Origin of the sequence: Kosakonia sp. R1.Fl (assembly GCF_023516815.1) — a bacterium.
Lineage (GTDB): Bacteria > Pseudomonadota > Gammaproteobacteria > Enterobacterales > Enterobacteriaceae > Kosakonia.
This window is the reverse complement of record NZ_JAMGSQ010000001.1, coordinates 2,637,238-2,752,580: the sequence shown is the minus strand read 5'-3', so window position 1 is coordinate 2,752,580 and position 115,343 is coordinate 2,637,238. Positions and strand designations below refer to the sequence as shown.

At 55.0% G+C, this 115,343-nt stretch carries 98 protein-coding genes (2 of these 98 only partly in view); 37 read left to right on the top strand and 61 right to left on the bottom strand.

What is annotated here, in order from left to right:
• The 7 genes from hyfF to focA all read left to right on the top strand — a co-directional run.
• On the top strand, positions 1-1,102 hold the 3' portion of the coding sequence (hyfF, locus tag M8Q36_RS12900) for a hydrogenase 4 subunit F (RefSeq protein ID WP_249881146.1). It extends 482 nt beyond the left edge of the window; 1,102 of the gene's 1,584 nt are visible here — the last part of the coding sequence; its start codon lies beyond the left edge, outside the window; the stop codon is at positions 1,100-1,102.
• Between the two features lie 20 nt (positions 1,103-1,122).
• A complete protein-coding gene (locus M8Q36_RS12895) occupies positions 1,123-2,832 on the top strand; it encodes a hydrogenase large subunit (protein WP_096325422.1) in 1,710 nt (569 codons plus the stop codon).
• Positions 2,833-2,843: 11 nt separating this feature from the next.
• The gene (gene hyfH, locus M8Q36_RS12890; RefSeq protein ID WP_020454686.1) at positions 2,844-3,392 is read left to right on the top strand and encodes a hydrogenase 4 subunit H; all 549 of its coding nucleotides are present in this window, start codon (positions 2,844-2,846) and stop codon (positions 3,390-3,392) included.
• Entirely contained in the window at positions 3,389-4,165 is a 777-nt protein-coding gene (locus tag M8Q36_RS12885) for an NADH-quinone oxidoreductase subunit B family protein (protein WP_249881145.1), read from the top strand. The genes hyfH and M8Q36_RS12885 overlap by 4 nt, the downstream gene beginning before the upstream one ends.
• Positions 4,158-4,571, top strand: coding sequence for a formate hydrogenlyase maturation HycH family protein (locus M8Q36_RS12880; protein WP_249881144.1), 414 nt, complete (start codon positions 4,158-4,160; stop codon positions 4,569-4,571). The genes M8Q36_RS12885 and M8Q36_RS12880 overlap by 8 nt, the downstream gene beginning before the upstream one ends.
• Positions 4,572-4,680: 109 nt before the next feature.
• Positions 4,681-6,630: a sigma 54-interacting transcriptional regulator gene (locus M8Q36_RS12875; protein WP_249881143.1), complete on the top strand. Its 1,950-nt coding sequence runs from the start codon at positions 4,681-4,683 to the stop codon at positions 6,628-6,630.
• Positions 6,631-6,735: 105 nt separating this feature from the next.
• A complete protein-coding gene (gene focA / locus M8Q36_RS12870) occupies positions 6,736-7,593 on the top strand; it encodes a formate transporter FocA (protein ID WP_160269193.1) in 858 nt (285 codons plus the stop codon).
• Between the two features lie 40 nt (positions 7,594-7,633).
• Here the strand turns inward: focA and M8Q36_RS12865 are convergent, their stop codons facing one another.
• The gene (locus M8Q36_RS12865) at positions 7,634-8,698 is read right to left on the bottom strand and encodes an AI-2E family transporter (protein ID WP_017458961.1); all 1,065 of its coding nucleotides are present in this window, start codon (positions 8,696-8,698) and stop codon (positions 7,634-7,636) included.
• 222 nt (positions 8,699-8,920) lie between these two features.
• Between M8Q36_RS12865 and bepA the strand changes: the two genes are divergently transcribed.
• A complete protein-coding gene (gene bepA, locus M8Q36_RS12860; protein WP_249881142.1) occupies positions 8,921-10,387 on the top strand; it encodes a beta-barrel assembly-enhancing protease in 1,467 nt (488 codons plus the stop codon).
• 12 nt (positions 10,388-10,399) lie between these two features.
• A complete protein-coding gene (arsC, locus tag M8Q36_RS12855; protein WP_249881141.1) occupies positions 10,400-10,756 on the top strand; it encodes an arsenate reductase (glutaredoxin) in 357 nt (118 codons plus the stop codon).
• Between the two features lie 31 nt (positions 10,757-10,787).
• Here arsC and M8Q36_RS12850 read toward each other — a convergent pair whose 3' ends face one another.
• From M8Q36_RS12850 to upp, 3 genes are all read right to left on the bottom strand, one after another.
• Positions 10,788-11,489 (bottom strand): DnaA inactivator Hda, encoded by a 702-nt coding sequence (locus M8Q36_RS12850; RefSeq protein ID WP_065370367.1) that lies wholly within the window; start codon positions 11,487-11,489, stop codon positions 10,788-10,790.
• A gap of 99 nt (positions 11,490-11,588) precedes the next feature.
• Complete coding sequence (uraA, locus tag M8Q36_RS12845; protein ID WP_045510364.1) at positions 11,589-12,878, bottom strand: uracil permease; 1,290 nt, start codon at positions 12,876-12,878, stop codon at positions 11,589-11,591.
• Positions 12,879-12,987: 109 nt separating this feature from the next.
• The gene (gene upp / locus M8Q36_RS12840; protein WP_017458966.1) at positions 12,988-13,614 is read right to left on the bottom strand and encodes a uracil phosphoribosyltransferase; all 627 of its coding nucleotides are present in this window, start codon (positions 13,612-13,614) and stop codon (positions 12,988-12,990) included.
• Between the two features lie 234 nt (positions 13,615-13,848).
• On the opposite strand from upp, the gene purM reads away from it, so the two are divergent.
• The 4 genes from purM (at position 13,849) to ppx (ending at position 19,407) form a co-directional block, all read left to right on the top strand.
• Positions 13,849-14,886: a phosphoribosylformylglycinamidine cyclo-ligase gene (purM, locus tag M8Q36_RS12835; RefSeq protein ID WP_249881140.1), complete on the top strand. Its 1,038-nt coding sequence runs from the start codon at positions 13,849-13,851 to the stop codon at positions 14,884-14,886.
• Complete coding sequence (gene purN, locus M8Q36_RS12830) at positions 14,883-15,524, top strand: phosphoribosylglycinamide formyltransferase (RefSeq protein ID WP_045510372.1); 642 nt, start codon at positions 14,883-14,885, stop codon at positions 15,522-15,524. The genes purM and purN overlap by 4 nt, the downstream gene beginning before the upstream one ends.
• Positions 15,525-15,801: 277 nt before the next feature.
• Complete coding sequence (gene ppk1 / locus M8Q36_RS12825) at positions 15,802-17,862, top strand: polyphosphate kinase 1 (RefSeq protein ID WP_017458969.1); 2,061 nt, start codon at positions 15,802-15,804, stop codon at positions 17,860-17,862.
• 3 nt (positions 17,863-17,865) lie between these two features.
• Positions 17,866-19,407, top strand: a complete 1,542-nt coding sequence (ppx, locus tag M8Q36_RS12820) for an exopolyphosphatase (RefSeq protein WP_249881139.1) — start codon at positions 17,866-17,868, stop codon at positions 19,405-19,407.
• 12 nt (positions 19,408-19,419) lie between these two features.
• On the opposite strand, the gene M8Q36_RS12815 is transcribed toward ppx, so the two are convergent.
• Positions 19,420-21,636 carry a sensor domain-containing phosphodiesterase gene (locus tag M8Q36_RS12815; protein ID WP_249881138.1) on the bottom strand — a complete coding sequence of 739 codons (2,217 nt, stop codon included), beginning with the start codon at positions 21,634-21,636 and terminating at the stop codon, positions 19,420-19,422.
• 352 nt (positions 21,637-21,988) lie between these two features.
• Between M8Q36_RS12815 and M8Q36_RS12810 the strand changes: the two genes are divergently transcribed.
• Positions 21,989-22,180, top strand: coding sequence for a YfgG family protein (locus M8Q36_RS12810; protein WP_071908227.1), 192 nt, complete (start codon positions 21,989-21,991; stop codon positions 22,178-22,180).
• 88 nt (positions 22,181-22,268) lie between these two features.
• On the opposite strand, the gene M8Q36_RS12805 is transcribed toward M8Q36_RS12810, so the two are convergent.
• Positions 22,269-25,322, bottom strand: a complete 3,054-nt coding sequence (locus tag M8Q36_RS12805; RefSeq protein ID WP_249881137.1) for an NACHT domain-containing protein — start codon at positions 25,320-25,322, stop codon at positions 22,269-22,271.
• 173 nt (positions 25,323-25,495) lie between these two features.
• Positions 25,496-25,882 carry a hypothetical protein gene (locus tag M8Q36_RS12800; protein WP_249881136.1) on the bottom strand — a complete coding sequence of 129 codons (387 nt, stop codon included), beginning with the start codon at positions 25,880-25,882 and terminating at the stop codon, positions 25,496-25,498.
• Between the two features lie 147 nt (positions 25,883-26,029).
• Here M8Q36_RS12800 and M8Q36_RS12795 point away from each other — a divergent pair, with 147 nt between their 5' ends.
• Positions 26,030-26,638 carry an SMI1/KNR4 family protein gene (locus M8Q36_RS12795; protein WP_249881135.1) on the top strand — a complete coding sequence of 203 codons (609 nt, stop codon included), beginning with the start codon at positions 26,030-26,032 and terminating at the stop codon, positions 26,636-26,638.
• A 169-nt stretch (positions 26,639-26,807) separates the two neighbouring features.
• Here the strand turns inward: M8Q36_RS12795 and M8Q36_RS12790 are convergent, their stop codons facing one another.
• The 3 genes from M8Q36_RS12790 to guaB all read right to left on the bottom strand — a co-directional run bounded on the left by M8Q36_RS12790 (position 26,808) and on the right by guaB (position 32,173).
• Entirely contained in the window at positions 26,808-28,346 is a 1,539-nt protein-coding gene (locus M8Q36_RS12790) for a methyl-accepting chemotaxis protein (protein ID WP_249881134.1), read from the bottom strand.
• 721 nt (positions 28,347-29,067) lie between these two features.
• Positions 29,068-30,645 carry a glutamine-hydrolyzing GMP synthase gene (gene guaA / locus M8Q36_RS12785; RefSeq protein WP_020454704.1) on the bottom strand — a complete coding sequence of 526 codons (1,578 nt, stop codon included), beginning with the start codon at positions 30,643-30,645 and terminating at the stop codon, positions 29,068-29,070.
• Positions 30,646-30,706: 61 nt separating this feature from the next.
• Positions 30,707-32,173, bottom strand: a complete 1,467-nt coding sequence (gene guaB, locus M8Q36_RS12780; protein ID WP_017458982.1) for an IMP dehydrogenase — start codon at positions 32,171-32,173, stop codon at positions 30,707-30,709.
• Between the two features lie 159 nt (positions 32,174-32,332).
• Between guaB and xseA the strand changes: the two genes are divergently transcribed.
• The 3 genes from xseA (at position 32,333) to M8Q36_RS12765 (ending at position 35,144) form a co-directional block, all read left to right on the top strand.
• The gene (gene xseA, locus M8Q36_RS12775; protein WP_249881133.1) at positions 32,333-33,706 is read left to right on the top strand and encodes an exodeoxyribonuclease VII large subunit; all 1,374 of its coding nucleotides are present in this window, start codon (positions 32,333-32,335) and stop codon (positions 33,704-33,706) included.
• Between the two features lie 71 nt (positions 33,707-33,777).
• On the top strand, positions 33,778-34,803 hold the full coding sequence (locus M8Q36_RS12770; protein WP_020454706.1) for a M4 family metallopeptidase: 1,026 nt from the start codon (positions 33,778-33,780) through the stop codon (positions 34,801-34,803).
• A complete protein-coding gene (locus M8Q36_RS12765) occupies positions 34,803-35,144 on the top strand; it encodes a protealysin inhibitor emfourin (protein ID WP_200551041.1) in 342 nt (113 codons plus the stop codon). Before M8Q36_RS12770 ends, M8Q36_RS12765 begins: the two co-directional genes overlap by 1 nt.
• On the opposite strand, the gene M8Q36_RS12760 is transcribed toward M8Q36_RS12765, so the two are convergent.
• The 12 genes from M8Q36_RS12760 to M8Q36_RS12705 all read right to left on the bottom strand — a co-directional run bounded on the left by M8Q36_RS12760 (position 35,141) and on the right by M8Q36_RS12705 (position 52,503).
• Positions 35,141-35,356: a zinc ribbon domain-containing protein gene (locus tag M8Q36_RS12760; protein ID WP_249881132.1), complete on the bottom strand. Its 216-nt coding sequence runs from the start codon at positions 35,354-35,356 to the stop codon at positions 35,141-35,143. The two genes, M8Q36_RS12765 and M8Q36_RS12760, sit on opposite strands and share 4 nt — an antisense overlap.
• 96 nt (positions 35,357-35,452) lie before the next feature.
• Complete coding sequence (locus M8Q36_RS12755; protein WP_249881131.1) at positions 35,453-35,845, bottom strand: cell envelope integrity TolA C-terminal domain-containing protein; 393 nt, start codon at positions 35,843-35,845, stop codon at positions 35,453-35,455.
• Positions 35,846-36,012: 167 nt separating this feature from the next.
• Positions 36,013-37,488, bottom strand: a complete 1,476-nt coding sequence (gene der, locus M8Q36_RS12750; RefSeq protein WP_249881130.1) for a ribosome biogenesis GTPase Der — start codon at positions 37,486-37,488, stop codon at positions 36,013-36,015.
• A 120-nt stretch (positions 37,489-37,608) separates the two neighbouring features.
• Complete coding sequence (gene bamB / locus M8Q36_RS12745) at positions 37,609-38,787, bottom strand: outer membrane protein assembly factor BamB (protein ID WP_249881129.1); 1,179 nt, start codon at positions 38,785-38,787, stop codon at positions 37,609-37,611.
• A 10-nt stretch (positions 38,788-38,797) separates the two neighbouring features.
• Positions 38,798-39,418 carry a YfgM family protein gene (locus M8Q36_RS12740; protein ID WP_249881128.1) on the bottom strand — a complete coding sequence of 207 codons (621 nt, stop codon included), beginning with the start codon at positions 39,416-39,418 and terminating at the stop codon, positions 38,798-38,800.
• 36 nt (positions 39,419-39,454) lie between these two features.
• The gene (gene hisS / locus M8Q36_RS12735; RefSeq protein WP_249881127.1) at positions 39,455-40,729 is read right to left on the bottom strand and encodes a histidine--tRNA ligase; all 1,275 of its coding nucleotides are present in this window, start codon (positions 40,727-40,729) and stop codon (positions 39,455-39,457) included.
• Between the two features lie 109 nt (positions 40,730-40,838).
• Positions 40,839-41,957 (bottom strand): flavodoxin-dependent (E)-4-hydroxy-3-methylbut-2-enyl-diphosphate synthase, encoded by a 1,119-nt coding sequence (ispG, locus tag M8Q36_RS12730; protein WP_017458992.1) that lies wholly within the window; start codon positions 41,955-41,957, stop codon positions 40,839-40,841.
• A 26-nt stretch (positions 41,958-41,983) separates the two neighbouring features.
• A complete protein-coding gene (gene rodZ / locus M8Q36_RS12725) occupies positions 41,984-42,991 on the bottom strand; it encodes a cytoskeleton protein RodZ (protein ID WP_249881126.1) in 1,008 nt (335 codons plus the stop codon).
• Between the two features lie 291 nt (positions 42,992-43,282).
• The gene (gene rlmN, locus M8Q36_RS12720) at positions 43,283-44,449 is read right to left on the bottom strand and encodes a dual-specificity RNA methyltransferase RlmN (protein WP_045510414.1); all 1,167 of its coding nucleotides are present in this window, start codon (positions 44,447-44,449) and stop codon (positions 43,283-43,285) included.
• 181 nt (positions 44,450-44,630) lie between these two features.
• Complete coding sequence (ndk, locus tag M8Q36_RS12715) at positions 44,631-45,062, bottom strand: nucleoside-diphosphate kinase (protein ID WP_017458995.1); 432 nt, start codon at positions 45,060-45,062, stop codon at positions 44,631-44,633.
• A gap of 150 nt (positions 45,063-45,212) precedes the next feature.
• On the bottom strand, positions 45,213-47,519 hold the full coding sequence (gene pbpC, locus M8Q36_RS12710; RefSeq protein WP_283945955.1) for a peptidoglycan glycosyltransferase PbpC: 2,307 nt from the start codon (positions 47,517-47,519) through the stop codon (positions 45,213-45,215).
• 19 nt (positions 47,520-47,538) lie between these two features.
• The gene (locus tag M8Q36_RS12705; RefSeq protein ID WP_249881124.1) at positions 47,539-52,503 is read right to left on the bottom strand and encodes an alpha-2-macroglobulin family protein; all 4,965 of its coding nucleotides are present in this window, start codon (positions 52,501-52,503) and stop codon (positions 47,539-47,541) included.
• 282 nt (positions 52,504-52,785) lie between these two features.
• On the opposite strand from M8Q36_RS12705, the gene M8Q36_RS12700 reads away from it, so the two are divergent.
• The 4 genes from M8Q36_RS12700 (at position 52,786) to M8Q36_RS12685 (ending at position 57,415) form a co-directional block, all read left to right on the top strand.
• Entirely contained in the window at positions 52,786-54,330 is a 1,545-nt protein-coding gene (locus tag M8Q36_RS12700; RefSeq protein ID WP_045510423.1) for a PTS transporter subunit EIIC, read from the top strand.
• 12 nt (positions 54,331-54,342) lie between these two features.
• Positions 54,343-55,704 carry a 6-phospho-alpha-glucosidase gene (locus M8Q36_RS12695; protein WP_249881123.1) on the top strand — a complete coding sequence of 454 codons (1,362 nt, stop codon included), beginning with the start codon at positions 54,343-54,345 and terminating at the stop codon, positions 55,702-55,704.
• Between the two features lie 97 nt (positions 55,705-55,801).
• Positions 55,802-56,644, top strand: coding sequence for a 3-mercaptopyruvate sulfurtransferase (gene sseA / locus M8Q36_RS12690; protein ID WP_249881122.1), 843 nt, complete (start codon positions 55,802-55,804; stop codon positions 56,642-56,644).
• A complete protein-coding gene (locus M8Q36_RS12685; RefSeq protein WP_249881121.1) occupies positions 56,645-57,415 on the top strand; it encodes a MurR/RpiR family transcriptional regulator in 771 nt (256 codons plus the stop codon).
• Between the two features lie 39 nt (positions 57,416-57,454).
• Here M8Q36_RS12685 and M8Q36_RS12680 read toward each other — a convergent pair whose 3' ends face one another.
• The 12 genes from M8Q36_RS12680 to trmJ form a co-directional block, all read right to left on the bottom strand.
• The gene (locus tag M8Q36_RS12680) at positions 57,455-59,446 is read right to left on the bottom strand and encodes a M48 family metallopeptidase (RefSeq protein ID WP_249881120.1); all 1,992 of its coding nucleotides are present in this window, start codon (positions 59,444-59,446) and stop codon (positions 57,455-57,457) included.
• Between the two features lie 164 nt (positions 59,447-59,610).
• Entirely contained in the window at positions 59,611-60,387 is a 777-nt protein-coding gene (gene sseB, locus M8Q36_RS12675; protein ID WP_249881119.1) for an enhanced serine sensitivity protein SseB, read from the bottom strand.
• A gap of 45 nt (positions 60,388-60,432) precedes the next feature.
• A complete protein-coding gene (gene pepB / locus M8Q36_RS12670; protein WP_045510439.1) occupies positions 60,433-61,719 on the bottom strand; it encodes an aminopeptidase PepB in 1,287 nt (428 codons plus the stop codon).
• A gap of 60 nt (positions 61,720-61,779) precedes the next feature.
• A complete protein-coding gene (gene iscX, locus M8Q36_RS12665; RefSeq protein WP_249881118.1) occupies positions 61,780-61,980 on the bottom strand; it encodes a Fe-S cluster assembly protein IscX in 201 nt (66 codons plus the stop codon).
• 1 nt (position 61,981) lies between these two features.
• Complete coding sequence (fdx, locus tag M8Q36_RS12660; protein ID WP_017459006.1) at positions 61,982-62,317, bottom strand: ISC system 2Fe-2S type ferredoxin; 336 nt, start codon at positions 62,315-62,317, stop codon at positions 61,982-61,984.
• A gap of 1 nt (position 62,318) precedes the next feature.
• Positions 62,319-64,169 carry a Fe-S protein assembly chaperone HscA gene (gene hscA / locus M8Q36_RS12655; RefSeq protein ID WP_249881117.1) on the bottom strand — a complete coding sequence of 617 codons (1,851 nt, stop codon included), beginning with the start codon at positions 64,167-64,169 and terminating at the stop codon, positions 62,319-62,321.
• Positions 64,170-64,187: 18 nt separating this feature from the next.
• A complete protein-coding gene (gene hscB / locus M8Q36_RS12650; RefSeq protein ID WP_249881116.1) occupies positions 64,188-64,703 on the bottom strand; it encodes a co-chaperone HscB in 516 nt (171 codons plus the stop codon).
• Between the two features lie 73 nt (positions 64,704-64,776).
• Entirely contained in the window at positions 64,777-65,100 is a 324-nt protein-coding gene (gene iscA, locus M8Q36_RS12645) for an iron-sulfur cluster assembly protein IscA (protein WP_017459009.1), read from the bottom strand.
• A 17-nt stretch (positions 65,101-65,117) separates the two neighbouring features.
• The gene (iscU, locus tag M8Q36_RS12640; protein WP_017459010.1) at positions 65,118-65,501 is read right to left on the bottom strand and encodes a Fe-S cluster assembly scaffold IscU; all 384 of its coding nucleotides are present in this window, start codon (positions 65,499-65,501) and stop codon (positions 65,118-65,120) included.
• Between the two features lie 26 nt (positions 65,502-65,527).
• Positions 65,528-66,742 (bottom strand): cysteine desulfurase, encoded by a 1,215-nt coding sequence (gene iscS / locus M8Q36_RS12635; RefSeq protein WP_249881115.1) that lies wholly within the window; start codon positions 66,740-66,742, stop codon positions 65,528-65,530.
• Positions 66,743-66,861: 119 nt separating this feature from the next.
• Positions 66,862-67,353, bottom strand: coding sequence for a Fe-S cluster assembly transcriptional regulator IscR (gene iscR, locus M8Q36_RS12630; RefSeq protein ID WP_131406454.1), 492 nt, complete (start codon positions 67,351-67,353; stop codon positions 66,862-66,864).
• Positions 67,354-67,542: 189 nt separating this feature from the next.
• Positions 67,543-68,274 carry a tRNA (cytosine(32)/uridine(32)-2'-O)-methyltransferase TrmJ gene (trmJ, locus tag M8Q36_RS12625; protein ID WP_249881114.1) on the bottom strand — a complete coding sequence of 244 codons (732 nt, stop codon included), beginning with the start codon at positions 68,272-68,274 and terminating at the stop codon, positions 67,543-67,545.
• Between the two features lie 117 nt (positions 68,275-68,391).
• Between trmJ and suhB the strand changes: the two genes are divergently transcribed.
• Positions 68,392-69,195: an inositol-1-monophosphatase gene (gene suhB / locus M8Q36_RS12620; RefSeq protein WP_200550140.1), complete on the top strand. Its 804-nt coding sequence runs from the start codon at positions 68,392-68,394 to the stop codon at positions 69,193-69,195.
• Between the two features lie 42 nt (positions 69,196-69,237).
• Here suhB and M8Q36_RS12615 read toward each other — a convergent pair whose 3' ends face one another.
• Both M8Q36_RS12615 and M8Q36_RS12610 read right to left on the bottom strand, forming a co-directional pair.
• Entirely contained in the window at positions 69,238-70,218 is a 981-nt protein-coding gene (locus M8Q36_RS12615; RefSeq protein ID WP_249881113.1) for a nickel/cobalt transporter, read from the bottom strand.
• Positions 70,209-70,847, bottom strand: a complete 639-nt coding sequence (locus M8Q36_RS12610; RefSeq protein ID WP_249881112.1) for a DUF1007 family protein — start codon at positions 70,845-70,847, stop codon at positions 70,209-70,211. The genes M8Q36_RS12615 and M8Q36_RS12610 overlap by 10 nt, the downstream gene beginning before the upstream one ends.
• 124 nt (positions 70,848-70,971) lie before the next feature.
• On the opposite strand from M8Q36_RS12610, the gene csiE reads away from it, so the two are divergent.
• On the top strand, positions 70,972-72,249 hold the full coding sequence (gene csiE, locus M8Q36_RS12605) for a stationary phase inducible protein CsiE (protein ID WP_249881111.1): 1,278 nt from the start codon (positions 70,972-70,974) through the stop codon (positions 72,247-72,249).
• Here csiE and M8Q36_RS12600 read toward each other — a convergent pair.
• Entirely contained in the window at positions 72,246-73,388 is a 1,143-nt protein-coding gene (locus tag M8Q36_RS12600; RefSeq protein WP_249881110.1) for a 3-phenylpropionate MFS transporter, read from the bottom strand. The genes csiE and M8Q36_RS12600 overlap by 4 nt on opposite strands.
• 127 nt (positions 73,389-73,515) lie before the next feature.
• Complete coding sequence (gene rcnR / locus M8Q36_RS12595; RefSeq protein ID WP_065370335.1) at positions 73,516-73,788, bottom strand: Ni(II)/Co(II)-binding transcriptional repressor RcnR; 273 nt, start codon at positions 73,786-73,788, stop codon at positions 73,516-73,518.
• 143 nt (positions 73,789-73,931) lie between these two features.
• Here rcnR and M8Q36_RS12590 point away from each other — a divergent pair, with 143 nt between their 5' ends.
• On the top strand, positions 73,932-74,801 hold the full coding sequence (locus tag M8Q36_RS12590) for a nickel/cobalt efflux protein RcnA (RefSeq protein WP_249881109.1): 870 nt from the start codon (positions 73,932-73,934) through the stop codon (positions 74,799-74,801).
• A 46-nt stretch (positions 74,802-74,847) separates the two neighbouring features.
• Here the strand turns inward: M8Q36_RS12590 and glyA are convergent, their stop codons facing one another.
• The gene (gene glyA / locus M8Q36_RS12585) at positions 74,848-76,101 is read right to left on the bottom strand and encodes a serine hydroxymethyltransferase (protein ID WP_131406444.1); all 1,254 of its coding nucleotides are present in this window, start codon (positions 76,099-76,101) and stop codon (positions 74,848-74,850) included.
• A 316-nt stretch (positions 76,102-76,417) separates the two neighbouring features.
• Here glyA and hmpA point away from each other — a divergent pair, with 316 nt between their 5' ends.
• Positions 76,418-77,608, top strand: coding sequence for an NO-inducible flavohemoprotein (gene hmpA, locus M8Q36_RS12580; RefSeq protein WP_249881108.1), 1,191 nt, complete (start codon positions 76,418-76,420; stop codon positions 77,606-77,608).
• Positions 77,609-77,645: 37 nt separating this feature from the next.
• On the opposite strand, the gene glnB is transcribed toward hmpA, so the two are convergent.
• The 5 genes from glnB to purL all read right to left on the bottom strand — a co-directional run bounded on the left by glnB (position 77,646) and on the right by purL (position 85,985).
• Positions 77,646-77,984: a nitrogen regulatory protein P-II gene (gene glnB / locus M8Q36_RS12575; protein WP_002438074.1), complete on the bottom strand. Its 339-nt coding sequence runs from the start codon at positions 77,982-77,984 to the stop codon at positions 77,646-77,648.
• A 74-nt stretch (positions 77,985-78,058) separates the two neighbouring features.
• On the bottom strand, positions 78,059-79,396 hold the full coding sequence (gene glrR, locus M8Q36_RS12570; RefSeq protein ID WP_017459023.1) for a two-component system response regulator GlrR: 1,338 nt from the start codon (positions 79,394-79,396) through the stop codon (positions 78,059-78,061).
• Positions 79,393-80,130 (bottom strand): two-component system QseEF-associated lipoprotein QseG, encoded by a 738-nt coding sequence (qseG, locus tag M8Q36_RS12565; protein ID WP_249881107.1) that lies wholly within the window; start codon positions 80,128-80,130, stop codon positions 79,393-79,395. The genes glrR and qseG overlap by 4 nt, the downstream gene beginning before the upstream one ends.
• Complete coding sequence (gene qseE, locus M8Q36_RS12560) at positions 80,127-81,563, bottom strand: two component system sensor histidine kinase QseE/GlrK (protein ID WP_249881106.1); 1,437 nt, start codon at positions 81,561-81,563, stop codon at positions 80,127-80,129. The genes qseG and qseE overlap by 4 nt, the downstream gene beginning before the upstream one ends.
• Before the next feature lie 534 nt (positions 81,564-82,097).
• On the bottom strand, positions 82,098-85,985 hold the full coding sequence (purL, locus tag M8Q36_RS12555; RefSeq protein ID WP_249881105.1) for a phosphoribosylformylglycinamidine synthase: 3,888 nt from the start codon (positions 85,983-85,985) through the stop codon (positions 82,098-82,100).
• Positions 85,986-86,224: 239 nt separating this feature from the next.
• Here purL and mltF point away from each other — a divergent pair, with 239 nt between their 5' ends.
• Positions 86,225-87,817, top strand: coding sequence for a membrane-bound lytic murein transglycosylase MltF (gene mltF / locus M8Q36_RS12550; RefSeq protein WP_249882771.1), 1,593 nt, complete (start codon positions 86,225-86,227; stop codon positions 87,815-87,817).
• 19 nt (positions 87,818-87,836) lie between these two features.
• Here the strand turns inward: mltF and tadA are convergent, their stop codons facing one another.
• Together tadA and yfhb are read right to left on the bottom strand one after the other, a co-directional pair.
• The gene (gene tadA / locus M8Q36_RS12545; protein WP_283946066.1) at positions 87,837-88,361 is read right to left on the bottom strand and encodes a tRNA adenosine(34) deaminase TadA; all 525 of its coding nucleotides are present in this window, start codon (positions 88,359-88,361) and stop codon (positions 87,837-87,839) included.
• A gap of 45 nt (positions 88,362-88,406) precedes the next feature.
• Positions 88,407-89,042: a phosphatidylglycerophosphatase C gene (yfhb, locus tag M8Q36_RS12540; protein ID WP_020454742.1), complete on the bottom strand. Its 636-nt coding sequence runs from the start codon at positions 89,040-89,042 to the stop codon at positions 88,407-88,409.
• A gap of 193 nt (positions 89,043-89,235) precedes the next feature.
• Here yfhb and M8Q36_RS12535 point away from each other — a divergent pair, with 193 nt between their 5' ends.
• Complete coding sequence (locus M8Q36_RS12535; protein WP_249881104.1) at positions 89,236-90,480, top strand: MFS transporter; 1,245 nt, start codon at positions 89,236-89,238, stop codon at positions 90,478-90,480.
• A 130-nt stretch (positions 90,481-90,610) separates the two neighbouring features.
• Positions 90,611-91,459, top strand: coding sequence for a MurR/RpiR family transcriptional regulator (locus M8Q36_RS12530; RefSeq protein ID WP_249881103.1), 849 nt, complete (start codon positions 90,611-90,613; stop codon positions 91,457-91,459).
• Positions 91,460-91,494: 35 nt separating this feature from the next.
• Here the strand turns inward: M8Q36_RS12530 and M8Q36_RS12525 are convergent, their stop codons facing one another.
• Positions 91,495-92,790: an SGNH/GDSL hydrolase family protein gene (locus tag M8Q36_RS12525; RefSeq protein WP_249881102.1), complete on the bottom strand. Its 1,296-nt coding sequence runs from the start codon at positions 92,788-92,790 to the stop codon at positions 91,495-91,497.
• Positions 92,791-93,141: 351 nt separating this feature from the next.
• Here M8Q36_RS12525 and M8Q36_RS12520 point away from each other — a divergent pair, with 351 nt between their 5' ends.
• Positions 93,142-93,402, top strand: a complete 261-nt coding sequence (locus tag M8Q36_RS12520) for a YfhL family 4Fe-4S dicluster ferredoxin (protein WP_017459033.1) — start codon at positions 93,142-93,144, stop codon at positions 93,400-93,402.
• On the opposite strand, the gene acpS is transcribed toward M8Q36_RS12520, so the two are convergent.
• The 11 genes from acpS to rpoE all read right to left on the bottom strand — a co-directional run bounded on the left by acpS (position 93,399) and on the right by rpoE (position 102,846).
• Positions 93,399-93,779 carry a holo-ACP synthase gene (acpS, locus tag M8Q36_RS12515; RefSeq protein WP_249881101.1) on the bottom strand — a complete coding sequence of 127 codons (381 nt, stop codon included), beginning with the start codon at positions 93,777-93,779 and terminating at the stop codon, positions 93,399-93,401. The genes M8Q36_RS12520 and acpS overlap by 4 nt on opposite strands.
• On the bottom strand, positions 93,779-94,510 hold the full coding sequence (gene pdxJ, locus M8Q36_RS12510; RefSeq protein WP_017459035.1) for a pyridoxine 5'-phosphate synthase: 732 nt from the start codon (positions 94,508-94,510) through the stop codon (positions 93,779-93,781). The genes acpS and pdxJ overlap by 1 nt, the downstream gene beginning before the upstream one ends.
• Before the next feature lie 66 nt (positions 94,511-94,576).
• On the bottom strand, positions 94,577-95,284 hold the full coding sequence (recO, locus tag M8Q36_RS12505; protein WP_017459036.1) for a DNA repair protein RecO: 708 nt from the start codon (positions 95,282-95,284) through the stop codon (positions 94,577-94,579).
• A gap of 134 nt (positions 95,285-95,418) precedes the next feature.
• A complete protein-coding gene (era, locus tag M8Q36_RS12500; protein WP_249881100.1) occupies positions 95,419-96,324 on the bottom strand; it encodes a GTPase Era in 906 nt (301 codons plus the stop codon).
• On the bottom strand, positions 96,321-97,001 hold the full coding sequence (rnc, locus tag M8Q36_RS12495; RefSeq protein WP_025263878.1) for a ribonuclease III: 681 nt from the start codon (positions 96,999-97,001) through the stop codon (positions 96,321-96,323). Before rnc ends, era begins: the two co-directional genes overlap by 4 nt.
• A gap of 211 nt (positions 97,002-97,212) precedes the next feature.
• Positions 97,213-98,187 carry a signal peptidase I gene (gene lepB, locus M8Q36_RS12490; protein ID WP_017459039.1) on the bottom strand — a complete coding sequence of 325 codons (975 nt, stop codon included), beginning with the start codon at positions 98,185-98,187 and terminating at the stop codon, positions 97,213-97,215.
• Between the two features lie 15 nt (positions 98,188-98,202).
• Positions 98,203-100,002, bottom strand: a complete 1,800-nt coding sequence (lepA, locus tag M8Q36_RS12485; RefSeq protein ID WP_086870710.1) for a translation elongation factor 4 — start codon at positions 100,000-100,002, stop codon at positions 98,203-98,205.
• A 156-nt stretch (positions 100,003-100,158) separates the two neighbouring features.
• On the bottom strand, positions 100,159-100,638 hold the full coding sequence (rseC, locus tag M8Q36_RS12480) for a SoxR-reducing system protein RseC (RefSeq protein WP_017459041.1): 480 nt from the start codon (positions 100,636-100,638) through the stop codon (positions 100,159-100,161).
• Complete coding sequence (rseB, locus tag M8Q36_RS12475) at positions 100,635-101,588, bottom strand: sigma-E factor regulatory protein RseB (protein WP_200550116.1); 954 nt, start codon at positions 101,586-101,588, stop codon at positions 100,635-100,637. The genes rseC and rseB overlap by 4 nt, the downstream gene beginning before the upstream one ends.
• Positions 101,588-102,238: an anti-sigma-E factor RseA gene (gene rseA, locus M8Q36_RS12470; protein ID WP_065370326.1), complete on the bottom strand. Its 651-nt coding sequence runs from the start codon at positions 102,236-102,238 to the stop codon at positions 101,588-101,590. Before rseA ends, rseB begins: the two co-directional genes overlap by 1 nt.
• 32 nt (positions 102,239-102,270) lie before the next feature.
• Positions 102,271-102,846 (bottom strand): RNA polymerase sigma factor RpoE, encoded by a 576-nt coding sequence (gene rpoE / locus M8Q36_RS12465; RefSeq protein ID WP_000003307.1) that lies wholly within the window; start codon positions 102,844-102,846, stop codon positions 102,271-102,273.
• A 423-nt stretch (positions 102,847-103,269) separates the two neighbouring features.
• Between rpoE and nadB the strand changes: the two genes are divergently transcribed.
• Positions 103,270-104,889, top strand: coding sequence for an L-aspartate oxidase (gene nadB, locus M8Q36_RS12460; RefSeq protein ID WP_249881099.1), 1,620 nt, complete (start codon positions 103,270-103,272; stop codon positions 104,887-104,889).
• Here the strand turns inward: nadB and trmN are convergent.
• Positions 104,874-105,611 (bottom strand): tRNA(1)(Val) (adenine(37)-N(6))-methyltransferase TrmN, encoded by a 738-nt coding sequence (gene trmN / locus M8Q36_RS12455; protein ID WP_249881098.1) that lies wholly within the window; start codon positions 105,609-105,611, stop codon positions 104,874-104,876. The two genes, nadB and trmN, sit on opposite strands and share 16 nt — an antisense overlap.
• Before the next feature lie 129 nt (positions 105,612-105,740).
• Here trmN and srmB point away from each other — a divergent pair, with 129 nt between their 5' ends.
• The gene (gene srmB, locus M8Q36_RS12450; RefSeq protein WP_097407585.1) at positions 105,741-107,075 is read left to right on the top strand and encodes an ATP-dependent RNA helicase SrmB; all 1,335 of its coding nucleotides are present in this window, start codon (positions 105,741-105,743) and stop codon (positions 107,073-107,075) included.
• Positions 107,076-107,117: 42 nt separating this feature from the next.
• Here the strand turns inward: srmB and grcA are convergent, their stop codons facing one another.
• Positions 107,118-107,501, bottom strand: a complete 384-nt coding sequence (grcA, locus tag M8Q36_RS12445) for an autonomous glycyl radical cofactor GrcA (RefSeq protein WP_020454756.1) — start codon at positions 107,499-107,501, stop codon at positions 107,118-107,120.
• A 314-nt stretch (positions 107,502-107,815) separates the two neighbouring features.
• On the opposite strand from grcA, the gene ung reads away from it, so the two are divergent.
• Positions 107,816-108,505, top strand: coding sequence for a uracil-DNA glycosylase (gene ung / locus M8Q36_RS12440; RefSeq protein WP_249881097.1), 690 nt, complete (start codon positions 107,816-107,818; stop codon positions 108,503-108,505).
• A gap of 208 nt (positions 108,506-108,713) precedes the next feature.
• On the opposite strand, the gene M8Q36_RS12435 is transcribed toward ung, so the two are convergent.
• Positions 108,714-109,832, bottom strand: coding sequence for a tRNA/rRNA methyltransferase (locus M8Q36_RS12435; RefSeq protein ID WP_249881096.1), 1,119 nt, complete (start codon positions 109,830-109,832; stop codon positions 108,714-108,716).
• Positions 109,833-110,036: 204 nt separating this feature from the next.
• Here M8Q36_RS12435 and trxC point away from each other — a divergent pair, with 204 nt between their 5' ends.
• The 4 genes from trxC to pssA all read left to right on the top strand — a co-directional run.
• Positions 110,037-110,456: a thioredoxin TrxC gene (gene trxC, locus M8Q36_RS12430; protein ID WP_020454759.1), complete on the top strand. Its 420-nt coding sequence runs from the start codon at positions 110,037-110,039 to the stop codon at positions 110,454-110,456.
• Positions 110,457-110,525: 69 nt separating this feature from the next.
• A complete protein-coding gene (locus M8Q36_RS12425; RefSeq protein ID WP_249881095.1) occupies positions 110,526-111,224 on the top strand; it encodes a tRNA-uridine aminocarboxypropyltransferase in 699 nt (232 codons plus the stop codon).
• A gap of 32 nt (positions 111,225-111,256) precedes the next feature.
• On the top strand, positions 111,257-113,911 hold the full coding sequence (locus M8Q36_RS12420) for a bifunctional acetate--CoA ligase family protein/GNAT family N-acetyltransferase (RefSeq protein ID WP_249881094.1): 2,655 nt from the start codon (positions 111,257-111,259) through the stop codon (positions 113,909-113,911).
• Between the two features lie 119 nt (positions 113,912-114,030).
• Positions 114,031-115,343, top strand: the 5' portion of a protein-coding gene (gene pssA / locus M8Q36_RS12415; RefSeq protein ID WP_249882769.1) for a CDP-diacylglycerol--serine O-phosphatidyltransferase. It continues 43 nt past the right edge of the window; 1,313 of the gene's 1,356 nt are visible here — the first part of the coding sequence; the start codon lies at positions 114,031-114,033; its stop codon lies off the right edge, out of view.

Sequence of the window (115,343 nt, the reverse complement as noted above, 5' to 3'; positions counted from 1 at the left end):
GCTGGAAGCGGCATGGAAATACATCATCATCTGTACCGTTGGCGTGGCGTTTGGCCTGTTCGGTACGGTGCTGGTGTACGCCAATGCCGCCAGCTTTATGGCGCAGCCTGATCACGCCATTTTCTGGACCGAAGTGCTGAAAGAGAGCGGTCAGCTCGACCCGACGCTGATGGTGCTGGCGTTTGTGTTTGTGCTGATTGGTTTTGGAACTAAAACCGGGCTGTTCCCGATGCACGCCTGGCTGCCGGACGCGCACAGCGAAGCACCCAGCCCGGTGAGCGCCCTGCTCTCGGCGGTGCTGCTCAACTGCGCTCTGCTGGTGCTGATCCGCTACTACATCATTATTTGTCATGCCATCGGGGACAGTTTTCCCAACCGGCTACTGCTGATTTTTGGTCTGCTGTCGGTGGGCGTCGCCGCGTTCTTCATTCTGGTGCAGCAGGATATGAAACGCCTGCTGGCTTATTCCAGCGTGGAAAACATGGGGCTGGTAGCTGTTGCGCTCGGCATCGGCGGCCCGCTCGGTATTCTGGCGGCGCTGCTGCACACGCTCAATCATAGTCTGGCGAAAACGCTGCTGTTCTGCGGCTCCGGTAATGTGCTGCTGAAGTACGGCACCCGCAATATGGATGTGGTGTGCGGGATGCTGAAAGTGATGCCGTTTACCGCCGTACTGCTCGGCGGCGGCGCGCTGGCGCTGGGCGGTATGCCGCCATTCAATATTTTCCTCAGTGAGTTTATGACCGTCACCGCCGGGCTGGCGGCGGAACATCTCGCCGTCACCATCCTGCTGCTGGTGTTACTGACGCTGGTGCTTGGCGGGCTGGTGCGCATGGTGGCGAAAGTGCTGTTCGCCACGCCGCCGCAGCAGGTGGCAACCGGCGAGCTGGGCTGGCTCACTACCGCGCCGATGGTGATTTTACTGGTGATGATGCTGGTGATGGGTACGCATATTCCTCAGCCGGTCAGCCGTTTACTGGCCAGCGCCGCCACCATCGTGCAGCAAAGCAATGATGATCATCCCACCCAGCTTAGCTGGCTGTGGGCCAATGTTGATACCACCGCCGCATCGGCAACGCCGTCGCATCGTCAGGGAGAGTGAAAGTGAGTTATTTAGCAAGCGTGAATCTCCAGCAACCTCGCGGCAACGCCTGTCTTGCTGCATTGAAGGCGCAATTTCCCGGCGCGGTGCTGGACGAGGAGCGCCAGACTTTCGAACAAGTCACTATAACGGTCAAAATCAACCTGTTGCCGGACATTGTGCACTATCTCTATTACCAGCATGATGGCTGGTTACCGGTGCTGTTTGGCAACGATGAACGTACCCTGAATGGTCATTACGCGGTCTACTACGCGCTGTCGATGGAAGGTGCGGAAAAGTGCTGGATTGTGGTGAAAGCGCTGGTCGATGCCGACACGCGCGAATTCCCGTCGGTGACGCCGCGCGTACCCGCCGCGGTATGGGGCGAACGTGAGATCCGCGATATGTACGGTCTGATCCCGGTCGGTTTGCCGGATCAGCGCCGGCTGGTGCTACCGGATGACTGGCCGGACGATCTGCACCCTCTGCGCAAAGACACCATGGATTACCGTCTGCGCCCGGAGCCAACCAGCGACACGGAAAACTACACCTTTATCAACGATGGCGGCAATTCGGCGCGCATTGTGCCGATTGGCCCGCTGCATATCACTTCGGATGAACCGGGGCATTTCCGCTTGTTTGTCGATGGTGAACGGATTGTCGATGCCGATTACCGCTTGTTTTATGTGCATCGCGGCATGGAGAAGCTGGCGGAAACCCGCATGGGCTACAACGAAGTGACATTCCTGTCGGACAGGGTTTGCGGCATCTGTGGTTTTGCCCATAGTGTGGCTTACACCACCTCGGTGGAAAACGCGCTCGGCATTGTGGTGCCGCAGCGGGCGCACACTATCCGTTCGGTGCTGCTGGAAGTGGAACGGCTGCACAGCCATTTGCTCAACATCGGTCTTTCCAGCCACTTTGTCGGTTTTGATACCGGTTTTATGCAGTTTTTCCGCATCCGCGAAAAATCGATGACCATGGCTGAGTTGCTCACCGGTTCGCGCAAAACCTACGGTCTGAATCTGATTGGCGGCATCCGCCGCGACATTCTCAAAGAGCAACGCGTCAAAACCATTCAACTGGTGAAAGAGATGCGCGCGGAAGTGGCGCAACTGGTCGATATGCTGCTCTCCACGCCCAACATGGCGCAGCGCACCCAGGGGGTGGGCATTCTTGACCGCCAGGTCGCACGCGATTTCAGCCCGGTCGGGCCGCTGATCCGCGGCAGCGGTTTTGCCCGCGATTTACGTTTCGATCACCCGTACGCGGATTACGGCAACCTGCCGAAAACGCTGTTTACCTGGCCGGATGGCGACGTCTTTTCACGCGTCATGGTGCGGGTGAAAGAGGTGTTCGATTCGCTGGCAATGATTGAGTTTGCCCTTGATAACCTGCCGGATACACCGCTGCTGACCGAAGGGTTCAGCTATCAGCCGCATAAATTCGCCCTCGGTTATGTGGAAGCGCCACGCGGCGAAGATGTGCACTGGAGCATGCTCGGCGACAATCAGAAACTTTACCGCTGGCGCTGTCGCGCGGCGACCTACGCCAACTGGCCGGTGCTGCGTTATATGCTGCGCGGCAATACCGTTTCCGATGCGCCGCTGATTATCGGCAGCCTCGATCCCTGCTATTCGTGTACCGACCGCGTGACGCTGGTGGATGTGCGCAAGCGTAAATCGACTACCGTGCCCTACAAAGAGATCGAACGTTACGGCATTGAACGTCGCCACTCGCCGCTGAAGTAAGGAAAGAAACGATGCTGAAATTGTTGAAAACCATTCTCAGAGCGGGCGAGCCGACGGTGAAATACCCGTTCGCACCGCTGGAGGTGTGCCCGGGGTTTCGCGGCAAACCGGAACTGGATCCGCAGCAATGCATCGCTTGCGGCGCCTGTACCACCGCCTGTCCGGCGAACGCGCTCACGCTGGAAACGGATGCCGGAGAGAACAGCCGCGTCTGGCAACTGTTCATCGGCCGCTGTATCTACTGCGGGCGCTGCGAAGAGGTGTGCCCGACGCGGGCGATCCGTCTGTCGGAAGAGTTTGAGCTGGCGGTCACTAACAAAGCCGATCTCTATGTGCGCGCCACCTTCCGCCTGCAGCACTGTAGCGAGTGCGGCGTGCCGTTCGCGCCAGAAAAATCCGTGGCGCTGGCGGTGGAACTGCTGGCCCTGAACCAAAACGCACCGCATCAGTTGGAGAACCTGCGGGCGCAAGCCTCTCTCTGCCCGGCGTGCCGCCGACGCGCGGCACTGGAGCATCGCGGCAGCGTTAACGTGCACTATTACCTGAAGGAGCAAGCATGAGTTCCGACCTGAAAGTGCTGAACCAGCATGTCAGCCAGCCGGTGCCGCTCGATGAATCCGCGCAGAAAATGAAACAGCTCTTGCTGCGCGATATCCAGCGTTCTGCCTACGTTTACCGCGTCGATTGCGGCGGCTGCAACGGGTGTGAAATCGAAATTTTTGCCGCCATTACGCCGCTGTTTGACGCGGAACGCTTTGGCATCAAAGTGGTGGCTTCGCCGCGCCACGCGGATATTTTGCTGTTTACCGGCGCGGTCACGCGCGCCATGCGCATGCCCGCGCTGCGCGCCTGGGAATCGGCACCGGATCATAAAATCGCCATCTCCTACGGCGCGTGCGGCGTCGGCGGCGGGATTTTTCACGATCTCTACTGCGTGTGGGGCGGCAGCGACACCATTGTGCCGATTGATGTGTGGATCCCCGGCTGCCCGCCGACGCCAGCGGCAACCATCCACGGTTTCGCGGTGGCGCTTGGCTTGCTGGAGCAAAAACTGCACGCCGTCGACCATCAACAAGCGGCAGATGAAATTGCCAGCGTACGCTGGCCGACACTGCCACTGGCATTGCGCGTGACGCTTGAACGGCTGGCGCGCCAGCTGGCGGGTTATCGCCAGGGACGCGAGATCACCGACCAGCTCTTCGCTTTATTAACCGCAGGCGATCCCGCGCAGGCTACGCTGCGGGTAAATAACTGGCTGCAACAGGCGGCAGACCCGCGCCTGACCTCCATTGTGCAGCAACTGATGAACGAGCTGGAGCGTGCCCATGTCTGAGCAGCAAGCGAAAGTGATGTTCTGGATGCTGCGGCAGAAGTTTGTCGATAACAGCGTCGAACTGGAAGAGAAAAGCCGCCAGGTGATGTACTACTCGCTGGCGATTGGTCATCACGTTGGGGTGATCGACTGCCTCAACGTGGCGCTCGAATGCCCGCTTGATGAGTATCAGCACTGGCTAACGTTAATCGACGACGCCGAAGCCAGGCGCAAAATGCAGGGGTTATTAACCTTTGGCGAAATCGTCATCGATGCCAGCCACGTGAATACGCTGGCACCGACATGCGTGCAGTTATCAAAAACCGCAGAAGAACCCTGGCGGAGCTGGAGCCGCCAGTTGCTGCAATATTTACAGGATATGGCGCATGAACCGGCGATCTATCTGATGGTGCGGCTGTTGCGCTGAATGATTCATCACATAAATGTCACCCCAGTGATTTATACGTGAAGTTTGTAACACTACAAAAATAAGGGGTAATGTACTATTTACGCTCACTATTAAGGGCGACGTATCCATGATCTTACGGCAGTTGCTGGAACAGAATACTCACACTTCGTTACTCCGGGCGTTTATCCCTTTACCGCCGCCTTTCAGCCCCGTCCAGTTTATCGAATTACGCTTAAATAACGCCCACTTCTGGCGCTGCTTTGATGATGGCAGCGTCGAAACCAGCGAGCGTGAATACGGCGGAAAAGTCAGCGACAGTTCGCTGCACCTTATTCTGCTGGCGCAAAGTGAGGCGCTGGAGTTGCGTTTTGCTCGTACCGATAGCGGCCAGTTCACGGAGCAGGACAACACGATGTTTAGCTGGCTGGCGCGGCTGGCAAGCCAGGCGCTGGAAACGCAACTTTCTCAGGTAGAATTGAGCGAGTCGATCGAGACGCTACGTGAAGAGCGCGACCATGATCGGGTGCTGGTGGATATTACCAACTCGGTGCTCTCGCATCTGGATCTTGATGATCTGATCGCCGATGTTTCGCAGGAAATTCACCGCTTTTTCGGTATCGATAATGTCCGCGTGGTTCTGCGCGACACGCTGCACTCCCGCCAGCTTATTTGCCATGCCACCCACTTTCCCAGCTGCCCGCCGGAAACCGAGCGCTTTGCGCTGCGCAGTGATAGCCCGGTGGTGCTGGCGGCGCTCAACGAAAATCAGGGCGCGTTGCTGCACCAGGAGCAGGATGCCGGGTTATGGCAGCGCGATCCGGTATTGCAACAGCTATTGATGCAGGGGTTAAACGTGGTATTTATTTTGCCGCTGACCTTCAGCCACCACGCGCCTGGCGTGCTGTTGCTGGCGCACCGGGACGCCTCAATTTTCAGTGAGCAAAACTGTCGATTATTGCAGCAAATTGCCGACAGAATTGGCATTGCCGTCGATAATGCCGACGCCTACCGGCAGGTGATCCATTTAAAAGAGAATCTGAACAGCGAAAACCGCAAACTGAACGAGCAAATCGCCTCCAGCCAGAGTTTTGGCGACATCATTTACCAGAGTGATGCCATGCGCGAGGTACTCCAGCAGGTCAATATTGTGGCACTGAGCGACAGTACGGTGCTGATCCTCGGTGAAACCGGCACCGGCAAGGAGATCATCGCCCGCGCGCTGCACCAGATGAGCCCGCGCAAAGACAAACCGCTGGTGAAAATCAACTGTGCCGCCATTCCCGCCAGCCTGCTGGAAAGCGAGCTGTTTGGTCACGATAAAGGCGCTTTCACCGGGGCGATTAACGCCCATCGCGGGCGCTTTGAAATGGCCGATGAAGGCACACTGTTCCTCGATGAAATCGGCGATATGCCGCTTGAGCTGCAACCGAAGCTGTTGCGGGTGTTGCAGGAGCGCGAGATCGAACGCATCGGCGGTACAAAAACCATTCCGGTTAACGTGCGGGTGATTGCCGCCACCAACCGCGATCTGCGCCAGATGGTGATTGACCGCGAGTTCCGCAACGATCTGTTTTACCGCCTGAATGTGTTTCCGCTGGTGCTGCCGCCGCTACGCGAGCGGCCGGACGATATTCCGCTGCTGGCGCGTTATTTCACGCAAAAGCTGGCGCGCCGCCTCAATCGCACCATTGATACCATTCCCGCCGACACTCTCCAGCAACTGATGCGCTACGAGTGGCCTGGTAACGTGCGCGAGCTGGAAAATGTGATTGAACGCGCGGTACTGCTGGCGCGCGACAACACGTTAAACCTGCATCTGCACGCCCAGCCGGTCAGCATGGTGCAGCCGGTTAGCCACGATCCCTTCCCCTTCACGCTGCCTAAAGTGGCGGAGATGATGCGCCCGGAGCCGCCGGAAAATGACGAAGCGGAACGCCAGCAGATTATTCAGGTGCTGCGCGAAACCAACGGCATTGTCGCCGGGCCGCGCGGCGCGGCCGCCAAACTCGGCATGAAACGCACCACGCTGTTATCGCGAATGCAGCGTCTTGGTATCGCCGTGCGCGAAGTGCTGTAACCCCCTTCGGGTTCTGTGAACCCGCTAACGCTCTCTGGTTTGTCGCTGGTATGCGCTATGCATAAGACGGCGGGTGTCTACTATGCATTGAATCAGGAGAATCAAATGGATACCGGCAACGCGTTTGACCTGCGACTTCCTGCGGAAATGGCAAAAGTCGCCGAGCAGTCTGGATTGTATAAAGTCAGCAAACGAAAAGAGCTGTCGTTCTTCCTCGCGATTACTGCGGGCGTGTTTATCTCGATTGCATTTGTGTTTTACATCACCGTTACTGCCGGGCCTGCACCCGCGACGGCGCTGGCGAAACTGGCGGGCGGCGTCTGTTTTTCCCTTGGGCTGATTCTGGTGGTGGTCTGCGGGGCGGATCTCTTTACCTCAACCGTGCTGACGGTGATGGCCAAAGCCAGCGGGTTGATTAGCTGGCGGCAACTGCTTACCAACTGGGTGATCGTCTATTTCGGCAACCTCGTTGGGGCACTGTTTTTTGTGGCGTTGATTTGGTTTGGCGGCCAGGCCATGAACAGCAACGGCTTGTGGGGGCTGAATGTGTTGCAAACCGCTGACCATAAAATGCACCACACCTTTATCGAAGCGGTGTGCCTGGGCACGCTGTGCAATTTAATGGTTTGTCTGGCGGTGTGGATGAGTTATTCCGGCCATACGTTGACGGATAAAATCATGGCAATGCTGCTGCCGATCGGCATGTTTGTCGCCAGCGGTTTCGAGCACAGCATCGCCAACATGTTTTTGCTGCCGCTGGCGGTGATCATTCGTGACTTTTCACCGCAGAGTTTCTGGACCGCGGTACACAGCTCGCCGGATAACTTCCCGGCGCTCACCATCAGTAACGTGATTACCGATAACCTGCTGCCAGTGACGATTGGCAATATTATCGGCGGCGGCGTACTGGTGGGGGTGACGTACTGGATTATCTATCTGCGCCATCAGAACGACACGCATTAAGGAGAATGCCGGGCGGCAAGCTGTCTGCCGCCCGGCAAGATTACTCTTCTGACACCGGCGGCGAATCCGGCCAGGCGTGGATCACCGCCTGAATCAACGTCGCCAGCGGAATGGCGAAAAAGACACCCCAGAAGCCCCACAGCCCGCCGAAGATAATCACCGACAAAATGATCACCAGCGGATGCAGGTTAACCGCTTCGGAGAACAGCACCGGCACCAGCAGGTTGCCATCCAGCCCCTGAATAATCAGATAAACGGCAAAGCAGCTCCAGAACTCGGTGCCAAGACCGAACTGGAACAGCGCCACGCCGACCACCGGAATGGTGACGACAAACGCGCCGATATAGGGGATCAGCACCGAGAAGCCGACCAGCACCGCCAGCAGCAGGGAGTAGTTGAGACCAAACAGGATAAAACCGATCCAGGTGGCGACACCAACGACAATCATCTCCAGCACTTTGCCACGGATGTAGTTGGTGATTTGCTGGTTCATCTCTTTCCACACCTGGCCTGCCAGCCCACGGTTGCGCGGCAGCACGCGACGCACGGCGTTGAGCATCTGCTCTTTATCTTTTACCAGGAAGAAAACCATCAGCGGCACCAGCACCAGATAGACCGCCAGCGTCAGCAGCCCGACCAGCGAGGCGAGCGAATATTTCACCACGGAATCGCCCATTGTCAGCATGCGGGAGCGCATGTTTTCCGCCATCGCATCGATGATCCCCGCATCCATTAACGCCGGGTAACGGCGCGGTAAGGTGGCGGCAAAATCAGAGAGTTTACTTAACATGCCGGGCATATCGCGGATCAGGTAAATCCCCTGCTGCCAGGCAACGGGCATCACCACAAACGCCATCACCAGCAGGATGCCGACAAACAGCACCAGAACTATTGTGGCAGCCCAGGTACGCGAACAGCCGATACGTTGCAGACGTGCGGTAGGCCACTCAAGCAGGTAAGCGATCACCAGCGCCACCAGCAGCGGCGCAAGAAGGCCGCTGAAGAAGAAGAGAATACAGAACCCCGCGAGCAGAATGACCAGCAGCGCAATCGCCTCCGGATCGCTGAAGCGGCGGCGATACCACTGCATTAACATTTCGAGCATAACGTTCCTTTATGAGCCTCTTGAGCGGGGGTAAGGAGTGGAATTGTATCGAAATGTCACAAAAAAGACTTCGCTTTTCGTATCCTTTGCGGGAAACATAGCAATCCACTGAATACAATGTTTTTCATCCCAAAAGGCGGCTACACTCGAAGGCCGGTGAGCCGGAACGACGCCGCCGAAAGCAGGTCTACAGTGTGTCACCCCAAATACAGGAAAGAGGTTATGTTCAGGCAGTTGAAACGAACGCTGGTCGCAACCCTGATTGCCGCACTCAGTGCGGGTAGCGTTGTCCCGGCATGGGCTGATTCGATAGACAGCACATTGCCGGATATGGGCACCTCGGCGGGAAGCACGCTCTCCATTGGTCAGGAGATGCAGATGGGCGACTATTACGTTCGCCAGCTTCGCGGCAGCGCGCCACTGATTAATGATCCGCTGCTGGTGCAGTACATTAATTCCCTCGGTATGCGTCTGGTAGCCCACGCGGATTCGGTCAAAACCCCTTTCCACTTCTATCTCGTCAATAACGACGAAATCAACGCTTTCGCCTTTTTTGGCGGCAATGTGGTGCTGCACTCCGCGCTGTTCCGCTATACGGATAACGAGAGCCAACTGGCTTCGGTGATGGCGCATGAAATTTCCCACGTCACCCAGCGCCACCTGGCGCGCGCGATGGAAGACCAAAAACGCAACGCGCCGCTGACCTGGGCGGGCGTACTGGGTTCCATTTTGCTGGCGATGGCTAACCCGCAAGCCGGGATGGGCGCGCTCACCGGCACGCTGGCCGGTACACAGCAAGGGCTAATCAGTTTTACCCAGCAGAACGAACAGGAAGCGGACCGCATCGGTATTCAGGTGCTGCAACGCGCCGGGTTTGATCCGCAAGCGATGCCGACCTTCCTCGAAAAACTGCTGGATCAGTCGCGCTACTCCACGCGCCCGCCGGAAATTTTGCTGACGCACCCGTTGCCGGAAAGCCGCTTGTCGGATGCCCGCAACCGCGCCAACCAGATGCGCCCGGTGGTGGTGCAATCATCCGAAGAGTTCTATATGGCGAAAGCCAGAACGCTGGGCATGTACAACTCCGGGCGTAACCAGCTCACCAGTGACCTGCTGGATGGCTGGTCGAAAGGCAACGTGCGTGAACAACGCGCGGCGCAATATGGTCGGGCGTTACAGGCGATGGAAGCGAAAAATTACGCCGAGGCGGCAAAAACCTTGCAGCCGCTGCTGAACGCCAGCCCGAACAACGCCTGGTATATCGACCTGGCGACCGATATCGATTTAGGGCAGAACAAAAGCGCGGACGCCATTAAACGCCTCAATGGTGCCAGCGAACTGAAAACTAACCCGGTGCTGCAACTCAACCTGGCGAACGCTTACCTGGAAGGTGGTCAGCCCGCGGAAGCCGCGCGCATTCTTAACCGTTACACCTTTACGAATAAAGAGGATGTCAACGGCTGGGATTTACTGGCGCAGGCCGAAGCGGCACTGAATAACCGCGATCAGGAACTGGCCGCGCGTGCCGAAGGATTGGCGCTGGTAGGCAAGCTGGATCAGGCGATCACCTTGCTAAGCAGCGCCAGTTCGCAGGTGAAACTCGGCAGCCTGCAACAGGCGCGTTACGATGCGCGAATTGACCAGTTACGCGAGTTGCAGCAACGGTTCAAGCCGTACCAGAAAATGTAATAAGGAGAAGAGATGTCAGAGACGGTGAAGATTTACCATAACCCACGCTGCTCAAAGAGCCGCGAAACGCTGGCGCTGCTGAAGGAAAACGGCGTTGAGCCAGAAGTGGTGCTCTACCTGGAGACGCCGCCGGATGCGGCGACGGTGCAAAAACTGCTGAAAATGCTGGGTATGTCCAGCGCGCGCGAGCTGATGCGCAGCAAAGAAGATCTCTACAAAGAATTGCAGCTTGGCGATAGCGCACTGACGGAAGCGCAACTGGTGCAGGCACTGGTCGATAACCCGAAACTGCTTGAACGCCCGATTGTCGTTAGCCACGGCAAAGCACGAATCGGTCGCCCGCCGGAGCAGGTGCTGGAGATTTTGTAGCATTAAAAAACCCTCGCCGCGTGGCGAGGGTTCAGAGTTTGAGGATCTCTTTGACGAACGGAATGGTCAGCTTGCGCTGGGCGGTGATCGACGCGCGATCCAGCTCATCCAGCGTATCGAACAGTGTGCGCATTTCTCTGTCCAGCCGCTTTAACAAAAACCGCCCCACGTCTTCCGGCAACTCAAACCCACGGATCCGCGCCCGCAGCTGTAAGGCTTGTAATTTGTCTTCGTCGGAGAGCGGTTGCAGCTTGTAGATTTGCCCCCAGTCCAGCCTTGAGGCCAGATCCGGCAACCCCAGATTGAGCTGGCGCGGCGGTCTGTCGCCGGTTATCAGCAGGCGGGTTTTGCCCTGTTCCAGAATGCGGTTGTAGAGGTTGAAAATCGCCATCTCCCACGGCTCGTCACCGGCCACGCATTCGATATTGTCGATACACACCAGCGAGAGTTGCTCCATCCCATCCAGCACTTCCGGCACAAACCAGGTGCGCTTATCGAGCGGCACATAGCCTACGGCATCGCCGCGCTGGGAGAGTTCGGCACACGCGGCATGCAGCAAATGGCTGCGGCCCGCGCCTTCACGTGACCAGAAATAGATGTATCCGCTGTGCGCCTGGCGCAGAACGTTTTGCAGTGCCGCCAGTAAAGAGGGGTTATCACCCGGCCAGAAACTCGCAAAGGTTTCATCATCGGGTAAGTACAATGGCAGGGAGAGCTGTGCCGGCGTGTTCAGAGGTACCTCAACAAGGCTTACAAAAAACGCAGTGAGTCTATCACAAAATGTTGCAAGGTTTGAACCGGGCGCGAGGCCCGGTTCAATTCTGCACGATGTTTACGACTTCGCGACGTCATCTTCTGGCGCGTCCAGCACCACTTCTTCCGGGCGCAGTACGCTAATCAGTTTAAAGATCAGGCTCAGCCCCACACCGACGATCGTCGCCAGCGCCATGCCTTTCAATTCAGCCGCGCCAATGTGCACTTTCGCGCCGCTAACGCCGATGATGAGGATCACGGAGGTGAGGATCAGGTTTTGCGCTTTGCTGTAATCCACTTTCGATTCGATCAGCACGCGGATACCGGAAGCGCCGATTACCCCGTACAGCAGCAGGGAAACACCGCCCATTACCGGCACCGGGATAATCTGGATAGCCGCCGCCAGTTTACCAACGCAGGAGAGCAGGATGGCGATAATCGCCGCGCCGCCAATCACCCAGGTGCTGTAGACGCGGGTAATCGCCATCACGCCGATGTTCTCACCGTAGGTGGTGTTCGGCGTAGAGCCGAAGAAACCGGAGATGATGGTTGAAAGGCCGTTGGCGAACATGGAGCGGTGCAAACCCGGATCGCGGATCAGATCTTTTTTGACGATATTCGCCGTCACCACTAGGTGACCGACGTGCTCGGCAATCACCACCAGCGCCGCAGGCAGAATGGTGAAAATGGCAAACCACTCAAAACGCGGCGTGTAAAACGTTGGCAGCGCGAACCAGTGTGCCTGAGCAATCGGCGTGGTATCGACAACGCCCATCGCGAAGGAGAGCGCATAACCCGCCAGCACGCCAATCAGGATCGGGATAATCGCCAGAAAGCCGCGGAACAGCACCGAGCCGAACACCGTCACGCCCAGCGTCACCAGCGAGATGATCACGGTTTTGGAATCCGCTGACTGCCCTTCTGCTGGCAGCAGGCCGGCCATGTTCGCCGCCACACCCGCCAGTTCCAGACCGATGACGGCAACGATTGCGCCCATCGCCGCAGGCGGGAACATCACATCCAGCCAGCCGGTGCCCGCTTTTTTCACAATGAACGAGACGATGCAGAACAGCACGCCGCACATAATGAACCCGCCGAGAGCCACTTCGTAGCCCAGCGGCAGCAACAGCAGTACCGGGGAGATAAACGCAAAGCTGGAGCCTAAATAGGCCGGAATTTTCCCTTTACAGATAAAGATATACAGCAGCGTTCCGACACCATTGAACAGCAGCACGGTGGCCGGGTTAATGTGGAACAGGATTGGCACCAGCACGGTTGCGCCGAACATGGCGAACAGATGCTGTAAACTAAGCGGGATCGTCTGCAAAAGCGGCGGTCTTTCACTTACCCCGATAGCACGGCGCGTCATAGTGTTTTCCTCTGAGTGTTGTTGTTGTCCACCCGTCCAAAACGGCGGGCAGTGTTATGAATTCCAAAAAAAAGCCGACTATCAAAGTCGGCTTTCGATTTCTTATCAGTTACTTCGTACCAAAGATTTTGTCGCCGGCGTCGCCGAGGCCCGGAATAATGTATCCGTGCTCATTCAGCCCCTGGTCAATCGACGCGGTGTACAGCTCAACATCCGGGTGCGCTTTTTCCAGCGCCGCCAGCCCTTCCGGCGCGGCAACCAGCACCAGCACTTTAATGCTGTGGCAACCGGCATTTTTCAGCAGGTCGATGGTCGCGATCATCGAACCACCGGTCGCCAGCATCGGATCGACAACCAGCGCCATGCGCTCGTCGATGTTCGATACCAGTTTCTGGAAGTACGGTACCGGCTCCAGCGTCTCTTCATTACGGTAGATACCCACCACGCTGATGCGCGCGCTCGGTACGTGCTCTAGTACGCCTTCCATCATGCCCAGACCTGCGCGCAGGATCGGCACTACGGTGATTTTCTTACCTTTAATTTGATCAACCTGTACCGGGCCATTCCAGCCTTCGATGGTCACTTTTTCCGTTTCCAGATCGGCCGTTGCTTCATAGGTCAGCAGGCTGCCCACTTCTGAGGCGAGTTCACGAAAGCGTTTGGTGCTGATGTCGTTCTCTCGCATCAGGCCCAGCTTGTGTTTGACGAGTGGGTGTTTTACTTCCACGACCTTCATACTCTTCTCCTTTCCCCTGACAGGTGGCAGCCACAAAAAAAATCGCCGGATTATACCGCTTTTTCTCCGTTGCGCTACAGGAAGGCGCTTGATCGCGATCAATCAGACTGGAAAAGAGTATATCGCAAGAATCCGCCGCGCCCTTAAATAATGGACTCGCAAACGTTTGCCTTGGCTGTTAGAATTGCGCCGAATTTTATTTCTACCGCAAGTAAACGCGTGGGGACCCAAGCAGTGACCGATAAAACCTCTCTCAGCTATAAAGATGCCGGTGTTGATATCGACGCGGGCAATGCTCTGGTTGACCGAATCAAAGGCGTGGTGAAGAAAACCCGTCGCCCGGAAGTGATGGGCGGTTTGGGCGGCTTCGGTGCGCTGTGCGCGCTGCCGCAAAAATATCGTGAGCCAGTACTGGTTTCCGGCACTGACGGCGTGGGCACAAAACTGCGTCTGGCAATGGATCTGAAACGTCACGACACCATCGGTATCGATCTGGTGGCAATGTGCGTTAACGATCTGGTGGTACAGGGCGCTGAACCGCTGTTCTTCCTCGACTATTACGCGACCGGCAAGCTGGATGTCGATACCGCCGCCAGCGTGATCAACGGCATCGCCGAAGGCTGTCTGCAATCCGGCTGTGCGCTGGTTGGCGGCGAAACGGCGGAAATGCCCGGCATGTATCACGGTGAAGATTACGATGTCGCCGGTTTCTGCGTCGGTGTGGTAGAAAAATCAGAAATCATTGATGGCTCTAAAGTGGCTGACGGCGACGTGTTAGTCGCCCTGGCTTCCAGCGGCCCGCACTCCAATGGCTATTCGCTGGTGCGTAAAGTGCTCGAAGTGAGTGGCGCCGATCCGCTGACTACGCAGCTTGAAGGCAAACCGCTGGCCGATCACCTGCTGGAACCGACCCGCATTTATGTGAAGTCCGTGCTGGAGCTGATTGAAAATGTCGATGTCCACGCCATCGCCCACCTGACCGGCGGCGGTTTCTGGGAAAACATTCCGCGCGTACTGCCGGATAATACCCAGGCGGTAATCAATGAATCCTCCTGGCAGTGGCCGGCCGTGTTTAACTGGCTGCAAAGTGCCGGTAACGTGAGCCGTCATGAAATGTACCGCACCTTTAACTGCGGCGTCGGTATGGTGATTGCGCTTCCTGCGGCTGAAGCCGATAAAGCCATCACGCTGCTGAATGCGAAAGGTGAAAAGGCGTGGAAAATCGGTATCATCAACGCATCCGATTCCAGTGAGCGTGTGGTTATTGAATGAAAAACATCGTGGTGCTGATTTCCGGTAACGGAAGCAATTTGCAGGCAATTATCGACGCCTGCAAACAGAAGAAAATCAACGGCACCCTGCGGGCAGTATTCAGTAATAAGGCCGATGCGTTCGGCCTTGAACGTGCGCGGGAAGCCAATATTCCCGCCCATGCGCTGAGCGCAGATCAGTTCGCCAGCCGCGATGCGTTTGACCGCGAGTTGATGCAGGAAATCGACGCCTACGCCCCGGATGTGGTGGTGCTGGCGGGTTATATGCGTATCCTCAGCCCGGCGTTTGTCGCGCACTACGCCGGACGTCTGCTGAATATCCACCCTTCCCTGTTGCCAAAATATCCCGGTCTTCACACACACCGCCAGGTACTGGAAAACGGTGATGAAGAACATGGCACCAGCGTGCATTTTGTTACCGATGAGCTGGACGGCGGCCCGGTGATTTTGCAAGCCAAAGTGCCGGTGTTTGAAGGTGATACGGAAGAAGAGATCACCGAACGCGTGCAGTCGCAGGAACATGCGATTTACCCGCTGGTGGTCAGCTGGTTTGTTGACGGTCGCCTGAAAATGGACAGCAACAGCGCGTGGCTGGATGGTGTGCGCCTACCGCCTGAAGGCTATGCGGCCGACGAATAATTACTGCAATTTATCGCTTTTCACCCTGCCCGCCGTGGCAGGGTTTCTTTCCTCTTCCCCTGCTAAAAGAAAAAGTTACTTTATTTCCATCACCTTAGATGCGAAAAACGGATTACTGTCATACTTTTTTGGCACAGTTGGACATCTGACGGCAAAGCTCGCCATAATAAGTTGTGTCATACGAAGGGACGCCAGCAACGTTCACCTGTCAGTCAGGGCACCGCGAGCGCGAGAAGGATTTGCCGTGTCCCGAGCAAGAACCGGAGTGTAAACAGGAATGGGTCAGGAAAAGTTATATCTCGAAAAAGAACTAAGCTGGTTGTGCTTCAATGAACGTGTTCTCCAGGAAGCTGCCGACAAAAGTAACCCGCTTATCGAACGCATGCGTTTTTTGGGGATCTATTCCAACAACCTCGACGAATTTTATAAAGTCCGTTTTGCTGAACTGAAACGCCGCTTAATCATTAGCGAAGAGCAAGGCGTTACCACGAATTCCCGCCATCTGCTGGGCAAGATCCAGTCTCGCGTACTGAAAGCCGATCAGGAGTTCGACAGTCTGTACAACGATCTGCTGCTGGAGATGGCGCGTAATCAAATTTTCCTGATTAACGAACGTCAGCTTTCGCAAAACCAGCAGAGCTGGCTGCGCAATTACTTCAAACAATATTTGCGCCAGCACATTACCCCGACGCTGATTAACCGCGAAACCAACCTGGTACGCTTCTTAAAAGATGATTACACCTACCTGGCGGTAGAGATTATTCGCGGCGACGAAATCCGCTACGCGCTGCTGGAGATCCCGTCAGATAAAGTGCCGCGCTTTGTTAACCTGCCGCCGGAAACGCCGCGCCGTCGCAAACCGATGATCCTGCTGGATAACATTCTGCGTTACTGCCTGGATGATATCTTTAAAGGCTTCTTCGATTATGACGCGCTGAACGCCTACTCGATGAAAATGACCCGTGACGCCGAATATGACCTGGTGCACGAAATGGAGTCGAGTCTGATGGAGCTGATGTCCTCCAGTCTGAAACAGCGTCTTACCGCCGAGCCGGTGCGTTTTGTTTATCAGCGCGATATGCCCGATGCCATGGTCGAGATGCTGCGTGAAAAGCTGACCATCTCCCGTTATGACTCCATTATTCCCGGCGGGCGTTACCACAACTTCAAAGACTTTATTGGTTTTCCGAATGTCGGCAAAGCCAACCTCGTCAACAAACCGATGCCGCGTCTGCGCCACATTGGGTTTGATAAGTTCCGCAACGGTTTTGACGCCATTCGTGAACGCGATGTGCTGCTCTATTATCCGTACCACACCTTTGAACACGTGCTGGAGCTACTGCGCCAGGCGTCGTTCGACCCGAGCGTGCTGGCGATCAAAATCAACATTTACCGCGTGGCGAAAGATTCGCGCATCATCGATTCGATGATCCACGCAGCCCACAACGGCAAAAAAGTCACCGTGGTGGTGGAGTTGCAGGCGCGTTTCGACGAAGAAGCCAACATCCACTGGGCGAAGCGGCTGACGGAAGCGGGCGTGCAGGTGATTTTCTCGGCGCCGGGCTTAAAAATTCACGCCAAACTGTTCCTCATCTCCCGTATGGAAGGGGAAGAGATCGTGCGCTATGCGCACATCGGTACCGGCAACTTTAACGAAAAAACCGCGCGGCTTTACACGGACTACTCGCTGATCACCGCTGACGCGCGCATCACCAATGAAGTGCGTCGGGTATTCAACTTTATTGAAAACCCCTATCGCCCGGTGAGCTTCGATTATTTGCTGGTGTCGCCGCAAAACTCGCGCCGCCTGCTGTACGACATGATCGACACGGAGATCGCTAACGCGCAGGAAGGTAAACCTTCTGGCATTACGCTGAAGCTGAACAACCTTGTCGATAAAGGGCTGGTGGACAGACTCTATACCGCCTCAAGTTCCGGCGTGCCGGTGAACCTGCTGGTGCGCGGCATGTGTTCACTTATTCCGCAACTGGAAGGCATCAGCGAAAATATTCGTGTCACCAGTATCGTTGATCGTTATCTTGAGCACGATCGCATCTATATTTTTGAGAACGGCGGCGATAAACGCGTTTATCTCTCCTCCGCAGACTGGATGACACGTAACATCGATTACCGTATCGAAGTGGCCGCACCGCTGCTCGATCCGCGCCTTAAACAGCGCGTTCTGGATATCATTGATTTGCTTTTAAGTGATACCGTGAAAGCAAGGTACATCGATAAAGAACTGAGTAATCGCTATGTTCCGCGCGGCAACCGTCGTAAAGTGCGCGCACAACTGGCGATTTACGACTACATCAAATCACTCGAACAGCCCGACTAACCTATGCCGATACAAGAAAAGACGCCACGACCGGAGGAATTTGCCGCGGTCGATCTGGGTTCAAACAGTTTCCATATGGTCATTGCGCGCGTGGTCGACGGCGCAATGCAGATCATCGGCCGCCTGAAACAGCGCGTGCACCTGGCTGATGGTCTGGACAGCAATAACATGCTGAGCGAAGAGGCAATGGAGCGCGGGCTGGCTTGCCTGTCACTGTTCGCCGAGCGCTTGCAGGGCTTTGATCCGGCAAGCGTGTGCATTGTCGGTACGCACACGTTGCGCCAGGCACTGAACGCCACAGAATTTCTTAAACGCGCGGAAAAGGTAATCCCCTACCCGATTGAAATCATTCCGGGCAATGAAGAAGCGCGCCTGATTTTTATGGGCGTGGAACATACGCAGCCGGAAAAAGGCCGCAAGCTGGTAATCGATATCGGCGGTGGCTCTACCGAATTAGTGATCGGTGAAGATTTCGAGCCGAAGCTGGTGGAAAGTCGCCGTATGGGCTGCGTGAGCTTTGCACAGATGTACTTTATGGGCGGTACAATTAACGGCGAGAACTTCCGCCGCGCGCGCATGGCGGCAACGCAAAAGTTGGAGTCGCTGGCGTGGCAGTTCCGCATTCAGGGCTGGAACGTCGCGCTTGGCGCATCCGGCAGCATTAAAGCCGCCCACGAAGTGCTGATCGCCTCCGGCGAGAAAGACGGTTTTATCACACCGGAACGACTGGAGAAGCTGGTCGCCGAAGTGCTGAAATATAAGAACTTCAGTGAACTGAGCCTGCCGGGCCTTTCGGAAGAGCGTAAAGCGGTGTTTGTGCCGGGGCTGGCTATTCTTTGCGGCGTGTTCGATGCGCTGGCGATCCGCGAATTGCGCCTTTCTGATGGCGCACTGCGTGAAGGCGTGCTGTATGAGATGGAAGGTCGTTTCCGACATCAGGACATTCGCAGCCGCACCGCGCAGAGCCTTGCCAGCCAGTACAATATCGACCGCGAGCAGGCGCGGCGCGTGCTGGAAACCACCACCCAGATTTACGATCAGTGGCTGGCGCAAAACCCGAAGCTCGCTAACCCGCAACTGGCGGCGTTGCTGAAATGGGCAGCGATGCTGCACGAAGTAGGGCTTAATATTAACCACAGCGGGATGCACCGCCATTCGGCGTACATTCTGCAAAACAGCGATCTGCCCGGTTTTAATCAGGAGCAACAGCTGATGATGGCGACGCTGGTGCGCTGCCACCGTAAGGCTATCAAGCTTGATGATTTGCCGCGTTTTACGCTGTTTAAAAAGAAGCAGTATTTGCCGCTGGTGCAAATCTTACGGCTTGGCGTGCTGCTGAATAACCAGCGCCAGGCGACCACCACGCCGCCGACACTGCGCCTGACTACCGATGCCAATCACTGGACGCTCAGCTTCCCGCACGACTGGTTCAGCCAGAACGCGCTGGTGTTGCTGGATCTGGAAAAAGAGCAGGAATACTGGGAAGCCGTGACCGGCTGGCGCCTGAAAATCGAAGAAGAGCACTCTCCGGAAGTGGCGGCCTGAGCCGCCCGTTCGCTACTCGTTAACCAGCGTCTCCAGCGGCGCTGGCTTACCAATCAGATACCCCTGTAAATAGTCGATACCCAGCGCGATTGCCGCGCTGCGTATCTCTTCGCTCTCCACATACTCCGCTACTACCAGCATTTTTTTCATCCGCGCCAGATGGCAAATCGACGCCACAATCTGATAATCGAGGCTGTTCGAGACAATATTGCGGATAAAACTGCCGTCGATTTTCAGGATGTCGGCATTAACGGTTTTCAGCCGCGCATAGCTGGCATAACCGGTGCCAAAATCATCAATCGCCACCCGGCAGCCCATCTGTTGCAGTTGCCCCAGCGTCTGGTTGGCCTGCTGGAGATTGGTCATCGAGTTGCTTTCTGTTATCTCAAAGATCAACTGCCAGGCTTCAATGCGGTATTTGCGCAATAAACGGCGGACTTCCTGGGAAAACTGCGTGCGGCAAATTGAGGCCGGCGAGAGGTTAATGGAAAAACGCTGGGCGGGGAGTTTTTCGCGGTTTTGCGCCATAAACATCAGTACATGTTCAATCACCCATAAATCGATACGCGACGACAAGCCGAACTCATACGCGACGGGCAAAAATGCATCCGGACTGATGCTGTCGCCGTTCTCTTCACGCATGCGCAGCAGGATCTCGTAATAGTCATCGCCGCGCACCCCACAAATCAGCTGCGCCATCAGGATAAAATGGTTCTCTTCCAGCGCCAGCTGCAGGCGATTCATCATATCCACTTTGCTTTTCAGGCTGCGTTGCAGATTCGCCGCGCCCCGGTTTTGCAAATTTTCCGGGTGGTTGGTCGCCAGCGACAAATCGGCAATGGTGCTCATCTCACCAAGCAGCAAATAAAGGTGTTTTACTGGCGAGCGGACATAGCAGTAACTCAGCCCCACTTGCGGCTGCAGCGGCATATCATCCCAGATAAAGCGAAACTTCTTGATGCGCGCGTCCAGCTCCTCAATGCGCGTCTGGTGCGACTGCGTATTCAGGCGGATCGCCAGATCGTGTCCGGAGAGTTGATACACGTTCTCTTCCGCCGACAGCAGCGGCCTGAGCCAGTCCGCCATGCGCTGTTTGTACTGAATGCGCAGCAGCACACCATAGTTGCGCCCCAGCAGTTCCAGCTCCGGTATGCGCAGAAAACAGAGCACCGACCACGGCGTATCCGCCAGAGCCCGGCCCAGCGCGCGAAGATTGGGCATATTGGCAACCGGGTCGATAAACGCCAGACGGCGGGCACGATCATGCACCACTCTCTGACGGGTCGCCATCATCGCCATGGCGAGAATGATAAAGGAAAACACCAGGTAACTTGATGAGGCGATCGCCAGTTGCACGTCGTAAGCGGGAAACCACGGCAAATAACGGTAAAAAAAGTGAATAGAGATCACCAGCAGCGGTGTCCAGACCAGCGACATAAAACGGTAGCCGTAACGCATCGATCCCCACAGCATCACCGGCAGGAGAAGTGAAAGCGTGTAGTTGGTACTGAAAATGGAACTGTTTTTGTTCAGCGGCATCAGTAACAGCAGCAAAATGCCAATCACCACGGCGAACCAGACCACGATCTCAATGCGCGTAACTTTGCGATCAAACTCGTGGCGCATTTGCGATAACCACGAAATCGCGTAGCGCGGATGGCGAATAACGCGGATCAACAAATAACTAAACGGCACGCCGGTCATTGTCCCGACCAGCAATGCCTGGTAATTGATGAGCATCGGCACATTCCACGCCAGCGCGCCGCTGTCGCTTGCCGCCCGATCGTAAAGATTCAGCCAGACACCCAGCTCAAGAATCATCAGGTAGATCGACGCCGGACAGAGCACCTGCCAGAAAATACGCTGGGAAACCAGTAATGCCGTGCCGTAAGCCACCCGGTGGCGGCGAGTGACAAAAATACGGTAACCCGCCCAGCTCAATATGATGGGGAGCAGTAAATGCACGCCTTTACTGACTATTTCCAGCGGTGGTGCGGGCCAATAATGGCAAATCAGCGCCAGCACAATGCCCGGCAGCGCCGCCCAGCCATAAAACATCATCAGGACGATTAGCAACGCCATCGGCAGATAATAGAGAATGACTGCCTGACCAGAAACGGTAGTGAATGTATTAGCGAGACTAAACAGTGGGTACAAAACAACAGGCGTGATGAGCGGCAAAGCCCACCACTGATCTTTCAGGCGATGATATTTTTGAATAAGTGTCATAGATGCTCGGTTACCCAACCCAGATCCTGGCGGGTGTTTCAGGCAGGTATCCGACCCGACTGTGCTGCGCACTGGTGAAGTGCCAGTTTGTTAACAAACAGAAATTCTAATTCCGGACAATATCTGTTAATTGATTTGCATCAAAAAAAACGCGCCCGCCAGCTTTAATTCCCTGCTTTATGCGCATTATCGCCCATTTTTCATCGCCCACGTAAATATTTAATTTATCTTATATAATTCTTGGTGATAATTTAATCATTGTGATTTTGCGCCAGGCTTAATTGACCTGACTAAAAGAGTGTGCATTAATGACGCTGTCGCCCGTAGATCGGGTATTCCTAAAGGAACCATTGTGAGTCAGGCAACCAGTATGCGAAAACGACATCGATTTGACAGTCGCATGACCCGTATCGTACTTCTTATCAGCTTCATCTTTTTCTTCGGCCGCTTCGTCTATTCCTCTATTGGCGCCTGGTATCACCATCAGGATAAAAGCCAGTCGCAACAAATCAGCCAGACTATCGATCCCACCGCACAACGCTAGTATTTACCCGATTTTGCTTACACGTCTTACCGCGTGGGTTTGCGCTCGTCTGTGCAAAGGTATGCGCCCCCTTGCACAAACGCGTTACTTATCTGTCGAGGTTTAACCAGCGCTCTTCCAGCCGCGCCAGCGCCGTGTAGGCTTCGCCAAGACCAACCGCCAGTTTGAATTCCGCAGGCCACTCCCCGGAAGGTGAAATCCCGGCACCTTCCAGTTTATGCACATACTGCAAACGTCCGTAGTTGGATAAACAGGTTGAAAACACACGTGCAATCTCCGCACGCGTCGGCGTCGTGAACAGTGTTATTGACCTGAGCATGCGCCAGTCATGAAAACAATCTTTCAGCGCCACAATTACCCTGACAGCTGCGACAACGGCAAAACCGGCGCACGTCAGCAGGATAATGCTCACAAACACTTTCGTTGCCAGAGGGCGTTTGGTGACATAGTCAATCCAGAGAAACATGCCCCATACCATCAATGCCGACACAGTCAGGATAGACAGGTTCGATAGCCATTTCCGCAGGTTAAACAAATCCTTTATTTTGCTGCGGACAAACCGACTGATACTGACCCAGTCCAGCAAAAGCAGGCCGGAGACAACAACCAGCACAGCAACCCACCAATGATACGCACCACTGAACTCGCCATAAGCGGCAAAAGGCGTAATCACATGAACCATCTCTGCGGAAAATAGCCCAATGATGCTCATCAATGCCAAAATGAGGCAGCATAGCACCCTGAACATCACGACGGTACAGGTGAAAAATCCAGGCTCGACTAGTGACGTTAAAGGCCTGCGGATAGGTTTCTCACCCTGATTGTTTTCAGGTTTCTCTTTCTTCCCCGTTTTTAGCACGAAAAAAAGAGAGGCGCTTCCTGCCGCCGCGTATGCCGCGCCAAAGGCCACAATGAACGGCATGACGACGGTAAGCAGCGCGCTATATATCATCGAGACTTTCATGTTCCACAGGCGTAAACGCGCCACCCGGTAGACGCCGCTTAATGCATCCGACAGGGATAAACTCAGCAAAATATTTTTACGGCTCCCCCAGAAATGCACATCCGGGATACCCAGCACATATTTTTTGATCCCCTCTTCCAACCCGGCTTCCATTTTCGGTAAATGACGGCAGGCGCGGAAGGCCGTTTCCCGCAGCCAGCCATCCGGACCGACAATGGCGACAGCCAGGATCGGCGCGGCACGGGATTCAGACAGTATTCCGGTCGCTTCAAGGCAAATTTTCGCAAGAATAATGCTATCGCCGGTTTTTACGTGCTCCATAACAAAGTCGCTTAGCGCAGCTTCAAACGGCAGGATCACATCCCGCCGGGAGCCAAATGCATCAATCAAAAAACGCAGACAGTGGATAGCGCGAATACGCGTGTGTGAGTTGGCGAAATGCTGCTGGATCTCACGCCAACAGAGATTCGCAAGCCGCTGAGCCTCATTTTCGCTACACAATTGGGCATACAATACCAGCGCATCACGACCACGTGAATCCGTCGGGATATGGTCATCAGGGACAACCTCCGGAGTCTGTAAAAACCGAGTGGTGACGAAATACTCCAGAAAACGACGATGCACATACGCAAATGACTTCTCATCCCCGGTGGTAACCCTGGCAATCCTGGCGTAACTAAGCACTTCCAGCACAGCATCAACTTTGTCTGATTTAAAATGATCGCTTATCACCTTCACGGGCGCTTCAAGGCCATATGTCGGCGAGTGAAAAACAAACCAGGCAATTTCTATTGAAACATCAACGACTTCTTGTATCGTTATCCCAACTTTATCGAGACGAGTCCGACACAGCGCTAACCGCCTACCAATATAGTTTTTGTAAATCTCGGCCTGGTTTGCTGGTAATTGTTCATTGACTGCAATCCATTCCCCCAGCAGCGCCATGATGAAAGGGTTACGCGCCAGCGGCATTAAATCCTGGCGATGGCTAAATAATTCACTCCGTACTTGCCCGGTAAATTGCGGGTAACGGCTTAATGCTTCTGAGATACCGGCTTCAGAAAGTGGCCTGATTTCCAGTACTTTTTCCGCCAGAAAAGCACGTGTCGGCTGTCGGAATACGCGCGATGATAAAACACCACGCGACGCCGGGTGCGAGGCAATAAATCGGGAAATAACATCAGAAAGTGAATTGATGACATCGGAATCTTCGTTGGCGTCCAGCAGCTCGGAGATTTCATCAAATGAATCGAAAATAAAAAACAGACGTCCACTGCGCCAGAGTTTGCGGAAATAGGCATCGACAAAATCTTTGGTGAAGACATCACCACGGCGAATCAGGTTTTTGATAACAAAGGATTCGAGATCCTCAACGGAAAATTCGGTGCGCCCGCCAATGATAGTGCTGATTGGCACCCACTCACGAAGATTGACGTAAATCGGCACGCGGTTGGTTTTTTTCACTTCATCCAGCATATCTTTGGCGAGCTTGCGTAACGCCACGCTTTTTCCGGAACCCGGAACGCCCAGAACCAGAAACGATTGAGACTTTCTGTCTTTGCGAATCGCGTCCTGCAACCCCATGATTTTTTTACGTGCCGCCGAGCCTTTCGTTTTACGGATCTCGACCTCAGCCTGCAGCTCAGTGTAATACTCCGGGCTCCAGTTGGTGTCCTGATCCACGGTGGTGAGATCCCGTCTCAGCACATTGCAGAATGCTTCCAGTTTTCGCGGAAAACTCTCTTCCGGAAAATCCTCTTTTAATGGCGTAGGGTGCCCTCCACCAACGCTTTTGTCACGCAGGCAAAAGAATACGATGCCGACAATAATGACGACAGCAGTGAGGATCCACGGCGAAGGCTGGCTAATAAACTGGATATTTTTCAGCCAGGCAGGCGCGTTTTGCAATACTGGCAATGACCAGATGGTGGGTAACAACGTATTTAGCGCGCTGGAGCCACTGCCGATGATCCCCAGGCCAAGCACCAGTACCAGCGTGCGGATTTTGTTCGCGCCATAACCGGCGGGCATCAGCAATGGTCGCGTGAAATAGAGCATCAGGCAGATAAACACGCCAACTGAGGCCGCATTAAACCACGAGGAATACAGCCCGGTGCCCACCACGAAGCACAACGCCAGCACAAGGAGGAGTAAAACGAATTTTTGGCTACCCGACATGTGAGTCCCTTCTTTATTCTTGTGACGCCTTTTGCAATGAAACAGCACTATAACGCCTCCGGTACCGCAAACCGGAAACAAACTACCTGATTTGGTGGGGGTTGTCTGAGGAGAAAAGCCCGATGCGCTTCAGCGTGTAATAGTCGCCACTCTTTCACAGCGCATGCGGTGCTTTAATCCGCAACAGCGCGACGGGTGAGGATCTCTTGCACATAATGCTCAATTGCAATGTGATGTTCCCGATTGATGCGGGCAATAAAGGCCTGCAGGAAATCGTTCGTTGCGTGGAGCGTATCCGCAAGCAGTTTATCGAAATCGCTTTGCGTGAAACGGGCATTTCCCCTAAGCGTGGAATGCTGAAGCAGGGTGTGTGCAATGATTTCGAGCACGGCGCGTCGGTAATTATCGGCAAGCAGGACATCCAGATCGCTTTGGCGAATAACAAAACGAAAATCGAAGCTGACAAACCCGGAATCGACCGGCAACGAGTATGTCAGTGTATCGCCTTCCTGCCAGACCTGCGGCTCATAGCCATCTCCCATTAACTTTACTGACTGCATAGCGCTCCCCGTTCAGCACCGTTGATATGTTCGAATTACCTTAACGTTGCGAAGAACATAGCGTAAAGCCATCACTAATGGCAGTGGTCCTCATGGCGAATGTAAGCGATCCTGTGAGCAGCCAGAGTAAATCAGCAGGGGAAAAAAATGAATCCAGATAGCAGCGAACTGCCACCCTTAATGTGGCCAGAATTTACCGATGAGACAGCCCGGCTGGCCTGGTGGCGCGCCTGCGTACAGGCCTGGCGCGAACAGTGGAATAATCCGGCGCCAGTTGCGCCGTTTAACCCTAAAGAGATTGAAGCGCTTGAACAACGCCTGGGCTGCGCGCTTCCGCCGCTGCTGCGTCGCTACCATGAAACTCTCGGCGCACTCGAACTGGCCGAAAGGTTATGCAGCGTCACGCCCGCGAAATACGCCAGCATTGAACCGCTGGTAGACGCTTATCCCGGCATTCATGACATTCTCGAAGGTGCGCCAGACGCGGCCTCGCAATGGGCGCAGGTTAATCAGTTGGTCGCCTTTGGCGACTATCTGGGCAACGGCAATTTATGGTGCTTTCATCGGGAAACCGGCGCAGTGTGGTATTTCGATCACGATAGTTCGCCAATGCTGACGCAGATTTTCACCGACGTGGGCCAGTACCTCGACGTACTGATGTTCAAATGCCTGCTCGAAGCCCACGGCGAGGAGGATAACGAGGAGTTGCTGCGCGAGCACCTGGGGGATGACGTGGTAGAAAAGTGGATGTACTGAACAGCGCTATACTGGGACAGCAGCAGCGATGTGGCAACGCACACGCCTTTCATGAGCGCTTCTACACTGTCGACAAATGCGTTGAATAGCGGGCTACCGGGTAGCGACGAACCATTAAAGAATCACCAACAAGGCAGGCATAAGCCTGCCTGTATTTTTTGGCAAAATATTAGCTCAGTTTAAAAACGGCTACCGTCTCTTCCAGCAATTGAGACTGCTCTTTAAGCGAATGCGCCGCCGCCGACGCTTCTTCGACTAACGCGGCGTTCTGCTGCGTTACCGTGTCCATCTGCGCAACAGCCTGGTTAATCTGTTCTATGCCACGGCTCTGCTCACCGGTCGAGAGCGCAATTTCCGCCATCAGCTCAGAAACCTGCTTAACGGTGCTGATAATGCGCTGCATGCTTTCGCCCGCCTGCGACACCCTTTCGCTACCCAGAAGCACCTGCCGGCCGGATTCCTCAATAAGCTCTTTGATCTCTTTCGCCGCGAGGGACGAACGCTGCGCCAGATTACGAACTTCGCTTGCCACGACGGCAAACCCGCGTCCCTGCTCGCCGGCTCTTGCCGCTTCAACCGCTGCGTTGAGTGCCAGGATATTGGTCTGGAAAGCAATGTCTTCGATTAAGGAGATGATGGTGTCTATTTTGCCAGCGCTGGATTCGATCTCTTTCATCGACATCACCGCCTTTTCCACAATCGTATTCCCTTCCTGCGCGGAGCTGCGCATCGCCGTCGCAAGGGTATTTGCCTGTTGTGTGTTTTCGGAGGTGTGCTTAACCGTTGAAGTCAGCTGTTCCATGCTGGCAGCGGTCTGCCCAAGAGAAGCCGCCTGCTCTTCGGTACGGGCCGAGAGATCGGTATTACCGGCAGCGATTTCTTCTGCCGCATGGGCCACGCTCTGGCTGGAATTACGCACCTGGGCAATGATTTCCAGAAGAGCAAGACGCATTTGCTCCAGCGAACCGAGCATGTCGCCAATCTCGTCTTTAGAACCGTAAACAACAGGAGTGTGCAGCTCCCCTGCCGCCATCTTCTGGCAGTGCAAACGTGCGGCATCCAGCGGCGAAAGAACACGACGACGCAGCAGGATAAAGATAGCGACAATGATCAAGGTAAACAGTAAGGCGAAAACACCAATGGTCACCATGCTGTTCACGAAGCGATTCTGCGCGTCGTTGTTAAGGCGCTGGGCGTACTTTTCGCGAAAGGCCAGCAGGTTATCGAGAGTGATTTCAAACTGACGATCAAGCTGCGGAACAGTAGTGCTGACGAGCTGGTTGAAACGCGCCGTGTCGTTGTTGCTCGCGGCGTCCATCAACGGACGCAGGCCTTGATCAACATACGTTTGCCAGGCCTGGCTGTAAGGCGCGGAAAGCGCCTCTTCGCCCGCAACAGGTGGCGCAGCCTTGTAGTTGTTGAACGCATCGGTGGCTTTTTGCATCACCGCTTTCGCGCTCTCAAGCGACGCATCCGCTTTCTGTTTGTCGCCCAGGGAGGCGTTAATCATGGCTTCCATCAGGCGCACACGCAGTGTGCGGCTATGGTTAATCGGGTCAATAACCGACAGCACGACCCTGATCTCTTTGTTCACATTATCCAGCGACTGGTTGCTGTGAGTAAGTGACCAAAGGTTAGAAGCCGAGCTGATGAGAAAAATACCAAGTAACAGACTAAAAACGAGAAATGAAAAACGCCTAACTGACATATTTATTACCCAGGGTTGAGGTGATTTCATGAATTTCTGCCCCCTTTGAAAGGAGCATACCGAAGACAACTTATCGGCAATCTGGCGTTAAAATTTAATTTAAATCACATTACATATTTGAATCAAAGAGTTAGAAAGAAGGGACTTGTGAGAAAGAAAATATACTTAGGATTCACCAATTTATTCAAACTAACGTTTCAAATATGTCGTTTCATGGAATAGCTATTCATCCTGGCGATGAACCGAATTTGTTCAAAAAACGCACATTTATGACATCAAATGGAAGGCAGAAAAAGGAATTTATGCGCAGGAGGAGAAATACAGGCACAGGTGGCTGATAATTTAAAAGCACGGAATTCGAAACAGAAGAGGCTTTTCCACCGTTATAAGGAAGAAAAAGGGAATAAAAACGTTAAATTAAACTTCTAACTGTGTTTTCTGTTTAAATTATTTTTATAAATACCAAAGCGGTGTTTAAAGAGCTTTTCATAATCTTAATTTCCATTTGAGTGCTTATATTCTTAATCAATCGCACCAAATAAATATGAAGCATCGACAAGAGCTTATAAAAAATATACCTGATAGCACTCATACTATTAAATCTCCTCACAACGGAACAAAAATATTGAGTTAATTGCCAATAAGTCCCGCAAAAACGCCATAGACAAAAAAGCCCGCTTTCGCGGGCTTAATATTTCAAATATTCAGCAGGATCTAAATCTTATTCCCACTCAATCGTAGCTGGCGGTTTACCGCTAATGTCATACACCACGCGGGAAATACCGTTCACTTCGTTGATGATGCGGTTGGAGACGCGGCCGAGGAAATCGTACGGCAGATGCGCCCAGTGTGCGGTCATAAAGTCGATGGTTTCTACTGCACGCAGCGAGACAACCCAGTCGTATTTACGACCGTCGCCCATCACGCCCACGGAACGAACCGGCAGGAACACGGTGAACGCCTGGCTCACTTTGTTGTAGAGATCGGCTTTATGCAGCTCTTCGATAAAGATTGCATCGGCGCGGCGCAACAGGTCGCAGTACTCTTTCTTCACTTCGCCCAGCACGCGAACACCGAGGCCCGGCCCCGGGAACGGATGGCGGTACAGCATGTCGTACGGCAGACCCAGTTCCAGACCAATTTTACGCACTTCGTCTTTGAACAGCTCACGCAGCGGTTCAACCAGCCCCATCTTCATCTCTTTCGGCAGGCCGCCCACGTTGTGGTGAGATTTAATAACGTGCGCTTTACCGGTTGCCGAAGCAGCGGATTCGATCACGTCCGGGTAAATGGTGCCCTGCGCCAGCCATTTCACGTCTTCCAGCTTCAGTGCTTCTTCGTCGAACACTTCCACGAACACGCGGCCGATGATCTTACGTTTTGCTTCCGGATCGTTCTCACCGGCCAGTGCGGCCAGGAAACGGGATTCCCCTTCAACATGAACAATGTTCAGACCGAAGTGGTCGCCAAACATGTCCATTACCTGCTGAGCTTCGTTCAGACGCAGCAGACCGTTATCAACGAATACGCAGGTCAGGTTTTTGCCAATGGCGCGGTGCAGCAGCATCGCGGTCACTGAAGAATCCACGCCGCCGGAGAGGCCGAGGATCACTTTGTCATCGCCAACCTGCTGACGGATGCGCTCAACGGCGTCATCGATAATTTTTGCCGGCGTCCACAGCGCTTCACATTCGCAGATATCGCGCACAAAGCGCTCCAGCATACGCAGGCCCTGGCGGGTGTGGGTCACTTCCGGGTGGAACTGCACGCCGTAGAAGCGTTTTTCTTCGTTCGCCATGATGGCAAACGGGCAGCTTTCGGTGCTGGCTACGGTGACGAAGTCAGACGGGATCGCCGTCACTTTGTCGCCGTGGCTCATCCACACATCCAGCAGCACTTTGCCTTCTGCGGTCAGCGAATCTTCAATACCGCGAACCAGCGCGCTGTCGGTCTGCACTTCAACCTGCGCGTAGCCGAATTCACGCTCGTTAGAACCTTCAACGTGACCGCCGAGCTGCATCGCCATGGTCTGCATGCCGTAGCAGACGCCAAGCACCGGCACGCCAGCTTCGAACACATATTGCGGTGCGCGCGGGCTGTTGTCTTCAGTGGTGCTTTCCGGGCCGCCGGAGAGGATGATGCCGCTTGGATTGAAGTCGCGGATCTGCGCTTCGGTGACATCCCACGCCCACAGTTCGCAGTAAACGCCCAGTTCACGCACGCGGCGCGCAACCAGTTGGGTGTACTGAGAACCAAAATCGAGGATAAGAATACGATGTTTATGAATGTTGTCCGTCATTGACGTTACTTCCGAGGCAAGTTACGAAAGCGCCCGGTGAGAACACAGGGCGCGAAAATCATTAAGAACCCATGCGGTAGTTCGGGGATTCCTTGGTGATGGTCACGTCGTGAACGTGGCTTTCCTGAATGCCCGCGCCGCTAATGCGCACGAATTCCGCTTTGGTGCGCAGGTCGTCGATAGTACCACAGCCGGTCAGACCCATACAGGAGCGCAGGCCGCCCATCTGCTGGTGAATGATCTCTTTCAGGCGGCCTTTGTAAGCCACGCGGCCTTCGATACCTTCCGGCACCAGTTTGTCGGCGGCGTTATCGCTCTGGAAGTAGCGGTCAGAAGAGCCTTTGGACATCGCGCCCAGCGAGCCCATGCCACGGTAGGATTTGTAAGAGCGGCCCTGGTAGAGTTCGATTTCGCCCGGGGATTCTTCGGTCCCGGCAAGCATCGAGCCAACCATCACCGCGGCAGCGCCTGCGGCGATGGCTTTGGCGATGTCGCCAGAGAAACGGATACCGCCATCGGCAATAACCGGAATACCGGTGCCTTCCAGCGCTTCAACCGCGTCGGAAACGGCGGTGATCTGCGGAACGCCCACGCCAGTCACGATACGCGTCGTACAGATGGAGCCAGGGCCGATACCGACTTTCACCGCGCTGACGCCAGCTTCTGCCAGTGCGCGAGCACCTGCGCCAGTTGCGACGTTACCGCCGATGATTTGCAGATCCGGGTATTTAGCACGGGTTTCGCGAATGCGCTGCAGCACGCCTTCGGAGTGACCGTGAGAGGAGTCGATCAGCAGCACGTCCACGCCTGCGGCAACCAGCGCGTCAACGCGCTCTTCGTTGCCCGCACCCGCGCCAACCGCTGCGCCAACACGCAGTTGACCCTGCTCATCTTTACAGGCGTTCGGTTTACGTTCTGCTTTCTGGAAATCTTTAACGGTGATCATGCCGCGCAGATGGAAGCTTTCGTCGACAACCAGCGCTTTCTCAACGCGTTTTTCGTGCATTTTAGCAAACACGACTTCGCGGGATTCACCTTCACGCACGGTAACCAGGCGCTCTTTCGGCGTCATGTACACGCTAACAGGCTGGTTCAGGTCGGTGACGAAACGCACGTCACGACCGGTGATGATGCCAACCAGTTCGTTGTCGCCATTCACAACCGGGTAACCGGCAAAGCCGTTACGTTCGGTCAGCTCTTTCACTTCGCGCAGGGTGGTGGTCGGCAGAACGGTTTGCGGGTCTTTAACCACGCCGGATTCATGTTTCTTCACGCGGCGAACTTCTTCCGCCTGGCGCTCAATCGACATGTTTTTGTGAATAAAGCCAATGCCGCCTTCCTGTGCCAGGGCAATTGCCAGGCGCGCTTCCGTCACGGTATCCATCGCCGCAGAGAGCATAGGAATGTTCAGGCGAATGGTTTTAGTGAGCTGCGTGCTCAAGTCGGCAGTATTCGGCAGAACGGTGGAATGAGCGGGAACGAGGAGGACGTCGTCAAACGTCAGTGCTTCTTTAGCGATACGTAGCATGGGCAATATCTCTGACCTGGGGGGTTAAATATTGCCGTGGCATTATACAGAGCGTAACCGATTGCATCCACACTTTTTTAAGAAAAATACTTGCCATCCCCTCGTTTCGGGTTACTATCGAACGAATAACTTGCTGATTTAGAATTTGATCTGGCTCACATGTCGTCGTTCCAATCCCCCTCAATTTTTACGGTTAGCCGCCTTAATCAGTCGGTACGCTTACTGCTGGAACGCGAACTCGGCCAGGTGTGGATCAGCGGGGAAATCTCCAACTTTACCCAGCCCGCTTCCGGTCACTGGTACTTCACCTTAAAAGACGATACCGCTCAGGTGCGCTGCGCAATGTTCCGCAATAGCAACCGCCGCGTCACGTTTCGCCCGCAGCACGGCCAGCAAGTGCTGGTACGCGCCAATATCACGCTGTATGAACCGCGCGGCGAATACCAGATTATTGTCGAGAGCATGCAACCGGCTGGTGAAGGTTTGCTGCAACAGAGGTATGAGCAACTTAAAGCTAAGCTCGCGGCCGAAGGGCTGTTCGACCAGCAATTCAAAAAACCGCTACCCTCGCCCGCCCATTGCGTTGGTGTTATCACCTCGAAAACCGGCGCCGCGCTGCACGATATACTGCATGTGCTGAAACGCCGCGATCCGTCGCTGCCGGTGGTGATTTACCCAACCGCGGTACAAGGCGAAGATGCGCCCGCGCAGATTGTGCGCGCCATTGAGCTGGCTAACGCTCGCGAAGAGTGCGACGTACTGATTGTCGGTCGCGGCGGCGGTTCGCTGGAAGATTTGTGGAGCTTTAACGACGAGCGCGTGGCGCGGGCAATTTTTGCCAGCCGCATTCCGGTGGTCAGCGCCGTTGGGCATGAAACCGATGTGACCATTGCTGATTTTGTTGCCGACCTGCGCGCGCCAACGCCCTCTGCGGCGGCGGAAATTGTCAGCCGTAACCAGCTGGAGCTGCTGCGCCAGGTTCAGGCGATGCAACAGCGTTTAGAAATGTCGATGGATTACTATCTGGCAGGCCGTAATCGCCGTTTTGCCCAGGTACACCATCGTCTGCAACAACAGCATCCGCAACTGCGTCTGGCGCGCCAGCAAACTGTGCTGGAACGCCTGCAACAGCGCATGCACAACGCGCTGGATAATCAGTTAAAACGCGCTTCCGTGCGCCAGCAGCGCACAGTGCAGCGTCTGAATCAGCAAAACCCGCAGCCGCGTATTCACCGGGCGCAAAGCCGCATTCAGCAACTGGAATATCGTCTGAGCCAGAATGTTCGTGACCGCTTAAGCAGCACGCGTGAACGCTTCGGTTCGGCAATCACTCACCTTGAAGCGGTCAGCCCGCTGGCAACGCTGGCGCGTGGTTACAGCGTAACCACAGCAATCGACGGCAAAGTGCTGAAACAGACCAAACAGGTAAAAGCGGGCGACAAACTGACCACGCGGCTGAATGACGGCTGGGTAGAGAGTGAAGTCAGTGCCGTTACGCCCGTGAAAAAAACGCGCCAACGTAAATCGTCTTAATTAGCGCGCTCAATAAATCAGACGAACCTATACTTTTTGTTGTTCTTTTTTGTTTTATCAAGGAGATCAACATGAATGCACGTCATCCGTACAGTGTTATCCCGCCTTATATCCTGCGCCGCATTATCGACAATGGCTCTGAACTTCAGCAACGCTGCGCCCGCCAGACCTTAACGCATGTACAAACGTTGATGGCGCACAGCCACGGCAAAGTCGATGCGCCGCTGGTCACTTCGCCCGGCGAACTGGTACGCGATATTTATGACGCTCAGCAAAAAGAGACATTGCCCGGTGAGCAGGTACGCTATGAGGGCCAGCCACCGACGGGTGATGTCGCCGTCACCGAAGCGTACGACTACCTGGGTGTCACCCACGATTTCTTCTGGCAGGTTTATCAGCGCAACTCGCTGGATAACCAGGGGCTAATCCTCAGCGGCACCGTGCATTACGGCAAGGATTACCAGAACGCTTTCTGGAATGGTCAGCAGATGGTGTTTGGCGATGGTGATGGCGAGATCTTCAACCGTTTTACCATTGCCATTGACGTGGTAGCGCATGAACTGAGCCACGGCGTCACAGAAACGGAAGCCGGGCTGATCTATTTTGAACAAGCTGGCGCATTAAATGAGTCATTATCCGATGTGTTCGGTTCGCTGGTAAAACAGTACCACCAGCAGCAGACGGCGGATCAGGCGGACTGGATCATTGGCGAAGGCTTGCTGGCAAAAGGCATTCATGGCAAGGGGCTGCGTTCGATGTCGAAGCCGGGAACAGCTTATGACGACCCGTTATTGGGTAAAGATCCGCAGCCTGCGCATATGAAAGATTTTATTAAAACGCGTGAAGATAACGGCGGTGTGCACCTGAATTCCGGCATTCCTAACCGGGCATTTTACCTGGCGGCAACCGCTATAGGCGGCTATGCATGGGAAAAAGCCGGATACGCCTGGTATGACACGGTGTGTGATAAGTCACTGGCGCAAAATGCCGACTTCGCCACCTTCGCCAAATTCACCATCAAACATGGCGAAAAACGGTCCGGCAAGAAAGTCGCCGCTGCTATCGAACAGGCGTGGAAAGATGTCGGAGTTTTATGATGAACGAACCCGAATTAACCGACGACGCGGTAGTGGAGTTAGCCCGTGAAGGCGGGCTGGCTTATATTCCCAAACTGAGCGGTGCGCGAAAAATTGTCATCGCCCAGCTCAGTGCGGAGCAGCGCCAGCGGCTGGTGGATATATTGCACCAGACGCTCCCGCTTGCAGAGCCGCCAGGCCAGCCGGACTCGCCGGGCCGCGGCGATCAGCGTTTCTACCGTTTGCAGATCACCTGGACCACCCAGCAAACGGATGTGCTGCTGCTTATCCCGGAAAGCAAAGCGCCACCGTCGTTTGTTGAACTGTGGCGCGAAGGGGAAGACTGTATTTGCAAACCTTAAAGCAGCGTATATTCGACGCGTTTTTTCGAAATCAGCCCGTGGCCGTGCTGGCAGAAAAAATCCACCGCGCCACAGGCTTTTAACACTTCCAGAGGCTGGTGGCACTCCGGGCAATGTGCTTGTAGTTCAATGTCTTTGCCGCAGCCGTCGCAGTGAGCATGTGTACCCACTACTTGCAGCGGGTTATGGCAAGTCGGGCAGGTAAGTTCCATAAGGCGCTCCTTAATTTTTCGCGGCGTTTATCATACACCGCTGGCGACAAAAAACCCGCCTGCAGACGGGTTAAGTGCCGCGTCAGGTTTGGTTTGCTATTCGCCCACCATCACGAAGCGGGAACTCTCGAATGCCTGATAAACCCGCTGAGAAGGAAATGCCGGGAATGTCGCCCGTTGCGCTGCGGTTTTCAGCGCTGCACAGTAAGCTCTATTCCCTTCCCTCGTCTCGATATTGTTCAGTTTGCCATCATAGGCAAACTCCATATGTAAGCGGCATTTTTTCCCTTTCCATTCAGAACGATCGGCAAGCCGTGATTCGATAGCGTTTTTTATCGCGCGGGCCTGTTTCCCGAACTCATCCTGATCGGTAAAGCGCCCAGAGTCGCAACTACCAAGCGCAGTGGTTTTATGGCAACCGGAGGGGTGAAGCGGTGTGCAACCTGTCATTACACTGCCCAGAAGTATCAGCAGTAAAAACTTCTTCATTTCATATTCCTTTTGAAATTACTTATTGAAGATGGTTATTAACTCGTTGTTTTTATAGTTATAAACAGTGTACTGCTATCGACAGGCTGAAACAGCGCCTGAATTTTGTAGGTGAGCCAATTCTGGCAAACAAAAAACCCGCCAGGCGGCGGGTTTGAAGCAAGTGATTACTTACTTTTTTTGATGTGTTTAATCAGGCGCTTACGTTTACGCATCTGGTTCGGGGTCAGGGTGTTACGTTTTTCAGCAAACGGGTTTTCCCCTTCTTTGAACTGAATTCGGATTGGCGTACCCATCACATCCAGCGATTTGCGGAAGTAGTTCATCAAATAACGTTTGTAGGAATCCGGCAAGTCTTTCACCTGGTTGCCGTGGATCACCACAATCGGCGGGTTATAACCACCGGCGTGGGCATATTTCAGCTTCACGCGACGACCACGCACCAGCGGCGGCTGATGATCTTCCGCCGCCATGTTCATGATGCGGGTCAGCAATGCGGTACTGACACGGCGGGTGGAGCTGTCATAAGCTTCGCGAACGGATTCAAACAGGTTGCCAACGCCGCTGCCGTGCAGTGCAGAAATAAAATGCACGCGGGCGAAATCAATAAAGCCCAGGCGGTAATCCAGCGTCTCTTTCACTTGCTCTTTCACTTCCAGGCTCAGACCGTCCCATTTATTGACGACGATAACCAGCGAGCGACCGCTGTTAAGAATAAAGCCGAGCAGCGATAAATCCTGATCGGAGATACCTTCGCGGGCATCAATAACCAGCAGCACGACGTTTGCGTCTTCAATAGCCTGCAGCGTTTTGATAACCGAGAACTTTTCTACCACATCGGTGATTTTGCCGCGTTTACGCACACCAGCGGTGTCGATAAGTACGTACTCACGCTCATCGCGCTGCATTGGAATGTAGATGCTGTCGCGCGTGGTGCCCGGCATGTCGTACACCACCACACGCTCCTCACCAAGAATGCGGTTAGTCAGTGTGGACTTACCGACGTTCGGACGCCCGACAATAGCCAGTTTGATCGGCAGATCCTGCGGGTTGAAATCGTCTTCCGGCTCTTCTTTCTCGCCGTTTTCGTTAGCTTCGAACTGCGCCCAGTATTCGGCGTCTTCATCCACCTCTTCCGGCGGGTTGAGCTCGTCCATCCACGGCATCAGCACATGTTCCAGCAAGCTGGTAACACCGCGCCCATGAGAAGCGGCGATAGCGTGGATTTCACCCAGACCGAGGGAGTAAAAATCTGCTGTTGCCTGATCCGGATCCAGACCGTCAGTTTTGTTCGCCACCAGGAAGGTCGGTTTTTCGCGTGAACGCAGGTGTTTGGCAATGGCCGAATCGGCAGGCATCAGCCCCGCGCGTGCATCGACCATAAACAGCACAACATCAGCTTCTTCAATCGCCAGCAGCGACTGTTCCGCCATACGCGTTTCCACGCCGTCTTCGGTGCCATCGATACCGCCGGTATCGATACAGATAAATTCGCGGCCTTCAACTTCAGCACGACCGTACTTACGGTCACGAGTCAGACCCGGGAAATCCGCCACCAGCGCATCACGGGTGCGTGTTAAACGGTTAAATAGCGTGGATTTTCCAACGTTAGGGCGCCCGACAAGCGCGACCACAGGTACCATGTTTAAAGCCTCATTACAGAAAATTCATTAGCAAAACGTCGCGGATTGCGCGCCGTTTTAAAAACAGGAAAACGGCTCCTGCAACAGGAGCCGTCTTCAGGAACGACAAACCCGACGCGCTTAGCGCGAAAGGGCGTACACTGTGCCGTCTTTCGCCTGGATCAGCAGTTTGCCACCAGCAACGACCGGCTCGGTCAGGAAACCGGAGCTGTCGACTTTTTGCTGCGCGACAAAACGCCCATCTTCGACGTTAATCCAGTGCACGTAGCCTTCGCTATCGCCTGTCACAATGTAACCATTATACAACGCCGGAGCGGTAAGGTTACGGTGCAGCAGGTCACTTTGCGTCCACAGGGTTACGCCACCGTCGGTAGTCAGCGCCAGAACACGATCGCTCTGGTCGATCATATAGATGCGGTTACCATCAACCACGAAATCGCTCACTGAGCCCAGCTCGCGTTTCCACATAATCTGGCCGCTACGCAGATCCAGCGCGGTCATGTTGCCGTTATAGGCCAGCGCGTAAACCACGTTGCCAACAACAACCGGCGTGGTATCGACATCGCTCAGACGATCGATCTCTGTCGGGCCATTAGCCAGGGAGATGCGCTGCTGCCAAATCATCTGGCCCTGCTGCATCAATACCGCGCTTACGCGACCGTTATCACCGCCGACAATGGCAGCGCCAAAGGCGGTAGTCGGAGCGGATTCACCGCGCAGAGAAAGCGCAGGCATATCGAGATTGACGGTCCATTTGGTTGCGCCATCGCTTTCGTTCAGCGCCTGCAACTGACCGTTGCTGGTGTGGATCAGCACTAAACCGTCGCTCACTACCGGGCGAGAAAGCGCTTCGCCAGCGACTTTCGTTTTCCACGCCTGCGAACCATCGCTGGTGTTCAGTGCGTAAACCTGCGCTTTTTCGCTGCCCACATAAACATGGCCACCGGAAACGGTCACACCGCCAGAAAGCAGTGCAGCGCGAGTGGAGAACCAGCCATCTTTTTCAGCCAGGTTAACCGACCAAATTTCATGCCCATCTTCAATGCTAACCGCTTTCACCACACCGTGACGATCGGCGGCGTAAACCACACCATCAGCAAAAGCTGGATGCAGGTTAGAGTAGAAGTCACCAATACCGTTACCCACGGAGGTGCTCCATGATGTGGTCGGTGTGAACTGGTTTTCAACCACCGGCAACGGGGACATTTTGACAACATCTTCTTCGCTGTTAAACAGGGAACAGCCGCTCAAAAGCGTGACGGAAAGCAGCCCTGGCAGAAGTAATTTACGCAATTGCATCGGGTCCCTCTTAGATGGACAAATTATTGATTTTCATCTGCATCATTTCACTCAGCGCAGGAGAAGCATTGTTTTTAATGCCGTTTTCCCATGCGGTGCGCGCACCTTGTTTATCGCCTTTGCTCAGCAGTGCTTCACCACGCAGATCGGCAACAATCGCTGACCAGCTTTCCGCTTTGACAGCATCCAGCGTTTTCAGCGCAGCGTCTTGTTGCTTTTGCTGTACCTGAATGCGCGCCAGGCGCACATTGATTATCGACTTGAGATTTTCATCATTCGTCGCAGCCAGCCCTTGCTGCAGCTGAGCGGCGGCTTTATCCAGCTCGTTCTTGTCAACGTATTGCTGCGCCAGCTCCAGCGACGCCAGCGCGCCGTAGGTGTTTTTGTTGTCAGCCGCGAATTTTTCCGCCGCGGTGAACGACTCTGGTTTGTCCGCCGAAAGCGCGGCAACCGCGTTTTCATAAGCCTGTGAAGAGGCTCTCGCCGTGTCCGCCTGATGGCCGTTCCAGTAGCGCCAGCCAACCAGCGCACCAATACCCAAAACGACGCCAACGGCCAGCGCTTTACCATTCTCGGCAAAGAAGCGCTTAATCGCGTCTACCTGGTCGTTTTCGTTTTCGTAAATTTCCACGCAGTCCTTCTCCTTAACGATAATTCACCGGGGAGATTAGCCCAGTAGTGTGCGCAAATGCGCCGCAACGCTCTCCTGCGTTACCGTACTCTGCTCACCAGAGCGTAAATCCTTCACCACAACATTACCGTCGGCAATTTCAGTTTCACCGAGCACCAGTGCGACGCGAGCGCCCCACTTGTCCGCGCGGGCAAATTGCTTTTTAAAATTGCCGCCGCCGTGGTTCATCATCAGCCGTACGCCAGGTAACGCATCGCGCACCTGTTCACCCAACTGCATAGCAGCGGATTGCGTATTGGCACCAGACGCCACCAGGTATATATCGACAACGGATTCTGCTTTAAATTCCGGATTAACTGCCTGAACTAACAAAACAAGTCGTTCAAGACCCATTGCGAAGCCAACCGCCGGGGTCGCACGACCGCCAAGCTGCTCAACCAGGCCGTCATAACGACCGCCTGCGCAAACGGTGCCCTGCGCGCCAAGACTGGTGGTTACCCACTCGAAAACAGTGCGGTTGTAGTAGTCCAGACCGCGCACCAGACGCTGGTTCATCGTATAAGCGATACCTGCCGCATCAAGGAATGCGCAAAGACCTGCGAAGTGTTCGCGGGACTCGTCATCAAGGTAATCACCCAGTTTCGGTGCATCGTTCAACAACGCCTGAATGTCCTGGTTTTTGGTATCCAGTACGCGCAGCGGGTTGGTATACATACGACGCAGGCAGTCTTCGTCCAGCTTATCTTTGTGCTGCTCGAGGAAAGCTACCAGCGCATCGCGATAGGTCGCACGCGCTTCGAGCGAACCAATAGAGTTGAGTTCAAGGGCAACGTGCGAAGCAATGCCCAGCTCGCGCCACCAGCGGGCGGTAAGCATAATCAGCTCGGCGTCGATATCCGGCCCCTGCAGGCCAAACACTTCCACACCCAACTGATGGAATTGACGGTAGCGCCCTTTCTGCGGACGCTCGTAGCGGAACATCGGCCCAACGTACCACAAGCGCTGCTCCTGATTGTACAGCAGACCGTGCTCGATGCCGGCGCGTACGCAGCCCGCGGTACCTTCGGGACGCAATGTCAGGCTGTCGCCGTTGCGATCGTCAAAGGTATACATCTCTTTTTCAACCACGTCGGTCACTTCACCGATCGCGCGTTTGAACAGCGGGGTCTGCTCTACAATCGGCAAACGGATTTCACTGTAACCGTAGCTGCCGAGCACGTTTTTTAAAGTGCCTTCAATGCGCTGCCAGATGGCGGTTTCGCCAGGCAGATAATCGTTCATGCCGCGAATGGCTTGAATATTTTTTGCCACGTTTATTCTCTTTATTAATACAAAAAATGAACCCTCGGGGCCGCGACGAACAACGGGTCGCGCCGGGCGGGTTCATCATACACGGGAAGCCTGCCGCTTCCCAGCAACCTTATTTTTCTACCTGTTGCACATCGATACGACGCGCCTCATCCAGCATTGATGCTTTCGCGCGAATGCGGGCTTCAAGCTGGCTAATCATATCGCTGTTATCCAGGCGGTCTTTGCGCACGCCATCTTCGTACAGGCCGCTTTTCTTGTTGCCGCCGGTCACACCCAGTGTGGAAACCAACGCTTCGCCAGGGCCATTTACCACGCAACCGATAATGGAGACATCCATCGGCGTGATGATATCTTCCAGCCGCTGTTCAAGGGCGTTGACCGTACCGATAACGTCAAATTCCTGGCGGGAACAGGTCGGACAGGCGATAAAGTTAATGCCGCGCGAACGAATACGCAGGGATTTCAGAATATCGAAACCAACTTTGATCTCTTCCACCGGATCGGCAGCCAGCGAAATACGCAGCGTGTCACCAATGCCTTCTGAAAGCAGTAAGCCCAGACCGATTGCAGATTTGACCGCACCTGCACGCGCGCCACCGGCTTCGGTGATACCGAGGTGCAACGGTTGATCGATCTGTTTTGCCAGCAGGCGATAGGATTCAACAGCGAGGAATACATCCGACGCTTTCACGCTGACTTTGAACTGATCGAAGTTCAGGCGATCAAGATGATCGACATGGCGCATAGCGGATTCGAGCAGCGCTTGCGGCGTTGGCTCGCCATACTTTTCCTGCAGATCTTTTTCCAGCGAACCGGCATTAACGCCGATGCGAATCGGGATGTTTTTATCGCGCGCGCAATCAACAACGGTGCGAATTCGCTCTTCGTTGCCGATATTGCCGGGGTTAATGCGCAGGCAGTCAACGCCATATTCGGCGACTTTCAGCGCAATGCGGTAGTCAAAATGGATGTCCGCAACCAGCGGGACACTCACTTGCTGCTTGATCAACTTGAATGCTTCCGCCGCGTCCATGGTCGGGACGGAGACGCGGACGATATCCGCGCCGACGCGCTCAAGCGCTTTGATTTGATTGACCGTAGCTTCAACATCCGTGGTACGGGTGTTTGTCATGGACTGCACGGCGATGGGCGCGCCATCGCCAATGGGCACATTACCAACGTAAATCCGTTTCGATTTCCGACGCTGAATCGGGGCCTGGTTATGCATGAAAAATCTCCCGCGTTGCCCGTCTGTTACTGTGCTGCTGATTGTTCGGCATTGAGGGTCAGACGCGCAACCTGGTTAGTTCTGATAAAACGGCTCAGATCGACAGGTTTACCCTGATACTGAATCTGAACGGCTGACGGCGCGCCAATTTTCAGCTTATATGGCGCCTGGCCGGTTAAATTGAGCGTGGCGTCTTTACGTTGCAAGCCACTGAATAATTTCTTCCCGGTGGCATCGCTCACTTCCAGCCAGCAGTCGGCAGTAAAGTTCATCACCAGTGCGTTAGTATCCGCTTGCGCACCTGCGACACCGGCCTGGTTGGTCGGTAACTGTGCAGTATTCGCTGGAGCGGCAGGCTGCTGCATGGCGTCGACATTTGCCTGCGACGGTGCAACAACGGTGTTCTGATTTGCGGTAGTAGCAGGGCTTTGCGGCGCGCTGGCGGCTGGTGTTTGTGTCGTCGCCGACGGGGCTGGCGCTTCAACAGGCGTGCCGGAATTATCAACCGGATCTGCTGCAGCGGTGTCGTTATTCAGCGGTACGCTTTGCGCGTTGCTATTGCCCGCGTTCAGTTCCGCAGAAGATTGATCTGCCATGTTGGTGATCTCTTGCTGCTGCGCTTTATGGTTATCCCACCACCATGCGCCCGTCAGGCCGATGGCGACCAGAAACACCAGCCAGGTGATAAAACTCATCATCCAGCCACCGCGTTTTTTGCGCGGCTTGCCTAAAGCAAAAGTCTGCATTGGCGCAACTTTCGCCGCTCTGACCGGCGCTTGTTTTTCAAGAATCGGCAGCAGCTCTTCTTCAGGGATGTGCACCAGGCGGGCATAGGAGCGGATGTAACCGCGTACAAAAGTCGAAGCCAGATCGGCAGGGGACCTGTCCTCTTCGATATCGCGTACCGTGGAGACCTTCAGGCACAAGCGCTCTGCAACCGCTTGCTGGCTGAGTCCAAGTTGTTCACGGGCGTTGCGCAGACGTACGCCAGTGGTTTGTGCTTCATTTTGGTCGTGAGTGGCTTCAGTATTCATTCGCTACAACTACTGGTACGTGAAAATTAAACATTCAGGCGCGCATAACCGCAATGCCTACACGCGCCGCGAAAAAACCGGGTCGGTTAAACCTGGCCCACAGTATAGGACTGTCAGGCTCGTCATAACAGAACAGCTTTCAGCACTTTTTGCTAAACCATTGTTCCATCACTACATACTGCCTTAAAGTCAGGAGAAACGCACCGTAATTATTAATGGCCTGTATGTGTACAGGCCAAATAGTCGACATTTTCACAAAATGCAGCATATTCTTCGCGCTGCAACTTATGATTATAGTGCCTTGATCTCAATAGGCTCGCCCTGCATACGCTTACGCATCGTACGTTTGGTACGGTCAATCACATCGCCCGCCAGCTGTCCACACGCGGCATCGATATCATCGCCACGCGTTTTACGCACGATAGTGGTGAAACCATAACTCATCAGCACTTTACAGAAGCGATCGATACGGCTGTTAGAGCTGCGGCCATACGGCGCGCCCGGGAACGGGTTCCATGGGATCAGGTTAATCTTGCACGGTGTATCTTTCAGCAACTCCGCCAACTGGTGCGCATGTTCAGTGCCATCGTTGACGTGATCCAACATCACGTACTCAATGGTTACACGACCCTGGTTAGCGTTGGATTTTTCCAGATAACGGCGAACGGCGGCGAGGAAAGTTTCGATGTTGTACTTTTTGTTGATCGGTACAATTTCATCGCGAATTTCGTCATTTGGAGCATGCAGAGAGATAGCCAGCGCAACGTCAATCATATCGCCCAGTTTATCCAGCGCCGGAACCACGCCGGAGGTGGAGAGCGTTACGCGACGTTTGGAGAGACCAAAGCCGAAATCATCCAGCATAATCTCCATCGCCGGAACGACGTTGGTCAGGTTGAGCAGCGGCTCGCCCATGCCCATCATCACCACGTTGGTAATGGGGCGGCTGCCGGTGACTTTCGCCGCGCCGATAATTTTCGCCGCGCGCCACACCTGGCCGATAATTTCCGAAACGCGCAGGTTACGGTTAAAGCCCTGCTGAGCCGTGGAGCAGAATTTGCACTCCAGCGCGCAACCTACCTGGGAAGAGACGCACAACGTCGCGCGATCCTCTTCCGGGATGTAGACGGTTTCAACACGCTGATCGCCCACGGCAATCGCCCACTTGATGGTGCCGTCGGAGGAGCGTTGTTCTTCGACCACTTCCGGCGCACGAATTTCGGCGACTTCTTTTAATTTGTTGCGCAGCACTTTGTTGATGTCGGTCATCTCATCAAAGTCGTCGCTGCAATAGTGGTACATCCACTTCATCACCTGATCGGCGCGGAAGGGTTTTTCGCCTAAGTTTTTGAAAAATTCACGCATCTGCTGACGGTTTAAATCCAGCAGGTTAATTTTTGCATCTTTGTTTGGCACCGTGAGAGCGTCGTTCTCAGGCATGACAATTTGTTCAGTCATAATGTATTCCGGCCTCGTTATTACACGTTGTGGCCCGTGGAGGGTTAAAAAGAAGCGCCCCAGGAAAGCATCGGCTCATCCTGGGGCGCAGCATTGTACAAATTCTGACGCACAGATACCACGTTTGCACGCGGCTTTTCACAAATTAAAGTGTAAACCTCGTTACACGTTTAACGAGTGATTAACGAGTGCGCGGGCACACTTCGCCTTCGGCGAAGAAGTAGGCGATTTCACGTGCAGCAGATTCAACGGAGTCAGAACCGTGGGTGCCGTTCTCGGTGAAGCTGTCTGCGTAATCAGCACGCAGCGTGCCTGCCAGCGCGTTAGCCGGGTTGGTTGCGCCCAGCAGGTCACGGTGACGCTGCACCGCGTTTTCGCCTTCCAGTACGGAAACCACAATCGGGCCGGACGTCATGAACTCAACCAGACCGTCAAAGAATGGGCGACCTTCGTGCTCGGCATAGAAACCGCGCGCCTGCTCAACGGTCAGGTGCAGCATTTTGGTGCCGACAATTTTGAACCCTGCCGCTTCAAAGCGAGAGAAGATGCTGCCAATAACGTTTTTTGCCACCGCGTTCGGTTTAATGATGGAAAAAGTACGTTCAATAGCCATGTTTACCTCTGTAAGTTGTTCTGTTGCCCTGAATAGGTGTGGCGCGGATTATAAAGAGCAATACGGGCGTTGCCTATGGATGAAGGTAACATTTTTTTAAAATGAGACTATTTTTAGCAACACTTCCCATCAACAGCGCCAATTCATCGGTTATTGCACCGCAAACTGCACTGTCGCTATTTGCCCTGCGTCATCCATAACCAATAACTGATACTCCCCGCTTTTATCAAGTTTCAGGCTCAATAAGTTGTTATGCGAGGCTAACGGTTCACCATTTAAAAACCACCAGCGACTGCCTTCGCCGCCGCTGCTTTGTAGCGGCAGCAAGGCAAACGCCTGGCCGGGTATGCGTCTGATAACCGCACCTTCACGCACGCCGCTTAATAACAGTGGCGGCGGTGCGTTATCGTCACGAGGCGGGCAGCGTTTATCCGCCGCTGGTAAACGGGCAGCGCGGCGTTCACCGGCAGGTAACCACGGCTCCAGCGGTAGCGGCCAGGCAATCCATGTTTTCTGCTGCGCCTCCGGGCAATCTGCGGCAACCCTGCGCCCCTCTTTATTCAGCCAGAGCGGGAAATTGATCCCGTGCCCACCTTCCTGCTCCGGCAATAGCAGCGTTGGCGGCTGGCTACCGTCCAACAGCCAGGTGGTGAGTCGACGGCGACAATTGTTGTCGCCAGGCGGCAGGCTTTGCCCGCCCGGCCAGCAGATGACGCCGCTGCTGACCGTTTGCGGGCGCGGGTCGCGCGGCAGTCTCGCCTGTTCAAGCGCTGAGCGCGGCTGCAACAGATTATTGACCTGGTTAAGTAACGGCACCGCACTGGCAAAACCGAACTGCCCGGCAACGGGCGTGCCGTCAGGTCGGCCCGTCCAGATGCCTATCACGTAGCGGGCATTAATTCCTATCGCCCAGGCGTCGCGATAGCCATAACTGGTACCGGTTTTCCACGCCAGCGGCACCACCTGCGGCAACGCTTCGTCGGGCACTGGTTGTGCTTCTCCGGCGAGAATGCGGCGAATAATCCACGCCGCGCCCGGCGACATCAATCGCCGCTCCATCAGCGGGGCGTTGGGGGTCAGGCGCAGGCTTCCCGCTTTCCCCTCACGGGCAAACGCAGTGTAAGCGGCTGCGATATCTTCCAGCCGCGCACCCGCGCCGCCAAGGATAAGCGACAGATTTGGTTCCGCCCCGGTCGGCAAAATCAGCGGCAAACCAACGTTACGCAGATTTCCGGCAAATTTTTTCGGCCCGTAGGCTTCCAGCACCTGCACCGCCGGTAAATTAAGGGAGCGTATCAGCGCTTCATTCATGCTTACCGGGCCATGGAAACCACTGTCAAAATTACCGGGCCGATAATCGCCCACCCGGCGCGGCACATCCTGTAACAGTGAGGCCGGATGAATCAGCCCTTCATCCAGCGCGAGGCCATAAATAAAGGGTTTTAACACCGAGCCCGGCGAACGAACGGCGCTGACCATATCCACATGGCTGAAACGGCTGTCGTCATTGATATCCACGGAGCCAACCCAACCGCGCACTTTCATATCCGTGTGGTCAACGACGATTATCGCCAGCGAGCTGCGCGCCGGCAGGCGGCTTTTCACATTTAACGCCAGATCTTCAAGCTGACGTTGCAGGCTGGCATTCAGCGTGGTGGTGATTTTCAGTGCCTGGCTTTCACCAAGCATTCGCCGGGCGAATAGCGGCGCCAGTTGCGGCATCTGACGCGGTGCCAGCCAGACCGGCTCCTCGCGGGACTCCGCCACCTGCGTTGCCGACCACACCTTTTGTGACACCATGCGCTCCAGCACTTTGTCGCGCGCGGCCTGCGCACGTTGCGGCCAGCGATCCGGGCGTAAGCGGCTGGGTGCCTGCGGCAGAACCGCTAACAGCGCCGCTTCGGAATAGCTGAGCTTCGCCGGCGGCTTACCTAAATAAGCCCAACTCGCAGCACCCACGCCTTGCAGCGTGCCGCCAAACGGTGCGCGGTTCAGATAAAGGGTGAGTATTTCACGTTTTGAGAGGTGCCACTCCAGTTGCAGCGCTCGCCATAGCTGACGCACCTTGCCGCCAAAAGTACGCGGATGCGGATCGAGCAGGCGAGCTACCTGCATGGTCAGCGTGCTGCCGCCGGAAACGACATGGCCGGAACGCAAATCCTGCCAGGCGGCGCGCGCAATCGACAGGGGATTCACCCCGGGATGCGCCCAGAACCAGCGATCCTCATACTGGATCAGCGCCTGCAGATAGTGGGGCGATACTTCTTCGATAGTGACCGGGTAGCGCCAGATACCATCGGCATCGGCAAAGCGCCACAGCGGCGTACCGTCTTCGGCCACCACCACCCGCGCCGGATCGACTTCGCTCAGCGGCAGCGGCCAGATCTTGTCGGCAGCCATAACACTCAACACCAACAGCAGCGGAACACCCACCAGCCAGCGCCAGCGGGTGCGCATCAGACGTACGATCCTCACGTTACGGTACGATAATCAGCGGACCACTGGTCGCACCGGTTGCCCGCCACTGCGGAACATACATTGACTCCACCTGCGGAGCAGGAACCTGGTAAGTGCCCGGCGTGACCGCGCGCGCCAGGTAAACCAGCGTGACCCACTCCCCTGCGTTTACCGGCACCGCTGCAACAAATCGGTCATCACGAAACTCCATATGCTGAATATCCACTTGTTGCATGCGATTAAGCAGATCCTGCACTTCACTGCCGCTATCTTGCAGACTGGCGCTGCTATCGGCGAGATTCTGGTTTTCCAGTTCCAGCCCGGCGGGCAGTAAATCAACCACCAGTGCATCCGGTACGTTCTGGCTGGCGTTCACGTCGAGACGCACCAGCACCAGTTCACCGCTTTTCAGTGACGAAAGTGATTTACTGCGACCATCGGTTCCGAGGAACGTACGCTCAATTTTTAATACCTTCCCGGACGGCGCAGGTGCCTGTTCCGGATAACCGGTACTGTCGAGACGCAACCACAGCGGTGTGCTGCCGCTATTGGTAACCTGCAATGCCCCCAGTTGATCGGCACTGAGATTACGGCTTTGCGGACGATCGCCACTGAGCCCCGCGGCATCCAGAGAGGTTTGTGCCTGCCACGCGCCAGTGGCGTTTTGCAGGTTACGCCCGGCCATAAATAGCGCATTGCTCTCCTGTGTCGACAACCAGCGCTGACCGTAAGCCTGCTCGGCGAGCGTCGCCAGCAGACGCGGCTGCTCCTGTGCCAGCAGGTTGTACTCTTCCAGCAGCGCCAGGATCAATGCGTTATCACGCAGTTCGCTGCCGTAATCTGCCAGCCAGTGCCCGGACTTCGGGCGAGACGTTTTCAGCCCCAGCGCTAACGCTTGTTCGCTGCGCTGCGCATCGCCCATCAGTTTCAGCGCCACACCCAGTTGCATCAGCGGCAGCGCCGCTTTGGCCTGCTCGTGACGTTGCCAGATTTCACGCAGTGCGCCTAACGGCGCTTTCTGCTGACGCGCCAGCACCAGACCGGCATAGCTTTGTACGGCGAACCTGGTTGCCGGCGCGTCATCGGTATAGCGAATGGACATGGCCGCCGGATCCTGCAAATAACGCAGTAAGCGGTTATTGGCATTATTCAGCGCATCCATAGGCACGCTATACCCCTGCGCAGAGGCGCTGACCAGGAAGTCGGTGACGTAGGTCGTCAACCAGTACTCCTCCGGCCCGCTCTTGTCCCACAAGGCGAAACCGCCATCTTCGCGCTGCATCTGCAGCAGGCGGGAGATACCCAAATCCACCGCCGCGCGGCGCTGCTCATCGCTGTCGCCTTTGATACCCAGCGCTTTCAACTGCGCAGCGTTGGTATAAAGCGACGGGAACAGCCCGCTGGTAGTCTGTTCAAGACAGCCGTACGGATAAGCACGCAGCTCTTCGATATAGCGCGCCAGATTTAGCGGCGGCTTGCCGCTAAGCAGTAAGCGACCTTGCAAGGTCACCGGTGAAATATTGGCAAGATGCTGCCCAGGCGTATGCCAGCTCTCACCCGGATTGAGCATCACACCGCTATTGACCGTCTGTGCCGCGAACGGGGGACGCACACCGATTTTCCACTGCTTTTGCTGCGGTGCGAACGTTTCACCTGGTAAAGCCAGGCCACTGATTTGCGCACTAATCTCGCCATCGCCAAATCCCTCCAGCGCACGCACCGGAATAAACAGCGTGGTACGCTCGCCGGCAGAGAGCTTAACCGGTTCCGGTTGACCGCTTTCCAGTCCCAGCAGGCCGCTCGCCGTCAGCGCGACAGTGAGCGTTTGCGGTTGATCGGTCAGGTTAGTCAGATCCAGCGTCAGGCGCGAGGTATCGCCGCTGCCAAGGAAACGGGGGGTATTGAGATCGGCAATCACTGGCGCGGCCACAATCACTTTGCTTTCGGTGCTACCAAAGTCTTCCGCCGTCCAGGCTTGAGCCATTACGCGCAGCTCGCCATTGAAATCGCCAATCGGCAAGCTCACCGTCCCTTCACCATTTTCATCAAGCGTTACCGGCTGTGCCTGCTGAGCAATAATGGTGACATGGTTGACCGGCGGTTTGCCGCCACGGTTAAGCTCGTCGCCATCGCCGCCAAAGCGCAGCGCCGCCAGACGTCCCTGCCCTTCAATCACCTGACCGTAAATATCGTAAATATCCGCACCGTAGCGTTTCTGGCCGAAAAAGCCCTGCCACGGATCCGGCGTCACATAATCGGTAATGTTCAGCACACCGCTGTCCACAGCAGAAAGCAGCACGTTAACCTGTTTTGGCGTGGCGCCGTTTTTCACCGCCGCTTTGACTTTCACCGTCAGGGGTTGGTTAGGGCGCATTTTTTGCGGCGCATCGAGCGTCACGTCCAGGCGGCGGTTCTCATCGCCCATCGGCAGATGCAGTAAACCTACCGCGCGTTTTGGCGTGGCGGATTTCGATTTATCACCAGGACGCACCACCAGCGTGCTGATATAGAGATCGTGGCGCTGCCATTTCTGATCGACAGGAATACTCAGATCAACGCCCTCTGTCGGCACATCGATCTCTTTCCACCACAGCGGACCTTCACTGGATTCGATCATCGCGTAGCCTTTTCCTGCGGCAGGCGCGGTGACGTGCAATTTGATAGTATCGCCCGGTTTGTAGGCTGGTTTATCCAATTTCATGGTGACGCGATCCGGCCTTGCCGCACCCGCTCCATCGGTGTTGTCCTGCCAGCTGTAACCGGCCCAGAAGCGCACGCTACTGATGGTGTCATCCGGCCCTTTCACTTCCAGGCGGTAGGAACCCCAGTCTACCGGGAAACTGACTTTTCCGGTTTCATCTGCCTTGAGCGTCAGGCTTTGTTCGCCCTCGACCAGATCTTTCTGGTCGAATTGTGATTGCCAGCCTTCGCTTTCCGACCAGTTCCAGAAGTAGTCGCGGCGTTCACGAATCAAACGTACCTGCAAATCGCTGACCGCTTTTTTCGCGCCACTGGCATCGCTATAAACGATGTCAAAAGCGGCATTGCTGCCCTCATCAACTATCGGCTGGTTCACGGTGGTGTCAGTGCGATAGTCATACACCGCTTTAGAGGCAAACTGCGGACGAATGCCCGGCAGCGTTTGCGCGGGCCAGATAGCCTGTTCTGCGCGGCGTGTCACCGGGCGACCGCCTGATTCCAGCAGGCTGGCTTGTAAAATCACCTGCAACGGCGAGTGCGAATCCTGCCACTGGCTCGGCGTGGTGATTTCGCCCTGTCCTTGTTTATCCAGCGTCAGATGCACTTCATCCAGGCTGCGGCTTAGGTTCTCTTCGGCAATATCGCCAAACTGGAAGCCCGGCAGCGCGGGAACGGCTTCACGCAGCGGGCGCAGGAACAGCTGACCTTGCAGACTGTTCCCGCTGGCGGGCGCGCCATACAGATAGTGACCGTCAATGTTAAACACCACGTCTGCGGCAGGCTCAACAGGCTCTGGTTGCGGCGTAATATTCAGCGCCATGCGTTCTGGCATGAAATCTTCAACGTGAAAACCCCACTCACGGGAAAGGTTATCCCCGGTGTTCGCACGGATGTGCCACATGCCCGTTTGCGCGCTGGCTTCCAGCGGGTAAGTAAACTGGTACAGCCCGTTTTGCGGCTGGCTGACCACCGTGCGGATCACCTGCCCGTCCGGTTTTACCACTTCGAGTTTTACCGGCTGCGCTGCCAGCGGCTTGCCGTCGCTGTCGCGCAACAGACCATTAAGGATCACCGTTTCGCCAGGGCGGTAGAGATCGCGCGGGCCAAACATAAAGAACAGTTTGCTGTAGCCCGGATCGCCTGCGATGGCGAACTCGGCAAGATCCAGCGCCGGTAATTTCAGATCCAGCAGCGTGGTTTCACCCGCTTTGCGCGCGAGGATCAACGCCGCTTCTTTATCGGTGCTGAGCGTGGCATGACCATCGCTATCGCTGGTGGCCTGCGCCAGGGTTTGCCCTTTCTCGTTCAGCAGCATCACTTCAATGCCGGCGAGCGCAGCGCCGTTTTCCAGCCCCTGGGTGAAGATATCCAGCCGGTTGTGGTAACGGTGCGCAGAAAGGCCAATGTTACTGAGGGTGAACAAGGTGGCAGCATTGCTGTAGTTGTAATGCCCGGCCTGGTTCATCACCGCGATGTAAACGCCGGTTTGCTGTAACGGCTGGATACCGCTAAGTGGCAACAGCAGTTTTTCACGCGTGTTGCGGGTTGGGTTGAGATCAAAACGGCCGGTATAAACCAGGTCGGCCATTTTCAATAGCGTTTCAGATTCCCAGTTCGACAGCGAACTGCGGTACTCCCACTGGCTGATAAACGCGGCCAGCGATTCCGGTTTTACGCGGTAAAAATTGACGTCAACGTTGTCCACGTTCAGCGCCATCACCGGCAACCCGTCTACCACTTTGCCAGGCAGCAGCGAACCACGGCTGGCGAAACCAACACTCGGTTGCACATCGCGGGTGGTGATCGTTTTTTCGTAATCGCTACCGAAAGTAGCCTTGTTAAGCGCCAGCAACCCTTTATCGACCGATACCAGCAGCTCGCGGTTCGGTTCGAGATGGCGCAGGCGCAGCTCTTTCAGGTTTGGTGCCAGTTCCCAGGCACCATCCACTTTGCCACTTTTTTTATCCACCAGATGCACGGCGGAAGCAAAGTTCTGGTCTGGATCCAGCGGCACCGAGAAGGTCAGCACCAACGTCGCCGCGCCGTCCAGCTGCACTTCGGAGGCATCCAGCAGGGTTAACGGTTTGCCTTCGCTGCGTGCGGCAAGCTCAGCAAGCTTTGCTTTATCCTGCGGGATCGCCGCCGGTGTTTTTTGCTCTGGCGCAGGCGCAGCCTTCGATTCGGGTGCGCTGGCGGCCTTAGGCTTATCGTTATCATCGCAGCCCGCGAGCGTAAAGGTGGTGACGAGCGCAAGAGTTAGCGCCGCAAGACGTAGCGGTTTCATTCGTTATCCCTGGTTAAGTAACCTGTTGAAAGAGGCTCACACATTATTATGCGCAACCGTGACAATTACAAAACCGCCGATGAATTCTGGAAAGCGCCTCGCAAAGCGCGCTTAACATTCTTCACCCTCGTTGTTAAGCCGATCACAGCCCGTAATGTAACATGTTACGTTATGAGTCATTTGTTTTTAAAACAATAAGATAGCTGGATATTTCTTATTGCTGGCTGCTAACGTTAAGCGGTCTGTGCACCTTTGTGCGCGGTTCTAATAAGAGAGAACATTATGTCCAGAGCCGTGAATGCCCTACAAAATTTTGGTAAGTCCCTCTTTGGTCCGGTGCTCATTTTGCCCATCGTCGGTTTGTTTATTGCCTTCGGAAATATCTTTGGCAACGGCAACCTGGCCGAATATTTACCCTTTCTTGGTCATCCTTTTATTCAAAACGTCGGCCAGCTCATTGCCAAATCCGCCGTCTCCGTGCTGGCTAACCTGGCACTGGTGTTTGCTGTCGGCATCCCGGTCGGGCTGGCTTCACGGGATAAAGGCTATGCCGCGTTAATTGGTCTGGTGACGTTTATTGTTTTCATCAACGCCATGAATGTCACTCTGCAGATGCAGGGTGCGCTGGCCCCGGCTGCGCAGATGAAAGCCGCCGGGCAAAGCATGGTGCTGGGCGTGCAGGTGCTGGAGATGGGCGTTTTCGCCGGCATACTCACCGGCGCGCTGTCGGGCTATCTGTACGATAAATATTCCGGCGTACAGTTTTCCGGCGCGATGGCGATTTACTCCGGCCACTGTTTTGTCGCCATTATTATGCTGCCGGTATCCATCGTGCTCGGCGTGGTGATGAGTGAGTTATGGCCCTTTGCCCAGCACGGCATCAGCACGCTGGCGCTGGCGATCAAAGGTGCCGGGCCATTTGGTGTGGCGGTGTACGGTTTTCTGGAACGCATTCTGGTGCCGACCGGGCTGCATCACCTGGTTTACACACCGTTTCTGTACACGGAGTTAGGTGGTACGGCAGATGTTTGCGGCAGCACCTACCAGGGCGCACGCAATATCTATTTCGCGGAAATGGCCTGCCCGAGCGTTACGCAATTAAGCAGCACGGCAGTGTGGGATGCACGCGGCATCAGTAAAATGTTCGGCCTGCCCGCCGCCGCGCTGGCGATGTATGTCACCGCGAAACCGGAACGCAAAGCCGCAGCAAAAGCCATTTTGATCCCCGCTGCGCTCACCTCGTTGCTGGTGGGTGTGACCGAACCGATTGAGTTCTCGTTCCTGTTTGTCGCGCCGCTGCTGTTTGTGGTTCACGCCGTACTGACCGGCATTGGCATGATGCTGTTTTCCCTGTTTGGCGTTCACGCCATCGGCGCGAATGGCATTATCGATTTCATTCTCTACAACCTGCCGCTCGGCACCGTGAAATCCAACTGGCCGATGTACATCCTCGTCGGGCTCATCATGTTCGCCCTCTACTTCGTTATCTTCCGCTTCCTGATTTTGCGCTTCGATATGAAAACGCCGGGGCGTGAGGATGACAGCGAAGAGACACGCCTTTACAGCAAGCAGGATTACCAGGCCAAAGGCAATAACGACGCGGTTGGCGAAGCGATTATCGAAGGGCTGGGCGGGCGCGCCAATATTGAAGTGGTGGATAACTGCTACACCCGCCTGCGCGTCACGGTAAAAGACACGGCGGTGATTAATGAGCCGCAGTTGAAAGCGACAGGCGCGAAAGGCGTGATTAAACAAGGTAATAACGTTCAGGTGGTCTACGGGCTGCATGTCAAAAAAATGCGAGAAGCGGTTGAGATGTTTCTCTAAAGGAGTCCAGAAATGATTAAACCCCCGTTTATTTTATCGATCGCCGGTGGCGGCAGCACCTACACCCCGGGCATTGTCAAAAGCCTGATGGTGAGACTGGAAGATTTTCCGCTGGCGGAAATCCGCCTTTACGATATCGATGAAGCCCGGCAAAACACCATCGCGCCGGTGGTGGAAAAAGTGATCCGTGACCACAGCCAGAGCATCAAGTTTACCGTCACCAGTGATGCGGAAACGGCGTTTCGCGGCGCACATTTTGTCTTCGCGCAGATGCGCGTCGGGCAGTACAAAATGCGCGAGCAGGATGAAAAGATCCCGCTGCGCCACGGCGTGGTGGGTCAGGAAACCTGCGGGCCTGGCGGGCTGGCTTACGGGCTGCGTACCATTTTGCCAATGGTAGAACTGATAGATCGGGTGGAACGTTACGCCGATAAAAACGCCTGGATCGTTAACTACTCGAACCCGGCAGCGATTGTCGCCGAAGGGGTGCGCCGTCTGCGTCCCAACGCGCGCGTGCTGAATATTTGTGATATGCCGGTGGCAGCAATGCGCAATATGGGCGCGATCCTCGGCGTTGATCGCCACAAACTGGAGGTGGATTACTTCGGTCTGAATCACTTTGGCTGGTTTACCAAAGTGCGGGTCGATGGTGAAGACCGGCTGCCGGAGCTGCGCGAGCACGTCGCCCGTTTTGGTCTGTTAACTGAAGATGCCGCGCAAACCGATCCGCAACACTCCGATCCGTCGTGGGTGAAAACCTGGCGCAACATCAAGCCGATTATGGATCACTTCCCGGAATTTTTGCCGAACCCCTATTTGCAGTATTACCTGATGCCAAACGACATCGTTGCGCATCAAAACGCCGATTACACCCGTGCCAATGAAGTGATGGACGGGCGCGAGAAAAAACTGTTTGCCGCCGCGGCGGAATATCAGCGCACCGGCATTCTGCCGGATGCGTTCCATGTTGGCGTACACGGCGCGTTTATCGTCGATGTCGCGTGTTCGCTGGCTTTTGACCTGCGCCAGCGTCACCTGGTGATTGTGGAAAACAAAGGGGCGATTGCTAACCTGCCCTACGATGCAATGGTGGAAGTCCCGGCTTACATCACCAGTGAAGGGCCGGAGCCAGTGCGGATGGGCGCGGTGCCGCTGTTCCACCAGACGTTGCTAATGCAGCAACTGGCGTCGGAACAACTGCTGGTGGAAGCCACCATTGAAGGCAGTTACGAGAAAGCGCTGCAGGCATTTACCCTCAACCGCACCGTGCCGACCATGCAGCATGCGAAAGCAATTCTGGATGAGATGATCGAAGCCAACCGTGACTACTGGCCAGCGCTGCAAAAAGCATGGGAAAACGGCAAACCAGCATAAAAATAACGAGGTCGCTCGCGGCGTTAGCGAAGTCGGCTTGTCGGGTCATGAAAAAACGTTAACAATTCAGGTTACTGTTGATGACACGGAGACAACCATGTCCACCTCGTTTTTTGTCGCGGCCGACTGGCTGATAGAGCACAGCGATGATCCCGAAATCCAGCTGATTGATGCGCGGATGGCGCCAGTGGGTCAGGAGCATCGCGACATGAGAGCGGAATACCGCGCCGGGCACCTTCCCGGTGCGGTCTTTTTTGATATCGAAGCCCTTTCCGATCACACCACGCCGCTGCCGCATATGCTGACGCGCCCGGAAGCGTTCGCCGTGGCAATGCGCGAGCTGGGCATCAGCCAGGATAAACATCTGGTGGTGTATGACGAGGGCAATCTCTTCTCTGCCCCGCGCGCCTGGTGGATGTTGCGTAATCACGGCGTGGAAAATGTCTCGATTCTGGCCGGTGGGCTGGCAGGCTGGCAGCGCGATGCTCTGCCGCTGCAAAAAGGCGATGTGCCGCTGCCGGAGTCCGATTTCAATGCCAATTTCGACCCGCACGTGGTGAAAAAAGTGACCGACGTGCTGCTGGCGAGCCACGAAGGCACGGCACAAATTGTCGATGCCCGCCCTGCTCCGCGTTTTAATGGCGAAGTGGATGAACCGCGCGCGGGTCTGAAGCGCGGCCATATTCCCGGCGCGCTGAATGTGCCGTGGATCGATTTAGTCGTTGAAGGCGAACTGAAAACCACCGATGAGCTGGCAGCGATTTTCCGCCGTCAGGGTGTGGATCTGCACAAACCGATTATCGCCAGCTGCGGCTCCGGCGTGACGGCATCGGTGGTGATCCTTGCGCTAGAAACGCTTGGTGCAAGTAACGTGACGCTGTATGACGGCTCCTGGAGTGAATGGGGCGCGCGCGACGATTTACCCATCGAAACGGCGTAAATGGATAACCGACTGGCACCACTGTTGACGCGCGGGGAATCACTGACCCGCGCGGAATATCGCGTTCTTGCGCACCTGACGGAACACCCGTTGCTGGTGGGGAACATCACGGTGCGCGAGCTGGCGCAGGCGACATTTGTCTCCACCGCCACCATTATTCGCCTGTGCCAGAAGCTCGGTTTCAGTGGCTATAGCGAGTTTATCTGGCACTGCAAACAGCGGCTGGCAGACACGCCGCACATTACCGGGCCACACAGTGAACCCGCCGAGCTACCCGCCGCTTTCGCGCAGTTTATGGCGAATTATCAGCGCACGTTTCAGTGGGTGAGTGCCGAAAAAGGGCAGCAATTTGCTGCCCTGCTGCATGAGCAGGAGAGCTTTTTTCTTTACGGCGCCGGGTTTTCCTATCTGTTTGCTGAGTACCTGACCAAGAAATTACAGGTGCTGGGCAAGACGGCGTTTATTTCCGGGCCGGGCGACAGCCGGAATATCTTTCTCAGTAACGCGGCACGCTACCAGGTGTTTATTGCCGTCTCCCGCAGCGGTGAAACGGAACAAGTGCTGGATAAAGCGCGTATTGCGCGCACGGTCGGTATGACAGTGGTGGCATTTACCCGCGCGTCGGTAAACCCGCTGGCGGAGATGGCGGATATCCATTTCGCGCTGTACGACGAAGCGGTGCATTTTGCCGCTGAAGCCGCCGGGATCACCTCGTTCGAGTCGAATCTGGTGCTGCTAATGGATCTGTTGCTGCTGGAAGCGACGCAATAATGCTTGCCGCAGCGCGGCAAGCATCAGCAAACGCGCGAATTACGAATGGTTCAGTTCACGCCGTGCCCAGGCGGCCTGAATGTATTCATGGAGCGCGACATACAGCTCCTCAATCGACATTTTTTCACGCTGTGCGCCTTTCAACACCCCACCGGGCAGGCTTATCACCACTTTGTTCTTCTTCGGCTCAAACGTAAAACTGCGGAACAAACGCCCGACAGTGCAGGTCGGCGGCTGATAACCTTCCCGCCAGTAGAGATCGATAAACACCCACTCATTGACGCTACGAATATCAATATTTTCAATCTCCGCCAGCAACAGCGGCGCGCTGAGCTGATAGCTCTCGATGCCTTGCGCAGTCAGCGTGAACAGCGGCTGACGCACCCGCGTATGCATCGTCCAGCTCGCCAGCCCAAAGATCAGCCCACCGGCGACCAGGCCAAAGATTATCTTCTCCATCGAGCTATTGGCGGTGGCGTTCCACTGGATACTCAGCGTGAGGACCAAACCGGCACCGGCAATACAGAGCACCGCCAGCACCAGGAACAACCAGAAATTTTTCTTACGCAGCGAAACAACGAGGCTTTCCGTGGAGTGTGCAGCCAGATTCTCTAATTCGGCCTGATAAGCGTCATGGTGCGCTTCCACATTGCTCGCCATGCCGGCGGTTAACGCGGCTGACAAAGCCGAAGCATCGCGGAATAAACTGCGCATCCACTGGTAATCCGCCTCATCCGCCGGGCGCGACGCCCTGGCCAGCAGCGTTTCATCCAGCGGCACATTCAGTTGCTCGATACGCACGCGCGTCGGCGGGTGGCTGTCTGTTGGGTGCGCCAGTTCCTGCTCAAGCGAGGCGGCAACATCAAAACGCCCGCCCTCACGCAGCGAAGCAAACAGGCTGTGCACCAGATCGTGCGTCTCAAGTTTGCGGTTAAAGAACAGCTCCATCGGCGCGTTAAAGCGTTCATTGAGCGCAGAGAAACGCAGGAGCGAGGCCGCCAGCGCCTGCGGCGAACTGGTACGCGCGCCCGCAGCGTCCGCCGCCAGTTCGCGTACGCGGCTCCAGCCATTGACCGTTTCATGGAACTGACGGTAAAACCACAAGCCAAGATGAATGGTCGGGTTGAGCGCCAGCCGCTCAAGCCAGCCGCTGCTTGCCACATCGCGATAAAAGTAGTCGAGACTGTTTTCCATACCGGCATACAGCCCGGCGAAATGCAGGGTGTAGACGGTGTCATTACCGGAAAAGTGTCCCAGCTCATGACCAATCACGGCGGCCACTTCGTCTTTATTCATAAACGCGGCGTAGCTGAGCGGGAAATAGAGCGTGTTACCGGTTAATCGCGCGCCATTTTCAATTTGCACCGGGCTTGCGGTGACGTAAAAACCCTCAAATAAACCGACAACAATATTATCCGGCACAATAGCCTGCCCGCGCTGGGCTAATTCTCTGACCCAGCGCCATAATTCCGGCGCGTCGGCTTCAGAAACAGCTGCACCATGAACCTGCATATCTTGTGGCTCAAACAGCGCAAAGCAGCGTTTTAGTAAGAACAGGCTTTTCAGCACCATAAATACCAGCGAACCAATGATCAGCAAAACAAATATCACCAGTTTGATATTAAAGGCGCTCGCCCTGCCGAGCGTGTAGATCCAGCACACCTCATATAACAGTACGCAGACCAGCGCGAAACCAATCGACGCCATTACGCCAACCATAATAAATGGCAGTAACTTGCGACAAAGGGTAAAGGCGGCAATGAGCTTTTCCGCAGATATACGGGCTTTCCGTACGCTTAAAATACAGAGAATTACCGCGCTGGTACTGGCAATCAAGCCCAACAGGGAAAACAACATACCGGCTTTGGCGAGGATCTGGCGCAACATATCGGCAAATACGCTGTGGCCTACAAAACCATATTGCGTGACCTGATAAACATCCACTTCGTTAATACGGATATTCTGCCAGCAGGCGTAGAAGAAAAGAATTAACGGTACGCCGAAGCAGTACAGCAGGCTTTTTTTGTCCATAAAAAGTAACCGTAAAGAAACGTAAAAACGAACCGTATCACAGGAATGGGATTAATACATAATTTATGGAATTTACAGAGAAAGCCGTACGACGTTATTAATGAAAGGCTAATAATTCACTTTTTTAAATAATAGAAGGCGGTACATAACATACCGCCTGGTAATTAAATAATGCGATTTTGCTTAAAGTCGCGCAGGAAACTTCCCCAGCGTCGTTCGTAGAAAGGGGTAATATGCGCCATCATAAAATGGCTAATTCCTTTTTCACCTTCAACGACCTGGCAAATATCCACCGGCTCATCACCGGGGAGCGTATCGGTCGCCACACTGCCCGCCGCGTGAATAATCTCTTCAATATCGCCTTCGGCTTCGATTCCAATCAGCAGATTGGGCTGCTCATCAGCTTTCTCTTTGATTGAGCAGAGAAACGCGCGCTTGACGGTTTTGATGCTTTTAAACAGCGTGGTCAGCGAATCCACCATTTGTGCGGGCGGTTCAGCCACATCGGAAAGCAGCAGCGCCGTGCCGCCCTCCAGCACTTCCTGCTGGCTTAGAGGGCTGCCCTCTTCGCCCACCAGGTGGCTGATTTCTCGCGGCGTGAACTCTTTGCCGGTCGGCAACTTGGCATTGAGGAACAGCGTCTCGCCGAGCGTCATTTCAAACAGCGTACGCGCGGGCATCACCACAAACGCCTGCTCCTCTTCCACCGCCTGTTGCAGCGCGTCCAGCGAGGTAAAAAACGGGATAACGGATGTGCCGTCATCTTTTTCCCAGTGCTGTAAATCGAGCGCGCTGTCTTCAACAATGGCTTCACCTTCCGCCGCCGTGCCTGGCACCCAAACCGTGGATTCCAGCAGCGTGCGGAAAAATGCCGGACGATACGCAGGCTCAGTCGCGGCCTGTTCCAGCAGGGTTTCTAATTCGTTTTTGCTTTCTGACATAGTGGTTCCAGAGAGTTTCCTCCCCCTCGCGGGAGAGGAAAAAGATTACTTCGCGGTTAACAAATTCGCCAGGGTACGCACGCCAAGGCCGGTTGCCCCTGCGGCCCACTGCTCAACCGCCGCTTTACGATAGGTAGCTGAGCAGTCGATGTGCAGCCAGCCCTGCTGATAGTTTTCAACAAAGTGCGACAGGAAACCGGCCGCCGTGCTCGCCCCTGCCGGGAATGAACCACCCGCGGTGTTGTTCAGTTCTGCGAAATTAGAGGGCAGTTGATTGCGATGGAATTCGGCCAGCGGCAAGCGCCAGAACGGCTCGTTTTCCGCGCTGGCACTGCTGAGCAAACGTCCGGCAAGCGCATCATCAAAGCTGAACAGCGCGTGATAATCATTGCCGAGCGCGGTTTTCGCCGCACCGGTCAGCGTTGCCGCATCAATAATCAGCTCTGGTTTCTGCGCAGAAGCGTCGATCAGGCCATCGGCCAGAACCAGACGCCCTTCCGCATCGGTATTCATGATTTCGACGGTTTTACCGTTACGATAACGGATGATATCGCCCAGTTTGAAGGCGTTGCCGCTAATCAGGTTATCTGCACAGCACAGGTACAGTTTGATGCGTTTATCCAGCCCGCGATGGATGGCAAACGCCAGCGCACCGGTCACCAGTGCCGCGCCGCCCATATCGGATTTCATGGAATCCATTGAGGAAGTCGGCTTAATGCTGTAACCGCCGGAATCGAAGGTTATGCCTTTGCCCACCAGCGCGGCATAAACCGGCGCGTCCGGGTTACCGGTCGGGTTGAAGTCCAGCGCCAGCAGTACCGGCGGGCGCTCGGAACCACGGCCAACCGTATGCAGACCGAGATAATTCTGCTCGCGCAGATCTTCCCCTTTGGTGATGCGATACGAGACGTTATCGCCACCGACTTTGTGCAGCAGATCGACCGCGCGCTGCGCCAGTTGCTCCGGCCCTAACTCTTCCGCCGGGGCGTTGATGGTGTCGCGCACCCAGTCGATCACCAGCAGGCGACTATCCAGCTCTTTTTGCTCTGCGTCGTTAAGCTGCGCCCATTCGACTTTGCGCGTGCCTTTTGGCCCTTTATAACCGGCCCAGAACGCCCAGCTGCGATCTGCATCCCAGCCTTCACCGCTCAGAGCAACATGCTTGATGCCCATGCCGTCGATTTTACGCGCGGCGCGTTGGATCAGGCCTAAGTCATCTTTCCCGGTCAGATGCAGTGCGATGCCGTCGTTATTGATGCTGTAAGCGGCTTTTTCACCCCAGCGCGCGTCGGCGCTTTGCGTTGTCAGCGTAATTTTCATAGCTTCTGTCATTATTTTTATCCTTATGGCTGTTCATGAAAACGGGCCGCCCGAAGGCAGCCCGTTTGATGATTACGATGCTTCGTCTAACCAGACTAGCAGAATCGCTTCGAGAATTTTTTCATTCGATGCATTCGGATCATCGTCAAACTCTTTCAGCTCGCAGATCCACTGGTGCATATCGGTGAAACGCACGGTTTTCGGATCTACATCCGGGCGGCTGTCATACAGCGCCTCGCCGATTTCGCGGCTATCGGTCCATTTCAGCCCCATATTAATGCTCCCGCGCGTGGTTGATGGTGTAACGCGGAATTTCAACCACCAGATCTTCATCGGTAACACGCGCCTGGCAGCCTAAGCGGCTTTCCGGCTCCAGACCCCACGCTTTATCCAGCATGTCGTCTTCCTCTTCGCTACTTTCCGGCAGCGAGTCAAAACCTTCACGTACCACACAGTGGCAAGTGGTGCAGGCGCAGGATTTTTCGCAGGCATGCTCAATCTCAATCCCGCCGCGCAGGGCGACATCAAGAATGGTTTCACCGCTCTTAGCTTCCAGAACTGCGCCATCCGGACAGAGATCCTGATGAGGCAGAAAAACAATTTTAGGCATATTAAACCTCGTCGACGGAATGGCCTTTCAGCGCGGTACGTACGGATTGATCCATACGGCGTGCGGCGAATTCCTGGGTTTGTTTATCTACATTTTTAATGGCTTTTTCTATCGCGTCGGTGTCATCGCCGTCGGCAACCGCGCGTAACTGCGCGACTGCGTCGTCGATCTCCGCACGCTCTGCGGCGCTTAACAGCGCGGCGTCAGCGGCAAGCGCGCTGGCAAGGCTTTCCAGCACGCGCGCGGCTTCCACTTTCTGCTCCGCCAGCATGCGCGCTTTCACGTCCTGCTCGGCGAAACTCATGGAGTCTTTGATCATGTCGGCGATTTCGCCATCGGTCAGACCGTAGGACGGTTTCACCTGAATGGAGGCTTCCACGCCGGTGGATTTTTCCATCGCGGTTACGCTGAGCAGACCGTCAGCATCGACCTGGAAGGTGACGCGAATATGCGCCCCGCCGGCCGGCATCGCCGGGATGCCGCGCAGTGCAAAACGCGCCAGTGAACGGCAGTCTGCCACCAGCTCACGTTCGCCCTGCATAACATGGATAGACATCGCTGTCTGACCATCTTTGAAGGTGGTGAACTCCTGCGCGCGTGCCACTGGAATAGTGGTGTTACGCGGGATCACTTTTTCTACGAGGCCACCCATGGTTTCCAGCCCCAGCGAGAGCGGAATGACGTCCAGCAGCAGCATTTCGCTGTCCGGCTTGTTGCCAACCAGAATATCGGCCTGGATTGCCGCGCCAATCGCCACCACTTTATCCGGGTCAATCGACGTCAGCGGCGTGCGACCAAAGAACTCGCCGACCCGCTCGCGCACCAGCGGCACGCGCGTTGAACCACCGACCATCACCACTTCCAGCACGTCTTGCGCTTCGACACCCGCATCTTTCAGCGCGCGACGACAAGAGAGTAAAGTGCGTTTGACCAGCGTTGAAATCAATTCTTCAAACTGGGTACGTGTGATAGTGCCCTGCCAGCCCGCCACCTCAACGGTGACGCTGTCGGCATCGCTGAGGGCGATTTTTGCGGCAATCGCCGCATCCAGCAATTCGCGCTGTTGGCGCACGTCGCGGCGATCGGCAATGCCCGCCTGTTCACAAATGTAATCTGCCAGCAGATGGTCGAAATCGTCGCCGCCGAGCGCGGAATCACCACCGGTCGCCAGCACTTCGAAAACGCCACGGCTCAGGCGCAAAATCGAGATATCAAAGGTGCCGCCGCCGAGGTCATAAACCGCAATCACCCCCTCTTTGCCGGAGTCCAGACCGTAGGCGATAGCCGCAGCGGTCGGTTCGTTCAGCAGGCGCAATACGTGCAAGCCCGCCAGACGCGCCGCATCTTTGGTGCCCTGACGCTGTGCGTCATCAAAATAGGCAGGAACAGTGATCACCACGCCGTCCAGCTCGCCGGAAAGCGTCTCTTGCGCGCGCGCGGCAAGGGCTTTGAGGATATCCGCAGAGACGCGAATCGGGTTAACCTGGCCGCCACGCGTGGCAATCATCGGCAGACCATTTTCGCTCGGCTGGAACTGCCACGGCAGGTGCGGGTAACGCGCCTGAATGTCGGCCAGGCTGCGCCCCATCAGGCGTTTCACCGAGCTGATGGTGTTTACGGAGTCCTGCGCGGCGTTGGCGCGCGCATCGTAACCGACAACATGGCTGTCGGCCTGGTAGTTAACCACCGAAGGGAGCAGGTGACGTCCGGCGCTGTCGGCCAGCGTTTCCGCCTGTCCGCTGCGCACGGTGGCAACCAATGAATTGGTGGTGCCAAGGTCGATACCCGCCGCCAGACGACGCTGGTGCGGCGCGGCGCTCAGACCGGGCTCACTAATTTGTAATAAGGCCATGATGTGCTTCCAAAAAAATTAAAAACCGAGCAGTTTTTCTTCGAGTTGTTCTGTTGCGCTGCGCAGTTTATCGAGAAAACGCAGTTTACGCACGGTATCCGCCGCCGCGTCCCACGTCTGGCTATCTAATTGCTCCACCATTTGCCGATGGCGGATGTCATACATTCCTTTCACACGCTGTTGAAATGCTTCCAGACGGGTCGCGTCTTGCGCTTTTTCAATCTCGTCCAGCTCTTCACGCAGCTCAAGTTGTTCCATTAAGAAGGCGGTATCGCGCACCGTGTGTTGCTCGGAGGCTAAATCAAAACCGTGCAGCGACAGCAAATATTCTGCGCGCGTTAGCGGGTTGCGCAGCGTTTGCCATGCCTGGTTAATGGTAGCGGATTGCTGGACGGCAGCCAGTTGTTCCGCCTGCGGGCGGTTTGCGAAGCGATCCGGGTGGAACTGACGTTGCAGATCCTGGAAACGTGTCGCCAGCGCCTGAACATCGAGCGGATAGTGGGCCGGCAACCCAAAGAGGGTGAAGTAATCCATAACAATTCCGGGTGTGCAATCGAAACAAACCCCACGCGCAGGACGCTGCGGTGGGGTCATCGGATGGTGGCGATTAAACGTTGAAGCTTTCGCCGCAACCGCACTCGTCTTTAACGTTCGGGTTGGTGAACTTAAACCCTTCGTTCAGGCCTTCTTTGACGAAGTCCAGCTGAGTACCGTCGAGGAATTGCAGGCTTTTGCCGTCAACCACTACCTTCACGCCTTTGTCTTCAAACACCGTGTCTTCTTCGTTCGGCGCATCGACAAACTCAAGGACATAAGCCATACCAGAACAGCCGGAGGTTCTCACCCCCAGGCGCAGACCAAACCCTTTACCACGGTTGGCCAGGAAGGTATTGACTCGCGCGGCAGCACTGTCGCTCAGGCTAATGGACATGACAACAACCTCCCGCCTTATTTCGCTTCTTGTTTACTTTTGTAATCCGCAATTGCGGCTTTAATCGCGTCTTCCGCCAGGATAGAACAGTGAATTTTCACCGGCGGCAGTTCCAGCTCTTCGGCGATATCGGTGTTTTTAATCGCCTGCGCTTCGTCCAGTGACTTGCCTTTCACCCATTCGGTGACCAGCGAGCTGGAAGCGATTGCAGAGCCGCAACCGTAAGTTTTAAAACGCGCGTCTTCGATAATGCCTTTATCGTTAACTTTGATCTGCAGTTTCATCACGTCGCCGCACGCCGGTGCGCCAACCATGCCGCTACCAACTGTGTCGTCGTTGTCAAACGAGCCAACGTTGCGCGGGTTTTCGTAGTGATCGATTACTTTTTCGCTATAAGCCATTTTTTCTTCTCCTGCTTGCGCAACTATTAATGATGAGCCCATTCGATGGTGGTCAAATCCACGCCCTGTTTGAACATTTCCCACAGCGGAGAGAGTTCACGCAGACGGCCGATGGATTTACGTACCAGCGCGATGGTGTAGTCAATTTCTTCTTCAGTGGTGAAACGACCTAAAGAGAAACGGATCGAGCTGTGTGCCAGCTCATCATTCATGCCCAGTGCGCGCAGCACGTAGGACGGTTCCAGGCTTGCAGAGGTACAGGCAGAGCCGGAGGATACAGCCAGGTCTTTCAGCGCCATGATCAGCGACTCACCTTCAACGTAGTTAAAGCTGACGTTGAGGATGTTCGGTGCGCCATGTTCGAGATCGCCGTTCAGGTAAACTTCTTCAATGTCGTTGATGCCGTTCCACAGACGGCTACGCAGTCCGCGCAGACGTTCCATTTCGCTCGCCATCTCTTCTTTCGCGATGCGGTACGCTTCGCCCATACCGACGATCTGGTGAACAGGCAACGTGCCGGAACGCATGCCGCGCTCGTGACCGCCGCCGTGCATCTGCGCTTCGATGCGCACACGCGGTTTACGCTGAACGTAGAGCGCACCGATACCTTTCGGCCCATAAATTTTATGGCCGGAGAAGGACATCAGATCCACTTTCAACTGGCTCAGGTCGATAGGCAGTTTGCCCACGCTCTGGGTGGCGTCAACGTGGTAGATAATGCCGCGCGCACGGCACATTTCGCCGATTGCCGCGATATCCTGTACCACGCCGATTTCGTTGTTCACGTGCATGATGGAAACGAGGATGGTGTCTTCACGCATCGCCGATTCCAGCTCTTTCAGGTCGATAATGCCGTTGCTCTGCGGGGCGAGATAGGTCACTTCGAAGCCTTCGCGCTCCAGTTGACGGCAGGTGTCCAGCACGGCTTTGTGTTCGGTTTTGCTGGTGATAATGTGCTTGCCTTTTTTCTGATAAAAGTTGGCTGCACCTTTGATCGCCAGGTTATCGGATTCGGTTGCACCGGAAGTGAAGACGATTTCACGCGGGTCCGCACCGACCAGTTCTGCAATCTGGTTACGGGCGATATCTACCGCTTCTTCAGCTTGCCAGCCAAAACGGTGAGAACGGGAAGCTGGGTTACCAAAGGTCCCGTCCAGGGTCAGAAACTGCATCATTTTCTCGGCAACACGCGGATCCACCGGCGTGGTTGCGGAGTAATCGAGATAAATCGGTAATTTCATTGCTCTTTAAACTCCGTACATCGCTCTAATGCAAGGAATCAGGCAACCGGCTGGATGTACGACCGCGTTAACAGGGCACTGTTGTGTGCCCTGGCCCGATTCTGAATTCTGTTTTTTTATTATGCGCGCAGTTTGACGTCGATAGCGTCCTGGCCACGGGTGTTGCGATGGGATTCGTTACTGTGCTGACGGTCAGACACATCGAGGATTTCCTGGTTGTTTACCAGTTCGCCCAGCGTGATGTTGTTTAAGAAACCGGTCAGACGATCGCTCAGATCGCGCCACAGCGCATGGGTCAGGCACTTATCACCACCCTGGCAGCCGCTTTTACCCTGGCAGCGGGTTGCGTCTACGGATTCGTCAACGGCGCTAATCACTTCGCCAACGGCAATGGTATTTGCGTCTTTACCCAGCAGGTAACCGCCGCCCGGGCCACGTACGCTGGCGACTAAGCCATTTTTACGCAGACGGGAGAACAACTGCTCCAGGTAGGAGAGGGAAATTCCCTGACGCTCGGAAATATCAGCCAACGGAACCGGGCCCGCTTCGGAGTTGAGTGCAACGTCCAGCATTGCGGTCACGGCATAACGCCCTTTAGATGTCAGTCTCATGTCTTACAAGCCTCAAACTCGCCCCTGCCCGGGGTGTATTATTAATATGTTAATGTTGCATAGCAGACGCAAGTCTGACATTCCCGACTAAATTGGTCAACTATTTAGTTGACTGTTTTAGTCAGGTATTTGTCGTTTAGTGCTTTCATAGAGTTAGGCCGAAAAAAGGCCATTTCCCGGCCTCGCGCATTACTCTTTATGCTTCTGTTCGATCGACGCCAGGATGCCGCGCAGGATATTAAGCTCCTGACTTTCCGGGCGCGCGCGGGTAAACAGACGGCGCAGTTTGTTCATCACCTGGCCGGGGTGGTTTTCACGAATAAAACCGGTTGCCAGCAACGTTTGCTCCAGATGCCCGTAAAAACGCTCCAGATCGTCGACCAGCGGGTACGGCGTCTCTTCATGCTCAACCGCCGGAGCCGTGCTCTCTTGCGCTGCCAGCCAGGCCATGCGCACTTCATAAGCAATAACCTGCACCGCCATCGCCAGGTTCAGCGAGCTGTATTCCGGGTTAGCGGCAATCGCCACGTGGTAGTGGCACTTTTGCAGCTCATCATTGGTGAGGCCAACACGTTCGCGACCAAATACCAGCGCGATGGGCGCGTGTTGCGCTTCGGCAACGCTTTTCAGCCCGCATTCACGCGGATCGAGCATCGGCCAAGGCAGCGTGCGGGAACGCGCGCTGGTGCCAACAACCAGGCTGCAACCGGTGAGCGCTTCATCCAGCGTGTCGACGATTTGCGCATTGCCAATCACATCGCTGGCACCTGCGGCCAGCGCGATAGCTTGTGAATCCGGTTTTACCAGCGGGTTCACCAGCCAGAGATTTGTTAAACCCATTGTTTTCATTGCACGAGCAACAGAGCCCATGTTGCCGGTGTGGGAGGTTTCCACCAGTACGATTCGAATATTTTGCAGCATAGATTTTCAACGGCTAAAGAATATTCGCGCATATTATCATAAAGCAAAGACATAATCCGAATTCGCTGCTATGATATGCGCCGTTTTCCGTTCTTTAACATCCAGTGAGAGAGACCGATGCATCCGATGCTGAACATCGCCGTGCGTGCTGCGCGCAAGGCGGGTAATTTAATTGCCAAAAACTACGAAACTCCGGACACCGTAGAAACCAGCCAGAAAGGCAGCAATGATTTCGTGACCAACATTGATAAAGCAGCCGAAGCGCTGATTATCGAAACAATCCGCAAATCTTACCCGCAACACACCATCATCACCGAAGAGAGTGGTGAGCACGAAGGCGCTGACCAGGATGTGCAATGGGTTATCGATCCGCTGGATGGCACCACCAACTTTGTTAAACGCCTGCCGCACTTCGCGGTATCCATCGCCGTACGAATCAAAGGCCGCACAGAAGTCGCGGTGGTTTACGATCCCATGCGTAACGAACTGTTCACCGCCACTCGCGGTCAGGGCGCACAGCTGAACGGCTACCGTCTGCGCGGCAGCACGGCTCGCGATCTGGATGGCACCATTCTGGCGACCGGCTTCCCGTTCAAAGCCAAACAACACGCCACCACCTACATCAATATCGTCGGCAAACTGTTCACCGAATGCGCTGACTTCCGCCGCACTGGTTCCGCTGCGCTGGATCTGGCCTATGTTGCCGCTGGCCGCGTGGATGGTTTCTTCGAAATCGCGCTGAAACCGTGGGATTTCGCCGCCGGTGAACTGCTGGTGCGTGAAGCTGGCGGTCTGGTATGCGATTTCACCGGCGGTCACAACTATATGATGACCGGCAACATCGTGGCGGGTAACCCGCGCGTAGTTAAAGCGATGCTGGCGAATATGCGTGAAGAGCTGAGCGACGCGCTGAAACGCTAAGTCTGGCTGTGCCCGGTGGAGGTTTGCCACCACCGGGTGCTATCAAAACGGTCGTAATCCGCCGCCCGGCGGTAACGCACTGACCCACATTATTACCGACGCGCTAATTAACAACACGCCACCGGCCAGAGCCAGCGTGGTCCAGCCAACCTGTCGCCACAATACTGGCGCACGATCCCCACTTAATTTCACTGCCAGTTGGCGAAAACCATGGACCAGCAACGCCAGCGAGCTGATGGTCAGCGACGTTCCGACCGCCATTGCCAGCGCGGACGCCACACCCCAGCTAAACACGCCAATCACTTTACTGAACAGCAGCACCATGATCGCACCGGAACAGGGGCGCATCCCCATCGACAAAATAATCATTAACCGTGCGCGCCAGTCATCACCGCTCTGCAACTGCGAAGCCGTGGGTAAATGCTGATGACCGCAACCGCACCCTTCGTGATGCACATGGTGCGGCGTAAAGGCGCGGAATTTCGGCGTTTGTACAAGCGCGCGCAGCTTTTTCAACGCTCGCCCGCACAAAAGCACTCCCAGCACACCTACCAGTAAATAACTGCCCTTCTCCAGCCAGTAACCGCTTAAATGCAGCTGCCGCGCGGGCAGCGCCAGAATACTCAGCACAACCACCACCAGCGCAATGGCCACCAGCCCCTGCAACAAAGAAGAGGCCAGCGTTAAGCCAATCGCCGGTTTCAGTTTTGACGGATGCGTGGCAAGCCAGGTGGTGATCACCACTTTGCCATGTCCCGGCCCAAGCGCATGCAGCACGCCATAGACAAAACTAAACAGCAGCAGCGCCCCACCGGCCTGACGCGGATTTTCTGCCACCGCTTTCAGTAAGCCGCTCATTTTCATATTCACATCGCGCTGCCAGATAACGCTTTTCACCATCACCTGCGGCCAGATCTGCCATAACCACAACGCGGCGGCCAGCGCACACAGCATAAAAAGCACCAGCGGCCACCAGTGCAATAAGCGTCGTTTTCGCGCCGTAGCGCTCACCATCACGGACATGTCAGCGTCACCGTCTGGGCAAATTGTTTACCGAGTTCCATATCTTCCGCCGGCGCATCGGCTTTATCCAGCGACTGAGCATAATTCAGCACCTCTTCGCCCGGTTTGGGCGTTTGTACCGCCAGTTTGCAGCCCTGCGGTGCGGCGGCAGGCAATGCCGCGTCGCTCGCTTTTGCGTAACTCATATCGACAAAATAGGTGGGATCGAAAGTGGAAAAAGTATACCGCTGGCCGCTGAGCACCTGCGGTTCGGCGAGCGGCAAAATAAACGTCAGCACCGCCTGGTGCGCAACCTGTTCCATGCCATATTCCGTGGGTCGGTTAAGAAACTTCACTTTCTGCCCGTGGTGCCAGACTTCGGTGAAATAGTGTTGACCCAGCACGTTTGCCATCACTTCTGCCGCCAGTTTTTTCCAGATCTCATCGCCAGGTTTTGCATTGCCCGCGTCATACAGCAGGTCTGCTGAGGTGATCTCATCCATCGTCCAGCGCATTTTCAGAGCGGTGAACTGCCCGTTGTCGATCAACACTTGCGTTTTCATGCGGATAAAACTGTGCGGATGCGCCGTCGCTGAAAACGATAAAAGCGCGAGAAACAGGCCACTGGCGCATTGTTTAACTGCTTGCATGTATTCCTCACGAGAAAAATTCTGTGATGCTCCCCGGCAATCCTGAATGAAAGAGCTGCCGCTGCGCTATCGCTGAGCATACCTTTAACTACGCTTATCAAAAACCCCAACTGGAATCTGACAGATGACAACTGTAATGACACCGCCATCTGCGCTCTCCAGTCCGCAGCGCCGCTGCCAGGTGCTTTTGATGCTCGCCTTGCCGGGGCAACACGTCACCATGGAACATATCAGCGCTATGAATGGAGTGGACGACGCCATGGCTCGCCGGGATATCGCTGAAACGGAAAGTGAAATTCAGCGCTACCACCGGCTCTCTATCGTTCCCCATCCTAACGGCGGCTTTCGGATTGAGGGCGCTCCGCTCGATCAACGTTTATGCCTGTTGCACTGGCTTCGCCGTGCGCTGCGGCTGTGCCCGCAATTTATCACGCAACAGTTTACCCCGGCGTTAAAAACCGCGCTTAAACAGCAAGGCATTGCCCGAACGTTATACGACGATACAAATCTGCTGGCGTTGATTAACCTCTGTTCGCGCCGCCTGCAGCGCGTCTTTGAATGCCGGGATATGCAGTTTCTGCGTCTCTATTTGCAATATTGTTTACTGCAACATCATCAGGGACATACACCGGAATTTAACCCGGTTCAGCAAGAGTGGGCGCGAATGCGCGCCGAGTATCAGGTAGCGCAGGAGATTGTGCGCCACTGGCAGCGCCGCGTTGTCGACTCTCCGCAGCAGAATGAGCACCTGTTTTTGTCGCTGCTGTTTATGCTGGTGCGCACGCCCGATCCGCTGCGTGACCAGCAACACCAGGATCGCCGTCTGCAAAAAGCCATCCGCCGGATGATCGCCCGCTTTCACGCTCTGGCGGGGCTGCGTTTCAGCGATGAGCAGGGTTTAAGTGCCCAGCTCTATATTCACATTGCCCAAGCGCTGGATCGCAGCTTGTTTGGTATTGGCATTGATAACAGCCTGCCCGAAGAGATCAATCAGCTTTACCCGCGTCTGATGCGAACCACCCGCGATGCCTTGCAGGAGCTGGAAAACGAGTATGATTTGCGCTTCAGCGATGAAGAGGCGGGGCTGGTGGCGGTGATTTTCGGCGCCTGGCTGATGCAGGACAGCGATATGCATGAGAAACAGGTGGTGTTGATTACTGGCGAAGACAGTACCCGCGAGCAGCAGATTGAGCAGCAACTGCGCGAATTAACGCTGCTGCCGCTCAGTATTAAATATCTGCCACTGTCGGAATTTCGTAAGGCCGGCGCACCGAAAGACGTGACATTGATTATCACGCCTTACACTACGCCGCTGCCGCTGTTCTCTCCGCCGCTGATCCACACCGACGGTCCGCTGAGCGGGCAACAGCAGCGGCATATCCGCGACATGCTGGAAAGCTAGCGGGCCTGCACAGCGACGTTCGGGCGCAGGAACAGGGCCGGAATGGCCAGCACGGCCATGACAAAAAACAGCCCCTGATGCAGATGTTCAAACAGGAAACCGGCGATCATGGTCATCAGCGCAATACTGCCGCCCATCGCGACCGCTGAATAGACCGCTTGTAAGCGGATGACTTCGCTGCCCTGCCGCGCCGAGATATAGCGCATGGCGGCAAGATGGCAAACGGTAAACGTGCCGCAGTGCAGGATCTGGGCAATAATCAGCCACGGAAGCTCGGTCGTCCAGCCCATCAGGCTCCAGCGCACCAGCCCGCAAACGGCGGAAAGCAGCAGCAGATCGCGTGCGCAGAAGCGGCGGAACAGACGGTTACTGAGCGCGAAAATCACCACTTCCGCCACCACGCCCAACGACCACAGATACCCGACCGTTGAAGCAGAGTACCCCGCCGACTGCCAGTAAATGGCGCTGAAGCCGTAGTAAGCCGCATGTGCGCCCTGCAGCAGAGATACGCAGGCGAGAAAACGCCAGTTCTGCGCAATCAATACCCGCCACGCCTGCCAGCCTGCGCCCTCCTGCTGGCGATTTTCACCCTGCGGCAAAATGGAAGGACGCAGCAACATACCGAGCAACATGGATGCCGCGCCCAGTGTCAGCAGCGCCAGAATCGCCTGGTAATCAAACAGGCTCACCAGTTTGCCGGTGAGCGCCGAACCAATCACAAAAGCAATCGATCCCCACAGACGCACGCGGCCATAATCCATCGGGAACTGTTTTTGCCAGGTGCCCGCCAGCGCATCGGTGAGCGGCACCAGCGGTGAAAAGAAGAGGTTGAAACCGATGATAATGACCGCCAGCCACGCCACATGCGTTCCGGCATAAAACGCCAGCGCAAACAGCAATGTGGCAAGCGCCAGTACGCGCAAAGCCGTAATCAAGCGGGAAGGATCGCTCACACGCGGGGCGATGAAAAGGCTGCCAAGAAAGCGGGCGACAAGACCTGCGCCGAGCAACATACCGATGATTTCGGGGGTCAGCCCCACGCCTTTGAGCCAGACGCTCCAGAAAGGTAAAAAGATGCCGTAGCTAAAAAAGTAGGTGAAATAAGCGAGCGCCAGCCAGCGCGTGGACTGCAAGACCATGATTTCCTCCTGAATGGAGGCGATAGTCTGGCGATAAATAGCAGGGCTGGCAAGTAACAATCAGGCAACACATGCGCTTACCCAACGTTTGCAGGCGAATATCTGCCCCCAGGTTGCTCGCCGTTGCTTAGCGAATATAAGAATCCAGCACGCTCAGCACCACATCCAGATCCGCTTCACGCTTAATTTCGTCGTTCTCATGCACGATATGATCGGTCAGATGGCCTTTGATCACTTCGCGCATTAACCCGTTTACTGCGCCGCGGATCGCCGCGATTTGTTGCAAAACCTGGGCGCATTCATGTGGTTCATCGAGCATTTTTTTCAGCGCGCCAACCTGCCCTTCTATTTTGCTCGCCCGCGCTTTTAGCTTTTTCTTGTCCCGGATGGTGTGCGACATACAGACCTCAAATCGACCGTGCTTAAACGAACCTTAGCATACCATGCATCAACTGGGGGGGAGTTTATTTCTACTGGAGGGTAGTATTTACTACTGGGGGGGAGTAGATTTGAGCGCACAAATTTTTACCGAGAATTATTCTCATGAATGACTTCACCACGCTTTTTCAGCAAGGGAACGCCTGGTTTTTTATTCCGAGCGCCATCCTGCTCGGCGCGCTGCACGGCCTCGAACCGGGGCACTCTAAAACCATGATGGCGGCATTTATCATCGCCATCAAAGGCACAGTCAAACAAGCCGTAATGCTGGGGCTTGCCGCCACGCTATCGCACACGGTGGTGGTGTGGCTGATTGCGCTCGGGGGCATGTATCTCAGCAACCAGTTCACCGCACAAGCCGTTGAACCCTGGCTGCAAATGGTATCTGCGGTGATCATTTTTGCTACGGCGGTGTGGATGTTTCTGCGCACCTGGCAAGGTGAACGTTCATGGCACGCCGGGCATCATCATCACCATGAACATGACCACGGCCACGCGCACCGTGCCCCAAGCCTGGTGCTTCAGCCGGTACAACCGACTCGTGTCACCGCGCAGCCAATAATCTTGTCGCTGCGAAAAGTGACTAAAGAAGAGGAGTATCAGGATGCGCACGAGCGGGCACATGCACGGGATATTGAGCGGCGTTTTACCGGCGGCGAGGTGACTAACGGTCAGATCCTGCTATTCGGTTTAACCGGCGGGCTTATCCCCTGCCCGGCAGCGATCACCATTTTGCTGATCTGTATTCAGTTAAAAGCCATCACGCTGGGCGCAACATTAGTGATCTCTTTCAGTATCGGGCTTGCACTCACACTGGTGGCGGTTGGCGTTGGCGCGGCAATCAGCGTCCAGCAAGCGGCAAAACGCTGGTCCGGCTTTAACACGCTGGCGCGTAAGGCCCCCTATTTCTCCAGCGCGCTTATCGCACTCGTCGGGATTTATATGGGTATTCACGGTTATAACGCACTGCAATAAGGCGTAAAAAAACCCGCCGCAGCGGGTTTTTCAAAGCTGAATAAACTTATGCGTAAACCGGGAAGCGGGCGCAGATATCCAGAACTTTCTGTTTAGTGCGCTCAATAACGGCTTCGTCATTGATGCTATCCAGCACGTCACACATCCAGCCCGCCAGTTCCTTCACTTCCGCTTCTTTGAAGCCGCGGCGGGTCACAGCCGGGGAACCGATACGAATACCGGAAGTGACAAACGGGCTCTTCGGATCGTTCGGCACGCTGTTTTTGTTCACCGTAATGTTCGCACGGCCCAGCGCGGCATCCGCTTCTTTACCGGTCAGGTTTTTATCCACCAGATCCAGCAGGAACAGGTGGTTTTCAGTCCCGCCGGATACCACTTTGTAGCCACGGTTCAGGAACACTTCCACCATCGCTTTGGCGTTTTTGGCAACCTGCTGCTGGTAAACTTTAAACTCTGGCTCCATCGCTTCTTTCAGTGCCACCGCTTTTGCCGCGATAACGTGCATCAGCGGACCACCCTGCGCGCTTGGGAAAACAGCGGAGTTCAGTTTTTTGTACAGCTCTTCGTCACCGCCTTTCGCCAGGATCAAGCCACCGCGCGGACCCGCCAGGGTTTTGTGGGTGGTGGTGGTCACAACGTGCGCATGCGGAACCGGGTTCGGGTAAACGCCAGCGGCAATCAGACCCGCAACGTGTGCCATGTCAACGAACAGGTAAGCACCGATGCTATCGGCGATTTCACGCATTTTTGCCCAGTCAACGATGCCGGAGTAAGCAGAGAAACCACCGATAATCATCTTCGGTTTGTGCTCTTTCGCCTGCTTCGCCATGTCTTCGTAGTCAATTTTACCGGACTCATCAATACCGTAAGGGATGATGTTGTACAGTTTGCCAGAGAAGTTAACCGGGGAGCCGTGAGTCAGGTGGCCGCCCTGCGCCAGGTTCATACCCAGAACGGTATCACCCGGTTGCAGCAGCGCGGTGTAGACCGCGAAGTTCGCCTGTGAACCGGAGTGCGGCTGCACGTTAGCGTAATCCGCGCCAAACAGTTCTTTCGCGCGATCAATCGCCAGTTGCTCAACGATATCCACATATTCGCAACCGCCGTAGTAGCGTTTGCCCGGATAACCTTCGGCGTATTTGTTCGTCAGCTGAGAACCCTGAGCCTGCATTACACGCGGGCTGGTGTAGTTTTCGGAGGCGATCAGTTCAATGTGTTCTTCCTGACGTACTTTTTCCTGCTCCATAGCCTGCCACAGTTCGGCATCATAATCGGCAATGTTCATTTCACGCTTTAACATCCGCATCTCCTGACTCAGCTAACAAAACAACTCTAAATGAGGGCCCAAATTTGGGGAACGGCCCACAGTATAACTGATTAATATTCTGATAACAGGTCTTGACAAAGGTTTTTACGCAAACGATTGGCTCCGCGTCAGACAAGGGTTTGAGCGATAAGACACTTCCCTGTTAAAGCGGATTTCTTTTCAGGTTTGTGATGCAACTTATTCACGATGTAAATCCCTTTACATTGTCCGCTCTTTACAAGCCAGGTCGCCGCGCTATAAGATGCATTTAAAATACAACTTTAAATAATCTGTAAAAAAGGAAGCAATCATGCTCGACGCCCAAACCATCGCTACGGTCAAATCCACTCTTCCCCTGCTGGCGGCAACTGGACCAAAACTCACTGCCCATTTTTACGACCGGATGTTCACTCACAACCCGGAACTGAAAGAGATTTTCAATATGAGCAACCAGCGCAACGGCGATCAGCGTGAAGCGTTGTTCAACGCCATTGCCGCTTACGCCAGCAATATTGATAATCTTGCCGCGCTGCTGCCGGCGGTTGAAAAAATCGCCCAGAAGCACACCAGCTTCCAGATCCAGCCGGAGCAGTACAACATTGTGGGCACACACCTGCTGGCGACGCTGGACGAGATGTTCAGCCCAGGGCAAGAGGTGTTAGACGCCTGGGGAAAAGCCTACGGCGTACTGGCGGGTGTCTTTATCAACCGTGAAGCGCAGATCTACAGCGAACATGCGGAAAAAGTCGGCGGCTGGCAAGGCACGCGCCCGTTCCGCCTGGTAGAGAAAAAAACACAGAGCGCACTGATTACCAGCTTTGAATTCGAACCGGTCGACGGTCAGCCGGTCGCCGCATATCAGCCGGGGCAATATCTGGGGGTCTGGCTGAAACCTGAAGGTTTCGCCCATCAGGAGATCCGCCAGTATTCACTGACCCGCAAGCCTGACGGCAAAAGCTACCGTATCGCGGTAAAACGCGAAGCGGGCGGGCAGGTTTCTAACTGGCTGCATAACAGTGCGAAAGTGGGCGATATCGTGCATCTTGCCGCGCCTGCCGGGGATTTCTTTATTGATGTGCAAAGCAACACACCGGTCACGCTGATCTCCGCGGGTGTCGGTCAAACACCGATGCTGGCGATGCTCGACAGCCTTTCAAAATCGCAACATGCCGCGCAGGTAAACTGGTTTCACGCCGCGATGAATGGCGAGGTGCATGCTTTTGCCGATGAAGTGAGCAAACTGGGTGCGTCGCTGAACCATTTTTACCAGCATATCTGGTATCAACAGCCTGCGGCGGCTGAGGTGAATAGCGGTCGCTATCACAGTGAAGGGTTGATGGATTTACGCGCGCTGGAAGGAAAGTTCAGCGATCCGGCGATGCAGTTTTATCTCTGCGGACCGGTCGGTTTTATGCAGTTTGTCGCGCAACAGCTGGTCGCGCTTGGCGTGAACAAAGAGAGCATTCATTACGAATGCTTTGGCCCGCATAAAGTCTTGTAAAACAGGCACCCTCACCCTGCGGGGTGAGGGAAAAATATCAGATTGCGGCGTCGTCTTCTTCGCCGGTACGGATACGTACAACGCGCGCGACGTCAAAGACGAAGATCTTACCGTCGCCGATTTTACCGGTCTGGGCAGTACGGATAATGGTGTCCACGCAGGTATCAACGATGTCGTCAGTCACGACAATTTCAATCTTCACCTTCGGCAGAAAATCCACCATATACTCCGCGCCACGGTAAAGTTCAGTGTGGCCTTTCTGGCGACCAAAACCTTTCACTTCCGTTACTGTCATCCCGGTGATGCCGACTTCAGCCAGCGCTTCACGTACGTCATCCAGTTTGAAAGGTTTAATAATCGCATCAATCTTTTTCATGGTCGTTCCTTACACGCTCTTGCCAGTCTGCTGCATCGTAATCGGTTGCTCACAGTACCATAATCATTTCGCCATTACTCTTTAAAGTCGTTGGCGTCGAGCTCATGGCGGGAGAGTAATTTGTAAAACTCGGTGCGGTTGCGCCCCGCCATGCGCGCGGCATGCGTGACATTACCCTTGGTGATTTGCAGCAGCTTGCGCAGGTAGTTCAGTTCAAACTGATTACGCGCCTCAACAAAGGTCGGCAGCGCGGTGTTTTCCCCTTCCAGCGCCTGCTCCACCAGCGCATCGCTGATCACGGGCGATGAAGTGAGTGCAACGCACTGTTCAATAACGTTAACCAACTGGCGCACGTTGCCAGGCCAGCCGGCGGTCATCAACCGCTTCATGGCATCAGTGGAAAAGGCGCGAACAAACGGTTTATGCCTCTCCGCCGACTGTTTCAGCAAATGATTGGCCAGCAGCGGAATATCTTCCGCACGCTCAGCCAGCGCCGGGATCTTCAGGCTCACCACATTCAGCCGATAGTAGAGATCTTCGCGAAACTCGCCGCGCGCCATCGCTTTCGGTAAATCACGGTGCGTGGCTGAAATGATGCGCACATTAATATCGATATCGCGGTTACTGCCAAGCGGGCGCACTTTGCGCTCCTGCAACACGCGCAGCAGTTTGACCTGCAACGGAATTGGCATATCACCAATTTCATCCAGAAACAGCGTGCCGCCTTCTGCTGCCTGGAACAGCCCCTCGCGACTGCTGACCGCGCCGGTAAACGCACCACGTGCGTGACCGAACAGCTCAGATTCCAGTAACTGTTCCGGCAACGCGCCGCAGTTGATGGCGATAAACGCACTTTTGCTGCGCGGACTGGCGTTATGAATCGCCTGCGCGAGCACCTCTTTCCCGGTGCCGCTCTGGCCGTTAATCAGCACGCTCACGTCAGATTGCGCCACCATCCGCGCCTGCTCCAGCAGACGCAGCATCACCGGGCTGCGGGTGACAATGGTTTCACGCCACTGGTCATCCATCGCCGAACCGCTGTGCTCCAGCGCATCGTCAATCGCTTTGTACAGCGCGTCTTTGTCCACCGGTTTGGTCAGAAAGCTGAACACGCCCTGCTGGGTCGCGGCCACCGCGTCAGGAATCGAACCGTGCGCCGTCAGGATAATCACCGGCATGCCCGGCTGTACGCGCTGGATTTCGGCAAACAATTGCATGCCGTCCATCTCATCCATGCGCAGATCGCTTATCACCAGATCGACCTTTTCCCGCGCGAGAATGCGCAACCCTTCCTGTCCGCTTTCTGCCGTAACGATGCTATAGCCTTCGCTGGTGAGGCGCAGCCCCAGCAGTTTTAACAGCCCCGGATCGTCATCCACCAGCAACAGATGGGCAGGTTTACGGCTGGTCATGGTTTCACATCCTCCTGATTGCCGTCGCTTTTAGACGGGTGAGAACTGTCCGGCAGGTCGGTAGCGGCGGGTTTATTACGCGTGGAAAGACGCCGTTCGATATCGGTGAGGTTTTCCAGTTTGCGTGTCGTCGTTTCCAGTTGTTCACGCAGGAATTGTTGCTGCTGGCGCAGACTATCGAGCTCGCTGTCCGCCGATTGCTGTAACTTCGCGTAACGGGCGCGCTCTTCCGCCAGTTGCAACTGGGCTTTTTCACCATCGCGCCAGAGCTCAAACAGGGGGCGAACCTGCGCAGGGATCGTGGGGCTTAATGCGCCCAGCCGCTCGGTGTATTCACGACGCTCAAGCGGCGAAATTTTGGCGTTAGAGAGCAAAATGCCGCGCCTGAACGTGGCCTGCCAGTTATCGTCAGACCAGGTACGAGCTTCAGCACGCGCGGCAGCGGGCGATAAACGCTGCGCACAGTCCATACCGCGCAGCCAGTAAAGCGGGTTGGTATCGACGTTTTGCCCGGACAGCGACCAGATATCGTCGCAATCTGTGGACAAGAAATCGGCCAGTTGATGTTCAGGGAGCCGTTCTTCCTGGAGGTCATGAATCGCGCTTTGCGGTTTTTGTGCAACACACCCCGCCAGCAGCAGACAAGGAAACACGCGAAGCCAGGCGTTTTGCTGTGTAACCGCGTTAATCACGCGGGAAAAAACATGCGACATACTCACCAGATTTAGATTCATTGAGTGGATTTTTCCGGCGCATTGAGAGGTAGCTCAATACGGAAACAGACATCAGCTTTGCTGCTCGCCACCAGATGCAGCTCGCCTTGCATACGGCGAATGCAGTCTCTGGCAATGCTTAGCCCTAACCCGCTGCCTTTCACCGCCCCTTTTCGCTGGTGGCTCCCCTGAAAGAACGGTTCAAAGATCATTTCACGCTCCGTTTCAGGGATCGGCGTACCGGTATTTGCCACTTCGATACAGAGCCGCGCGTTGGCAATATAGCTGTGCAGAGAAATGTTACCGGATTCAGCACCATAGTGCACCGCGTTGGAGTAAAGATTATCCAGCACGCTCATCAGCAACATCGGTTCGGCCTGGCAAGTCGCCACATCAAGGGCGACATCGGTATGCATCATTTTAGCTCGCGCCGGCAAACTGTGGGCAGAGATCACCATTTCTACCAGTGGCGCGAGTTCAACAGTTTCCAGCTCCACCGAACCTTCGGCCAGCTTGCGGTTGTAATCCAGTAGTTGTTCAATCAGTTTTTGCAGATTGCGGCTGCTGGCATCCAGGATCTCCACCACCTCTTTCTGTTCCACCGTCAGCGGTCCGACAACCTGATCGGCAAGCAGCTCGGTGCCTTCGCGCATGCTGGCAAGCGGCGTTTTTAGCTCGTGGGAAAGATGGCGTAAGAATTGATGGCGCTGTGATTCGAGCCAGGCCAGCCTTTCGCTCAGCCAGAGGATCCGTTCGCCGACATAGCGCAGCTCGCGCGGGCCTTTAAAAACAACGCTACGGCCCAGGGTTCTCCCCTCGCCTAAGCGATTAATCATCCGCTCGATGCCCTTCACCGGACCGATGATCATGCGGGTAAACAGCAGGACCAGCGCCAGGCTCACCAGGAACAGCACCAGCGCCTGCCAGCCGAAAAACTGGCCGCGTTCGGCAATTTCCAGCTGAAGCTGTTGCCCGCGGGAAAAGACCACCGCCCGTGTCGATTGCACCATCTCGGTATTGGCGGCGGCAAATGCTTCAAGCTGCGCAGAGGCCTCGGCAGACGGGCCGCTATTTTTACATTGCAACTGGGCGAGCGAGTTTAAATCCTGGCGCAACGCCTGGTAGAGTTTATCGTCAGGGAGCACGCCCGCGTGGGCGTCAAGCATTTCGCTATAACGCTTACGCTGATTCTGATACACGCGCGCCAGGGTGGCATCATCCAGCACACAGTACTGCCGGTAGCTACGCTCCATTTCCAGCGCGGCATTGGTCATTGCTTCGCTGCGACGCGCGTCAATCAACGTTGTGCGGTTAGTCTGCAACGCCTGCGCACTGAGTGCGTTCAGGCTTTGCCACGCCTGCCAGGCTAACACCAGCAGCGGCAACAGGATTAACAAAAACGCCATCATGACCAGTTGGCGAAGCGAGCGGGGGAAAACAGGCCAGCGTTTCAATGCACTTCTCTCGCAAAAAAAGGTATGGAGATGCTAACTGATTTACCAAAAGCCAGAAACAACAAAGCCGGGTATTAACCCGGCTTTGTTATGAAATTAGGCGGTGCCTAACTCGACGTTTCGCCCGATACCTGATAAAGCAGCGCAATTATCAGCAGGTGGACGGCAGGCACCTTTAAGTGCGTCATTCGAAGTTTATGTAGCGCGTCCCGAAGGGGCTGACATAAGAAGGTGAATGAGCCACTGCGTAATATTATGCAGGTATTGTGCCAACACGCCAACAATTAATTTAACTTATTGATTTTTAATCAATTAATATTTAAAAAATGAAAGTGTGATGTGCTTATCATTTCAACAACCTGTCGCTATTTAGCAACACACTGATAGCATCAAAAATAAATCATTTATAATCAATCGGTTAAGTGTCTCTTTTTGGAGACACCACTTAATACCCTATGTCGGGAAATGCAGACACTTTTGCTCAGGCGAAAAAAGCCCTCTTACAAAGAAGAGGGCTTACTAATGATTACTAAATTAACCCAACTGCTTACGAGCGTTGCGGAAGATACGCATCCACGGGCTGTCTTCGCCCCAGTTTTCCGGGTGCCAGGAGTTGGAAACGGTGCGGAACACGCGCTCCGGGTGCGGCATCATAATAGTTACTCGCCCGCTTTCACTGGTCACAGCCGTAATGCCGTTCGGTGAGCCGTTCGGGTTCGCCGGATAAGTTTCCGTCACGGCCCCGGTGTTATCCACGTAGCGCAACGCCACCAGCCCTTTGCTTTCCAGTTGCGCCAGATGCGCGCCATCACGCACTTCCACGCGACCTTCACCATGGGAAACGGCGATTGGCATCTGCGAGCCGACCATACCGCTCAGCAGCAGCGACGGGCTTTGCGTCACTTCCACCAGGCTGAAGCGCGCTTCAAAGCGGTCGGAGTGGTTACGCACAAAACGCGGCCACAGCTCGCTGCCAGGAATAAGTTCACGCAGGTTAGACATCATCTGGCAACCGTTACACACGCCCAGCGCCAGCGTCTGCGGACGATGGAAGAAGGTTTCGAACTCGTCACGCACGCGCTCGTTGAACAGAATCGATTTCGCCCAACCCTCGCCTGCACCCAGCACATCGCCATACGAGAAGCCGCCGCAGGCAACCAGCGCCTGGAAATGCTCAAGGCCAGTGCGCCCTGCCAGCAGATCGCTCATATGCACGTCAATGGCATCAAAACCGGCGCGATGGAACGCAGCCGCCATTTCAACGTGGGAGTTAACGCCTTGTTCACGCAGCACAGCCACTTTCGGGCGCGCGCCGGTAGCAATAAACGGCGCGGCGATATCTTCATTGATATCAAAAGAAAGCTTCACGTTGAGGCCCGGATCGTTGTCATTGGCTTTCGCCTGATGCTCCTGATCCGCACACTCCGGGTTATCACGCAGGCGCTGCATCTGCCAGGTGGTTTCCGCCCACCACATGCGCAGCTGAGTACGGCTTTCGCTGAACACCACCTGACCATCAGCTTCAATCACAAAGCGATCGCCAGTAACAGCAGTACCGAGATAGTGAACGCTATCACCCAGACCATAAGCCGCGAGTACGCTTTCTACCGCTTCGCGATCGGCCGCGCGCACCTGAATCACCGCGCCCAGCTCTTCATTAAACAACGCCGCCAGACGATCCTGGCCCAGAGACGCGATATCAACGTTGATGCCGCAGTGGCCGGTAAAGGCCATCTCTGCCAGCGTAACCAGCAAGCCACCATCGGAGCGATCGTGATAGGCCAGCAGTTTGCGGTCCGCCACCAGCGCCTGGATAGCATCAAAGAAACCTTTGAGTTGCTCAACGTTACGCACATCAGCCGGTTTGTCACCCAGCTGGCGGTAAACCTGAGCCAGCGCGGTGGCACCCAGTGCGTTGTTGCCATTACCCAGGTCAATCAACAGCAGGGCGTTATCTTCGGTGGAAAGCTGCGGGGTAACCGTGCGGCGAACATCTTCAACACGGGCAAACGCGGTAATGACCAGTGACAGCGGCGAGGTCATTTCGCGCTGCTCGCTGCCTTCCTGCCAGCGGGTTTTCATCGACATTGAGTCTTTGCCCACCGGAATGGTTAAACCGAGCGCCGGACAAAGCTCTTCGCCCACTGCTTTCACTGCGGCATATAGCCCGGCGTCTTCGCCCGGGTGCCCGGCGGCGGCCATCCAGTTCGCCGACAGCTTAATACGTTTGATATCGCCAATCTGCGTTGCAGCGATGTTAGTGAGCGCTTCCCCCACCGCCAGACGGGCAGAAGCGGCGAAGTCCAGCAGCGCAACCGGCGCGCGTTCGCCCAGCGCCATCGCCTCACCGTAGTAGCTATCAAGGCTGGCGGTGGTAACTGCACAGTTCGCCACCGGGATCTGCCACGGGCCAACCATCTGATCGCGCGCAACCATACCGGTCACCGTGCGGTCGCCGATGGTCACAAGGAAGGTTTTTTCTGCCACGGTCGGCAGGTGCAGCACGCGGTTAACCGCATCGGCAATGGAAATGCCCTGCACGTTCAGCGCTTCGCCAGCCGCCTGACGAGACGCGACATCGCGGGTCATCTTCGGCGTTTTACCCAGCAGCACATCCAGCGGCATATCGATCGGCTGGTTGTTAAAGTGGCTGTCGTTAAGCGTCAGATGTTGGGCTTCCGTCGCTTCACCAATCACCGCGTAAGGCGCGCGCTCGCGGCGGCACAGCTCGTCAAACAGCGCCAGTTGATCTGCGGCAACCGCCAGCACGTAGCGCTCCTGCGATTCGTTACACCAGATCTCAAGCGGGCTCATTCCCGGCTCATCGCTCAGAATATCGCGCAGTTCGAAACGACCGCCGCGACCGCCGTCGCTCACCAGCTCCGGCATGGCGTTAGAAAGGCCGCCCGCGCCAACGTCGTGAATAAAGAGGATCGGGTTAGCATCACCCAGCTGCCAGCAGCGGTCGATAACTTCCTGGCAACGACGCTCCATTTCCGGGTTGTCGCGCTGTACGGAGGCAAAATCAAGATCCGCGTCGGACTGACCGGATGCCATTGAAGAGGCCGCGCCGCCGCCCAGACCGATATTCATCGCCGGGCCACCCAGCACGATCAGTTTCGCGCCAACGGTGATTTCACCTTTCTGCACATGATCGGCACGGATGTTGCCGATGCCGCCCGCCAGCATGATCGGTTTGTGGTAGCCGCGCAGCTCTTCGCCGTTGTGGCTATTCACTTTCTCTTCATAAGTACGGAAGTAGCCGTTCAGCGCTGGACGACCAAATTCATTGTTGAACGCCGCGCCACCCAGCGGGCCGTCGGTCATAATGTCCAGCGCGGTGACGATACGATCCGGTTTACCGAAATCTTCTTCCCACGGCTGTTCAAAGCCTGGAATGCGCAGGTTAGAAACGGAAAAGCCCACCAGCCCCGCTTTTGGCTTCGCGCCACGGCCGGTTGCGCCTTCATCGCGGATCTCGCCGCCGGAACCTGTCGCCGCACCCGGCCACGGCGAAATCGCCGTCGGGTGGTTGTGAGTTTCCACCTTCATCAGAATATGCGCCGGTTCCTGATGGTAGTCGTAACGCCCTTCCCCGCGATCGGCGAAGAAGCGACCCACGTCGGAACCTTCCATCACCGCGGCATTATCTTTATAGGCCGACAGCACGAAATCCGGCGTTTGCTCGAAGGTGTTTTTGATCATTTTGAACAGCGACTTCGGCTGCTGCTTGCCATCAATCACCCAGTCGGCGTTGAAAATTTTGTGGCGGCAGTGCTCAGAGTTCGCCTGCGCGAACATATAAAGCTCGATGTCGTTCGGATTGCGCCCCAGGCGGGTAAACGCCTCTTGCAGGTAGTCGATTTCGTCTTCCGCCAGCGCCAGCCCCAGACGCAGGTTGGCATCAATCAGCGCCTGACGACCTTCACCGAGCAGATCCACGCTCTGTACCGGCGCAGGCTGATGGTGCTCAAACAGGCGTTCGGCGTCGGCTTGTGACGTGAATACGCTCTCCATCATGCGATCATGCAGCTCTGCGGCAACGTCGTTCCACTGGGCGTCAGTCAGCCCGGCTGCGTCAACGTAATAGGCGACGCCGCGCTCAAGGCGATTGATTTTGTTAAGGCCGCAGTTGTGGGCGATATCGGTAGCTTTAGAAGACCAGGGAGAGATGGTGCCGGGACGAGGAGTGACAAGCAGTAATTTTCCGGTCGGGGTATGGCTGCTAAGGCTCGGGCCGTATTTCAGCAGACGCTGGAGCCGCGCGTATTCATCTTCTGTCAGCCCATCATTAAGATCGGCGAAGTGAGCGTATTCGGCGTAAATGTTGCTTACCGGGAGGTTGGCGGCCTGAAAACGTGCCAGCAGTTTGTTGATACGGAAAGCGGACAATGCAGGCGAACCACGCAGAATTTCCATCATAAGTCTCTCGTCTTCGATTACGAAGCGTCGGGGACGCTTTAAGTGTGCACCAGGGGAAAACGGGCGTCATTATAGAGAATCCTGCGCGCCGACGAAACCGTTTGCGTCGAAATAAAATCGCCGTCAATTTTTAACAATAGCTGTCGCCGAATGCTCTAATTAGTTGCCAACTGGCGTTTTGTTGCGCAGAATGCCGCTCAATCACCGACAAACCTTACTGTTATCATCACGAGAACCTTCTGAGGCAAAGCACGGCGCAGAGAATTAACTCCTTGAAAAAATTTAAGATTAATTATCTGCTCATCGGCATTGTCACCCTGCTGCTGGCAGCGGCCCTGTGGCCTTCTATCCCCTGGTTCGGCAAAGCCGACAATCGCATCGCGGCGATCAAAGCTCGTGGGGAGCTGCGCGTCAGTACGGTCGCCACACCGCTGACTTACAACACCATTGATGGCAAAACGTATGGGCTGGATTACGATCTCGCGCAGCATTTCGCCGATTACCTTGGCGTCAAACTGAAAGTCACGGTGCGCCAGAATATCAGCCAACTGTTTGATGACCTTGATAATGACGACGCCGATATGCTCGCCGCCGGGTTGGTCTACAACAGCGAACGGGTGAAAAACTACCAAACCGGGCCGGTTTACTACTCCGTTTCTCAGCAACTGGTGTATCGCGTGGGTAGCTACCGTCCGCGCACGCTGGAATCCGTGAATGCCAGCCAGTTAACCATCGCTCCCGGTCATGTCGCGCTGGACGATCTGCGTGAATTAAAAGAGAAGAAGTACCCGGAGTTAAGCTGGACGGTGGATGAAAAGCTCGGCACGACCGCGCTGCTGCAACAAGTGGTCGACGGGAAACTGAGCTACACCGTCGCCGATTCGGTCGCCATTAGCCTGTTCCAGCGCGTGCATCCCGAGCTGGCGGTGGCGCTGGATATCACCGATGAGCAACCCGTTACCTGGTTTAGCAAGCGTGATGACGATAATACGCTGTCGGCTGCGATGCTCGATTTTTTCAATAATATGAATGAAGATGGCACGCTTGCGCGGCTGGAGGAGAAGTACCTCGGTCACGGCGAGGATTTTGATTATGTCGACACGCGTACCTTTTTACGCGCCGTCGATAGCGTACTGCCGGATCTGCAACCGCTGTTTGAAAAATACGCCCAGGCGATCGACTGGCGATTGCTAGCGGCCATCTCTTATCAGGAGTCACACTGGGACTCCCAGGCCACCTCACCCACCGGCGTTCGCGGCTTGATGATGCTGACGCGCAATACGGCGCAGAGCTTAGGTTTAAGCGATCGCACTGACGCTGAGCAAAGCATCAGCGGCGGCGCGCGTTACCTGGTGGACATGATGAGCAAAGTGCCGGACACCGTGCCGCAGGATGAAAAAATCTGGTTCGCGCTGGCGGCTTACAATATGGGCTACGCGCACATGCTGGATGCCCGTGCATTAACGGCGAAGACGAAAGGCAATCCGGACAGTTGGGCGGACGTAAAACAACGCTTACCGCTTTTAAGCCAGAAACAGTACTACAGCAAGCTGACGTACGGTTACGCTCGCGGGCATGAAGCCTATGCCTATGTAGAAAATATTCGTAAGTATGAAATTAGCCTGGTCGGTTATTTGCTGGAAAAAGAGAAAGAGGCCGCAAAAGCAGTGAAGCTGGCCAGGAGTTACCCGGCGGTATCGACAGAAGAATTAAATCGCCCGGCTTACGGCGTGCTGCCCTTTAGCGCGTTAACCGCTAATGAAGCCTTCCCGCGTAACCCGCTGCTGGTGTCCGACGCGCTGGTGCAAAACCCGCTGAAAGTGAACCGCTAGCGCTTCGCGCCACCAGGCTCTAGAAAGCTGTGGGATCGCCAGCCTGTTTTTTCAGGGCTTTCTTCTCCAGCCGACGCTGGCGGAAGAAATCGCTCAGCATCGCGGCGCATTCGTCGCGTAACACGCCTTCGGTTATCTCCACCCGATGGTTCATGCCCGGATGGTGCAACACATCAATCAGTGATCCCGCCGCGCCGGTTTTCGCATCCCGCGCACCAAAAACCAGTTGACCGATACGGCTGTGCACAATGGCACCCGCGCACATGACGCATGGCTCCAGCGTGACATATAAAGTGGTATCAATAAGACGGTAGTTTTGCAGCACCAGCCCACCCTGGCGCAACGCCATAATTTCCGCATGCGCGGTAGGATCGTGGCGGCCAATCGGCCGGTTCCAGCCTTCGCCGATCACCTGACCGTTATGCACCAGCACCGCGCCTACCGGCACTTCGCCCTCTTCCCAGGCACGTTTCGCCAGCGTGAGCGCATGACGCATCCAGACGTCGTGATTCAGTTCAGGAATGGACAAAGCGAGATACTCCAGTAATTCAGGCGGAGCGCATTATACACAGCCGTTATCGGTTCGACACTACTCGAGCTGTTGCAAGTCGCCACGCGGCGTCACGCGCCAGCGGTGCTGGCAAAAATAGAGCAACGGGTTGTCTTGCTTGCTGTCGCTGTAACCGCTGTAGAGGCGCAACGGGGTACCGATTTTGCGTTCAAGCTGGGCGACTTTTTCATGACCGAGACAGCGCATAGTCAGCACCCAGCCACCGTAGCGGCGGCTGATTTGGCTGGCTATCAGATTAACGCGCGGGAGCCACGGGGTATCATAATAGACCTGCTCCACCAGCGGCTGCGGCGAGCCGGTAATCAGCCAGATATCCGCATCGGACGCCGCCAGATAGTTGGTTAACCGCGTTTGCACGACCGGGAAGGCGGTAACATGCTCACGAAACCAGCTGACAAATTTCTGCTGCAACGCATTCAGGTGCCGTTCGCTATGGCCAAACGTACAGCCCCACAGCAGCAAGCTCATTGGCCAACGCGCGGCGCGTCCTTTGAGTAATAATCCGCCCGCAATCACCGGCAACAAAGGCAGCACCAGCAACGCATTTAACGGCTGATGACGCAAAACGTAACGCAGAAACGTGCCAAACATATCCTGCTGATGCAGGGTACCATCCAGATCAAAAAAGACGACGCGGCGCTCGCTGTTAGCCAAATGGGAGTCCTCTGTTGGTTAACCTTCGACCGCCGGGCCTCTCCTTCTGGCGATCGCTCTTTCAATAGCCTAACAGATAGACCTTCACTTTTCCGGTAACAATCGGTCACCGATACCTGTAATAATCAGCGGCTATGTTGGCAAGGTCAGGATGCTTTACACTGGCCAGAACCTTTAATTCACCGCGATCCCGATGACAACACAACATACACGCGCCTTTCACTTTGCCCCGTTTCGCCATCTGTTTTTTGCCCGTCTGCTGACGGTACTCGGTAACGGCATTGCCCCTATTGCGCTGGCTTTTGCGGTACTGGACATTGGCGGTTCCGCCACCGAGCTCGGGATTGTGGTGGCTGCACGTTCGCTGTTTAACGTGGCGTTTTTACTGGTCGGCGGCGTGCTGGCCGATCGCTATTCACGCAGCCGGGTGCTGGTATTGTCGTCGCTGGTCGCTGCCTGTTCGCAAGGCGTTGTCGCCTGGCTGGTGCTGGACGGTTCAGCGACGGTGATGCTCCTGGCGATACTCGGAACGATTAACGGTGCAGCGGCGGGGATCGCACTGCCGGCTTCGTCCGCGCTGGTACCGCAAACGGTGCCAGCGCATAACCTGCGCGAAGCCAATGCCTTTATCCAGCTTGGTATTTATAGCGGAACGGTCGTCGGCGCGTCGCTCGGTGGCATCCTCACCAGCGCCGTCGGGCCTGGTTGGGGGCTGGCGATTGACGCGCTGGGCTTTGCCGCCTCGACTCCGCTTTATCTCGCCATTCGCATGGGTGCTATTCAGGAGACGGCGGCGCAAAGCAATATCCTGCAAGATCTGCGCGATGGCTGGAAAGAGTTCATCAGCCGCGCCTGGGTGTGGGCCATTGTCGTGCAGTTCACCATTATTAATGCCGCGTTCAGCGGGGTGGTGATGGTGCTCGGCCCGATCATTGCCGATGCCTCGTTTGGCCGCACGCGTTGGGGAGTGATTGTCGCCGCGCAGAGCGTTGGTTTGATTGTCGGTTCGTTCCTCGCGCTGCGCTGGCGTCCGCGACGCGACCTGTTTATCGGTGTGATGCTGGTTGCCGTATGCGCGGTGCCGATCTATCTCCTCAGTCAAAATGTTTCTACCGCGTGGTTGCTGGCGGCGTTTTTCCTCGCAGGCGTCAGTTTCGGCCTGTTCGGCGTGGCGTGGGCGCAGTCATTACAAACACATATCCCGCCGGAGAAGCTGGCGCGTGTTTATGCCTACGACGCAATGGGGTCATTTATCGCCATTCCGGTTGGTGAGCTGGCCGCCGGGCCACTGGCGACGCACTTCGGTAGCAGCAACGTGCTGATCGCCTCGGCAATCGCGGTGGTCATTGCCTGCGCAGGAGCCAGTTTTATTCCGGCAATTCGTCTGCTCGATAATTCACCGAAGGTTAAACAACGCGGCCTCAGCGGATCCTCTTGATCGCTGTCAAAACCCAATCAGGGATATTTTGTGCTAAAAGAATTTTTAATTCATAATCGCAATCTATTACTGGAATATAAAATTCATTCATCGGCAAAATATCGCGGATGGGTTTGCTCCCGGAGATCTTATGAATTGTCTAATCCGCATTCGCCAGCGCTACCCAGGCCTTGCGCAGAGCGATAAAAAGCTGGCGGAATTTCTGCTGGAAAACCCCGATCGCGCACGCCATTTGAGCTCGCAACAACTGGCCGCCGAAGCAGGTGTCAGCCAGTCAAGCGTCGTGAAATTTGCCCAGAAGATGGATTTCAAAGGCTTTCCGGCGATGAAGCTGGCGATCAGCGAAGCGTTAGCCAGCAATAGCAATCCGTGGTCTATGCCGGTGCATAACCAGATCCGTGGCGATGATCCGCTGCGGGTGGTGGGCGAAAAGCTGATTAAAGAGTACCAGAGCGCCATGCATGCCTCGCTGGATGTCAACAGCGAGGAGAAACTGCTGGAGAGCGTGCGGCTGCTGCGCGAAGCACGGCGTATTATCCTGACGGGTATCGGCGCTTCCGGGCTGGTCGCACGAAATTTTGGCTGGAAACTGATGAAAATCGGCGTTAACGCCGTGGTCGAGCAGGATATGCACGCGCTGCTGGCAACCGTGCAGGCGATGGAGTCGGGCGATCTGTTGCTGCCGGTCTCTTATAGCGGCGAACGCCGCGAAATCAACATGGCGGCCGATGAGACACTGCGCGTTGGCGGCAAGATCCTCGCCATAACCGGCTTCACGCCAAACGCATTACAACAGCGGGCCACGCACTGCCTGTACACCATCGCCGAAGAGCAAACTACACGCAGCGCGGCGATTTCTTCCACCAGCGCGCAAATGATGCTCACGGATTTGCTGTTTATGGCGCTGGTGCAACAGGATCTTGAGCATGCGCCAGAGCGTATTCGCCATAGCGAAGAGCTGGTGAAAAAACTGGTGTAGCCTCCCCGCCCTGGCGGACGAGGAGCTTTAGCGCGTTACTCGCCGCCGTTGGTCAGATGTTGCACTATCTCCTCACGTATCATTTCCGCGAGCAGAGCATGGGTTTTGGTGGTCGGGTGCATATTATCCCAGAAAACAAACGCCCCATTCGCCGCTTTACATGTCTGCTTCACCGCAACGCCTGTGGCGTATGAGATACCCGAAGCGGAGATATCCAGGCAAGTTTCGCTGGTATTAACAAAGCCATATTTACCGCTTTCACTGAGCAGATCATTAAATGCGCTATCCAGTTTGACGGTGAAAAAATTCGTTTTCGGGTATGCGGTGCGTAATTCGCCGAGTAGCTGGTCCAACTGCTGGTTAAAATTCTCTGATTTGTTTTTTAGCGCCTCTTTTTCCGCTGGTGTCCACGTAGCGACATTGGGAATGACGGAAAAATCAGGCAGCCTGAATATCGCAATATGCTGCGCGCCCAATGCCGCCAGACGCGCCAGCTGTACGCGATACGTAGCGATGATATCGTCCGGCATTTTTGCACCAGTGATAAAATCATTACCGCCAAACAGCACCGTAAACAGTGTCTGCGCAATGTCATAGTTCTCTGTTTTACCCAGATAAGCGCTGAAAGAATCCAGTTGCTTGTCAAAACCGTTAAATAACGGTTTCTCGCCGCTTTCCGCATTGGCTGTCGCCCAAACGTAGCCCGGTAAATTCAGCGAACCGCTCAGATATTCGTGCCAGACTTTGCCATTAGAAAAATGGCCAAGAAACCACGATGCGTGATTTGGAACCGTGCCATACGAGCCGTTATAAACGTTAATCGTATCGCTAAGGCTGTCGCCAAATATGACCATGCGATCAATTTTATTATTGCCGAACATTATCGCCGGTTGTGCCTGCCCCTGATGCCAAATCATATAAAACCAGGAGAGCGTATAATCGGATGCATAAGGAATAACGGTTTCTGCATTAATATTGCTGGCCTTTAACGTACTCCGACAGATATTCATCAGGCTTGCGTAGGATGATTCGCTATAAAACATATTTGCCAGCGGCGTGGCGCTATACCAATACCCGCGCAGCTTTAGATAGTTGCTCCCGTCGCGTGCCCATGTCCATGATGAAGCCGGATTGCTTTGGTCCTGATTATCGATGTTATACACACATTTGATATAGGTTGAGGTCTCTTCGTTTGTCCGCAACACACGCTGGTTTGCGGAGGATTCATACGCAGGCGGCACCGGTGTTGTATAGATATACCCATTCGCCGCATTCGCCAGTCCACTCGTGATACTGGCAATAAACGCGAGATATAATTTCGCTCTTTTCATCATAGTCCCTTATTAATTATCCATCTCAGGTCGCGCTAATATATAGGAAATATTCGTATATCGCAGGCGGGTAATTATTCTTAATCAATAAAAATCCACCACATTCTATTCCGCGCGGGTGTCATTTGTATTTTCAGCGCAGAAATATTATCCGGTCAATGGCGCTTTTCTTATGTTTAATTAAGAACATTCTCCAACATATCGCAGGAAGGAGTAGGAATGTTGCCCCGCGCCGCTTTTGTGCGCAAAAGCATCATCATGATTGGGGCTATCCGGTTTCTGTGGTAAAGTGCGCCAGTTAATATTCAGTAGTTTCCAGATGGCATCCAGATTTGACGGTAATTCTTTGAAATGGCTTTACTAATTACAAAACGCTGCATCAATTGCGACATGTGCGAACCGGAATGTCCGAACGAAGCCATTTCGATGGGCGACAGCATTTATGAAATCAACAGCGATCGCTGCACCGAGTGCGTCGGCCACTACGAAACCCCGACTTGCCAGAAAGTGTGCCCGATACCCAATACCATCCTCAAAGATCCGGCGCATGTGGAAACTGAAGAACAGCTGTGGGACAAGTTTGTTCTGATGCACCACGCAGACAAGATTTAGCTCTCGATAATCACCGTCGCGCAGGCGTAATGGCGTTCATCCGCCAGCGTCACATGCATGGCGCGCACGCCCATCTGTTCCGCCATTCGCTGTGCTTCATCCCAAAGACGCAGGCTCGGTTTGCCCAGCGCGTCGTTAAACACTTCGAACTGATTAAACGCCAGCCCGTTACGGATCCCCGTGCCTAAGGCTTTTGCCGCCGCCTCTTTGACCGCAAAGCGTTTCGCCAGAAAGCGAACCGGCTGCTGATGCGCCTGATACAGCGCCCACTCGTTGTCGCTCAGCACCCGTTTAGCCAGGCGATCGCCGCTACGGGCGACCACCGCTTCGATGCGGGCTATCTCGACGATATCTGTACCTAATCCCAGAATCGCCATTACGCGCGCGCTTCCAGCATCAACCGTTTCATCTCCGCTACCGCCTCTTTCAGGCCGCTCATCACCGCGCGACCAATAATGGCGTGGCCGATGTTCAGCTCGTGCATTTCCGGCAGCGCGGCAATGGCTTTGACGTTGTGATAGGTCAGTCCGTGCCCGGCGTTGACTTTCAGGCCGAGACTTGCCGCGTAGGTCGCCGCTTTTGCAATGCGTTCCAGCTCTTTTGCCTGATCGGCATCGCTTTTAGCATCCGCGTAGCAACCAGTGTGAATTTCAATGTACGGTGCGCCAACCTCTGCCGCCGCTTTGATCTGCTCAGCATCAGCATCGATAAACAGCGATACCAGAATACCCGCCTGCGCCAGGCGCTGGCAGGCATCGCGCATTTTCTCGCGCTGTCCAGCAACATCCAGCCCGCCTTCAGTGGTCACTTCCTGGCGTTTTTCCGGCACCAGGCAGCAAAAATGCGGTTTGGTTTCGCAGGCAATCGCCAACATCTCTTCGGTCACCGCCATTTCCAGATTCATTCGGGTATGCAAGGTCTGGCGCAGAATTCGCACGTCACGGTCGGTGATATGACGACGATCTTCACGCAAATGCACAGTGATGCCATCAGCGCCTGCTTGCTCAGCGATAAAAGCGGCCTGAACCGGATCCGGATAAGCCGTCCCGCGCGCGTTACGCAGTGTGGCAATGTGATCGATGTTGACGCCCAACAGTAATTCAGCCATGACAATCCTCAATGTTCTCAAAGGAACTGACGCGTGCTTCGCCGCGTCAGCCCGGTTGTTATTCTGCTATCTTTTTGGCACGAACTGCCGGAACAGCTCCCGGCTTTTCAGCGGCTTGCCTCCAAGATACGGCTTTAACGCGATACGGGTAAAGCGCTTTGCGGCGCGTAGCGTGTCTGCATCCGGGAACTCCCGCTCAGCCAGTGCGCGTAAATGCCGCCCGGTAAAAGTACTGTTATCTATCACGACGCTGGCAATAAAGCCCTTCTCTTCCCGGTAACGATAAGTCATTACATCATCGACCGGCTCGCCGCTGCCGGCACAGTGGAGAAAATCAACGCCATAACCCAGATGCCCGAGCAGTGCCAGCTCAAAACGGCGCAGCACCGGTTCCGGCGTGCTGGTGACGCCCGCCAGGGCCTGGATACAGTGCAGATAATCAAAAAAGAGTTCAGAAAAGCGCGTCTCGTGTTCAAGCACGCGGGAGATAAGTTCGTTAACGTAGAGACCGCTGTAGAGCGTGATGCCGCTGAGCGGCAGTGCCAGCGATACCGCTTCCGCGCTGCGCAGCGTTTTGACTTCGCCACGTCCGCCAAAGCGCACCAGCAGAGGAGTGAAAGGCTGTAATGCGCCCTTCAGATTAGAGCGTTTGGAACGTGCTCCTTTGGCAACAAGGCGCACACGGCCAGACTCTTCCGTGAAGACGTCCAGCATCAGGCTGGTTTCGCTCCACGGACGACTATGCAGAACAAAAGCGCGCTGCCAGCCTTCCATATTATTCTCGTCGTCTTTCAGGCCGCAGCAGCGCTGGCTTTAACCGCTTATCCAGAGCGCTTATTTGATCAAGCGCCTGAACACTCACGGCCTGGCCGTCTGCCTGCAACCCGGGAGCCATAGAGAGCAGGCTCTTAGAGATCGTCTACGTAACCGAGACTACGCAGCGCGCGTTCGTCGTCGGCCCAGCCGGATTTCACTTTCACCCACAGCTCCAGGTGAACTTTGGCTTCGAACATCTCTTCCATATCTTTACGGGCTTCAATACCGATGGTTTTGATTTTGGAACCTTTGTTGCCAATCACCATCTTCTTCTGCCCTTCGCGCTCAACAAGGATCAACCCGTTGATATCGTAACCACCGCGTTCGTTAGTCACGAACTGTTCGATCTCCACGGTGACCGAGTACGGCAGTTCCGCACCGAGGAAACGCATCAGTTTTTCGCGGATGATTTCCGAGGCCATAAAGCGCTGTGAGCGGTCGGTCACGTAATCTTCCGGGAAGTGATGCACCGCTTCCGGCAGATGCTTACGCACGATGCTGGCGATGGTATCAACGTTCAGACCGGTCTCTGCAGAGAGCGGAACGATATCGAGGAAGTTCATCTGGCTGCCCAGCCACTGCAGGTGCGGCAACAGATCGGCCTTCTCCTGCACGTTGTCCACTTTGTTGACCGCGAGGATCACCGGCGTTTTACCGTCACGCAGCTTGTTCAGCACCATTTCGTCGTCCGGCGTCCAGCGGGTACCTTCCACAACGAAAATGACCAGTTCAACGTCGCCGATGGAGCTGCTGGCAGCTTTGTTCATCAGACGGTTGATGGCGCGTTTCTCTTCCATGTGCAGGCCGGGGGTATCGACGTAAATCGCCTGATACTCGCCCTCAGTATGGATACCGACGATGCGGTGGCGCGTAGTCTGCGCCTTACGAGAGGTGATGGAAATCTTCTGCCCAAGCAGATTATTCAACAGGGTGGATTTGCCAACGTTGGGACGTCCGACGATGGCAATAAATCCGCAATAGGTTTTTTCTTCGCTCATTCCAGCTCCAGTTTTTTCAGCGCCTGTTCGGCGGCAGCCTGCTCCGCCTTGCGACGGCTGGAACCCGTGCCAACCACCGGTTCACTCAGGCCGCTGACCTGGCAGTGGATAGTAAATTCCTGATCGTGCGCTTCGCCGCGCACCTGCACCACCAGATAAGACGGCAGCGGCAGATGACGGCCCTGCAAAAACTCCTGCAGGCGCGTTTTCGGATCTTTTTGTTTATCGCCGGGACTGATTTCATCAAGGCGCGTTTGATACCAGCTCAGAATTAATTTTTCGACGGTCTGAATATCGCTATCAAGGAACACCCCGCCAATTAACGCCTCAACGGTGTCAGCCAGAATGGATTCACGGCGAAAACCGCCGCTTTTCAGTTCACCCGGCCCTAAACGCAGACACTCTCCCAGCTCGAATTCGCGGGCAATTTCCGCCAGCGTATTTCCACGCACCAGTGTCGCGCGCATGCGGCTCATATCACCTTCGTCCACACGCGGGAAACGGTGATAGAGCGCGTTAGCAATCACATAACTTAAAATAGAGTCGCCGAGAAATTCGAGACGCTCGTTATGTTTGCTACTGGCGCTGCGGTGGGTTAATGCCTGCTGCAACAGATCATGATGTTGAAAAGTGTAGCCCAGCTTCCGTTGAAGCCGATTAATTACGATGGGGTTCATGCGATACCAATAAATAAATGCGTCAACAATGCAGCACACGAAACCGACCTGAGAAAACCAACGCGGTTTCGTGTGCTGTGGCGCCCGGGGGGAACCAGCCTTAAACTTCGGGGGAATATTCTATACGCAACGACCGGGGTTGTCGTTAGTCTGGTGGGAATAATATTGGAAATAATTCAGGGCGCAATCGCGGTGATTGCGCCCTGGTTAATTAATGAATTCCGCCGATACGATTCAGGCGCACGCCTGTCGGCCATTCACCTTCTTGTTTTTCGAAACTCATCCAGATTGCCGTGGCACGGCCAACCAGGTTCGCTTCCGGCACAAAGCCCCAGTAGCGGCTGTCTGCGCTGTTATCGCGGTTGTCGCCCATCATAAAGTAATGGCCCGGCGGCACAATCCAGGTAGCTAACGGCTGGCTCTGCTGACGATAGTAGATCCCCAGTTGATCCTGCGCGATAGGCACGGTCAGAATGCGGTGCGTCACATCCCCCAGCGTCTCTTTACGCTCGGTTAAACGTACGCCATCCGGCAGGGACTGGCCTTTCGGTAACTGGAAGAAACCGCTGCTTGCCTCACCACCGGAGCGACGCCCGAAGGTCTGCACAAAATCGCTCTCTTCAACGTTGCTGTAAGTGATAGGCAGAGCGCTACCGCAAGCCTGACCCGAGCTACAGTTCGGCTGCACGGTCACTTGTTTGGTCACCGGATCGTAGGTCACTTTATCGCCCGGTACGCCAACCACACGCTTGATGTAATCCAGACGCGGATCGTCCGGATATTTAAATACCGCAATGTCACCGCGTTTCGGATGACCGGTTTCAATCAGCGTTTTCTGGTAGATCGGATCTTTAATTCCATAGGCGAACTTCTCCACCAGAATGAAATCACCGATAAGCAGCGTTGGCATCATTGAACCAGATGGGATCTGGAACGGTTCGTAAATAAACGAACGCACCACCAGCACAATAGCCAGCACCGGGAATACGGAAGCACCGGTCTCCAGCCAGCCAGGCTTCGGACCAATCTTCTTCAGCGTTTTTGCATCAAGCGCATCGCCTGTCGCAACTTGCGCAGCGGCCTGACGATCCCGGCGTTTTGGTGCAAAAATAAACTTATCCAGGCACCATAAAAAACCCGTCACCAGGGTCGCGATCACCAGGATCAGGGCAAACATGTTCGCCATGCCAACTCCTTAGGATTATTTGCTATCTTTGCCCACATGCAGAATGGCAAGGAACGCTTCCTGCGGCAGTTCGACGTTGCCGACCTGCTTCATGCGTTTCTTACCTTCTTTCTGTTTCTGCAGCAGTTTTTTCTTACGGCTCACGTCACCGCCGTAGCATTTCGCCAGCACGTTTTTACGCAGCTGTTTGACTGTCGAACGGGCAATAATGTGGTTACCGATCGCCGCCTGAATCGCGATATCAAACTGCTGACGCGGGATCAGTTCTTTCATTTTCTCGACCAATTCACGACCACGATACGGTGCGTTATCGTTATGGGTGATCAGCGCTAGCGCATCCACACGCTCACCGTTGATCAACACGTCCACGCGCACCATGTTAGAAGCCTGGAAACGTTTGAAGTTGTAATCGAGCGACGCATAACCGCGCGACGTTGACTTCAGACGATCGAAGAAGTCCAGTACCACTTCCGCCATCGGGATTTCATAAGTCAACGCAACCTGGTTGCCGTGGTAAACCATGTTGGTCTGCACGCCACGTTTCTCTACGCACAGCGTGATAACGTTGCCCAGGTACTCCTGCGGCAGCAGCATGTGACACTCGGCGATAGGCTCGCGCAGCTCGTCAATGTTGTTCAGCGGCGGCAGCTTAGACGGGCTATCGACGTAAACCACTTCTTTATTGGTGGTCTGCACTTCGTAGACCACGGTCGGTGCGGTTGTGATCAGATCCAGATCGTATTCGCGCTCAAGACGCTCCTGGATGATCTCCATATGCAGCAGACCGAGGAAGCCGCAGCGGAAACCAAAGCCCAGCGCGGTGGAGCTTTCCGGTTCATAGAACAACGAGGCATCGTTGAGGCTCAGTTTGCCGAGCGCATCGCGGAAGTTTTCGTAATCGTCAGAGCTGACCGGGAACAGACCGGCATAAACCTGCGGTTTGACCTTTTTAAAGCCTGGCAGCGCTTTATCTGCCGGATTACGGGAGGAAGTCAGGGTGTCGCCCACTGGCGCGCCGAGAATGTCTTTAATCGCGCAAACCAGCCAGCCTACTTCACCGCACTTCAGTTCGGTGCGATCAACCTGTTTCGGCGTGAAAATCCCCAGGCGGTCAGCGTTATAAACCTGCCCGGTGCTCATTACTTTAATTTTGTCGCCTTTGCGCATGGTGCCATTTTTGATACGCACCAGAGAAACCACGCCAAGGTAGTTATCGAACCAGGAGTCGATGATCAGCGCCTGCAACGGCGCATCCGGATCGCCTTCCGGCGGCGGAATATCACGCACCAGGCGCTCCAGCACATCGGGCACGCCCACGCCGGTTTTCGCCGAGCAGCGCACCGCATCGGTGGCGTCGATACCAACAATGTCTTCAATTTCTTCTGCAACACGCTCAGGATCGGCGGCTGGCAGGTCGATCTTATTCAGTACCGGTACGACTTCCAGATCCATCTCGATAGCGGTATAGCAGTTTGCCAGCGTTTGCGCTTCCACGCCCTGACCTGCATCCACCACTAGCAGTGCGCCTTCGCAGGCGGCGAGCGAACGGGAAACCTCGTAGGAGAAGTCAACGTGACCGGGGGTATCGATAAAGTTCAACTGGTAGGTTTCGCCATTGTTGGCTTTGTAATCCAGCGTGACGCTTTGCGCTTTAATGGTAATGCCGCGCTCACGTTCAAGATCCATGGAATCAAGAACCTGGGCTTCCATTTCGCGATCGGAAAGACCACCGCAAATCTGGATGATACGGTCAGACAGCGTCGACTTACCGTGGTCGATGTGAGCGATGATCGAAAAGTTACGAATATTCTTCATATAGTGAGTTTTTATGCCTTACGAGTAACTAAGAGGCCTGTACGCGCCTGACGTCAATGTACTGAAACGCCGCATTCTACACTACAACAACAATGCGGGGAAATGCTGATACCAGGCAGAAAAGTATCGCTATTATCGTAAGACTTAAAGAGGATATTACGGCTGGCTTTCTGCGGATGCGTTGTCGACGCGGATAAGATCCGGAGGCAGACCGACGCTGAGAATAACCGGCTGCCATTCGCTGCGCGTGGCAAGCTTTGGCGATAAACCGCGGGCGAGTAAAAAGCCGCCAACGCCGCCAAGCACCGCACCGCAAAGCGCTGCGAGATCCTGGCCGAAGAGCGCCTGGAAAATAGCCCCCATGACAAACAGGCCTACCAGCGGCGACATATAGACCAATACCGCTGAGCCCAGCAGGCTGCTCTCAGCGATGCCTAATTCAACCTTCTGCCCGGCAACCAACGGTTCTGCGCTCGGTACGGCAATAGTGTGCGTGGTTTGCGGACCGAGTTTATTCAGCACACGGCTGCCGCAACCGGCACGCGAAGCGCAACTGCTACAGGAAGCTTTGACATCACATTCGACCAGCGCGCTACCATTTTGCCAGGAAACGACGGTCGCCCACTCTTTTATCATTGTGCGGCCTTAAATTTGAGACTGTCCGCAATACGTTTTGCGGTTTGCGGCGGCAATTCACCGACGACAGTAATTTCGGCGTTATCGCGAACCGTTGTGCTAACGGTACGGCGACCGGTGCGCAGCATCTGATCGGCGCTATTCTGATTAGCGCGGTTAACGTTAACGGAGAAACTGAACAAACCATCGGAATAGAGGCGAGATTCAACGGGCATATCCATGGTCGGCAGTTGGCGACGGCTGCTGGATACTTCGCTAAACCCCTGCGGCAACCAGGCCGGTTCCCAGTTAAATACCACTTTATCGCCAGCCGGAAGTGAAAGGAGCGGTGGCAAACTGGCTTTCGCCAGTGTTTGCATGCTGTTAGTCACCTGACCGTTAACGGTAACTGCAATAACGCGGAACTGTTCAAGGGTTTCGCCATCACGGTCAAGCAAATCAACGCGCATCGGCAGGCGGGTTTCTTCATCCATCCACACAATATAGCTATAACGGGTGCCATCACGTGCCACAACGCGGATCACTTCGCACAGCCGGTCGGCAATGCGCGTGCGTCCCACGGAGATAAAATCGTAATAGGGAGAAAGACGTTTGAAGTCGGTATAAACCAGCGACGGCAGTGAATCGACGATGAAGTTGCCGTTAAGCGTGAAAGGTTCAAGACCCGGTTCAAAGTAGCTGATCTCATTGCCACGCTGCACCACTTCGCGGCGGGGGCCGTCCATTTGCAACAACTGCGCAAGCGGCTGATCGTTAAGACGCACATGGCGGTAACGTAACGATTCAACACCCTGCTTATTGATGCTGACGAAAGAGAGTTCGTAGTTGAGCGACTGACTCGCCACGTTCATTTGCTGCAGCAACGCCCCGGACGAAACATCAGCCGAGGCGTTGACAGAGAAGAACAAGCCAGTAGCCACAAAAGACATGGCACACCAAAGTTGCTTCATTACTGCGATTGCGTTCCTAAAGTTTGATTTCCTGGCACTTGAACAGCAGCTTGCTGTGTTTGCGCCTGCTCAAACTGAAGCTGTTCGGAGTGCAGACGGCGTTGCAGTTCGTAATCCTGCAGCATCGCATTAATGCGACGACGTTGTTCCTGCACCTGCTGTTGCTGACCGGCATTTGCCGTCGCATCAGACGGAACACCCAAACTCACCGGACTGGCTTTGCCCATCATCGGCAGCGTATTAAACACTGGCGCTTCGGGCTGTTGGGTTGATTCAGCCGAGCCATTATAGTGCTGGACGCCAACAATTACAGCAAGCGATACGCATGCCGCAACGCCCATCTGGGTAAGCTGGCTGGCCCATGGTCGAACTTTGTGCCAGAACGGCATTTTCTGCCATTGGTGAGGAGCGGGCTGAGCTTCAGGAATCAACGGCGCCGGCGCCTGAACAGCGTCTTTCTCAATCGCGGCCATTACTTGGGCTGAGATATCGAAATGGAGGAGATCGGCGGTATCACCACGCATGGAATCGCGGATGAGATGGTAGCTCTCCCAGGTTTTCTGCATTTCCGGATCCTGAGACAACTCAACGAGCAGCTCACTATCCAGCGTTTCACCATCCATTAAAGCGGAAAGTTGTTCTTTCTGCATGCCTAATACCTTTTTTCAGTATCCCGCTATCGTCAACGCCTGATAAGCGGTTGAACTTTATTATCAATAGCTTCCCGCGCACGGAAGATACGCGAACGAACGGTACCTACCGGACAATCCATTATGGCCGCAATCTCTTCATAACTCAGGCCATCCAGCTCCCGCAACGTAATTGCCATACGTAAATCTTCCGGGAGCGACTCAATGGTACGGAAAACTATTTGTCGCAGTTCTTCTGACAACATTAAGTTCTCAGGGTTCGAAATTTCTTTCAGTGCACCGCCACTTTCGAAGTTTTCTGCTTCAATTGCGTCCACATCACTGGATGGCGGCCTGCGCCCTTGGGCAACCAGGTAATTTTTCGCTGTATTAACCGCAATTCGGTACAGCCAGGTATAAAAAGCACTATCCCCCCTGAATGAATCAAGCGCGCGATAGGCTTTTATAAATGACTCTTGTACGACATCAGGCACATCGCCCGAAGGGACATAACGGGAAACCAGACTCGCCACTTTATGCTGGTAGCGCACCACCAGTAAGTTGAACGCTTTCTGATCTCCTTTCTGGACCCTTTCGACCAGGACCTGATCCGTTAACTGCTCGCTCATCCGAGGTAAAGTCTCCCCAAAACCAATTTCCACGCGTATCCAGAAACGCCACTCCAATACTGCACAATATGAGCAAGCAGCCAATTAGAGGACCGGTCTGTAATAAAGTTCCGTTACGCCTTTGTTTTTGTGCATCGTTCTACAGACTTTTCATTCTGACTCATTATAAGTCCGCAAACTTTGAACAATGTGTTTTCTCAAAGAAAAGACCTTAAGATCGCCAGAGAGTAACGCAATACCGCTTTTTTTTCACCTCTAATACACCTTAGCTAACAAACTGCTTCTTAATATCTTTTTCCTGGATAGATATTCCCGCCCCGATCATCATGTTTAGCATTTAGTACAAAAATCGCAAAAAACAGTGATCATCTTCCGTTTACGGTGCTATGCTGCGCAAACACTGTTTAGTAAATTAAACAAACCATGAAAACGACTCCTGAACTCTCCTGTGATGTACTGGTCATCGGCAGCGGCGCGGCCGGTCTTTCGGTGGCTTTGCGGCTTGCAGACAAACATAAGGTCATTGTTTTAAGCAAAGGTCCTATTAGCGAAGGTTCGACATTTTATGCTCAGGGCGGTATCGCTGCGGTATTTGATGAAACTGACAGTATCGAATCGCATGTGGAAGACACGCTGATTGCCGGTGCCGGGATTGTGGAGCGTCACGCTGCCGAGTTTGTCGCCAGCAACGCGCGCCAGTGTGTCCAGTGGCTTATTGATCAAGGCGTGCTGTTTGATACCGAAGTCGCTGCTAACGGCGAAGCCAGTTACCACCTCACGCGTGAAGGCGGACACAGTCACCGCCGCATTCTGCATAGCGCCGACGCGACCGGCAAAGAGGTCGAAAACACGCTGGTCACCCAGGCGATTAATCATCCGAACATTCGCGTGCTTGAGCGCTGCAATGCAGTGGATTTGATTATCTCCGACAAAATTGGCCTGGCCGGAACGCGCCGCGTCGTGGGCGCGTGGGTGTGGAACCGTAATAAAGAACAGGTGGAAACCTGTCAGGCAAAAGCCGTAGTGCTGGCAACCGGTGGCGCCTCGAAGGTTTATCAATACACCACCAATCCGGATATCGCCTCCGGGGACGGTATCGCCATGGCCTGGCGTGCGGGCTGTCGGGTGGCGAACCTGGAGTTTAATCAATTTCACCCTACCGCCCTGTTCCACCCGCAAGCACGCAATTTCCTGCTCACGGAAGCACTACGCGGTGAAGGCGCCCATTTGAAACGCCCGGACGGCACGCGTTTCATGCCAGATTTTGATGTGCGAGGTGAATTAGCGCCACGCGATGTGGTCGCCCGAGCGATCGATCATGAAATGAAACGTCTCGGCGTCGATTGCATGTATCTCGATATCAGTCATAAACCTGCTGAATTTATCCGTCACCATTTCCCGATGATTTATGAAAAGTTGCTCGGGCTTGGCATCGATTTAACCAAAGAGCCCGTGCCGATTGTACCTGCGGCACATTACACCTGCGGCGGCGTCATGATTGACGATCGCGGGCGTACCGATGTCGACGGGCTATATGCAATTGGAGAAGTGAGTTATAGCGGTTTGCACGGCGCGAACCGCATGGCGTCGAATTCGCTGCTGGAGTGCCTGGTCTATGGCTGGTCGGCGGCGGAAGATATCGCCCACCGGATACCGCATGCCCAGGCGGTCACGATGCTGCCAGCATGGGATGAAAGCCGCGTGGACGATGCCGATGAACGGGTGATTCTGCAACACAACTGGCACGAATTACGGCTGTTTATGTGGGATTACGTCGGCATTGTGCGTACCACTAAACGCCTTGAGCGCGCACTGCGCCGTATAACACTGCTACAGCAGGAAATCGATGAATACTACACGAACTTCCGTGTTTCGAATAACCTGCTGGAATTGCGCAACCTGGTGCAAGTCGCGGAGTTAATTGTCCGCTGTGCGATGGCGCGCAAAGAGAGCCGCGGGTTGCATTTCACGCTGGATTACCCCGATTTACTGCCGGAATCCGGCCCGACAGTGCTCTCGCCACAAAACTACATAAACAGATAAAACGCCTGGGTCAGCGCAGTGTAGCTCTCTGAGTAACGCTGATCTGGCCCACGGATCACCAGACGATCGGCAAACATTTCGCCATCTCGCGGTGAGAAAGCCAGCAGGACCCGATGCGGCAAGCGGCTTTCTGCTTCAGTCACATCCGTACGCAAACGCAGATGCCAGCCCAGCGTTTGCGCTTTGCTGACAAAGGCTTCGCTGATTTCAATCGGCAGAACGACGCAGAAAAATCCCTCTTCCGTAATCAGCGTTGCGCCAATTTCCAGCAAGGATTCATGATCAAGCGTTGTGGTATAGCGCGCTTTATCGCGCTCCGGCGTGGCGCATTGCACCCCTTCGTCAAAATAGGGTGGATTGCTGACAATCAGATCGTAGCGCGCGGTATTTTCCGTGCTCCACTGGCAGATATCCGCCTGATGCACGGTAACGCGCTCCGCCCACGGCGAGGCCTGGACATTTTCCTGCGCCTGCCCCGCTGCTTGCTCATCCAGCTCGACGGCATTAATTGTTACTTCTGGCGATGTACGTTGCGCCAGCATCAGCGCCAGCAGCCCACTGCCGGTACCAATGTCCAGCACATGCCGCGCTTTGGAAACCGGCGCCCATGCGCCTAACATCACTCCATCGGTGCCCACTTTCATGGCACAGCGATCGTGAGCAACAAAGAATTCTTTAAACGTGAAGCCGTCACGGCGCAATTGAGCCTTTGACTGGGACATCTTTACAACCTCGATTCGGAAACCGGTGTAGCATAGGGGAAAGCAAAGCGCCGGAAAAGCAATAAGCAGACAACAGATGAAGATTGCAGCCGTAACGTCTATAATCGGCGCCCCACACAGAGGTAGATCATGACTGTAACGACTTTTTCCGAACTCGAACTTGACGACAGCCTGCTGGACGCGCTCCAGAGTAAAGGCTTTACACGCCCGACCGCCATCCAGGCCGCCGCCATTCCGCCTGCGCTTGAAGGGCGTGATGTCCTCGGTTCCGCCCCTACCGGCACCGGTAAAACGGCGGCATATCTGCTGCCTGCGTTGCAGCACCTTCTGGACTTCCCGCGTAAAAAATCCGGCCCGCCGCGTATCCTGATCCTGACGCCGACCCGCGAACTGGCGATGCAGGTTGCCGATCACGCGCGTGAACTTGCCGCAAACACGCATCTGGATATCGCCACCATTACCGGCGGTGTAGCGTATATGAACCACGCGGAAGTGTTCAGCGAAAACCAGGATATCGTGGTCGCGACCACTGGCCGCCTGCTGCAATATATTAAAGAAGAGAACTTCGACTGCCGCGCGGTAGAGACCCTGATCCTTGACGAAGCAGACCGCATGCTGGACATGGGCTTCGCGCAAGATATCGAGCATATTGCCGGTGAAACCCGCTGGCGCAAGCAGACCATGCTGTTCTCCGCGACGCTGGAAGGCGAGGCCATTAAAAATTTTGCTGAGCGCCTGCTGGAAGATCCTGTCGAAGTTTCCGCCACGCCATCAACGCGTGAGCGCAAAAAAATTCACCAGTGGTACTACCGTGCCGATGACGTCGCCCATAAAACCGCGCTGCTGGTGCATCTGCTCAAGCAACCTGAAGTCAGCCGCTCTATCGTGTTTGTGCGCAAACGCGAACGTGTGCATGAGCTGGCGAACTGGCTGCGTGAAGCGGGCATTAACAACTGCTATCTCGAAGGTGAGATGGTGCAGGCGAAGCGTAACGAAGCGATCAAACGCCTGACAGAAGGTCGTGTGAATGTGCTGGTCGCCACCGATGTCGCCGCTCGCGGCATTGATATCGATGATGTCAGCCACGTCTTTAACTTCGATCTGCCGCGCAGCGGCGATACCTACCTGCACCGCATCGGTCGTACGGGTCGCGCAGGCCGTAAAGGCACCGCGATTTCTCTGGTTGAAGCGCACGATCATCTGCTGCTGGGTAAAATTGGCCGCTATGTTGAAGAACCGCTGAAGCCGCGCGTGATAGACGAATTGCGAGCAAAAACGCGCGCGCCCAGTGAAAAGCTGACAGGCAAACCGTCGAAGAAAGTGCTGGCGAAGCGCGCAGAGAAGAAAAAAGAGAAAGAAAAAGAGAAGCCGCGCGTGAAGCAACGCCATCGTGACACCAAAAACATTGGTAAACGACGTAAGCCGAGCGCTGCAAGTACCGCGCCGCAAAATACAGAAGAGTAAAAAAACGCCGGGATATCCCGGCGTTTTTATGTGTGCCTGAAATTACAGGCTTTCAGTAAAGGTACGAGCAATAACGTCGCGCTGCTGTTCTGGAGTCAGAGAGTTAAAACGCACAGCATAACCGGATACACGAATCGTCAGCTGTGGGTATTTTTCCGGGTGTTCAACGGCATCAAGCAGTGTTTCACGACGCAACACGTTAACGTTCAGGTGCTGACCACCTTCAACGCGCACTTCCGGTTTCACTTCCATCGGAATTTCACGGTATTCGATATCACCGAGTTTGCTAACCGCAACCACTTCATCTTCTGCATAACCCGCTTTGGCACACACGCAACGTGCTTCACCTTTGTCGTTATCGAGCAACCAGAACGAATTGAGCAGGTTGTCATTGGCAGCTTTAGTAATCTGGATACCAGTAATCATGAATAGCCTCCCTTAGGCACATTATTTGATTCGCCGGAGTCTTTCCGGCCAATTGGTAAAACCATTGTTGTCTGATTGTTTATATACCAGTCCGACACGAGGCATTCTTTGATTTAAATCAACAAAAACCATACGGTAAAAATGGGTATTGGGGAATATACTTGTTTTATATCAAGTTACGCCAATCACGACGACTTAAAATTTTTGTAAATTTTAAAAATATTTTTAGGGTTTTCTATCACGGGCGACAGTGAATTTTGTTCGGGGGAAATATGCAGTTAAGCTACGGGGAACGAACATCGCAGGAGAGCGGGATGACCACTTCATTAACATGGCATGATGTGCTGGCAGAAGAAAAACAGCAGCCGTATTTTATTAACACCCTTAGCACAGTGGCGGCTGAGCGCCAGTCCGGGGTAACCATCTATCCACCGCAGAAAGATGTATTTAACGCCTTTCGCTTCACTGAGCTTGGCGATGTCAAAGTTGTTATCCTCGGCCAGGATCCCTACCACGGCCCGGGACAAGCCCACGGTTTGGCATTTTCTGTTCTTCCGGGCATTGCGCCTCCCCCTTCTCTGCTAAATATGTATAAAGAGCTGGAAGCCAGCATCCCGGGTTTTGTGCGCCCGCAACATGGTTATCTCGAAAGCTGGGCGCGTCAGGGCGTGCTGCTACTTAATACCGTACTCACCGTACGCGCCGGTCAGGCGCATTCGCACGCAAGCCTCGGCTGGGAAACCTTCACCGATAAAGTGATTAGCCTGATTAATGAGCATCGCGAAGGCGTGGTATTTCTGCTTTGGGGTTCGCACGCGCAGAAGAAAGGGGCGATTATCGACACAAAACGCCATCATGTTCTGAAAGCACCGCATCCGTCGCCGCTCTCCGCGCACCGTGGATTTTTCGGCTGTAACCATTTCGTCCTGGCGAATCAATGGCTGGAAAAACAGGGCGAAGCGCCAATCGACTGGATGCCAACACTCCCGGCAGAAAGTGAGTAAAAATCCGCCCTTATAAGAGACGGCATTGATTACGCTCTGGAAGGACGTACTAAAGCCTCTCCCTGGCTCGTGAGATTGAAATCGAAAGGCAATAAAACAGAGCCAAAGCATGTTGATAACCACGCCCGCAGGATGTGGTTATCAGTGAGTAGAATAAAAAAATGCCAGCATTACGATGGCATTTTTTAATGCACCAGGCGTTGCGCTATCAGGCTTTATTTTGACGCCACCACTCTGCCAGCAACACGCCGGTTGCGACAGACACGTTGAGGCTTTCAACGTTGCCGGTGCCTTCAATTGAGACGCTTAAATCTGCACGAGACAGCGTCACATCAGACAAACCATCACGCTCCTGACCCAGCACCAGCACCATTTTTTTCGGCAACTCAGCTTTAAACAGCGGCGTCCCGTTATGGCTGGAAGTCGTCACCAGCGCGTAACCCGCCTGACGGAACTCTTCGAGCGCATCGACAAAGCTATCGCCGGTAATCGGCTGAACGTGTTCCGCGCCGCCTTCCGCAGTACGCACAGCCGCGCCAGATTCAACCACTGCCGCATCCTGCAATACCACGCCTTTCACACCGAAATGCGCGCAGCTACGCATAATTGCGCCGAGGTTGTGCGGGTTGCCCACATCTTCCAGCGCCAGCACGCAATCTTCTTCTGCGGCATTCGCCACCCATTTCTGGACACTCAGACCATTACGCTTTTTGATCAGGAAGCACACGCCGCCGTGATGTTCTGTACCGGAGGCTTTCGCCAGTTCGTCTTCATCAACCACGTGATACGCTTTACGGTTCGCGGCCATCCAGCGCAGGGCTTCTTTAAAACGCGGGGTCACGCTCTGCACAAACCAGGCGCGAACAATCGACTCAGGACGGCTGCTGAACAGTGCCTGGCAGGCATTTTCGCCATAGACGCGCGTCTCTTCCGCGCGCTGACGGCGCAGCACTTCCGGATCGATAAAACTTTTACCGCTAATACCACCGTGATCCGGTTTTTCCGGCGTTTCGTCGCCCGGCGCGCGGGAAACGGTACGCCACGGCGAATCACTCTGGCTACTGAAATTGTCTCGCTGCGGGCGGTTTCTGTCATCACGAGCAGGGCGGCCCCGGTCATCGCGGGCAGAACAACTTCTGTCGTCACGACCAGCACGACCTTTATCATCGCGGGAGGTGCGACGGTCATCGCCACCGCGCGAAGACGTTCCGCTACGCGCTGGCCCTTTCCCGGTGCGCGGGTTATAGCCACGTTTATCGGAATCATCATCACTGCGGACATACATCACTTTGACCTTGCCGCTTTTATTCTTTAATTCATCGTTCATGCTTTTCTCCACCAGCGCTGCGCGAAGCGCGCAGATTACCTGATGTGCTGGCGCTTAGCCATTAATTCGTTCAAAAGTTATCGGCTATTGTACTCATTGAATAAAACGCGTTGTCGTTTAAAACCTTCTTATCAATAATATGTAACATTGAAGAAACATACCGGCGAAACGCCGCTTTGTACCATCGCTTCCCTGAGGTTAGTTATGAATACCGTATGTGCAAGCTGTCAGGCGCTGAACCGCATTCCTGAAGAAAGAATGAACGACGGCGCGAAATGTGGGCGCTGTGGACATGAGCTGTTCGATGGAGATGTGATCAATGCGACTGGCGAAACCCTGGATAAGCTGCTGAAAGATGACCTGCCTGTGGTTGTCGATTTCTGGGCGCCGTGGTGCGGCCCGTGCCGCAACTTCGCACCGATTTTCGAAGATGTCGCGGAAGAGCGCAGCGGTAAAGTGCGCTTTGTAAAAGTTAACACCGAAGCCGAGCGCGAGCTGAGTGCGCGTTTCCGCATTCGCAGTATTCCGACCATTATGCTGTTCAAAAATGGCGAAGTGGTGGACATGCTAAGTGGCGCGATGCCGAAAGCGCCGTTCGATAGCTGGCTTAACGAATCACTGTAATCCTTTCGGGGCGCATCTTGTGCCCCGTTTTCAGCTCTGCGACAATGGCGTTTTTCTTGCGCGACCTTCATGACCCATAACGCTGTTCTCCAACTCCGTGCTGAGCGCCTTGCCCGCTCGACGCGCCCGTTTCTGGCGCGTGGCAACCGTATTCGCCGCTGCCAGCGCTGCTTGCTGCCGCTGAAAAACTGTCTGTGTGATACCTTAAAACCGGCTTGCGCTAACAGCCGTTTTTGCCTGGTCATGTTCGACACCGAGCCAATGAAACCCAGTAACACCGGGCGTCTGATTGCCGATATCCTGCCCGATACGCAGGCTTTTCAATGGTCGCGTACCGAGCCGCCGCAAGCGCTAATCGATTTATGCACCAGCGAAGCGTACCAACCGATGGTCGTCTTCCCGGCCTCTTACGCAGGCAGCGAGCGTCAGGTGTTGAGCGCTCCCGCCGCCGGCAAACCACCCCTGTTTATTATGCTGGATGGCACCTGGACCGAAGCGCGTAAAATGTTTCGCAAAAGCCCCTACCTGGATGCATTACCGGTTATCTCCGTCGATCTGTCACGCGTGTCTGCCTATCGTTTAAGGGAAGCACATGCAGACGATCAATACTGCACGGCGGAAGTGGCCATTGCCCTGTTGGATCTGGCTGGCGATAACACCGCCGCGCAAGCGCTCAGCGATCACTTCACCCTGTTCCGCGAGCGTTACCTGGCGGGGAAACCGCATCATTCGCCCGCCATCACAGCAAACGCCGCAGAAAACGTTTAATATCATCGGGTCACTCTTTTGCGGAGGCCGGTATGAGCCAACGAGGGCTGGAAGCGTTATTACGTCCCCGATCGATTGCGGTGGTGGGTGCATCTATGAAGCCGGATCGCGCGGGTTTTTTAATGATGCGCAATTTGCTGGCAGGCGGTTTCGCCGGTCCTGTCTTACCGGTGACGCCCGCCTATAAAGCGGTACAGGGCGTGCTGGCATGGCCGGACGTCGCCAGCCTGCCTTTCACGCCCGATCTTGCGGTGTTGTGTACCCACGCTAAACGTAATTTGACGCTGCTTGAGGCGCTCGGCCAAAAGGGGTGTAAAACCTGCATTATCCTTTCCGCTCCGCCCGAGCAGCATGCCGATTTGCTGGCCTGCGCTGGCCGCTATCAGATGCGGTTGCTTGGCCCGAACAGCCTGGGCCTGCTCGCCCCCTGGCAAGGCCTTAACGCCAGTTTTTCGCCGGTGCCGATTACACGCGGCAAACTGGCGTTTATTTCCCAGTCTGCCGCCGTCTCCAATACCATCCTCGACTGGGCGCAGCAGCGGGAAATGGGGTTTTCTTATTTCATCGCACTCGGCGATAGCCTCGATATTGATGTTGATGAACTGCTCGATTTCCTGGCGCGAGACAGTAAAACCAGCGCTATCCTGCTCTATCTGGAACAGCTAAGTGACGCCCGTCGCTTTGTTTCCGCCGCACGTAGCGCATCACGTAATAAACCGATTCTGGTCATAAAAAGCGGTCGCAGCCCGGAAGCGCAGCGTCTGCTGCATTCCCATGCGGGGCTCGATCCGGCCTGGGATGCGGCAATTCAGCGTGCCGGTTTATTGCGGGTACAGGATACCCATGAGCTTTTTTCCGCCGTCGAAACGCTCAGCCATATGCGTCCGTTGCGCGGCGAACGGTTGATGATCATCAGTAATGGCGCAGCCCCCGCCGCACTGGCACTGGATGAACTGTGGTCACGCAACGGTAAGCTGGCCACGCTGAGTGAAGAGACGATCACGCAGCTTCGCGCCGTGCTGCCGGAGTATGTGGAACCCGCTAACCCGCTGGACTTGCGCGATGACGCCAGCAGTGAGCGTTACATCGCCGCGTTGAATATTCTGCTCGACAGCCAGGATTACGATGCGCTGATGGTGATCCACGCGCCCAGCGCCGCAGCGCCCGGCAGCGAAAGCGCGGTGGCGTTAATTGACGCGCTGAAAAAACACCCACGCGGGAAATACGTCACCGTATTGACCAACTGGTGCGGTGAGTTTTCCTCGCAGGAAGCGCGGCGTCTGTTCAGCGAAGCCGGGTTGCCAACTTACCGAACGCCTGAAGGCACCATCACGGCCTTTATGCATATGGTGGAATATCGGCGAAACCAGAAACAGCTACGTGAAACGCCGGCGATCTCAGTGAGTCTGACAGCAGATACCGCCGCAGCACACAACCTTCTGCAGCAGGCACTGGCCGATGGCGCATCAACGCTGGATACCCATGAAGTGCAGCCAATTTTGCGCGCCTGGGGGCTGCAAACGCTGCCGACCTGGATTGCCAGCGACAGTGCGGAAGCCGTGCATATTGCCGAACAGATTGGCTACCCGGTCGCGCTGAAATTGCGCTCTCCGGATATCCCGCATAAGTCGGAAGTCCAGGGGGTAATGCTTTATCTGCGTACCGCGAAAGAGGTGCAGCAGGCTGCTGATGCGATTATCGATCGCGTCAAAATGAACTGGCCGCAGGCGCGCATCCACGGTTTGCAAGTGCAGAGCATGGCGAACCGTGCTGGCGCACAGGAACTGCGTGTTGTGGTAGAACACGATCCGGTTTTCGGCCCGTTGATCATGTTAGGTGAAGGCGGCGTTGAGTGGCGGGCAGAGGATCAAGCCGCAGTGGCGCTTCCGCCACTGAACATGAATCTGGCGCGCTACCTGGTCATTCAGGCGATCAAAAGTAAAAAGATCCGCGGGCGCAGCGCATTACGCACGCTGGATATCGCTGGCCTGAGCCAGTTTTTAGTTCAGGTCTCGAATTTGATTGTCGATTGCCCGGAAATCGAACGCCTCGATATTCACCCTTTGCTGGCTTCCGGCAGCGAATTCACGGCGCTGGATGTCACAATGTCTATTGCGCCCAGCGCCGGGAACGGTGAGACGCGTCTTGCGATTCGCCCCTATCCGCAGCATCTGGAAGAACATGTTGAGATGAGAAATGGCGAACAGTGCTTGTTCCGCCCGATTCTTCCCGAGGACGAACCTCAGTTGCAGGCATTTATTGCCAGGGTGACAAAAGAAGATCTCTATTATCGCTACTTTAGCGAGATCAACGAATTTACCCACGATGATTTAGCGAATATGACGCAGATCGACTACGATCGGGAAATGGCCTTCGTGGCCGTACGCAGCACCGATCAGGGCGAAGAGATTTTGGGCGTAACCCGCGCTATTTCCGATCCGGATAATATTGACGCTGAATTTGCCGTGCTGGTGCGATCCGATTTGAAAGGGCTCGGGCTCGGACGACGTTTACTTGAAAAGCTCATCAGTTATACCCGGGATCACGGACTTAAGCGCTTGAATGGTATTACTATGCCCAACAATCGCGGCATGGTGACACTGGCGCGTAAACTGGGGTTCGATGTCGATATCCAACTGGAAGATGGCATAGTCGGTTTGTCGCTCCATCTGACACCGACAGAGTAATCCCGAGTAAGGTACTGGAAATGTTGACCACTTTAGCAGGCTCGGTGTTATTATTGCCCGCTTATGTCGTCTGCATGCAACAGAAGACCCTTCAATAAACAGAGAAGAAACGCACTGTGATGTTGTCAAAATTTAAGCGTAATAAACATCAACAACACCTTGCCCAATTACCCAAGATTTCTCAGTCAGCTGATGATATAGAGTTCTTCTATGCTCCTGCTGATTTCAGGGAGACGCTGCTTGCGAAGATAGCCACCGCAACGCGCCGGATCTATATCATTGCCCTGTATCTTGAGCAGGATGATGGCGGGAAAGGAATTCTGAACGCGCTGTATGAAGCAAAACGCCAGCGCCCGGAGCTGGATGTTCGCGTCCTCGTTGACTGGCATCGCGCTCAGCGCGGCCGTATTGGCGCAGCAGCCTCAAATACCAATGCGGACTGGTACTGCCGTCTGGCGCAGGAAAACCCTGGCGTTGTCGTTCCCGTTTACGGCGTGCCGGTTAATACCCGCGAAGCGCTTGGCGTGCTCCACTTCAAAGGCTTTATTATTGATGACTGCGTGCTGTATAGCGGCGCGAGCCTTAATGATGTTTACCTGCATCAGCACGATAAATACCGCTATGACCGTTATCAGTTGATCCGCAATCCGCACATGGCGGACGTCATGCAAGGCTGGGTTGAGCAGAATCTGATCCAGGGCCGAGGTGTGAACCGCCTTGACGATCCGCAGCGTCCTAAAAGCCCGGAAATCAAAAATGATATCCGCCTGTTCCGCCAGGAATTGCGCGATGCGTCGTACCATTTCCAGGGCGATGCGGATAACGAACAACTGGCAGTGACTCCGCTGGTTGGTCTGGGTAAATCCAGCCTGCTGAATAAGACGATTTTCCATCTGATGCCGTGTGCAGAGCACAAGCTGACGATTTGTACGCCCTATTTCAACCTGCCTGCGGTACTGGTTCGCAATATTATTCAATTGCTGCGCGAGGGGAAAAAAGTCGAAATTATCGTTGGCGATAAGACAGCGAATGACTTTTTTATTCCTGAAGATGAGCCGTTTAAAATTATTGGCGCGTTACCTTATCTGTATGAGATCAACCTGCGTCGTTTCTTAAGCCGCCTGCAATATTATGTGAATACCGATCAACTCGTCGTTCGCCTGTGGAAAGATGACGATAACAGCTACCACCTGAAAGGGATGTGGGTTGATGATGAGTGGATCCTGCTCACCGGGAACAACCTGAACCCGCGCGCCTGGCGTCTGGATCTGGAAAACGCGGTGCTTATCCACGATCCAAAACATGAGCTGGCCGCACAGCGTGATAAAGAGCTGGAGCTTATTCGCACGCACACCACCGTGGTAAATCATTACCGCGATTTGCAGAGCATTGCGGATTACCCGGTGAAAGTGCGTAAGCTGATACGCCGCCT

Excerpts from the sequence above, each read along its gene's own strand:
- hyfH (WP_020454686.1), top strand. The coding sequence starts at position 2,844 with ATGCTGAAATTGTTGAAAACCATTCTCAGAGCGGGCGAGCCGACGGTG.
- M8Q36_RS12885 (WP_249881145.1), top strand. The coding sequence starts at position 3,389 with ATGAGTTCCGACCTGAAAGTGCTGAACCAGCATGTCAGCCAGCCGGTG.
- M8Q36_RS12880 (WP_249881144.1), top strand. The coding sequence starts at position 4,158 with ATGTCTGAGCAGCAAGCGAAAGTGATGTTCTGGATGCTGCGGCAGAAG.
- M8Q36_RS12875 (WP_249881143.1), top strand. The coding sequence starts at position 4,681 with ATGATCTTACGGCAGTTGCTGGAACAGAATACTCACACTTCGTTACTC.
- focA (WP_160269193.1), top strand. The coding sequence starts at position 6,736 with ATGGATACCGGCAACGCGTTTGACCTGCGACTTCCTGCGGAAATGGCA.
- M8Q36_RS12865 (WP_017458961.1), bottom strand. The coding sequence starts at position 8,698 with ATGCTCGAAATGTTAATGCAGTGGTATCGCCGCCGCTTCAGCGATCCG.
- bepA (WP_249881142.1), top strand. The coding sequence starts at position 8,921 with ATGTTCAGGCAGTTGAAACGAACGCTGGTCGCAACCCTGATTGCCGCA.
- arsC (WP_249881141.1), top strand. The coding sequence starts at position 10,400 with ATGTCAGAGACGGTGAAGATTTACCATAACCCACGCTGCTCAAAGAGC.
- uraA (WP_045510364.1), bottom strand. The coding sequence starts at position 12,878 with ATGACGCGCCGTGCTATCGGGGTAAGTGAAAGACCGCCGCTTTTGCAG.
- upp (WP_017458966.1), bottom strand. The coding sequence starts at position 13,614 with ATGAAGGTCGTGGAAGTAAAACACCCACTCGTCAAACACAAGCTGGGC.
- purN (WP_045510372.1), top strand. The coding sequence starts at position 14,883 with ATGAAAAACATCGTGGTGCTGATTTCCGGTAACGGAAGCAATTTGCAG.
- ppk1 (WP_017458969.1), top strand. The coding sequence starts at position 15,802 with ATGGGTCAGGAAAAGTTATATCTCGAAAAAGAACTAAGCTGGTTGTGC.
- ppx (WP_249881139.1), top strand. The coding sequence starts at position 17,866 with ATGCCGATACAAGAAAAGACGCCACGACCGGAGGAATTTGCCGCGGTC.
- M8Q36_RS12815 (WP_249881138.1), bottom strand. The coding sequence starts at position 21,636 with ATGACACTTATTCAAAAATATCATCGCCTGAAAGATCAGTGGTGGGCT.
- M8Q36_RS12805 (WP_249881137.1), bottom strand. The coding sequence starts at position 25,322 with ATGTCGGGTAGCCAAAAATTCGTTTTACTCCTCCTTGTGCTGGCGTTG.
- M8Q36_RS12800 (WP_249881136.1), bottom strand. The coding sequence starts at position 25,882 with ATGCAGTCAGTAAAGTTAATGGGAGATGGCTATGAGCCGCAGGTCTGG.
- M8Q36_RS12795 (WP_249881135.1), top strand. The coding sequence starts at position 26,030 with ATGAATCCAGATAGCAGCGAACTGCCACCCTTAATGTGGCCAGAATTT.
- M8Q36_RS12790 (WP_249881134.1), bottom strand. The coding sequence starts at position 28,346 with ATGTCAGTTAGGCGTTTTTCATTTCTCGTTTTTAGTCTGTTACTTGGT.
- guaA (WP_020454704.1), bottom strand. The coding sequence starts at position 30,645 with ATGACGGACAACATTCATAAACATCGTATTCTTATCCTCGATTTTGGT.
- guaB (WP_017458982.1), bottom strand. The coding sequence starts at position 32,173 with ATGCTACGTATCGCTAAAGAAGCACTGACGTTTGACGACGTCCTCCTC.
- xseA (WP_249881133.1), top strand. The coding sequence starts at position 32,333 with ATGTCGTCGTTCCAATCCCCCTCAATTTTTACGGTTAGCCGCCTTAAT.
- M8Q36_RS12770 (WP_020454706.1), top strand. The coding sequence starts at position 33,778 with ATGAATGCACGTCATCCGTACAGTGTTATCCCGCCTTATATCCTGCGC.
- M8Q36_RS12765 (WP_200551041.1), top strand. The coding sequence starts at position 34,803 with ATGAACGAACCCGAATTAACCGACGACGCGGTAGTGGAGTTAGCCCGT.
- M8Q36_RS12760 (WP_249881132.1), bottom strand. The coding sequence starts at position 35,356 with ATGGAACTTACCTGCCCGACTTGCCATAACCCGCTGCAAGTAGTGGGT.
- M8Q36_RS12755 (WP_249881131.1), bottom strand. The coding sequence starts at position 35,845 with ATGAAGAAGTTTTTACTGCTGATACTTCTGGGCAGTGTAATGACAGGT.
- der (WP_249881130.1), bottom strand. The coding sequence starts at position 37,488 with ATGGTACCTGTGGTCGCGCTTGTCGGGCGCCCTAACGTTGGAAAATCC.
- bamB (WP_249881129.1), bottom strand. The coding sequence starts at position 38,787 with ATGCAATTGCGTAAATTACTTCTGCCAGGGCTGCTTTCCGTCACGCTT.
- ispG (WP_017458992.1), bottom strand. The coding sequence starts at position 41,957 with ATGCATAACCAGGCCCCGATTCAGCGTCGGAAATCGAAACGGATTTAC.
- rodZ (WP_249881126.1), bottom strand. The coding sequence starts at position 42,991 with ATGAATACTGAAGCCACTCACGACCAAAATGAAGCACAAACCACTGGC.
- rlmN (WP_045510414.1), bottom strand. The coding sequence starts at position 44,449 with ATGACTGAACAAATTGTCATGCCTGAGAACGACGCTCTCACGGTGCCA.
- ndk (WP_017458995.1), bottom strand. The coding sequence starts at position 45,062 with ATGGCTATTGAACGTACTTTTTCCATCATTAAACCGAACGCGGTGGCA.
- pbpC (WP_283945955.1), bottom strand. The coding sequence starts at position 47,519 with ATGCGCACCCGCTGGCGCTGGCTGGTGGGTGTTCCGCTGCTGTTGGTG.
- M8Q36_RS12705 (WP_249881124.1), bottom strand. The coding sequence starts at position 52,503 with ATGAAACCGCTACGTCTTGCGGCGCTAACTCTTGCGCTCGTCACCACC.
- M8Q36_RS12700 (WP_045510423.1), top strand. The coding sequence starts at position 52,786 with ATGTCCAGAGCCGTGAATGCCCTACAAAATTTTGGTAAGTCCCTCTTT.
- M8Q36_RS12695 (WP_249881123.1), top strand. The coding sequence starts at position 54,343 with ATGATTAAACCCCCGTTTATTTTATCGATCGCCGGTGGCGGCAGCACC.
- sseA (WP_249881122.1), top strand. The coding sequence starts at position 55,802 with ATGTCCACCTCGTTTTTTGTCGCGGCCGACTGGCTGATAGAGCACAGC.
- M8Q36_RS12685 (WP_249881121.1), top strand. The coding sequence starts at position 56,645 with ATGGATAACCGACTGGCACCACTGTTGACGCGCGGGGAATCACTGACC.
- M8Q36_RS12680 (WP_249881120.1), bottom strand. The coding sequence starts at position 59,446 with ATGGACAAAAAAAGCCTGCTGTACTGCTTCGGCGTACCGTTAATTCTT.
- sseB (WP_249881119.1), bottom strand. The coding sequence starts at position 60,387 with ATGTCAGAAAGCAAAAACGAATTAGAAACCCTGCTGGAACAGGCCGCG.
- pepB (WP_045510439.1), bottom strand. The coding sequence starts at position 61,719 with ATGACAGAAGCTATGAAAATTACGCTGACAACGCAAAGCGCCGACGCG.
- iscX (WP_249881118.1), bottom strand. The coding sequence starts at position 61,980 with ATGGGGCTGAAATGGACCGATAGCCGCGAAATCGGCGAGGCGCTGTAT.
- fdx (WP_017459006.1), bottom strand. The coding sequence starts at position 62,317 with ATGCCTAAAATTGTTTTTCTGCCTCATCAGGATCTCTGTCCGGATGGC.
- hscA (WP_249881117.1), bottom strand. The coding sequence starts at position 64,169 with ATGGCCTTATTACAAATTAGTGAGCCCGGTCTGAGCGCCGCGCCGCAC.
- hscB (WP_249881116.1), bottom strand. The coding sequence starts at position 64,703 with ATGGATTACTTCACCCTCTTTGGGTTGCCGGCCCACTATCCGCTCGAT.
- iscA (WP_017459009.1), bottom strand. The coding sequence starts at position 65,100 with ATGTCCATTAGCCTGAGCGACAGTGCTGCCGCGCGAGTCAATACCTTC.
- iscU (WP_017459010.1), bottom strand. The coding sequence starts at position 65,501 with ATGGCTTATAGCGAAAAAGTAATCGATCACTACGAAAACCCGCGCAAC.
- iscS (WP_249881115.1), bottom strand. The coding sequence starts at position 66,742 with ATGAAATTACCGATTTATCTCGATTACTCCGCAACCACGCCGGTGGAT.
- iscR (WP_131406454.1), bottom strand. The coding sequence starts at position 67,353 with ATGAGACTGACATCTAAAGGGCGTTATGCCGTGACCGCAATGCTGGAC.
- trmJ (WP_249881114.1), bottom strand. The coding sequence starts at position 68,274 with ATGCTGCAAAATATTCGAATCGTACTGGTGGAAACCTCCCACACCGGC.
- suhB (WP_200550140.1), top strand. The coding sequence starts at position 68,392 with ATGCATCCGATGCTGAACATCGCCGTGCGTGCTGCGCGCAAGGCGGGT.
- M8Q36_RS12615 (WP_249881113.1), bottom strand. The coding sequence starts at position 70,218 with ATGTCCGTGATGGTGAGCGCTACGGCGCGAAAACGACGCTTATTGCAC.
- M8Q36_RS12610 (WP_249881112.1), bottom strand. The coding sequence starts at position 70,847 with ATGCAAGCAGTTAAACAATGCGCCAGTGGCCTGTTTCTCGCGCTTTTA.
- csiE (WP_249881111.1), top strand. The coding sequence starts at position 70,972 with ATGACAACTGTAATGACACCGCCATCTGCGCTCTCCAGTCCGCAGCGC.
- M8Q36_RS12600 (WP_249881110.1), bottom strand. The coding sequence starts at position 73,388 with ATGGTCTTGCAGTCCACGCGCTGGCTGGCGCTCGCTTATTTCACCTAC.
- rcnR (WP_065370335.1), bottom strand. The coding sequence starts at position 73,788 with ATGTCGCACACCATCCGGGACAAGAAAAAGCTAAAAGCGCGGGCGAGC.
- M8Q36_RS12590 (WP_249881109.1), top strand. The coding sequence starts at position 73,932 with ATGAATGACTTCACCACGCTTTTTCAGCAAGGGAACGCCTGGTTTTTT.
- glyA (WP_131406444.1), bottom strand. The coding sequence starts at position 76,101 with ATGTTAAAGCGTGAAATGAACATTGCCGATTATGATGCCGAACTGTGG.
- hmpA (WP_249881108.1), top strand. The coding sequence starts at position 76,418 with ATGCTCGACGCCCAAACCATCGCTACGGTCAAATCCACTCTTCCCCTG.
- glnB (WP_002438074.1), bottom strand. The coding sequence starts at position 77,984 with ATGAAAAAGATTGATGCGATTATTAAACCTTTCAAACTGGATGACGTA.
- glrR (WP_017459023.1), bottom strand. The coding sequence starts at position 79,396 with ATGACCAGCCGTAAACCTGCCCATCTGTTGCTGGTGGATGACGATCCG.
- qseG (WP_249881107.1), bottom strand. The coding sequence starts at position 80,130 with ATGAATCTAAATCTGGTGAGTATGTCGCATGTTTTTTCCCGCGTGATT.
- purL (WP_249881105.1), bottom strand. The coding sequence starts at position 85,985 with ATGATGGAAATTCTGCGTGGTTCGCCTGCATTGTCCGCTTTCCGTATC.
- M8Q36_RS12535 (WP_249881104.1), top strand. The coding sequence starts at position 89,236 with ATGACAACACAACATACACGCGCCTTTCACTTTGCCCCGTTTCGCCAT.
- M8Q36_RS12530 (WP_249881103.1), top strand. The coding sequence starts at position 90,611 with ATGAATTGTCTAATCCGCATTCGCCAGCGCTACCCAGGCCTTGCGCAG.
- M8Q36_RS12525 (WP_249881102.1), bottom strand. The coding sequence starts at position 92,790 with ATGAAAAGAGCGAAATTATATCTCGCGTTTATTGCCAGTATCACGAGT.
- M8Q36_RS12520 (WP_017459033.1), top strand. The coding sequence starts at position 93,142 with ATGGCTTTACTAATTACAAAACGCTGCATCAATTGCGACATGTGCGAA.
- acpS (WP_249881101.1), bottom strand. The coding sequence starts at position 93,779 with ATGGCGATTCTGGGATTAGGTACAGATATCGTCGAGATAGCCCGCATC.
- pdxJ (WP_017459035.1), bottom strand. The coding sequence starts at position 94,510 with ATGGCTGAATTACTGTTGGGCGTCAACATCGATCACATTGCCACACTG.
- recO (WP_017459036.1), bottom strand. The coding sequence starts at position 95,284 with ATGGAAGGCTGGCAGCGCGCTTTTGTTCTGCATAGTCGTCCGTGGAGC.
- era (WP_249881100.1), bottom strand. The coding sequence starts at position 96,324 with ATGAGCGAAGAAAAAACCTATTGCGGATTTATTGCCATCGTCGGACGT.
- rnc (WP_025263878.1), bottom strand. The coding sequence starts at position 97,001 with ATGAACCCCATCGTAATTAATCGGCTTCAACGGAAGCTGGGCTACACT.
- lepB (WP_017459039.1), bottom strand. The coding sequence starts at position 98,187 with ATGGCGAACATGTTTGCCCTGATCCTGGTGATCGCGACCCTGGTGACG.
- lepA (WP_086870710.1), bottom strand. The coding sequence starts at position 100,002 with ATGAAGAATATTCGTAACTTTTCGATCATCGCTCACATCGACCACGGT.
- rseC (WP_017459041.1), bottom strand. The coding sequence starts at position 100,638 with ATGATAAAAGAGTGGGCGACCGTCGTTTCCTGGCAAAATGGTAGCGCG.
- rseB (WP_200550116.1), bottom strand. The coding sequence starts at position 101,588 with ATGAAGCAACTTTGGTGTGCCATGTCTTTTGTGGCTACTGGCTTGTTC.
- rseA (WP_065370326.1), bottom strand. The coding sequence starts at position 102,238 with ATGCAGAAAGAACAACTTTCCGCTTTAATGGATGGTGAAACGCTGGAT.
- rpoE (WP_000003307.1), bottom strand. The coding sequence starts at position 102,846 with ATGAGCGAGCAGTTAACGGATCAGGTCCTGGTCGAAAGGGTCCAGAAA.
- nadB (WP_249881099.1), top strand. The coding sequence starts at position 103,270 with ATGAAAACGACTCCTGAACTCTCCTGTGATGTACTGGTCATCGGCAGC.
- trmN (WP_249881098.1), bottom strand. The coding sequence starts at position 105,611 with ATGTCCCAGTCAAAGGCTCAATTGCGCCGTGACGGCTTCACGTTTAAA.
- srmB (WP_097407585.1), top strand. The coding sequence starts at position 105,741 with ATGACTGTAACGACTTTTTCCGAACTCGAACTTGACGACAGCCTGCTG.
- grcA (WP_020454756.1), bottom strand. The coding sequence starts at position 107,501 with ATGATTACTGGTATCCAGATTACTAAAGCTGCCAATGACAACCTGCTC.
- ung (WP_249881097.1), top strand. The coding sequence starts at position 107,816 with ATGACCACTTCATTAACATGGCATGATGTGCTGGCAGAAGAAAAACAG.
- M8Q36_RS12435 (WP_249881096.1), bottom strand. The coding sequence starts at position 109,832 with ATGAACGATGAATTAAAGAATAAAAGCGGCAAGGTCAAAGTGATGTAT.
- trxC (WP_020454759.1), top strand. The coding sequence starts at position 110,037 with ATGAATACCGTATGTGCAAGCTGTCAGGCGCTGAACCGCATTCCTGAA.
- M8Q36_RS12425 (WP_249881095.1), top strand. The coding sequence starts at position 110,526 with ATGACCCATAACGCTGTTCTCCAACTCCGTGCTGAGCGCCTTGCCCGC.
- M8Q36_RS12420 (WP_249881094.1), top strand. The coding sequence starts at position 111,257 with ATGAGCCAACGAGGGCTGGAAGCGTTATTACGTCCCCGATCGATTGCG.